Annotated in this window: 76 protein-coding genes and 1 tRNA gene (1 of these 77 cut by a window edge); 33 read left to right on the top strand and 44 right to left on the bottom strand. The window is 41.4% G+C overall.

Annotation, left to right across the window (positions count from 1 at the left end; genetic code table 11):
- Positions 1-116 precede the first annotated feature (116 nt).
- The gene (locus LV85_RS11890) at positions 117-572 is read right to left on the bottom strand and encodes a hypothetical protein (RefSeq protein ID WP_111319658.1); all 456 of its coding nucleotides are present in this window, start codon (positions 570-572) and stop codon (positions 117-119) included.
- A complete protein-coding gene (locus LV85_RS11885) occupies positions 559-1,164 on the bottom strand; it encodes an acyl carrier protein phosphodiesterase (protein WP_111319737.1) in 606 nt (201 codons plus the stop codon). The genes LV85_RS11890 and LV85_RS11885 overlap by 14 nt, the downstream gene beginning before the upstream one ends.
- Positions 1,165-1,226: 62 nt before the next feature.
- Here LV85_RS11885 and LV85_RS11880 point away from each other — a divergent pair, with 62 nt between their 5' ends.
- Positions 1,227-3,158 carry an IGHMBP2 family helicase gene (locus LV85_RS11880; RefSeq protein ID WP_111319656.1) on the top strand — a complete coding sequence of 644 codons (1,932 nt, stop codon included), beginning with the start codon at positions 1,227-1,229 and terminating at the stop codon, positions 3,156-3,158.
- A gap of 12 nt (positions 3,159-3,170) precedes the next feature.
- Here the strand turns inward: LV85_RS11880 and LV85_RS11875 are convergent, their stop codons facing one another.
- Together LV85_RS11875 and LV85_RS11870 are read right to left on the bottom strand one after the other, a co-directional pair.
- Positions 3,171-3,884 (bottom strand): endonuclease/exonuclease/phosphatase family protein, encoded by a 714-nt coding sequence (locus tag LV85_RS11875; protein WP_111319735.1) that lies wholly within the window; start codon positions 3,882-3,884, stop codon positions 3,171-3,173.
- 33 nt (positions 3,885-3,917) lie between these two features.
- Positions 3,918-4,457 (bottom strand): DUF4924 family protein, encoded by a 540-nt coding sequence (locus LV85_RS11870; RefSeq protein ID WP_111319654.1) that lies wholly within the window; start codon positions 4,455-4,457, stop codon positions 3,918-3,920.
- Positions 4,458-4,704: 247 nt separating this feature from the next.
- On the opposite strand from LV85_RS11870, the gene lepA reads away from it, so the two are divergent.
- The 6 genes from lepA to LV85_RS11840 all read left to right on the top strand — a co-directional run bounded on the left by lepA (position 4,705) and on the right by LV85_RS11840 (position 12,020).
- A complete protein-coding gene (lepA, locus tag LV85_RS11865) occupies positions 4,705-6,498 on the top strand; it encodes a translation elongation factor 4 (RefSeq protein ID WP_111319652.1) in 1,794 nt (597 codons plus the stop codon).
- Positions 6,499-6,708: 210 nt separating this feature from the next.
- Complete coding sequence (locus LV85_RS11860; RefSeq protein ID WP_111319650.1) at positions 6,709-7,071, top strand: four helix bundle protein; 363 nt, start codon at positions 6,709-6,711, stop codon at positions 7,069-7,071.
- A 62-nt stretch (positions 7,072-7,133) separates the two neighbouring features.
- Positions 7,134-8,015 carry a bifunctional 5,10-methylenetetrahydrofolate dehydrogenase/5,10-methenyltetrahydrofolate cyclohydrolase gene (locus LV85_RS11855; protein WP_111319648.1) on the top strand — a complete coding sequence of 294 codons (882 nt, stop codon included), beginning with the start codon at positions 7,134-7,136 and terminating at the stop codon, positions 8,013-8,015.
- A gap of 146 nt (positions 8,016-8,161) precedes the next feature.
- Positions 8,162-8,245, top strand: a tRNA-Leu gene (locus tag LV85_RS11850).
- A gap of 658 nt (positions 8,246-8,903) precedes the next feature.
- The gene (locus tag LV85_RS11845; protein ID WP_111319646.1) at positions 8,904-9,446 is read left to right on the top strand and encodes a DsrE family protein; all 543 of its coding nucleotides are present in this window, start codon (positions 8,904-8,906) and stop codon (positions 9,444-9,446) included.
- A gap of 45 nt (positions 9,447-9,491) precedes the next feature.
- Positions 9,492-12,020: a hybrid sensor histidine kinase/response regulator gene (locus LV85_RS11840; protein WP_111319644.1), complete on the top strand. Its 2,529-nt coding sequence runs from the start codon at positions 9,492-9,494 to the stop codon at positions 12,018-12,020.
- On the opposite strand, the gene LV85_RS11835 is transcribed toward LV85_RS11840, so the two are convergent.
- Positions 12,017-13,420: a sigma-54-dependent transcriptional regulator gene (locus LV85_RS11835; protein WP_111319642.1), complete on the bottom strand. Its 1,404-nt coding sequence runs from the start codon at positions 13,418-13,420 to the stop codon at positions 12,017-12,019. The two genes, LV85_RS11840 and LV85_RS11835, sit on opposite strands and share 4 nt — an antisense overlap.
- 563 nt (positions 13,421-13,983) lie before the next feature.
- Here LV85_RS11835 and LV85_RS11830 point away from each other — a divergent pair.
- The 5 genes from LV85_RS11830 (at position 13,984) to LV85_RS11810 (ending at position 19,930) form a co-directional block, all read left to right on the top strand.
- Positions 13,984-15,867, top strand: coding sequence for an amidophosphoribosyltransferase (locus LV85_RS11830; RefSeq protein ID WP_111319640.1), 1,884 nt, complete (start codon positions 13,984-13,986; stop codon positions 15,865-15,867).
- 136 nt (positions 15,868-16,003) lie between these two features.
- Positions 16,004-17,056 carry a M42 family metallopeptidase gene (locus tag LV85_RS11825; protein ID WP_111319638.1) on the top strand — a complete coding sequence of 351 codons (1,053 nt, stop codon included), beginning with the start codon at positions 16,004-16,006 and terminating at the stop codon, positions 17,054-17,056.
- A gap of 32 nt (positions 17,057-17,088) precedes the next feature.
- Positions 17,089-18,126: an App1 family protein gene (locus LV85_RS11820; protein ID WP_245942272.1), complete on the top strand. Its 1,038-nt coding sequence runs from the start codon at positions 17,089-17,091 to the stop codon at positions 18,124-18,126.
- A gap of 11 nt (positions 18,127-18,137) precedes the next feature.
- Positions 18,138-19,043 (top strand): diacylglycerol/lipid kinase family protein, encoded by a 906-nt coding sequence (locus LV85_RS11815; RefSeq protein WP_158531178.1) that lies wholly within the window; start codon positions 18,138-18,140, stop codon positions 19,041-19,043.
- A gap of 80 nt (positions 19,044-19,123) precedes the next feature.
- Positions 19,124-19,930: a 3-keto-disaccharide hydrolase gene (locus LV85_RS11810; protein WP_111319634.1), complete on the top strand. Its 807-nt coding sequence runs from the start codon at positions 19,124-19,126 to the stop codon at positions 19,928-19,930.
- Between the two features lie 124 nt (positions 19,931-20,054).
- Here LV85_RS11810 and LV85_RS11805 read toward each other — a convergent pair whose 3' ends face one another.
- The 10 genes from LV85_RS11805 to LV85_RS11760 all read right to left on the bottom strand — a co-directional run bounded on the left by LV85_RS11805 (position 20,055) and on the right by LV85_RS11760 (position 33,388).
- Positions 20,055-21,158 carry a Gfo/Idh/MocA family protein gene (locus tag LV85_RS11805; RefSeq protein ID WP_111319632.1) on the bottom strand — a complete coding sequence of 368 codons (1,104 nt, stop codon included), beginning with the start codon at positions 21,156-21,158 and terminating at the stop codon, positions 20,055-20,057.
- Between the two features lie 69 nt (positions 21,159-21,227).
- Positions 21,228-21,998 carry a 3-ketoacyl-ACP reductase gene (locus tag LV85_RS11800; protein ID WP_111319630.1) on the bottom strand — a complete coding sequence of 257 codons (771 nt, stop codon included), beginning with the start codon at positions 21,996-21,998 and terminating at the stop codon, positions 21,228-21,230.
- Entirely contained in the window at positions 21,995-23,440 is a 1,446-nt protein-coding gene (locus LV85_RS11795; RefSeq protein ID WP_111319628.1) for an oxidoreductase, read from the bottom strand. The genes LV85_RS11800 and LV85_RS11795 overlap by 4 nt, the downstream gene beginning before the upstream one ends.
- Positions 23,437-24,816, bottom strand: a complete 1,380-nt coding sequence (locus LV85_RS11790; RefSeq protein WP_111319626.1) for a glycoside hydrolase family 88 protein — start codon at positions 24,814-24,816, stop codon at positions 23,437-23,439. Before LV85_RS11790 ends, LV85_RS11795 begins: the two co-directional genes overlap by 4 nt.
- Positions 24,800-26,218, bottom strand: a complete 1,419-nt coding sequence (locus LV85_RS11785; RefSeq protein WP_111319624.1) for a sodium:solute symporter family protein — start codon at positions 26,216-26,218, stop codon at positions 24,800-24,802. Before LV85_RS11785 ends, LV85_RS11790 begins: the two co-directional genes overlap by 17 nt.
- Positions 26,215-26,427, bottom strand: coding sequence for a hypothetical protein (locus LV85_RS11780; RefSeq protein ID WP_111319622.1), 213 nt, complete (start codon positions 26,425-26,427; stop codon positions 26,215-26,217). The genes LV85_RS11785 and LV85_RS11780 overlap by 4 nt, the downstream gene beginning before the upstream one ends.
- A gap of 230 nt (positions 26,428-26,657) precedes the next feature.
- Positions 26,658-28,958 (bottom strand): FdhF/YdeP family oxidoreductase, encoded by a 2,301-nt coding sequence (locus LV85_RS11775; protein WP_111319620.1) that lies wholly within the window; start codon positions 28,956-28,958, stop codon positions 26,658-26,660.
- Positions 28,959-29,740: 782 nt separating this feature from the next.
- Complete coding sequence (locus LV85_RS11770) at positions 29,741-30,370, bottom strand: NAD(P)H-dependent oxidoreductase (RefSeq protein WP_111319618.1); 630 nt, start codon at positions 30,368-30,370, stop codon at positions 29,741-29,743.
- A gap of 343 nt (positions 30,371-30,713) precedes the next feature.
- The gene (locus tag LV85_RS11765) at positions 30,714-32,273 is read right to left on the bottom strand and encodes a serine hydrolase domain-containing protein (RefSeq protein WP_111319616.1); all 1,560 of its coding nucleotides are present in this window, start codon (positions 32,271-32,273) and stop codon (positions 30,714-30,716) included.
- 245 nt (positions 32,274-32,518) lie between these two features.
- Positions 32,519-33,388 carry a DUF808 domain-containing protein gene (locus tag LV85_RS11760; RefSeq protein ID WP_111319614.1) on the bottom strand — a complete coding sequence of 290 codons (870 nt, stop codon included), beginning with the start codon at positions 33,386-33,388 and terminating at the stop codon, positions 32,519-32,521.
- Positions 33,389-33,562: 174 nt separating this feature from the next.
- On the opposite strand from LV85_RS11760, the gene LV85_RS11755 reads away from it, so the two are divergent.
- On the top strand, positions 33,563-34,501 hold the full coding sequence (locus LV85_RS11755; protein WP_111319731.1) for an SGNH/GDSL hydrolase family protein: 939 nt from the start codon (positions 33,563-33,565) through the stop codon (positions 34,499-34,501).
- A gap of 28 nt (positions 34,502-34,529) precedes the next feature.
- On the opposite strand, the gene LV85_RS11750 is transcribed toward LV85_RS11755, so the two are convergent.
- Positions 34,530-35,078, bottom strand: a complete 549-nt coding sequence (locus LV85_RS11750) for an LbetaH domain-containing protein (RefSeq protein ID WP_111319612.1) — start codon at positions 35,076-35,078, stop codon at positions 34,530-34,532.
- 309 nt (positions 35,079-35,387) lie between these two features.
- On the opposite strand from LV85_RS11750, the gene LV85_RS11745 reads away from it, so the two are divergent.
- Positions 35,388-35,906 (top strand): GNAT family N-acetyltransferase, encoded by a 519-nt coding sequence (locus tag LV85_RS11745; protein WP_111319610.1) that lies wholly within the window; start codon positions 35,388-35,390, stop codon positions 35,904-35,906.
- Between the two features lie 99 nt (positions 35,907-36,005).
- Positions 36,006-38,387 carry a tetratricopeptide repeat protein gene (locus LV85_RS11740; protein ID WP_111319608.1) on the top strand — a complete coding sequence of 794 codons (2,382 nt, stop codon included), beginning with the start codon at positions 36,006-36,008 and terminating at the stop codon, positions 38,385-38,387.
- 211 nt (positions 38,388-38,598) lie between these two features.
- Here LV85_RS11740 and LV85_RS11735 read toward each other — a convergent pair whose 3' ends face one another.
- On the bottom strand, positions 38,599-39,276 hold the full coding sequence (locus LV85_RS11735) for an OmpA family protein (RefSeq protein WP_111319729.1): 678 nt from the start codon (positions 39,274-39,276) through the stop codon (positions 38,599-38,601).
- Positions 39,277-39,493: 217 nt separating this feature from the next.
- Between LV85_RS11735 and LV85_RS11730 the strand changes: the two genes are divergently transcribed.
- The 8 genes from LV85_RS11730 (at position 39,494) to LV85_RS11695 (ending at position 48,656) form a co-directional block, all read left to right on the top strand.
- Complete coding sequence (locus LV85_RS11730) at positions 39,494-40,333, top strand: alpha/beta hydrolase (RefSeq protein ID WP_111319606.1); 840 nt, start codon at positions 39,494-39,496, stop codon at positions 40,331-40,333.
- Between the two features lie 97 nt (positions 40,334-40,430).
- A complete protein-coding gene (locus tag LV85_RS11725; protein ID WP_111319604.1) occupies positions 40,431-41,672 on the top strand; it encodes an alkaline phosphatase family protein in 1,242 nt (413 codons plus the stop codon).
- Positions 41,673-41,677: 5 nt separating this feature from the next.
- On the top strand, positions 41,678-42,073 hold the full coding sequence (locus LV85_RS11720) for a group III truncated hemoglobin (RefSeq protein WP_111319602.1): 396 nt from the start codon (positions 41,678-41,680) through the stop codon (positions 42,071-42,073).
- 1,381 nt (positions 42,074-43,454) lie between these two features.
- Complete coding sequence (locus LV85_RS11715) at positions 43,455-44,123, top strand: 3-keto-disaccharide hydrolase (RefSeq protein ID WP_111319600.1); 669 nt, start codon at positions 43,455-43,457, stop codon at positions 44,121-44,123.
- Positions 44,124-44,272: 149 nt separating this feature from the next.
- Positions 44,273-45,295: a hypothetical protein gene (locus tag LV85_RS11710; RefSeq protein ID WP_111319598.1), complete on the top strand. Its 1,023-nt coding sequence runs from the start codon at positions 44,273-44,275 to the stop codon at positions 45,293-45,295.
- Between the two features lie 106 nt (positions 45,296-45,401).
- A complete protein-coding gene (locus tag LV85_RS11705) occupies positions 45,402-46,283 on the top strand; it encodes a formate/nitrite transporter family protein (protein ID WP_111319596.1) in 882 nt (293 codons plus the stop codon).
- A gap of 50 nt (positions 46,284-46,333) precedes the next feature.
- On the top strand, positions 46,334-47,488 hold the full coding sequence (locus tag LV85_RS11700; protein ID WP_111319594.1) for a hypothetical protein: 1,155 nt from the start codon (positions 46,334-46,336) through the stop codon (positions 47,486-47,488).
- A gap of 4 nt (positions 47,489-47,492) precedes the next feature.
- Positions 47,493-48,656 (top strand): DUF4221 family protein, encoded by a 1,164-nt coding sequence (locus LV85_RS11695; RefSeq protein ID WP_111319593.1) that lies wholly within the window; start codon positions 47,493-47,495, stop codon positions 48,654-48,656.
- 11 nt (positions 48,657-48,667) lie between these two features.
- Here the strand turns inward: LV85_RS11695 and LV85_RS11690 are convergent, their stop codons facing one another.
- The 4 genes from LV85_RS11690 to LV85_RS11675 form a co-directional block, all read right to left on the bottom strand.
- Positions 48,668-49,834: a DUF4421 domain-containing protein gene (locus LV85_RS11690; RefSeq protein WP_111319592.1), complete on the bottom strand. Its 1,167-nt coding sequence runs from the start codon at positions 49,832-49,834 to the stop codon at positions 48,668-48,670.
- 102 nt (positions 49,835-49,936) lie between these two features.
- A complete protein-coding gene (locus tag LV85_RS11685; RefSeq protein ID WP_111319591.1) occupies positions 49,937-51,451 on the bottom strand; it encodes a M20/M25/M40 family metallo-hydrolase in 1,515 nt (504 codons plus the stop codon).
- Between the two features lie 244 nt (positions 51,452-51,695).
- Positions 51,696-52,376, bottom strand: coding sequence for an NAD-dependent epimerase/dehydratase family protein (locus tag LV85_RS11680; protein WP_111319589.1), 681 nt, complete (start codon positions 52,374-52,376; stop codon positions 51,696-51,698).
- A gap of 173 nt (positions 52,377-52,549) precedes the next feature.
- On the bottom strand, positions 52,550-53,341 hold the full coding sequence (locus tag LV85_RS11675; protein ID WP_111319587.1) for an NYN domain-containing protein: 792 nt from the start codon (positions 53,339-53,341) through the stop codon (positions 52,550-52,552).
- Between the two features lie 194 nt (positions 53,342-53,535).
- Here LV85_RS11675 and LV85_RS22070 point away from each other — a divergent pair, with 194 nt between their 5' ends.
- Positions 53,536-53,694 carry a hypothetical protein gene (locus LV85_RS22070; protein ID WP_158531177.1) on the top strand — a complete coding sequence of 53 codons (159 nt, stop codon included), beginning with the start codon at positions 53,536-53,538 and terminating at the stop codon, positions 53,692-53,694.
- A 148-nt stretch (positions 53,695-53,842) separates the two neighbouring features.
- Here LV85_RS22070 and LV85_RS22065 read toward each other — a convergent pair whose 3' ends face one another.
- The 3 genes from LV85_RS22065 to LV85_RS11665 all read right to left on the bottom strand — a co-directional run bounded on the left by LV85_RS22065 (position 53,843) and on the right by LV85_RS11665 (position 55,650).
- A complete protein-coding gene (locus LV85_RS22065) occupies positions 53,843-54,007 on the bottom strand; it encodes a hypothetical protein (protein WP_158531176.1) in 165 nt (54 codons plus the stop codon).
- Positions 54,008-54,093: 86 nt separating this feature from the next.
- Positions 54,094-54,420 (bottom strand): hypothetical protein, encoded by a 327-nt coding sequence (locus LV85_RS11670; RefSeq protein ID WP_111319585.1) that lies wholly within the window; start codon positions 54,418-54,420, stop codon positions 54,094-54,096.
- 342 nt (positions 54,421-54,762) lie between these two features.
- Positions 54,763-55,650: a dienelactone hydrolase family protein gene (locus tag LV85_RS11665; protein ID WP_111319583.1), complete on the bottom strand. Its 888-nt coding sequence runs from the start codon at positions 55,648-55,650 to the stop codon at positions 54,763-54,765.
- Between the two features lie 242 nt (positions 55,651-55,892).
- On the opposite strand from LV85_RS11665, the gene LV85_RS11660 reads away from it, so the two are divergent.
- Positions 55,893-58,067, top strand: a complete 2,175-nt coding sequence (locus LV85_RS11660) for a B12-binding domain-containing radical SAM protein (protein WP_111319727.1) — start codon at positions 55,893-55,895, stop codon at positions 58,065-58,067.
- A gap of 954 nt (positions 58,068-59,021) precedes the next feature.
- Here the strand turns inward: LV85_RS11660 and LV85_RS11655 are convergent.
- Entirely contained in the window at positions 59,022-59,855 is an 834-nt protein-coding gene (locus tag LV85_RS11655; RefSeq protein ID WP_111319581.1) for a 2OG-Fe(II) oxygenase, read from the bottom strand.
- Between the two features lie 245 nt (positions 59,856-60,100).
- Positions 60,101-62,629, bottom strand: a complete 2,529-nt coding sequence (locus LV85_RS11650) for a phosphocholine-specific phospholipase C (RefSeq protein WP_111319579.1) — start codon at positions 62,627-62,629, stop codon at positions 60,101-60,103.
- A 170-nt stretch (positions 62,630-62,799) separates the two neighbouring features.
- Here LV85_RS11650 and LV85_RS11645 point away from each other — a divergent pair, with 170 nt between their 5' ends.
- Positions 62,800-63,366, top strand: a complete 567-nt coding sequence (locus LV85_RS11645) for a Pycsar system effector family protein (protein ID WP_111319576.1) — start codon at positions 62,800-62,802, stop codon at positions 63,364-63,366.
- A 36-nt stretch (positions 63,367-63,402) separates the two neighbouring features.
- Here LV85_RS11645 and LV85_RS11640 read toward each other — a convergent pair whose 3' ends face one another.
- The 9 genes from LV85_RS11640 to LV85_RS11600 all read right to left on the bottom strand — a co-directional run bounded on the left by LV85_RS11640 (position 63,403) and on the right by LV85_RS11600 (position 72,536).
- Positions 63,403-63,984 carry an O-methyltransferase gene (locus LV85_RS11640; protein WP_111319574.1) on the bottom strand — a complete coding sequence of 194 codons (582 nt, stop codon included), beginning with the start codon at positions 63,982-63,984 and terminating at the stop codon, positions 63,403-63,405.
- A gap of 74 nt (positions 63,985-64,058) precedes the next feature.
- Complete coding sequence (locus tag LV85_RS11635; RefSeq protein WP_111319572.1) at positions 64,059-64,760, bottom strand: SIMPL domain-containing protein; 702 nt, start codon at positions 64,758-64,760, stop codon at positions 64,059-64,061.
- Between the two features lie 75 nt (positions 64,761-64,835).
- Positions 64,836-65,807 carry a Kelch repeat-containing protein gene (locus LV85_RS11630; RefSeq protein WP_111319570.1) on the bottom strand — a complete coding sequence of 324 codons (972 nt, stop codon included), beginning with the start codon at positions 65,805-65,807 and terminating at the stop codon, positions 64,836-64,838.
- Positions 65,808-66,065: 258 nt separating this feature from the next.
- Positions 66,066-66,914 (bottom strand): prephenate dehydrogenase, encoded by an 849-nt coding sequence (locus LV85_RS11625; protein ID WP_111319568.1) that lies wholly within the window; start codon positions 66,912-66,914, stop codon positions 66,066-66,068.
- Positions 66,915-66,920: 6 nt separating this feature from the next.
- Complete coding sequence (locus tag LV85_RS11620) at positions 66,921-68,066, bottom strand: pyridoxal phosphate-dependent aminotransferase (RefSeq protein WP_111319566.1); 1,146 nt, start codon at positions 68,064-68,066, stop codon at positions 66,921-66,923.
- A 10-nt stretch (positions 68,067-68,076) separates the two neighbouring features.
- Positions 68,077-68,901 (bottom strand): prephenate dehydratase, encoded by an 825-nt coding sequence (locus LV85_RS11615; RefSeq protein WP_111319564.1) that lies wholly within the window; start codon positions 68,899-68,901, stop codon positions 68,077-68,079.
- A 1-nt stretch (position 68,902) separates the two neighbouring features.
- Positions 68,903-70,144, bottom strand: coding sequence for a 3-phosphoshikimate 1-carboxyvinyltransferase (locus LV85_RS11610; protein ID WP_245942271.1), 1,242 nt, complete (start codon positions 70,142-70,144; stop codon positions 68,903-68,905).
- Positions 70,145-70,155: 11 nt separating this feature from the next.
- On the bottom strand, positions 70,156-71,199 hold the full coding sequence (gene aroB, locus LV85_RS11605) for a 3-dehydroquinate synthase (RefSeq protein ID WP_111319560.1): 1,044 nt from the start codon (positions 71,197-71,199) through the stop codon (positions 70,156-70,158).
- 239 nt (positions 71,200-71,438) lie between these two features.
- Complete coding sequence (locus LV85_RS11600; protein WP_111319558.1) at positions 71,439-72,536, bottom strand: chorismate mutase; 1,098 nt, start codon at positions 72,534-72,536, stop codon at positions 71,439-71,441.
- Positions 72,537-73,136: 600 nt separating this feature from the next.
- Between LV85_RS11600 and LV85_RS11595 the strand changes: the two genes are divergently transcribed.
- Both LV85_RS11595 and lysS read left to right on the top strand, forming a co-directional pair.
- Positions 73,137-74,315 (top strand): proline dehydrogenase family protein, encoded by a 1,179-nt coding sequence (locus LV85_RS11595; protein WP_111319556.1) that lies wholly within the window; start codon positions 73,137-73,139, stop codon positions 74,313-74,315.
- 268 nt (positions 74,316-74,583) lie between these two features.
- Complete coding sequence (gene lysS, locus LV85_RS11590) at positions 74,584-76,290, top strand: lysine--tRNA ligase (protein ID WP_111319554.1); 1,707 nt, start codon at positions 74,584-74,586, stop codon at positions 76,288-76,290.
- Between the two features lie 315 nt (positions 76,291-76,605).
- Here the strand turns inward: lysS and LV85_RS11580 are convergent, their stop codons facing one another.
- The 6 genes from LV85_RS11580 to LV85_RS11555 form a co-directional block, all read right to left on the bottom strand.
- Positions 76,606-78,135 (bottom strand): MutS-related protein, encoded by a 1,530-nt coding sequence (locus tag LV85_RS11580; RefSeq protein ID WP_111319550.1) that lies wholly within the window; start codon positions 78,133-78,135, stop codon positions 76,606-76,608.
- Positions 78,136-78,488: 353 nt separating this feature from the next.
- Entirely contained in the window at positions 78,489-78,944 is a 456-nt protein-coding gene (locus tag LV85_RS11575; protein ID WP_111319548.1) for a DUF4268 domain-containing protein, read from the bottom strand.
- 2 nt (positions 78,945-78,946) lie between these two features.
- A complete protein-coding gene (locus tag LV85_RS11570) occupies positions 78,947-79,810 on the bottom strand; it encodes a ChaN family lipoprotein (protein ID WP_111319546.1) in 864 nt (287 codons plus the stop codon).
- Positions 79,803-80,168 (bottom strand): dihydroneopterin aldolase, encoded by a 366-nt coding sequence (gene folB / locus LV85_RS11565; protein WP_111319544.1) that lies wholly within the window; start codon positions 80,166-80,168, stop codon positions 79,803-79,805. The genes LV85_RS11570 and folB overlap by 8 nt, the downstream gene beginning before the upstream one ends.
- On the bottom strand, positions 80,168-81,139 hold the full coding sequence (locus tag LV85_RS11560; protein WP_111319542.1) for a DivIVA domain-containing protein: 972 nt from the start codon (positions 81,137-81,139) through the stop codon (positions 80,168-80,170). Before LV85_RS11560 ends, folB begins: the two co-directional genes overlap by 1 nt.
- A 3-nt stretch (positions 81,140-81,142) precedes the next feature.
- A complete protein-coding gene (locus LV85_RS11555; protein ID WP_111319540.1) occupies positions 81,143-82,057 on the bottom strand; it encodes a WD40 repeat domain-containing protein in 915 nt (304 codons plus the stop codon).
- A 35-nt stretch (positions 82,058-82,092) separates the two neighbouring features.
- Between LV85_RS11555 and LV85_RS11550 the strand changes: the two genes are divergently transcribed.
- Positions 82,093-82,722, top strand: coding sequence for a 4'-phosphopantetheinyl transferase family protein (locus tag LV85_RS11550; protein ID WP_111319538.1), 630 nt, complete (start codon positions 82,093-82,095; stop codon positions 82,720-82,722).
- Positions 82,723-83,301, top strand: coding sequence for a redoxin domain-containing protein (locus LV85_RS11545; protein WP_111319536.1), 579 nt, complete (start codon positions 82,723-82,725; stop codon positions 83,299-83,301).
- Here the strand turns inward: LV85_RS11545 and LV85_RS11540 are convergent.
- The 3 genes from LV85_RS11540 to LV85_RS11530 all read right to left on the bottom strand — a co-directional run bounded on the left by LV85_RS11540 (position 83,298) and on the right by LV85_RS11530 (position 86,914).
- On the bottom strand, positions 83,298-84,140 hold the full coding sequence (locus LV85_RS11540) for a transglutaminase-like domain-containing protein (RefSeq protein ID WP_111319534.1): 843 nt from the start codon (positions 84,138-84,140) through the stop codon (positions 83,298-83,300). The two genes, LV85_RS11545 and LV85_RS11540, sit on opposite strands and share 4 nt — an antisense overlap.
- 57 nt (positions 84,141-84,197) lie before the next feature.
- A complete protein-coding gene (locus LV85_RS11535) occupies positions 84,198-85,793 on the bottom strand; it encodes an acyl-CoA carboxylase subunit beta (protein WP_394336120.1) in 1,596 nt (531 codons plus the stop codon).
- A 320-nt stretch (positions 85,794-86,113) separates the two neighbouring features.
- The gene (locus LV85_RS11530; RefSeq protein WP_111319530.1) at positions 86,114-86,914 is read right to left on the bottom strand and encodes an N-acetylmuramoyl-L-alanine amidase family protein; all 801 of its coding nucleotides are present in this window, start codon (positions 86,912-86,914) and stop codon (positions 86,114-86,116) included.
- Positions 86,915-87,032: 118 nt separating this feature from the next.
- Between LV85_RS11530 and LV85_RS11525 the strand changes: the two genes are divergently transcribed.
- The 3 genes from LV85_RS11525 to LV85_RS11515 form a co-directional block, all read left to right on the top strand.
- Positions 87,033-89,711, top strand: coding sequence for a putative LPS assembly protein LptD (locus tag LV85_RS11525; protein WP_170125613.1), 2,679 nt, complete (start codon positions 87,033-87,035; stop codon positions 89,709-89,711).
- A 220-nt stretch (positions 89,712-89,931) separates the two neighbouring features.
- Entirely contained in the window at positions 89,932-90,273 is a 342-nt protein-coding gene (locus LV85_RS11520; protein WP_111319528.1) for a PadR family transcriptional regulator, read from the top strand.
- Positions 90,263-91,142, top strand: the beginning of a protein-coding gene (locus LV85_RS11515; RefSeq protein ID WP_111319526.1) for an FtsX-like permease family protein. Its footprint extends 1,727 nt past the window's final position; the window shows 880 of its 2,607 coding nt (coding positions 1-880); the start codon lies at positions 90,263-90,265; its stop codon lies off the right edge, out of view. The genes LV85_RS11520 and LV85_RS11515 overlap by 11 nt, the downstream gene beginning before the upstream one ends.

Here is a 91,142-nt window from a genome sequence, read left to right as displayed (position 1 = left end):
TCTCAAGTGCTCAGGCAGACACCGTCATCACTCTTTTGTAAATTCTAAATTTTTCTTACTCGGTCTGACAAACCACAACTGAAAACTGCGACTGACTACTTCTCACCTCTTACTTCTTATTTTTTACCCTTCACCCGCTGCTTCCCTGCTTTTTTTGCCAAATAGGCGACTAGTTCTTTATAAGCTTCATGCTCATGATTGGAGACCGAGATGGAATGCTTGTCTGTGAATGCAATAGTCACCTGACGGAATTCCTTTTTATTAGCCTTTACGATTTCCTCTTCCCAAGCCAGAATTTGAGCGACAGGATAGGTTTTGGTATATCCTCTCAAGGGTAATTTGACGATGATTTGATCTCTCCCAGCAGAAATGAATCTATAGCCAGCAAGCATTTTGACCAACAGCATCAAGATCACCAAGGTAATCAGCGTACAGGCAATCAGGTAAAACCAAATCCCGAAACTTCCTGTATATGCAAAATCCCGTAGGATATATACCAAGCCCGAGATAAGAATGACTAGCACTAGGCTCAATGAAATGTAAGTGGATACTTTTGGTTTAATGACCAGCATTGGAATCTTGGATTTCTATTAATTTCTCTCGTGCAAAAGTCTCCAAATCCTCGAAAAAAGCGAAGAAAATCACCTGAAATTCTGCTTCCCTTTCTAATAAGGCCAAATGTGCCAGTTCCATTTTGGAGTCAAAGCGGGTGCGTTTGGATAATCCTGTTAGTGACTTTTGAATGCCTGCTATGCTGCTATACTGAAGCAACCAATTGTCCTTTCTCATCCATTCGAACATGCCTAAAAAACGCTCAGGCACTATCTTTTCATACTTCTCTATACTGCGATAGGTGTTTTGTGTAAAAACTTCCAGTGGAATATCGGAATAGCGCTCCCAATTTTTCCCTAAGTAATAATCAAAGTAAATGTCTGTAATAACCGTGGAATAGTGACCAAATTGAGGGCGGAGGTAGGTTTGTCCAGCGCGTACCAAAGGATGCGTATCGGTAAATTTGTCTATGGCTCGGTGAAGTTTGATGCCATTCTGCACTTCTTGGGGAAAACTGCTCATCATTTTCCCTTTCACAAAATCCCCAATAAAATTCCCCACAAGCACTTCCTCTTGATCAAAAGACAAATAAGCATGGGCGAGATAGTTCATTGCAAAAGTTGGGTTGGGAAAACTCGGAAGCTTTTTATTAGTTTCGTCTAAAATACGCATAGATGGACAAAGTCACGGAGGAATTAAAGAAAGGTCTGAAACTTTTAAAACTGGAATGGCAGGAAGACTTGGCTCAATACAAACAGAAATTTCTGAATTCCTCACTCTCAGATAAGAAAAAAGCTGGTATCACCTGGCATCCTGTTCATCTGAAAAAGAGCAAAATCGGAATGGGAGAACGCCTTTTGGTGGAGGTGGAGCGAAATGACACCAATCATCCTTCGGCTTTTGGTTCAGGAAAGTCCGTATCCTTTTTCAGCACGAATGACTCCTATAGCTCCTCCGAGGATCGTGTGAATGGCGTGATCAACTTCGTAAAGCAAAACACCATGATGGTCACCTTGCAGGCCGATGAGCTGCCAGAATGGATGCATGGAAGCAAGCTAGGAGTGGATTTGCTCTTTGATGAGGCGAGTTATCGCGAGATGGAGTTTGCATTGAAAAAAGTAATTTCCTCCGATAACAAGCGGGTGGATGAATTGAAAGATATTCTTCTGGGAGAAAAGGCTCCTCAGTTTTCAGAAAAGCTACTTGCTTCGAAATCCAATCTCAATTTCTCCCAAAACCAAGCTTGTGAAATGATCGCCAATGCGAAGGACGTAGCGGTAGTACATGGACCTCCAGGTACGGGGAAGACCACTACGCTGATCGAGGCAATCCAGGATTCGGTGATCGCTGGCGAGTCGATTTTGGTATGTGCGCCAAGTAATGCCGCGGTGGATCTTTTGGTGGAAAAACTGATCGATCGAGGAATAGAAACCCTACGATTTGGCCATCCAGCACGAGTGGAGGAGAAGATTCTAAATCAAACCTTGGATGCCAAAACAGCTTTTCATGCCAGCTACAGAGATCTGAAGAAGCTTCGGAAAGAAACTGATCAACAGCTGAAAATAGCCAAGCAATACAAGCGCAATTTTGGGCACAATGAGCGTGTCCAGCGCAAGATGATGTTTGCGGAAGTTTCCAGATTGCGTGAAGCCTCCAAGTCGCTGGAGGAATACATACAATTCGATATTTATCAGAAGACAAAAGTCTTTGCCTGTACACTTGTCGGCGCATCGTCCTACAACCTGAAAGGGATGGAGTTTGATGTGGTTTTTATTGACGAAGCAGCGCAGGGATTGGAAGCCGCGACCTGGATTCCGATTTTGAAAGCCAAGAAGGTGGTATTTGCAGGTGATCACTGCCAGCTGCCGCCTACGATCAAATCCTATCAGGCAGGAAAGGATGGGCTTGCAGAGACGCTTTTCGAGAAAGTGATCGCTCGTAAACCCCAAGCTGCGCAAATGCTACAAGTGCAATACCGGATGCCTGAGGTAATTATGGGCTTTTCTAATGCGCAGTTTTATAAGGGGAAATTGATCGCGGATGAGCGTACGAAAACCCATGTATTTTCTTCAGAAGAATCGGTCATAGAATGGATAGATACCGCGGGTGCTGGCTATTCAGATCAGAAGGAGCTTGAGAGCTTAAGTACCTTCAATCCTGAAGAGGCACTCTTCGCGGCGAAATATCTGAATGATCTTGTCGAGAGAATTGGGTCAGACAATTTCCTGCAAAATGATTTGACGATTGGTTTGATTGCGCCTTATGGAGCACAGGTGCGGAGGTTGCGCCAATTGATTTTTGATTCGGAGGATTACCCAAGTTTATACGCAGTAAAAGAGCAAATCACCATCGATACGGTAGATGGTTTCCAAGGTCAGGAACGGGATCTGATGATGATTTCCCTGACTCGATCCAATGAGAAAGGGGAGATAGGATTCCTCTCTGATACTCGTCGAATGAATGTAGCCCTGACCCGCGCGAAGCGCAAACTGGTGCTGATTGGGGATTCTGGTACACTTACCCAAAACCCTTTCTTTGATGAATTACTTCGATACTTCGAGGCGCAGGAAGGGTATAGATCTGTGTGGGAGTTTTTAGCGGATTGAAAAATTGGAAGATTAAAGATTGGAAAATTCACAAATCAAAGGAAGATGATCACTAAGCTTTAACCAATATTCAGCTCTGCCAATTTCTAGTTTGCTCAGTGTTTTTCTGAATGATTCACTGCCAAAAATGTAATCGATATGGTAAGGTTTGTTGAGGTTTTTTTGTAGGAAAAAAGTAGGGTGCTCTTCATTTCCCTGAGTTTGATTTCCTTCGAAATGGTATAAACTTGTGATGTTTATTTCTTCCAGTTCTCTTACAACTTCACTATGATTCCATGCCTTTTTTGGCTTGTCCCAAATTGAGTTACTATTGAAATCACCAACGATTAAACAGTTTTTGAAATTGGATTTATGAAGCTGAAGATATTTCCAAAATTGGCCTATATATCCAAAAGTTGGAGACTTATTGTAATGAGTCCAAACAGCAATTAAGTCAAATTCTGAATTTACCCGACAGGTTAAAAAATGCTTTACGGGATTGTCTTCGTAAATATTTGTCCAATCAAGAAGTTCAAGACTTATCCCTTCTCTAGCAAATATCCCTAATCCTTTATGCTTACTATCACCTTTCCAAAGATAGTTTTGCGCCCATTCTATATAGTCTAGATGGGCAGTTTCTAAGGGGTTCTCGCATTCTTGAATTACATAGATATCTGCTTTGAATTCATCTATAAAGTTGAATTTTCTTCTAAATGCACCATTACAATTCCACGTGACAATCTTCAAATTTTTCAATTTTAAAATTTTCCAATCCAGTTCTCAATTCTTCGAAATCGAATCCTTTACTTTATAATGATAGCTCAGCGTGCTAAGAATATCTCCGTAAGCATCCGCTGATTTCAATTGCTCATCGGATACTTTTTTGCCTAGAAGTCTGCATAGCAAAAGGCCGTACACGCCATTCAGGCAGATCTGGATTTCATTGCCTAGATCTTCACCATCTGCTTGCATGACTGCTTCTAGGATAAATGGCTTGGCCTTACCGTATGCTTCAAAGTAGGTGGGATCAGTTTTGAGCAAGTTCCAGTGGATTTGCGCAAGTTCAGAAACCAGACTGTTCAATTCGGCTAGATGTCCTTTTTCCAGGATATCCTGAGATACCATCTTATCCAGAAGTGCCAAAAACCAATCTGAAATTTTAGCTTTATCTTCAGGTGATACTGGGTATTTCTCGACCACAAAGGTTTTGATTTCCTCCCGTTTTCCTTGGTAGGATCGGATCAAATCCTCCATTTGGTACATGTAGATGATGTATTCGGCGATATTATTTGACTTTTTGTTTTCGGCTACTGACTGCATGAGATTGATGTTTGAAAATGCAAATATAAGGAACCCTGCGTCATTGGGAGGAGAGAGGAACGAGCGTCGAAGCAATCTTGCGAGTGATGAGATTGCTTCGGTCGTGCCTCCCTCGCAATGACGGTCTTCGACGTTTGGCATTCTCCCGCAATGACGCCCGATGATAATTAAATTTGAATATTGAAACTTGATCATTGGGTTTGAAAATTCTCTTATCTCCTAGTTATTTACTACTTTTGCGCCCAGAATGGATATGAAAAAAATAAGGAATTTCTGTATCATCGCCCATATTGATCATGGGAAGAGTACACTAGCGGATAGACTACTTCAGCAAACTGATACGGTCGCCGATCGAGATATGCAGGCTCAGTTGTTGGATAATATGGATTTGGAGCGTGAGCGTGGTATCACGATCAAGTCTCATGCGATCCAGATGAAATATACACATGAGGGTGAGATCTATACGCTCAATTTGATAGATACCCCAGGTCACGTGGATTTTTCATACGAGGTTTCCCGGTCGATTGCTGCCTGTGAGGGCGCTTTACTGATTGTGGATGCTTCCCAAGGGATAGAGGCACAGACCATTTCCAATTTGTATTTGGCGCTTGGTCATGATCTGGAAATCATTCCTGTTCTCAATAAAATTGACCTTCCTGGAGCCGACCCTGAAGCTGTTGCCGATGAAGTGATTGACTTGATCGGTTGCGATAGAGAAGATATTATTTTGGCCTCCGGCAAAACTGGTATCGGTATAGACGATATTTTGAAAGCTGTTGTGAATAGAGTTCCTGCACCTAAAGGAGATCCTGAAGCACCACTTCAAGCAATGATTTTTGATTCGGTTTATAACCCATTCCGTGGTGTAGAGGTGATCTTTAGGATTTTCAACGGAACCTTTAGCAAAGGCGATAAGATCAAATTTGTCAACACCGGTAAAGAATACGAGGCAGACGAAATCGGGATTTTGGGTTTGAACCAAATTCCACAGCAAACCATGAGCGCTGGTAACGTGGGTTACCTGATCTCTGGGGTGAAAGTTGCCAAAGAAATTAAAGTGGGTGATACCATCACACACATCAAGAGACCATGTGAAAAAGCTATTCAAGGTTTTGAAAACGTAAAGCCGATGGTTTTTGCGGGTATCTATCCAGTAGAAACGACAGACTATGAGGAACTTCGTTATTCCATGGAAAAACTCCAGTTGAATGATGCTTCCTTAGTCTGGGAACCAGAAACCTCCATGGCTTTGGGCTTTGGGTTCCGTTGCGGTTTCTTGGGAATGCTTCACATGGAGATCATTCAGGAGCGTTTGGAACGTGAATTTGATATGACAGTGATCACGACTGTTCCTTCGGTTCAGTTCAAAGCACAAATGACCAATGACACCATTCAGCTGATCAATGCACCTTCTGATATGCCGGAGCCTAACAAGATGAAGCATATCGAGGAGCCTTATGTGAGAGCGTCGATCATTACTGCATCAGAATATGTGGGCGCGGTAATTACGCTATGTATGGATAAGCGAGGACAAATCAAAAACCAGGTTTACCTTACTGCAGAGCGAGTGGAATTGACTTTCGACATGCCGTTGGCAGAGATTGTCTTCGACTTCTTCGATAAATTAAAAACCATTTCCAGAGGCTATGCTTCATTGGATTATGAGTTGAAAGGATACCAAGTTTCTCATATGGTGAGATTGGATGTGATGCTTAACGGCGAGCCAGTCGATGCGCTTTCTGCGGTAGTTCATAGAGATAAAGCGTATGATTGGGGCAAAAGACTTTGTGAGAAACTGAAAGAATTGGTTCCGCGTCAAATGTTTGAAATCGCAATTCAGGCAGCTATTGGTCAGAAGATTATAGCCAGAGAAACCGTAAAAGCATTGCGTAAAAACGTATTGGCCAAGTGTTATGGTGGTGATATTTCCCGTAAACGTAAATTGCTTGAGAAGCAGAAAAAAGGTAAGAAGAGAATGAGACAAGTTGGAAACGTCGAGGTGCCTCAGGAGGCATTTATGGCGGTGCTTAAACTTGACTAGACTGAATTACGAGGTTATTGGAACTTCTGTATTCATTATTCAGAATTGGACATTCATCATTAAAAAATAAATTTTGAATGATGAATGATGAATGATGAATATCGAATAGTGAAGTGAGCATTCATGGAACCTCAACCAACGATTTTCTAAATTTAGAATTATAAAGTACAAATAGTGTTTTGATAGAAATTGCCACTATATCTGGGTACTATGGAAAGAAAATATGATTTAGAAGCACGATTAATTGACTTCGCTGCTGCTATTATTTCTTTTACAGATTCCATGATCAATTCCAAAGCTGGGAATCACATGGGGAACCAACTTCTTAGAAGTGGAACTTCTCCAGCTTTGAATTATGGTGAGGCTCAATCGGGAGAATCAAGAAAGGATTTTATCCATAAGATTAAGGTGGTTCTAAAAGAGCTACGAGAAAGTGGAGTAGCAATCAAGATTATAGCGAAATCTAAACTTCATCTGGACACCGAAGCAATAGCTTATTTACAAAATGAATGCAATCAGTTGATTTCAATCTTTGTCAAAAGTGTAGGTACTGCTGAGAAAAATAATAGTTGAACATCGAACATCGAATTTTCAATTTTGAAGTTCGAAATCGTAAATCGTAAATCAAAAATCGCATGGTCTTAATCGACGGTAAAAAAACATCCTCTGAAATAAAATCTGAAATCGCTATCCGTGTAGCGGAAATAAAAGCTGAGGGAGGCAAAATTCCTCATTTGGCAGCTATTCTTGTGGGAAGTGATGGCGCTAGCCAGACCTATGTGAATGCAAAGGTGAAGGCATGTGAATTTTGTGGTTTTGAGTCTACTTTACTGAGATTGGAAGACAATGTGTCTGAAGAGGAATTGTTGAAAGTGGTAGCGGATATCAATGAAAATCCTGAAATCGATGGACTGATCGTCCAACTTCCTTTGCCTAAGCATATCTCTGTAGAGAAAGTGACGGATAAGATCAAGCCGGAGAAGGACGTGGATGGCTTTACTCCAGCTAATGTGGGCCGTATGGCCTTGAACTGGCCAGCTTACGTGGCAGCTACTCCCTACGGGATTATCGAATTGCTGAAGAGATATGATATCGAGACCTCTGGCAAACATTGCGTAGTGATTGGTAGATCTCATATCGTGGGAAGCCCGATGAGTATCTTGATGGCTAGAAATGGCTATCCAGGAAATGCTACAGTAACCTTGACACATAGCCGAACCAAGAACTTGGAAGAAATTGCCAGATCAGCGGATATTTTGATCGTTGCTTTGGGTAAGCCACACTTTGTGACCAAAGACATGGTGAAGCCAGGTGCAGTAGTAATCGATGTGGGAATCCACAGAATCGAAGACGCTAGCAAGAAGTCAGGTTTCAGGTTGGTAGGAGATGTAAAATTTGACGAGGTGTCTGAAATCGCTTCTGCGATCACTCCTGTACCTGGTGGAGTAGGGCCGATGACTATTGCGTCTTTGCTTTATAATACGCTCTTGGCGGCTGAAAAGAAAGTTTACGGGTAATTGCTAAGTCCGTTCGTGAGATCTGCCTAGCGGCAAGACAGGCACGAACAGAGGCCTAAAGGTAATTCCCAAGAAAATAATCGCAAAAGGTTTGCATCGGGTTTGCATGGAATAGGCAAGTCTGATACTTTTGCAGACTGTTAACCGCGCACGTGGTGAAACTGGTAGACACGCCAGCTTGAGGGGCTGGTGCTTTAAGTAGTGTGGAGGTTCGAATCCTCTCGTGCGCACAATCAAAGCCTTGATCGTTTATTCGATTAAGGCTTTTTTATTTGGGATTTTGGAGATTTAACCGCGGTGGACGCAGAGTTTTTCGCAAAGGTCACAGAGTTGTCCTGCTTCTCCAGAAGCTGGACTTTTTAATTTATCTCTTCTTCGTCTGGGGTCGTGCTTCTTGAGGTGCATTGAGGTTTTGGAAACCCCTTAGGTCTTGTTGCTTTTATGCATCTTGTTGTGTTCCGTTCGTGGTGACACGAACGGTGGCAAGGGAGCAATAAATAATTGCCGTCCTTGTGTTTTTTTAACCGCAGTGGCCACGGAGTTTAACGCGGAGAACTCAGAGTAAAAGTTGTCCTGCTTCTCCAGAAGCTGGACTTGTTAATTTATCCCTGCTTCGTCTCGGTTTGTGCTTCCTGATGTGCTTTGAGGTTTTGGAAACCCCGAAGGTCTTGTTATGTTTTTATTTATCGTGGTATGTGCCGTTCGTGATGACACTTACGGTGGCGAGGAGGACGTAAGTATTTGCCACTGGTTATTTACGAAAGTCGGCGAGGGGGTAGTAAATATTTGCCATTCCTGATGATACCAACGGAGGTCAAGGTTGTTTTCCACCAACGGACTGCTTCCTCCCTTATTTTTTTCTTACATTTTCAGCCTAATTACAGACTTATGACACGATTATTCGCTTCGGCTATCTTTTGCCTTGCTCTTTTTGCTAGCCAGTTTTCATTCGCTCAGAATGCCCAACATCCTCTTGTAAAGGGGTATGGAGGGATCTATGAAGTGCCAGATGCGACCGAAAGTCCAGATGGTAGCTTGGATTATTATATCTTAGTGGATCTATCCACTGCTGCTTCAGAAAATTCTGAGATCAGCCGTTGGGTGGATAATGTGGCTCGTATGATGAATCTCCATGGTCTTGCAGGTGTTTCTAAGGAGCGTATTCATGTGAAAGTGATTGTGCACGGTGGAGCAATTGCCACTGTCATGAATAATGAGGAATATAATTCACGATATAAGGTCGATAATCCTAATATTGCTGTCTATAAAGCGTTGGAAGCTGCTGGGGCAGAAATACTAGTTTGCGGTCAATCCATGCGAGCTAGGAATTTAAAGAAAGCTGATTTGTACGAGGGGGCCAATGTGGCGCTTTCGGCATTGACAACTGTAACTACCTATGCGCCTAAAGGCTATACTGTCTTAAAATTTTAATCACCTCTTGGAATAATTATTGGTTCTGGGGGTAAAGTGTTTTTGATGAAAAGAAAATCCCCAAGTTCGAATACTGCAGGGAAAGTCGTTACTGGCTTTTTTATAGCTGCTATTTTCCTGGTCGGAATGGCTGGATTGACCTATTATACCCAAAATAGGCTTCTTGAAACCATGAAGGATCTTGCGGCGCCTAACCATAAACTCAACCTTCTGAATGAGCTACAATCTGAGATTATCCAAATAACCCAATTAGATCATTCAGGAATAGATACGGACTTTAGAGTTCAGGATACAAGTGTGATTTCTCTTAAGCAAAAGCTGACGGAGTTGGCCTCCCTGGCTGAAGATTCCTTAGAGAATTCCTACATTCAAAGCGTAAAAACTAACCTAGATACGCTTATCCTTGGTTACGTGAACTTGTATGATGTAAAGACAAGTTTGGCTAATCGTAATTTTACCCAAGAAGCTCTCAACAAAGTAGAGCTGGGTATTAGGAGACGAGCAAGTAGCCAGGAACTGCAGCCTATTGAAAAGGTGAACCCCAAAGCCCAACTTTTTAACGAACTGGAGCAAGAGATTTCTTCACGTCAAGGAGCCAAGATTCCTCTAACTCCCCAGAAAACTATTGTAGCAAAAGAAGATGATAAATCCATATCCCATCTGCGTGATTTGCAAAAGCAAAACCTGAGAGATCCCGGCCTCCCTGAAGAACAAACGCTGGATAGTGTGCTATACAATATCAAAGGAGTAATCAACAGAGTCAATAGAGAAGAGTCTATCCAGCGACAGAAACTTGCTAAGATGGAATCCGACATTTCCGTCAGCCAGAGCAAGATTATCAACACGATTCAGAACCTAGTAATTACGCTACAGAATCGGGCAATAGAGAAATCAGATAGGCAAAATGACTCCGCTTATAAGTTGACTTACGACATGACGTATTTCCTGATCATGATAGTTGCCTTGGCTGTCATAGGAGCTGCTGTAATGGTTTATTCGATTTTGAAGGAGATCAAAGTAGCTAAGAACTATCAGGAAAATCTGGAGATTTCCAGACAAAAATCTGAGCAGTTGGCGAGATCCAAACAGGAATTTCTGGCCAATATGAGTCATGAGATACGGAACCCGCTTCATGTAATTCAAGGGTATAGATCTGTTTTGGAGAAATCCGAGCTGGACTCGAGTCAGCAATCGCATTTGAGGATGATAGGTTTTGCTTCTGATACCTTAATGGAAATTGTAGGAGAGGTCTTGGATTTCTCTAAGTTGGAAGCAGGGAAATTGAAGTTGGATGCACATCCATTTGATCCAGAGGCGCTATTTTCTTCCCTGCAAAATTTCTTTGAATTACAGGCTGCTGAAAAAAAGCTTGACTTTGAATGGTCTCTAGACCTTCCCGAGGATAAGTGGCTGATCGGAGATCAACTTAGACTCAAGCAAATTCTCCACAACCTTTTAAGTAACGCTTTTAAATTCACTTCCGACGGATCTATCTGTGTAAATGTGGGGTGGGTAAAAGGAGAACTAACTGTGGAAATTAGGGACACGGGTATCGGAATGTCCCCGCAGGTATTAGAAAAGGTTTTTCGTGAATTTGATCAGGCGGATACTTCGATTTCTAGAAAATATGGTGGAACAGGACTTGGCTTAGCGATCGTCCAGCGCTTAGTTTCTTTGATGAAAGGGCAAGTAACTGCTACTAGTGTAGAGCATGAAGGAACTGCCATGCTGGTGCGTCTACCGATGAGAACTACTGAATCTCAACGAGTGGAATTCAATCCGGATGAAATTGTCTCTCTTGATCTCTCAGGATTGAAAATTCTCTTGGTCGATGATGATAAGGTGGGAATCAGGTATTTGGAAACTATTCTAAGTTATTTTGGGGCATCGATAATTGCCTATCCCGGAGGAACCAACTTTAGAGACGAATTTGTAGAGATTGATTTTGATCTAGCTATTTTGGATATACAGATGCCAGAGTTTTCTGGATTTGATGTGGTGAATAGCTTACGATCAAATGACCTGTACAAGGATATTCCGATTTTGGCGATGACTGCCAATGTCTTTGTAGAAGAACGTGATAAGATGATTGAGAGTGGTTTTACAGAGATCATTTTCAAGCCTTTTCAAGAGCGTGTTTTGATAGAATGTTTGGGTAAGTTTTTTCCAAATCATATCGTGAAAAATCTGCCGGAAAGTGAGAAAATAAGTGAATCTGAAAGCAATTTATTTCAGCTTAAAGATTTGGCGAGGTTCTGTATGGGTGATGAATTACTATTACAGGATATCGTTAAGGAATTGGTGGTCGAGACACAAAAGGATCTCGAAAAGATGAAAAAGGCTAGAAAAAACAATGATTTCGATCAAATACTTGAGATCTGCCATCAGCTGGGGAGCCGACTAGGACAAATAAAAAGTTCTGCGGGACATACTGCACGTAAAGTGGAAAACAGCTTGAAGGTGGGTAATAAAAATGGTCTCGGCGAAACACTCAATCAGCTGGATGAGGAGATTCGCATCTTGCTGCAAGCGCTTACCGAGACCATCGGCAAAACAGTAAATGTGGAAAGTTAATCCAACCCGTATTTTTCCATTTTGCTATATAAGGTCTTACGATCCATGTTTAGAATTCGTGCTGTTTTGGACTTGTTGAATTTTGTATCCATCAGAACTTTTTGAATCAATTCCTTTTCCTGCTCCACCCATTGTGATTTGTAATCTTTAGGGGATGGCAAATCAGTTTGGCGAGAACTAGAAGTAGGACTTCCTTTGGTTCCCATGATGTTTGCAGATGGCTCGTATAAATCTGCTGGCAAAGCTTCTTTTTCTACATGTGAACCTCCAGTGAGGAGTACCGCCCGTTTGATGATGTTGCGTAGTTCCCTCAAATTCCCTGGCCAGTCGTAAGCAAGAAATATCTCCCAAACTTCTGGTGAGAAACCTTTGACAGTTTTATTCAATCGTTCATTACTTTCCTCGAGGAATTGATCAGCAAAATCTTCCAAATCTTCTTTCTTGTTGCGAAGTGGAATTGCACTCAAGGTGAACTCATTCAGGCGATGGTATAGATCTTCTCTGAAATGCCCATCTCCAGATTGAATGATCAAATTGTCATTCGTAGCAGCGATGATCCGTACATCGATTTGGATTTCTTTGTTTCCGCCGATTTTTCTGATTGTACGTTCTTGTATGGCTCTGAGAAGCTGAATTTGAACTTCGTAGCTCAAGTTTCCGATTTCGTCTAAGAAGATTGTACCGCCATTAGCCATTTCGAAGTGACCTGTTTTATTATCCAAGGCTCCTGTAAAAGCTCCTTTTACATGCCCGAACAGTTCGCTTCCGGCTAGTTCTTTGGGCAGAGCCCCGCAATCAATGGCGATAAAAGGACCATCTTTTCTGGTAGAGAAATCATGAATTCTTCTTGAAATAAATTCTTTACCCGTACCGGTTTCTCCCAAAACAAGAACACTCAGATCTGTTGGTGCGACCAGTTGGATATGTTTCTCGAGTTTTTCTGCTTCTACTGAGCTACCTACCACGTAGCTACTCTGGAATGCATTCTTAGGAGCGCTTGTTTCTGCGCCTTTTGCTATTATAGAACTAGGCTCAGCTACTTTGGCAGAGAGAGATTCATTTACTGTTGCTAGAAGTTCATCAGGATTGATAGGCTTAGTGATGTACTCAAAAGCCCCAAGTTTCATGGCTTTGATAGCAATTCGGATATCTGAATAATGCGTGATCAGAATCACTTGGGTCTGGGGATAATTGCTTTTGGACCATTGAAGTAGCTCCATGCCTGTGCCGTCCGGTAATCTGAAATCGGCAATGATCAAATCAAATTTCGAATTGCTGAAAAATTGTTGCGCTTCTTTGACTTTGATGGCAGTTTGAACTGTGAATCCATTTTTCTCAAGGAATGTCTTTACGATCCTAGAATAAGTCAGATCATCCTCTACTAATAATATATGCTTCATGAATTAGCTTCTTTATAAACGTAATTAACAAAAAAAGCACCAGACAAGTGTCCGATGCATTTTTACTTAAGGGATTGAGCAACTAATCTAAAATTTCTTTGCCTGAGTCCTTATAGGTTTAAAGGGTTTTTTCGCCAGATGTCCAGGGGTAGATCACATTTGCAGTAGGCGGTGTCTTGAGTTGGCGCTGCAAAATCTACAGAGCTTAAAAATAATTCAGAAAATAAAAATAGCTTGAACATAAGGACAAGGGTTGAGTTCTAAGAAGAGCCAGTATTAGAATTTGAGTCTTTCTGTGCTTTATATTAGCTTGCTAACCATGTGCCAACTTCGAATAACGAGAGATAGGCGTGATTTAGAGAAAAATAGCTAGCAATGCTTGGGGGGTAATTCGTCAAATTGTACCAAATATCTAAGGGAAAGTAGGTGTAGTGCATATTTGAGCTAAATCAAAAGAGGCATAAAACACCAAATAATTAGGAAGGAAAGAGAACTTATTTTGCCAAATATATCTTCAGAAAACAATTACCTTTGATTATTCAAAATAACATTTGCCAGACTCTATGAGTGACGCTATCAAACACGAATGCGGCATAGCAATGATTAGATTGCGAAAACCTGCCCAGTATTACATTGATAAATATGGGACAGCGGCTTTTGCCTCTAATAGATTGTATGTCCTGATGCAAAAACAAATCAATAGAGGTCAGGATGGCGCCGGTGTCGCCAACATCAAAATTGACACGAAGCCAGGGACTCGATATATCAGTAGGTATAGATCTGTAGAGCCCGCAGCGGTCAATTACATCTTTGACAAAATCAACAGAAAGTACAAGAAGGCTAAGAAAATCGGTGGGCATGATGCCTTGACAGACGGAGCTTGGTTGAAAGAGAATATTGCTTTCACGGGGGAAGTTTGGCTGGGACACCTGAGATACGGTACTCACGGCGAAAATTCTATAGAAACTTGCCATCCTTTTTTGAAGCAAAATAACTGGAGAAGCCGTAACCTAGTAATGGCTGGTAACTTCAATATGACTAATGTGGAGGAGCTTTTCGATAAGCTAGTTCAGATAGGTCAGCACCCAAAGGAAAAAACCGATACTGTCACTGTGATGGAGAAAATCGGTCACTTCCTAGACGAAGAGAATCAACGTATTTTCGATAAGTATAAGCATCAGTTTTCTAATGAGCAGATCACTCAACTGATCGAGGATGAATTGGATCTGGCCAGAATCCTGAGAAGGTCTTGTAGAGATTTCGATGGTGGCTATGCCATGGCTGGTGTGGTAGGAAATGGCTCCTCATTCGTAGTGAGAGATCCTTCTGGTATTCGTCCAGCTTATTATTATGCTGATGATGAGGTGATTGTAGTGGCTTCTGAGAAGCCTGCTATCAAGTCAGCCTTCAATATTGATTTCAATGCTATCAAGGAAATTCAGCCGGGTCATGCTCTTGTGATCAATAAGGATGGATCCTTTGATGAATCCGAAATAATGCCTGCAAGAGAGAAAAAATCATGCTCATTTGAGCGTATCTATTTCTCCAGAGGAACTGATCCAAATATCTATCAGGAGCGAAAAAACCTTGGAAAAGCATTGATTCCTCAGATCTTGAAAGCAATTGATTTCGATCTGAAAAACACTGTGTTTTCCTACATACCTAATACTGCAGAAACAGCGTTCCTTGGTATGATAGAAGGTTTGGAAGATTACTTGGCTGCTAAGAGAAGAGAAGTTTTTGTTGACGGTAAGCCTCACATGGGCGATTTGGATGAGCTGTTGAGTTTCCGTCCTAGAGTAGAAAAACTCGTAAGTAAAGACGTCAAACTTCGAACTTTTATCGCCAACGACGATGATCGTGATTCGATTGTTGCCAATGTTTACGATACAACCTTTGAGGTAATCAAGCCGGGGATTGATACCTTAGTAGTGATAGATGATAGTATCGTAAGAGGTACTACCCTTGAGAAAAGCATCTTGACTACACTGGATAAGTTGAACCCAAAAAGGATCATCATTGTGTCCTCTGCACCTCAGATTAGATTCCCTGATTGTTACGGGATTGATATGTCCAAGATGAAGGAATTCATTGCTTTTAGAGCAGCATTGGCTTTGCTAAAAGAGCGTAAAATTGATAATACATTAGAGCAGGTGTATGAGGCATGTTTGACGTCTCCATATTCTGTGGAGAATTTTGTGAAAGGAGTTTATAGTGCTTTCACTGATGATGAAATTTCTGAGAAAATATCTGAAATCGTGACCAATAAGGATATAAAAGCTGAGGTGCAAGTGATCTATCAGACTGTAGATAACCTGCATAAATGTTGTCCTGAGCATCTTGGGGATTGGTATTTCACTGGGGATTATCCTACCACAGGTGGGATGAGAGTGGTGAATAAGTCATTTGTCAACTTCATGGAAGGTAAGACTGTGAGAGCCTACTAAGAGCTGTAAGAAAATAAATTTTCTCTGTATAGAGAAAGAACTATAATAATTGAAGGCACAGATGATTTCTCTGTGCCTTTTTTACTGCCAAAAGATTTCAAATTCTTAATTTCAACCTGAATAGAAAAAAGATAAAATGGACATAAACGTAGCCCTTTTAAAGGAAATCTGTGAAATAGCTGGAGCACCAGGCTTTGAAAAGAGAGTTCGGGATTTAGTAATTGACTTGGTCACTCCACTAGTGGATGAGGTCAAAGTAGATAATATCGGCAATGTGATTGCCATCAAAAAAGGGATAAAGAATCCTGATGGCAAGCGAGTGATGATCGCTGCACATATGGATGAGATCGGTTTTATCGTCACTCATATAGATGATAATGGCTTTTTGAGATTCCATACCTTAGGAGGTTTTGACCCGAAAACTCTCACTGCACAGCGAGTAATCGTGCATGGGAAAAAGGATTTGGTAGGAGTGATGGGAAGTAAGCCTATTCATGTGATGTCTGCTGAAGAGCGAACCAAACTTCCGAAGACTACAGACTTTTTCATCGACTTGGGAATGCCCAAAGAGGAAGTGGAGAAATATATTAATGTAGGTGATCCGGTTACTCGCGACAGAGAACTAATCGAAATGGGTGACTGCGTGAACTGTAAGTCCATTGACAACAGAGTAGCTGTATTTATCCTAATAGAAACGCTCAAGCAACTGAAAAATCCTGCTTATGATGTCTACGCGACGTTTACTGTGCAGGAGGAAGTAGGGCTGCGTGGCGCAAATGTAGCAGCACATGGGATCAATCCTGACTTTGGAATCGCGCTGGATACGACAATCGCTTTTGATGTGCCGGGAGCTCAGGCTCATGAGAAGGTTACTGAATTGGGTAAAGGCACTGCCATCAAGATCATGGATGCTATGACGATTTGCGATTATAGAATGGTGGAATTTATGAAGCAAACTGCCGACAAAGGCAAGATTTCTTGGCAGCCTGAGATTTTGGTAGCTGGAGGTACTGATACTGCTGGGGTACAGCGTATGGGCAAGCAGGGAGCCATAGCAGGAGCTATTTCCATTCCTACGAGACATTTGCACCAAGTCATAGAAATGGCGCACAAGAAAGACATAGCTGATTCTATAGCCTTGCTAAAAGCCTGTCTGGAAGACATCGACCAATACGATTGGAAGCATTGATCTAATCCATCTCCTCAGTCAAACCCATCTAAATGAAAAATGGATTCATCATAATCTGCGTGATTATTGCCTTAGTGGTAGTATATCAATTAGCAGTTTATCTAATGAGTATATCTAAACAGGATAAAATTAAAGTTGAACCATTTTTAGCCTTTGGGAATGATACTGAAGTCTTTTTCAAAGGAAGAGTAATCAAGGCTTATACACAGAGTAGACCGTCTTCCCGGAATAATTGGATCTCCAATATCGCGGCTACTGTGAAAAGGTATGCCGGATCATCGGTGCCTTTAGCCAAAGTAGAGATCACCTTTCAGGAAAAAAGCTATACGGTAGCTACGGATGAAGACGGGGTATTTGAGTTACAGATCGGGGATTCCAAACCCATACTAGGATCGAATGAGTTGGTGACCTTTCAAGTATTGGAGCCGGAAACTAAGAAATCTCTTGTTGCACATATGGAGGTTACTAGATATTTCGGCACTACAGGGGTAATTTCAGATATAGATGACACCATCCTTATTTCGCATTCTACAGAGCTGGGGAAGAAATTTTGGCTGTCGGTTTCGAAGAATGCATACACTAGAAGGCCATTGCCAGGGGTATCGGAATTCTATAAGAAAATCACCGATGATAAGACCTTGCCGATTTTCTATGTGTCCAGTAGTGATTGGTCCCTGTTTGATTTGATCAGGGATTTTCTTCGATATAGACATATTCCAGATGGCCCGATTTTGCTTAAGGATAAGCATATCAATCTGAGGAATATTTGGAAGTCAGGTGGAGGAGATCATTCTCATAAGCTTCAGAAAATCGAGCTGCTGATGGAGATGTTTCCTAAAATGCAATTTTATTTAATAGGAGACAGTGGGCAGCATGATCCAGAGATATATGCTCAGGTTATTGAGGATTTTCCTGGTAGGGTAAAAGAAGTGTTCATTCGCACAGTGGGAAAGTTGGATGTGGAGCGTAAAGAAGCTATACAAAAGCAGGCGGGAATAAGTCATTTTCATTTTATAGAATCATCTCAAGAAGCTATTCAGATTGCCAAACAAGAATCTATCATAGATTAAACTTTATGAAAATGACCAAAAAATGTCTGCTGATTTTAAACCCTATTTCGGGTGATAATGGAATAACAGGAGCCGAACTAAAAGAAATGGCTGAAGTTCATCTGTCGAATTATGAGATAAGCCTCTGGGAAACGACCGGAAAAGATGATGATGAAAAGATACTCCAGCAATTTGAGGAATTGAAACCTGAATTAGTGCTGATAGGAGGAGGGGATGGTACGATCAAGTTGGTATCGAAATCCCTGCATGGTAAAGATGTGCCACTCGGTGTTTTGCCGCTAGGCTCCGCCAATGGTCTGGCTAAATGCCTAGGAATAAATGATATAGTAGATACTTGGGAATCAATCCGGCAGGAGCAAGCGCATGCCGTAGATGCGATTCACATTAATGGAGAACTCTGTCTGCACCTCGCTGATTTTGGGATGAATGCCAATTTGATCAAAAAATTTGAGCAGGAGGAAAAGCGTGGAATGATTGGCTATGTCAAACATTCCTTAAAAGAAATATTCGGAGCAGAGGTCAAAAAGTACCGCTTAACAATCGATGAGGAGTCCATAGAAGTGGAGGCCAAGATGATTGTAATAGCAAATGGTGATCAATACGGGACAGGTGCCTTAATCAACTGTGGAGGCTTGATCAATGATGGTAAATTCGAGGTGATCGCCCTTAATCCTCAAACTGCAGATGATTATATTCGAAGCTCAATTAGATTGTTTAGAGGTGACCTGCACAGAGATGAAGTATGCACAGCATGGCGAATGAAATCATGTGAAATTGTGAATATTGAAAATGCTGAATTTCAAATTGATGGAGAGATGATCGGTAAGCCTGCAGCTATAGAAGCCAAAATAGAAAAGCATGCCTTTAGGTTTTATACGGGTAAAGACTTCCTTACACACCATATTTCCTCAGAATAGCTAGTTCCATACAAAAGTGACTTTTTAACTTCTAGGATTTCTTACCTTACTTCTATCTTTTCACATCAACTTTTAATTCCATGTTTAACAAACTACTAGCCGCTCTTATTCTCGGAACAGCTCTGATTTCCTGCAAATCTGAAAAGATCGACAATAAGACTTCAGATAATAGCAAATCCGAATGGATTGATATGTTTAATGGTAAGAATCTGGATGGGTGGATTCCGAAAATTTACCATCATGAAACAGGCGATAATTATAAAAATACCTTTCGTGTGGTAGATGGGACTATTGCTGTAAACTACGATGATTACAATGAGGGCTTCAATGATCGCTATGGACACCTGTTTTACAAGAAACCATTTTCCTCATTTCACATGACATGGGAATATAGGTTTACAGATCAGTGGTTAGAAGATGCTGCAAGCTACACTTATAGAAATAGTGGGGTGATGTTCCATTCTCAGGCTCCAGAAACTATTCTGAAAGAACAGGATTGGCCGATTTCTGTGGAATGGCAGATGCTTGCAGAAGAAAAAGAGGGTGTTCCTAGACCAACAGGTAATATGTGCTCGCCGGGAACAGATGTTTTTTTTGAGGGAAACAAAGATCCTAGGCATTGTATCAACTCCACATCACCGACTTTCAAGTGGGACGAATGGGTGAAGGCTGACTTGATCGTTTATGGTGATTCCTTGGTGATTCACATGGTCAATGATGTGAAGGTATTGGAGTACACCTTACCTCAAGTGGGTGGGGGAGTAGCCAATGGCTTTGATCCGAAATACAAAGAAGATGGGAAATTGCTGAAGGAAGGATACATCGGCCTACAAAGTGAAGGACAGGGCGTGATATTTAAGAATTTGAAGATTAAAGAAATACTGTAGGGGCGAATAATTATTCGCCCTTACCAGTGCATAGTTTTTGCCGCCGTTCGTGTCCTCACGAACGGCTTTTTTTGTAAAACTAGTACGCTTAAATTGAGCCCACTTCCGGCTCCCAGCTTCACCTCTACTTCAAATAAACCGTCTTTCCAGTCTTAGCACTTTCCACCGCAGCAGAGAGGATTTCAACTACAATCATATTGTTTTCCAGTGAAGGCAAAGCGTATTCATCCAGTGTCAAATCACCATTGATTACAGCTAGAAATAGTGTGAATGGGTCTTCGAAAGGAGTCTTTTCATATTCCAATTTGTACTCACTTTCTTCAAATCCAGAATACCCCTCAGCAATTTGGACGCGAACATCGGTAGGGTTGTCAGCGTAAATAGCGCCGCTCAGCCCGTAAATCTCCATGTCTTTCCTTCCAATTGGCCAGTTCCAGGAAGCTTGTATGATGGCTTGTGAATCATCGTAGTTCAGTATGATAGTGGCCTCATCATCTACTTTGGGGTTGTTTTCGGCTTGAAGCTGTTGAGTGACTGCGGTAACTGATTTGGGACGTTTTCCATTTTCTAGCCAAGTTACCAGATTTGCTCCATAGCAGCCAAAGTCGATTATGGCACCTCCTCCGTTTTGTTTTGGATCAGTTAGCCATTCCAGAAACTCGTCGCTTACCCCTATTTTTTTCGGCCCTTTATGCCCATCTCTCACCACAACTTTTCGTAAGTCACCCACTTCACCGCTTTGAAGTATCTCGTACGCTTTGAAAGTGCTCGGATACCAAGTCGTCTCGTAATTCGTAATGAGGTGAATCTTGTGTTTTTCGGCAAGGGCCTTCATTTTCTGAGCGTGCTCTAGGCTTACTGCTAAGGGTTTTTCTACCATGACATGAATGCCTCTTGGAGCACAAGCTTCCACCACCGCGAGATGATCGTAGATATTTCCAAAAGCAGTCACAGCCTCAGGCTTTGTTTTCTCAAGCATCTCCTCCATGCTGTCGAATACCAAATCCATCGAGATCCCATGCCGTTCGGTAAGTCGTTTTGCTAAGTCTCTATTAGGTTCGGCGATACCCACAATCTCCAAATCAGGACGATCTTTGGCATTCAATATCCAGCCCACATGCCCGTGGGTGAGACCTGCTACCCCGATTCTAGTTCTTTTCTGCTGCGCAAAAGAATGAGTGCTAAAAATTGCTAGAATAAGTAAGGTTAAAATGAAACGGGTTTTCATTGGTTTTTGTGGTTAGAGATATTCAATTTAGAGATAACAACTTAGATGAAGTTGACATTATCTCATAATCTACATCCTTGAGATCGTCATTCCACCATCTACCATGATTACCTGGCCGGTGGAATAGGGGAGATCTCCTCTCACCAAAGTAGCAACTACTCGGCCCACATCTTCAGGGAAGCCCATGCGAGGCTCTAGTGTCATTCCATTTTTCACACCTTCATGATACTTCTCACGCACTTTCTCGATCATATCGGTTTCTATCACACCTGGTCTGATCTCATACACTGGGATTCCGAATTCAGCCATTTTCACAGTCATAACTTGAGAAAGCATTGCTAATGCAGATTTAGCCATGCAGTAAGAAGCGCGGGAAGTTGATGCCACCGTAGCGGAAATGGAAGTGATATTTACGATTGAAATCTGTGAATCAGGCGATGCGTTTTTCAGTTCTGCCATCCACTTTGCGATAGCTTGAGTTAGGAAAAAAGTACCTTTCATATTGATGTCCATCAAGTGGTCGAAGTCTTCTTCGGTAATGTCGAACACATCAGATCTTGTTCTAGGGGCCACTCCAGCATTATTTACTAACACATCGATTTTCCCAAACTTCGCAATCATCCCTGATACGATAGTCTCCCGATCTTCGCTGGAAGCAATATTCCCTTGAAGGTATTCCACTCGTACTCCAAAAGTCTTCAATTCTTCCAATGCCTCTCGAACGTCAGCCTCATCACGAACGCCATTTATCGCTAGATTAAAGCCTTCTTCAGCTAGTTTTTTGGCAATTCCCAGACCTATTCCACGTGAACCTCCTGTGACTAATGCTATTCGACTCATGATGCTTTGATGTTTTTTAGGGTTTGGTGGATTTCCATTTTCTTGTAAAAAGGATCCAATGGAAAGCAGCCTGAGATCATTCCATTCCTCGGGGCAGTAGTGCAATCTGAGAAAGTACGACAGATATTTGCACGCTTCATTGGTGTGCCTTCCAGTACATCTGCCGGCAATTCTGGATAGCTTAATACCATTCTGCCTAAACCGATTGAATCAGCTTTTCCTGTTTCCAATACATTTTGAGCCACATTAGGTAGCCATTCTTGCAAATAAGAGTAGGCAGAGCCGACGGTGTAGAAACTAGGAAATGCTTTCTTCACTTCTGCCACCGCATCTATCTGCCGAGCCACTCCATGCAAAGGATCTTCTGGTGGCATGTAGCCATCTGATGGGGGGAAAAGTGCTGGCCGTTGAATGTGTGGATTGTAATATGGACTGCCGGCTGTGGTGCATAGCAATTCTATATCTAGTTTTTCCAGTTCTTTCAGAAATTCAAATGACTCAGATAGATTCTCGCCTATGCCTGATTCATTTCCTCCGAAAGCGTACTTATAAGGACTTTCGGAAGCAGGAATCCCAGTTCCTTCAGGGCCTTGCTTAAACGGTGCCCAGTCGAAGATACTCATGCGAACACCGATTTCTAATCCTGGCGCTTCCGCCCTGATTCCCGCTACAATCTCACGGATGAAGCGGGTTCTGTTTTCTAAGGATTTGCCATAGTTGCCTTCACGGTCGTAGGCGCTCAGGAACTCGTGTCCCAAGTACCCATGGCAATGTTTGATGTCGACGAATTTGTATCCCGTCTTCTGTGCGCGAACTGCCGCGATCACATAGGCATCGATCAACTCAGATATTTCACCATCTGTCATCAGCGGGTGATCATCGGCAAGACCAAATTTCTTATTCAAAACGGGATGAGAGTAAAGAATCTTCGGCTCCATTTGAGTTTTGCTATTCGGTTTGCAAAACCTGCCTGAATGCGTGAGTTGCAGGCCAGTAAGCAAATCGTCTGTATTTCCAAAAGCAGCCTTGTGCTCAGTATCTAGCATCTTATACAGGCCATCGAAATCACCGAGATTTTGCTCGTTGATCATAAGTTGATTAGGATTTGCTCTGCCGGAAGGCTGCACTGCTACCGCTTCGCAACCCCAGAGTAATTTAGCTCCGCTGATGGCAAAGTTCTTCCAGCGTCTTTTGGTGAGTTCGGTAGGTTTGCCATCGGTGGTGCCATCCCAGCCTTCCATTGGCAGGATGCAAAAGGCATTACCAATCCTATTTCCTGCTCGTGTGGTATGTGCTTTCGCAAAAGGAGAGTTATCTCCAGTTTTTAACTCTTCATCAAAACCCATCGTGATTCCTTCTTTGCTCAGATGGTCACGGAGATGCTCTCCTGTTTTTAGCTGGGCAACTCGTGGGTATTGTGGTTTATATTTTCCAGTGCTCATTTCCCTACGCAGTTAAAGTAGCTGTAGTAATCTTCACCCTTTTGCATGCGCTGAAGTAGCAATGCCAGCTCTCGTGCATGGTAATCTCCCCACATACTTGATTCTCCGTAGGGAGCTTTATTAGGATCTGGGCGATAATCCCATCCATTAGGCTGATGGTAAATGGAGTGCAAAATTAAGCCCTGATGGCTAGGGTCAGTAGAAAGATATGGCTCGCTAAATAATGTGTTGGCGATTTGCATTCCAGCCTGGATATACTTTTCTGAACTTTCAGGATCTGAGTCTTTTAACCAATTTCCGATTCTGATAAAACCCTGTGCGGAGATGCATGCCGCAGAAGAATCTATAGGCTCATAGGCATTGAAGGGATCAGATTTTTCATTCAGATAATCTCCCATCTTAGACAAATTAGGAGCTCCGGTATCCCAATAGGTAATGCCATCAGTAGGAGTGTTTTCCAAGTAAAACTCTAGTGTAGCCTTAGCCGCCTCAGAAAGCTCCTTGATTAAATCCTCCTTAGAAATGATTTCAGCATAATCTTTTTCATCTATTTGATCTAAAATCTCCAATGTCTCACCCAATCCACAAATCGCCCAAGCTAGACCACGAGTCCATGTACTGAAACCTGTATAGCCTTGCTGAGAATTTGGACAACGGTAATTACCATCATTGGTGTTGAAAATAGTCTCATGAGCTGTCCTGCCGGCTACATCGTAGCTGTCTCTTCCATTTCCATAGAAAATAGAATAGCGAACCGTACTCAAAAAATGCTGAACTGCCCGCTGGATTAGAGAGATTCTCTTGTCATTTTCTCCTTGCAATACATGACCTAAGGCATGGGAAACAACCAATGCCCTGCAGGAGCGAATGGTATCCACAAATAAGGAATGAGGGCCATTAAATGAATAAATAAATCCACCATCAGGAGTTGTAGTCCAACGCATGGCTTGTACCGCTCCACTTACTTTTAGGGCAAGTTGGTAGAAGTTTTTCTCCCAAGCAGCTCCTTCGATTTTACCTTCTTCGATGAGTCGGAGCAAATTCCCATAGGTACTCACATTGTTGAATCCGTGATCATGAACACCTGTATGGGTAAGGTGCGGCGCCATTTTGTTCAGGGTATTATCTCTGCCGATTTTCAAAAACTGCTCATCGCCGGTTGCATCAAACTGGAGAATTGCCGAGCCGTATTGGAATCCTTGAGTCCATTCTGTCCAGCCTCTAGTGACATATTTTCCTTTTTCTGTAAAGACAGGTGCTCCATTCGCTGTGTCAAATGCTGTTTCTATCAAGTTTATTTTTTCTCCAGAAAGTTCCCAAAATCGTTTTAGTGGAGCTTCTAGGTCATTTATGGAAAAGTTAGGATTGAGTTGCATGTTGTTTCTTTTGAGTTTGAGAATGTGTGATCATAATGATGGCGGTGACTACAAATAAGACTCCGTACATCAGGTAATCAAGAGGTTGGCCTGCTATTTTTCCAGGTACAATTTCCAGAAGAGAAAGGATAAAAGTTCCCAGAGCAAGCGTAGAAAGTATAATTAAGGATTTTGGAGGCTTAGAGAAAATCACTGCACCCAACACTACTGGTGCGATCATAGACGTGCCGGTGAAACTCACGCGGGCTAGTAAAACCAGTTCGTCACTCATATAAGTAGAGAATACTAAAACGATTAATGAGAACACTAAAATTGAAATCTTGGTGATCCGCATATTGGTTTTGTCAGTGCCAGAAAGTAGAGATCTAAGTTCTGTTCCTAAAGCAAAGATTTGAGCATTAGTCGTAGAAAGACAGGCAGCAAATAAACCAACCACTGCTAGTGCAGCCACTGGGACAGCTTGATCAAATAACAATGCATTTGTCAAGAAATCAGCGGTACTTGCATCAGGATATTTTATTGCTCCATAAAGTCCGATAAAGGCCGTTGGTAAGATGACCAACATGGCGAAAATACCCACTGCATAGGCCATTCTATGTACGGATTTCAGGTTTTTCATCACCACCAATCGCGTAGTGAACTGAGGTTGAGAAACAGGTATCAATACAATTGCTATAGCAGAAGCGATCAGAAATGGACTAGTGAACAATCCTTTCGGGCCAGGTAGTGTAAGCAAATCAGGGTTGGTAGCCGAAACTGATTCTAATCCAGCTTCCAGTCCACCACTCATTTGCAGGCAAGTCACGCCGATAATCCAAATCACGGTAAGCATGATCACTCCTTGAATTGCGTCGCTATACACAATGGCTTTTAAACCACCGATTTCTGAATAAATCAACATAATGAATACCAGTAGTGCTGACCAAGACCAATAAGGAAGCATGTCAGGAAAGGCGGCATCAAGGAAGATGGATATTCCGCGTATCTGTATTGCTACATAAGGAATCAGAAATAGGAAGGCGCTTGCGAAGACTAAATAGCCAGCAAAGGAATTTCCATAGCAAGATTTCATCAATCCAGCGACGCCTTTGTAGCCATTTGTTGTGGCACGCTTACGCAGTGCATAGCCAAACCAAATCAGGAAAAAGACCATTAAAGCATCTGATAAGGCAAGGAAAATCCATGCGCCAACGCCGTGAGTTCGAAAGAAATCTGGCATCCCCATAAAGGTAAATGCAGAGAATAATGCTGCGGAGAAGGTCAGGAAGCCTAATATCGTTCCAATGTTAGAACCTGCGAAGATGAAATCATCTGAGGTTCTCTCTTTACTGTATGAGCGATAAGAGGCATAGCCAAGCATGGCTAGAAATAGCGAGAAGAAGAAAATTAACCATCCAATCATTGCTTCTTCGGGTCTTCAAATGGAAAAACTTTTGAGCCAATGAAGGTTGCCAGTACTACGAGTGCTGTGACGAGGAAGCCTGTCCAAAATACGTATGGCACTTTTGCCAAGCTGGGTTCAAGTTTTCCTTCTGCGAAAACAAAAAGATAAGTACATACTGTCATAACAATGACAGCAAGCACCAGTGTTTTCCATTGTTTGGATTTCATGATAATGGTTTAAGGTTATTTTGGATAAGTTGGGTTTTACCTAAAGATGATTTTAAGTATCGCTTAAAATAGCAATTATCTTTTTTAATACTAACCTGTACTGGTGCTTGGGATGGGATTTTGTTACGAAATGGATTGCATGTGGAGCGGAGGGATTTGTAAGTAGTTAGTCGTAAACTTTGTAAGTAGTAGAACAAAATTTACTACTGACTACTTACTGTTTACAAAATTTACCCAGTCTTCTCCACATTCACTCGCACCGATTTAGAAATCGGCGTGTTGCTTTTGTCAGCGTATTCTTGGATTGGAATTAATGGATTTGTTTCTGGGAAGTAGGCCGCCAAATTACCTTTTGGAATGTGGTAGGGAATTACTAAAAACTGGAAAACTTTCCGCTCTTGCCCATCATAATTACTCATGATATTGACCACATCCATTTTCTTGAGATTCTCCCGAGCCATATCAGCTTCGCTCATGAAAAGAACCCTGCGCTCATTGTGAATACCTCTGTACCTGTCATCTAAGCCGTAAATGGTCGTATTGAATTGATCATGTGAGCGTATGCTCATCAATAGGTATTCGTTTTCTTTTAGGTTATGGATTGGGAGAGCGGTGTTGCTGAATTGCGCTTTTTGATTTGGGAGTTTGCTAAAATCCAAGTCTCTTACATTATTTGGCAAGTAATATCCAGATCCTTTCGACTTGGTGTTCATGTCCTTGAATCCAGCGACCACCTCGCCGAGTTTCTCACGGAGTAATTCATAATCCGAACCTAGCAATTTCCATTTTACAGGATGATTTCCTTTGAAGTAGGCTGAGGCAATTCCTGCTACTATTTCCGGTTCACTTTTGAGGTCATCAGAAATTGGGTCAAGGAAGCCTTTAGATTGATGAACTATTCCCATGCTATTTTCCACGGTGAAATGCCTTTGCTTTCCGTCTTTGAGATCCTTGTCAGATCTTCCTAATGTGGGTAAAATCAAGGCGGTTTTCCCGGTGATCAAATGGCTACGATTTAGCTTGGTGCTGATCTGCACCGTAAGGTCACAGTTTTGAAGTGCTTTGGCTGTGTACTCTGTGTCAGAAGCGGCGGATACAAAGTTGCCGCCCAAGGCTACGAAAACCTTAGCCTTTCCTTCGTGCATGGCAGGAATCGCTTTGACTACATCTACTCCTTCATGATCGGGAGCATCGAATCCAAAAGTCTTTTTGATCGCTGCATTTAGTTCTTTGGACACATAGTGCATGATACCTACGGTTCTGTCACCTTGCACATTACTATGACCGCGAACGGGACAAGTTCCTGCTCCAGGTTTACCCAGACTTCCTTTCAGCAAAAGCAGATTGACGCATTCTTTGATGTTTTCTACCCCGTTTTTATGCTGAGTGAGTCCCATCGCCCAGCAGATGATGATTTTGCTTTTCTTGGCTAAAAGAGCAACTGCTTCATCAATCAATTTCTCATCTACGCCACAGAGTTCTAGTAATTCCTGTTCTGTATGCGTATCCAGATGTGCCAAAAGTGATTCGTACCCTTCCGTATATTTCTCAATAAAGTCATGATCAAAAACCTTCCCCTCAGCCTTGTCCAAATTCGCCAATTTTTTCTCAATCAGTTTTAAAAGCGCGACATCCTGATTGATTTTTACCTGAAGGTAAATGTCTGTCAGTCCGCTGCCATTGAGCAGCATTCCACTGAATTCCTGAGGATTTCGGAATCGAATTAGGCCAGCTTCCTGAAGAGGGTTGATACAGATAATTTTACCTCCATTACTTTTGCATTTTTCTAGGGCAGAAAGCATTCTTGGGTGGTTGGTTCCTGGGTTTTGCCCGATGACCATCACCACTTCAGCATTATCAAAGTCTTCGAGTTTCACCGAGCCTTTTCCTATTCCAAGCGTTTCAGAAAGACCAACTCCGCTGGATTCATGACACATATTGGAGCAATCGGGCATATTGTTCGTGCCAAAAGCTCTGACGAAAAGTCCGTATAAAAATGCAGCTTCGTTACTCGATCTGCCCGAAGTGTAGAAAATGGCTTTGTCAGGACTGGCGAGTGCATGAAGATGATCTGAGATTACTCTAAATGCTTCTTCCCAAGTGCATTCCTCGTAGTGATTAGAATTTGGTTTTAAGATCATTGGAGCTACCAAGCGACCACTTTGCCCGATTTTGTAGTCTGACCAACTCGATATTTCTTGCACAGAATAGTTTGAGAAAAAGGCATTATCAACCACTTTGGAAGTGGCTTCTTCTGCCAGTGCCTTTGCCCCGTTTTCGCAGTATTCTCCCAATTTTGATCTGTGTTCAGGATCTGGCCAAGCGCATCCAGGACAGTCGAAACCATCCTTTTGATTCATATGTGCAAGTGTCTGAAAGGACTTTATCACTCCCATTTCCTTGAAGGTATGCTGAAGCGCTACTTTTACTCCAGTGAGTCCAGCCGCATACAGCGCTGGTTTTTTCAGGTCAATTCCTGTGAAATCGGTGGAACTTTGGGTTTGGATATTCTTTCGTCTGGATGCGGACATGAAATTGTTTTTTGCGACCTCGTTTACTTAAAGTTAAAGAAATATCAAAACAGCTGATCATTCCATAGGCTTAATATGATTATCCACTATGCTACTGTCATACAAATTCAATCAAAAAAAAATTGGCAGCTAATAATTAATTCTATGAATAGCTCCGAAGGAGCAAGACTATTCATGACCCTGTACGAAGTGCAGGGCAAAATAATTGTTAGGATTTCGAGCCCTGAAAGGGCGTGACTTTATAGTTCCGCCCTTTCAGGGCTCCTATCATGTATTAGTTCCACCCCCCCCCCGGGCTATGCCGAGGGTTATGAATGGTCTCAATCCTTCGGATCTTATTTGTCAGATTTCAGACTTGGTATTTCGCTTAAAGAGAAACTATCCCAAGGATTGGATTTAATTCTTCTTCTGATACCTCAGAGAAACATAGGTTTTAATAAAATAGAATTGATCCTTTGACAAATCAAATGGTATTAGCGTTACAACCTCTTCATCCTCGATTAAAAAACCATCTGATATATTCACAGAGAAATCTTTGTTTCTATTTCCAATATAAAACATGCTGCTTCCTTCTCTATTATATTCACACAGCAAAAAGTTTTCAGATAATATCACATTTTTAATAATTTTAACTTATCTAAAACTAATAATTATTTCTAACAAATTAGTTTTGCCTGATCAATTTTACTTTGTTGTGAATTAATACCGAATTTCAGGCAGAAAATAAAAAAGCGAATTGAGTGCTAACCCAATCCGCTTTGTATCTATGGAATTTGCCTCAGTTAGACAACTGTTACAAATTTCTCTTTTGGAGTACGTACTTTTTTCATATTCACCAACCAGTCGCCTTCTTCATTTCTGTAGCCAAGCGGTAGCACCACTACACTTCGAAGTCCTTTGGATTTCAGATCCAAAATCTCATCCAATGCAGCCGGGTCAAAACCTTCCATAGGAGTGGAGTCAACTTCTTGTTCAGCTGCGGCGATCAATGCGGTTCCTAATGCGATATATGCTTGCTTGGCTGCGTGATTGAAGTTTTCCTCTGCAGTTTTTGCCGCATACATTCCTAAAAGTTTTTCGCGGTACGCGTCAGTTGCAGAATCAGGTAAGTTTCTTTGAGCGTTATTGTATTTGAACACGCTATTGATTCTGTCCTCAGTGTAATTGTCCCATGCGGCAAATACTAGCACATGTGATGCATCGGTGATTTGGCTCTGATTCCAAGCAATAGGCTTGATTTTTTCCTTTACTTCCTGATCAGTAATCACCAAAATCTCATATGGCTGTAATCCAGAAGATGAAGCGGAAAGTCTAATTGCATCAAGGATATAATCTACTTTTTCTTGTGGAACGGGAATTCCGTTCATTGATTTGGTGGCATATCGCCAATTCAAATTTTCTAATACTTGCATAAAATGTTGGTTCAGTTTTCAAAGTCCTAAGCTTTCACTCAGAAGCAATAGACACTAAACACGTCAAGCACCGTAAAGTTCAGTGTTTAGAAAATAAATGTATATACATGGATATTTTTTGATCTATGGTAAAAAGACTGAGTATTTCTGCGCTATTCTTCCAATATCATGTTGTTTGCCAAATGGCCTCGGCAAGCTCGGCCACCGATCTAGCAATATTGTATGTGGCGGGAGACACCTAGGTGGGTTACTTAGCTTGCCGAAGTTTGTCAAGGTGATGAAAAAATATAATTTATTTAGTGTATAGCTTTCGTGTAATAATAGAAGTCGGATTGAATCCACGCTACTCCTTCTCTTTGAAGTTTATATCGAGCTGCTGAACCTTCGGATCTTTCTCAGGGGTCAGCGTAAAGAAAATTTCCACATTGCCATTTTCACCTTCCATTGTAAAGCTGCCACGAAGTTGATTGTTAGGTTTTAGATCGGTGATATTTTTGATTTCTCCGACTTGTGCCAAAATAGTTTTGTATTCAGCATAGCGATGTTCTTTCGAGCTGTCGAGGAAGAAGTTTTCAGCCAAAATAGATTCTTCTAGTCCCTTGTTACCTGTTTGAATTAGAATTACCAACTGATTTTTTCGCTTTTCTAAAATATCGGAAACGGGTAATTCTCTCGGCTTCATGATGCCTTTTTCATAAAGTAAAGCCTCAATCTCGGCAAGTGGCCAAGGCGTAGTATAAGTCAGGTTGCAAAAGGCCATAATCCCAATTCCAAACTCAGGGAAGAATCGGTAATTGCTGCCAAATCCTGGCAAGGCGCCACCGTGAGAGACCCATTTGGTTCCGTTGCAGTTTTGATAAATTCCCAGTCCATAACCATAGCCGCTCATAATAGCACAGTCGCCATTTGAGTTTAGTCGAGGAAATTGTGGTGTTTGCATTTCCCTCAGAGAACTACGTTTGATCGGGCCAGTTTCTGCTCCATTTCTAGCTGGCCAAGCTGAAAGATGCAGGCTCACGTACTTGCTGAAATCCTCAATAGAAGTAATCAAACCACCCATCGCGCCAAAAGCTCCGTCATGAAGCATTGGTTCCAGCTTCCATTGTTCATCCTCCCAGCGGTAGCCGATAGCCAGTTCATGTTGAGGAGCATCGTCTATTTCCCAATAAGTATGAGACATTCCCAGAGGCAGCAAAATATTCTCCGTGATGTATTCTTGGTACGATTGGCCGGAAACTTTAGAAACGATGTGACCTAAGATAGCATAGCCAGTATTGCTGTATTCGTATTGCATAGAAGGAGCATTGGCAAAAGAAATTCCTATCTCGATCATATTCAGGAGCATCTGGTCGGGCTCGTCAAGTTGTCGATCTCCCCAGGGATTATCTTCTGGAAATCCAGCGGTCATGGTCAAGAGATTTTCTATATCAATGATCGGGGCATCTTCAGTGAGGTATTGCAATTTTGCCATCTCAGGGATGTACTTGGCAACAGGATCATTAAGTGCAAGTTTTCCTTCGTCTCGGAGTTTTATGATCGCCATCGCAGTGAAGCTCTTCGTCATCGAGGCAATTCTGAAGGCAGAAGTCGTTTTGGCTGGGGTGTTTTTAGCTACATCGAGCAATCCAGTAGCTGAGGCGATGATCAATTCGTTGTCCACCACTATGCCATAGGCAATTCCGGGGATATGGTTATCCTTGGCGTACTTAGCCATCAGAGCTTCTAGTTCCGGTGAGATTTCTTTAACCTTCTCTGCTCGCTGGTCAGACTGAAATACAGGCTTTTGGTAGTCGGCAGAAAAAGCATGAGCAGTACCTTCAGCTTTCTTCCCTTGTGCCAGGATAGCGAAAGATGAAAGAATCATCGGGATAAGTATGGGTATGTAGCGGTAGGGAGTTTTCATCTATTATACTTTGGTTGAAAAGTATAAGATAATCACAAGCATCAAGAATACTCAGCAAAATGTCCATAAGCTGTTTGGGATTAGTATCCGCAATGGTGCCAGTCGCCTTAGATTCTTTGCTTATCTAGTCGGAAGACCGAAGACCGAAGTGGCCTCAATTATATGTTTTAACATATCCTTGATTGCTTTTCCCTCTTTACTGGTAGAAAAGCGGATATACATAAAGACTAATATTAAAACCCTGCCTATTTCTTTTTGAAGAGCTTTTTTCCCAACTCAATAATTCCCCAGACAATAAAACCAATGACTAATCCGACTAGGAATTCCGTGATGATACCTGGAATTGATGGGAAAAGGTGGTGCATGAAACCAATGTTGTGAACGAAGATTCCACCAGAGACCAGCAGCAAGGCGATGGTTCCGATAAAGCCCATTCCCTTGATGATTTTGGGAAGTGCATTGACGAGCAGTAGTCCTACTTTATCAGAGAAGCTGTCTTTTCGTTCATTTAGCGCAATCAATTTGTACCCAAATTCATCCATGCGAACGATTAATGCGACTATGCCATAAACACCTATGGTAGCAAGCATAGAGATTGCGGATACCACTAGGATTTGTTCTAGCATAGGTTCGCCTACTACAGTGCCTAGTGTTATAATTATGATCTCCACTGATAAAATAAAATCCGTCACTATGGCTGATTTTATTTTTTCTTTCTCTTTGGCAAGTATCTGATCCTCGGTAAGATTATTTGCTAGGCTTACATCATTATGATGCTTATGTGGCACTATGTATTCGTAGATTTTCTCAGCACCTTCATACGCGAGGTAAAGACCTCCGAGCAAAAGGATGTAGGTGATTGCTACGGGGACAAACGCACTGAGCAAAAAAGCAAAAGGCAAAATGATGGCCTTATTAAGAAGTGAGCCTTTGGTGATCGCCCAAAGCACAGGGATTTCACGATTGGAGACGAAGCCTGAGGCTTTTTCTGCATTTACAGCCAAATCATCGCCCAATATTGCGGCTGTTTTTTTCGCTGCCACTTTACTCATTACTGCCACGTCATCCATTAGGGTAGCGATATCATCGAGCAATGCAAATAATCCTGAAGCCATTTCTTTTATTGAAAATTTATGTAACCTAGTGCCGATCTATGGCAATTGAAAGTGAAGATAGGCTACGCCGGCGATGTGCACAAATGAATATTTCAGGAGTGGAGATTTTGCCTAAGCCTAGTATAATCTGTTTAACTTGAGATTTAATACATGTTTTATACCAAAATTCTCCTCATGATCAGACTTGTGCTCGTTTTTTTACTTCTGGTAGTATCCAGATTTTCTGCTTTTTCTCAGGAAGATTATAAGATCCCAGCGGATGTGCATAGAATCGTCTTTTTGGGGAATAGCATCACTTATGCCGGTCAATACATCAGCTACGTGGAGACTTATTATAGATTGAAGCATCCGGATTCTGATCTAGACTGGATCAATGTGGGTTTGCCATCTGAGACAGTTTCTGGACTATCTGAGGAGAATCATGCAGGTGGTGCTTTCCCTAGACCAGATCTGCATGAGCGCTTGGACCGGGTGTTTGAGCAACTTAAGCCTGATTTAGTTTTTGTGAATTATGGTATGAATGATGGGATTTACCTGCCATTGGATGAGGAGCGATTTCAAAAGTACAAAGATGGGATCAACTGGCTGGCGGGCAAGATTTCAGAAATTGATGCGGAAGCGATTTACCTGACGCCACCAATCTATGATCCAAAGAAGGGAGCTGCTTATGCTAATGTGTTGGATAATTATTCGGATTGGTTGCTATCTCGCAGCTATACTGAGCAGTGGAAGGTGATAGATATCCACTGGCCGATGAGAAAGTATTTGGAAGATCAGCGAGTTTTAGATTCTGCTTTTTACTTAGCGAAAGATGGCGTACATCCAGGAGAAGTAGGGCATTGGTTGATGGCAAAGGAAATCTTACTTGGTCTAGGAGAATCAGAAGTCAGAGACTTTGCAGATATCCATGAGGCGATAGCTTCTTTTGCTAGTGGTGAAGAAATCCTGGATTTAATTTCAAAGCAACAAGCGATACTTCGAGATGCTTGGCTTAGAGCTACAGGCCATTTGCGTCCAGGACTTGCGGAAGGATTACCTATGGAGCAGGCAAGGCAGGAATCGGATTCAATAGAATTGAAGATTCAGCAGCTTTTAGGATCCTCAGTGCAGTAAAATGCCAGTCTGAGCGCAAATACGGGTTTTATTGTTCCGCTTTCCTTTGGCTTAAAACTTTGGCAGGAACTCCAATTAGCAATGCATTGTCCTCCAAACAGTCTCTGATCACACATGCAGAAGCTCCAATATTAATCGAATTCCCTAGTTTGAGAGGGCCTATTATGACAGCATTAGCACCCATTTCACAATTATTTCCGACCTGAATATCTCCGGGGCCACATCCTGCCTTTCCACCTATTACATTCCCGCCAGTTAGAGTCAAATTCTCACCTATAATAGCATAGCCTGATACAACCACACCCATAGCTGGATGAAGCACTAGTAATCCCCCTTTGATGTCGGATTTGTAATTCAAATCCATGTTGGAATAGGCCTGTAATAAATTATAAATTGGAATAAAAATTACGCGTATGATTTCATAGGGCCTTCCCATTAACAAGAATAAACTGCGTTCTAAACGATAAAGAAAAATGCCCCAAAAGGCTCTACTTAGCCAGATGTGAAGAATTCTGATTTTGTATTTCCCCAACATTCGTTTTAGATCTTGGCCGAAATACTTGAATTGTTGTCCCATTATAAGTTTACTGTTTTGGAAGATAGGCTGACCAGTCGTTTAAGGCAATGTTTCTTTACGCTTAGCATATGGTAGCCTATACGCTTCCCAATCCGAAATGTCGGGAGGTATTTCAAGAAATGCTAAATTAATTTTTTATGCAGTGGTTGATTTGTCTTTTGGCCTTGGTCCATATTGTGTTGAAATCCTTTACAGTTTATTTCTTTGAAGAAAAGATCCGGATTCAAGCTAAAGAAGGGAATACAACTTAGCTTTGCGGGGAATTTGAGTGACTCCAGAGGGGTTTTTTTAAAATTATTAGTTTACAGCATGTCCTATTTGATCAGAAAAGCCAATTTCTCGGATTTAAATTCTTTGGTAGAAATGGCTAGGATCGCATTTGTCGAGGCCTTTACCGAAGGAAATAAAATTGAAAACGTGAATTCTTACCTCGACGAGGCTTTTACAGAAGAGCAGTTTTTGGAGGAAATGGAGAGTCCAGCCTCTGTGTTTTTTCTTTTGGAAGTGGATGGAGAGCTTGCTGGATATTCTAAGGTGAATTTTGTCCCTGCACAGACGGATCTACATGATAACTCAAGTATGGAAGTGGCTAGGCTATATCTTTTGGGAAAATATATTGGCTTAGGCTTAGGGAAGGTGATGCTAAACCATACAATCAATTTTGCGAAGCTGAATAAGAAAAAATACCTTTGGTTGGGTGTCTGGGAAAAGAATAAGAAAGCGATCAAATTCTATGAAAAGCATGGCTTGAGCATATTTAGTTCACATGGTTTTCCTTTTGGAGATGAAATGCAGACTGACTTTTTGATGCGAATTGATTTCAAATAGAAATGGCTATTGTGCCGAAATAGAAGACTCTCATTCTCCTCTTTTGGCGGGTTAAAAATTTTATCCCTATTTTCATTTTTTAATTCAGGAAACTACTATATGAAGCAAAAACCAATTTTTTGGATTCTCTTAATTGCCTTATTTGGAGCTTTACTTTATGCGCAAACCTACAACTACGGATACTCTGGGGATGATGGGATTTATGCTTATTTCAATGGAGTGACGCAGAAAGGTCTGGAAGAATGGACTGAACTCTTCAAGTATGGTTCCATGAATTTCATTCAGATCAATCCGGTCAACACCAGTATTTATCGACCCTTCACCCTGTTAACCTTTGCGGTCGAATATCAGATTTTTGGAGAGTTCAAAGGTGGAAATGGGCATATCCTGAATGTGCTACTGTATGCTGGTTTATTGGTGGTTCTTGGGCTGATCTTGGAGAAACTTACCACTCGCAAAAACCTACCAATCCTGGTCCCCTTGCTTATTTTACTCCTTTACGCTACACATCCTATTCATACTGAAGTGGTGGCTTCTGTGAAAAGCCGTGATACCTTACTGGCTTCTTTATTTGCCTTCTCAGCCATTTTGACATGGATAAATGCTGAAAACAAAATGACTATACCACGACTGGTGTTAGTGGGTTTTCTTTTTTTTATGTCCTTGATTTCTAAGGAAGAGACGCTGACACTAATGGCTTTGGTGGCGCTGATTGCATATTTCTTTCAAAAGAAATCTGTTTGGGAATCACTCAAAGCTACCTTGCCATTTGTGGTGCCGGCGATTGTTTATTTGCTGATTAGGGCTGTGATCTTGGATAGTGCAAGTACTACCTACGATTCAAAAATCAACTCTATATTATATGGGCTAAGTGGAGGAGAACGCTTTGCTACCAACCTTTATATTTATCTGGAATACATCAAACTTTTGATTTTTCCGCATCCATTGAGTTGGGATTATTCTTTTGCGCAGCTGGATGTACAGACCTTCAAGAGTCCTTTGGTTTGGTTGAGTTTGTTGTTTTTTGCTGTGATGATATATTTTGCCTATCGAGGTTTCAAGAATAGAAGTCTGTTTAGCTTTGGAATACTGTTTTATCTAGCGAGCTTTTCGATTTTTGCCAACCTTACTAATTCCCTGATTATTGGTTCCAATCTGGGGGAGCGGTTTCAATTTATTCCTTCGCTTGCATTTTGCTTTCTGATCGTTTATGGCTTGTATGTTTTGGTTCAAAAGTATCAGCCAGCAAAACTTCAAATGATCATGGTACTAGTGCTTTTGCCAATCATTCTAGCTTTTTCCTACAAAACTATCGACCGATCAAAAGTATGGCAAAGTAATTTGACCTTGTCCAAATCCGGTATTGAGACTGCTCCAAAAAGCTGGAGAACTCATGTGATGTACGCCGAGGAGTTGAGGTTGAAAGCAAAGACAATAGAGAAAACGTCTACGGATTCTGCTAAGGCTTATTTCGCTGAAGCAATCCAAGAATTCGATCTTTCTAATGAGATATTGGGCAAAAACAATGCGGTGTCTCAATACCTCAATGCCTTAGGAGAGGTGTTGTTAGGCTATGGTGATAGCACTTGTGCCATCCAGGTTTTGGAGGAAAGTGTCAAGAAAAATCCTACAGCCTACTTCGGCTGGTTTAAACTAGCCATGATCAATTATGAAAATGGCGATTTTGATAAGGCTGAGGAGTATTATTTGAAAAGTTTGAAAGCTCAAAGGCCGGAGTATTTCCCGAATTATAAGAATCTGGGATTGACTTATATGAAGAAAGGGGAGAATGTCAAGGCGATTGCTATGCTAGAAAAGGCCTTGGAATATAAAGATGATGCTGGGACGAAAACAACCCTTTCATACCTCTATTCTGAGGCTGGGAATTTGGAAAAAGCCATGCAGTACCAGGTAAGCGATTCCACAGGCAGATCGGTAGAAGAAACCAGTTTTCTTTTTGCAATGTCTGAAGCAAATGGTGCTTTTCAACGAAAGGATTATGCTGCCGCAGTGGAGAAATACGCTAAGTGTGAATCGGGTTTTGAAGCCTATGGAGGTGCCGAGAAATTCCCAACTTATAACGCCGCTTATGGCAAATCTCTAATTGAGACCAGGGATACCATAGCTGCCAAAAAGCAATTTCTGTTAGCTTATGAGGTCAATCCAAATAATTCTGTAGTACTGACTAATCTAGGTACGATTGCTTTTCTCAAAGATAAAAATTATCCTGCCTCTGAACGCTACTACCGTGAAGCAACGATGGCTAATCCAGAAGATCCATTTACTGCCTATATGAACTTGGGTTCTGTACTGCTCGCACAGCGAAAAGAACGGGAGGCTTTGACAGTTCTCGAGAAAGCCTTGGAATATGGGTCAAGTCGAGCCGCTCTTGGTAATTTGTACCTAATCAATAAGTCACTAGGCAATGAGGAGCGGATGAATTATTATCTGAATTTGTTGAATGAGCCAGCCAATCAATAAAACTTAGAAAAACAACTCCCTGACAGCCTGCAAATCCCCTAAAAGTGGGACAAAGGCTAAAAAATTTCATCGTTGCATAGGTTTAAGGAATAATATGATGGATAAAAAGTATAAAATTCTAGTAAGGATTTAGCATTGGGGAAATGATTAAATCAAAAAAGGTGACCACATCGGCCACCTTTCGGATCTATAAATAGGGCTACTGGGGATGTTACTCGTCTCCCAGTTCGCCTCGTTCAGCCATTTTTTGCATTTTCTTATTTGCGTAGATTGCCACTTCCACTCTTCTGTTTTGCTGACGGCCAGCATCTGTGTCATTGCCCGCAGTTGGTTGCATTTCGCCATAGGCAGTGATTTCCATCCTGTTTTTTGCAATTCCATTTGATGTCAGAAAATCTTCAACAGAATAGGCTCTTTTCCTAGAAAGATCCATGTTGTAATCTTCCGCACCAGTATTATCGGTATGACCTTCGACAAGGATATTGGTCTCATCATATTTTTTCAAGGTTGCAGCTAGCTCGGTCAAATTCTCCTTAGATACTGCACTCAATTCTGATTTGTCCACCGGGAACATTAGACCTGAGTCAAAGGTGATTTTTATTCCTTCGCCTACACGCTCTACTGTGGCGCCTTCAAGATCACGTTGAAGTTCTTCTGCAGCTTTATCCATTTGATTGCCGATAACTGCCCCTGCAGATCCACCGATGGCTGAACCTATCAGTACACCAACTGCAGTGTTGTCTTTACCTGCGATTACACCGCCTAGGACTCCACCAGCCGCACCGCCGATTGCTCCGCCTTTTACGGCATTACTTGATTTACAACTCACGGCACCTAGGGTAGTGGCGCTGAGAAGTGCTGCGATTATAAATTTGTTACTCGAGTTCATATACATTGTTTTGTTTGATGCTCTTCCTAGTTTCAATTCATATACCATGTCTATATTGAGCTGTGGAGCGTGTTTTTTGAGTTTTTGTCTGGGAAAATATTCCCGATTGTGTGGAGGTAGAGGCTGGAATTGATATTGATATCACAGAAAAGTGGTAGTTTGTAGATGCTCTTTTTTAAGTGTAAAATCAACTAAGTCTATACAAGCTAAAATCGCCATGAGGAATTTTCTGTTTTGCCTAATTCTGGTTTTGCCCAGCCTAGTTTTCGCTCAAGAAAGTGGAGAGAAAATATTTCTCTGGGAAAATGGAGCGCCAGGTTTTGAAGATAGAAAAGATGAGCCTGAGCTCGCTCAGGACTGGTGGGTGAGGAATATTCACAATCCAAGTATCACGCTGTTTAAACCAGAGAAACCAAACGGTAGCTTTATTCTTGTTTGCCCAGGTGGAGGTTTCAGAAATCTGGGTTTCAATGGAGAAGGAGTCGCGCCAGCCAAGTTTCTTAATGAGCTTGGGGTGACAGTTGGCGTGTTGAAATACAGGCTTTTTAGAGAAGAGGATTCTCCTTATACCGAAGCGCATCCGACTCAGGATGTCACTAGAGCTATGCGATTGGTGCGCTCCAATGCTGAGAACTGGGGGATAGATTCTGATCGTATTGGGGTCATGGGTTTCTCTGCAGGTGGTGAGGTGGTCAACTGGGTAGCTTACGATGCTAATCCTGGAAATGCAGGTTCTGAGGATCTTATAGAGCACTTTTCCGCACAGCCTAATTTCCAAATTCAAGTTTATCCGGGGCCTTTGGGCACTCCTACGACTGTAGAAGCTGATGCGCCGCCTGTATTTCTTGTCGCAGCAAATAAGGATGAATGTTGCTCCAGTACCATTGTGGACACGATGCTAGCTTATCGCAAAGCAGGTGCAGATGTGGAAATGCATTTGTTTTCCAAGGATGAGCATGCTTTTAATATGGGTTTTCGCTCCGAGTTTGTAAGTATCAATCACTGGCCAGATCGATTGAAAGACTGGCTTGAGGATCATGCTTATTTTAAGAAATAATGAATGAAGCCGTATTCAGGTTTTACCAATCTGTTATAAGTGACGTTTGGATTGCTTGCCATTACGCCAGCAGGTATTTTTGTGGAAAGCTTATCTCATGAAAAGATTCTCTTCCCTACTGCTACTAGCTGTTTTAGCATTTCCTAGTCTTGCTTTTTCCCAAGAAAAAAAAGAACCGATCGTAATCTTGATTTCTCTGGATGGTTTCAGATATGACTATGTGGAGAGGTTCAAACCCGAAAATCTTTCGCGGTTTATAGCCGAAGGGGTTGAAGCTGAAAGCATGATGCCTTCCTTTCCTAGCAAGACTTTCCCTAATCACTATACCATCGCTACAGGGCTAAAGCCTGAGCATCATGGTTTGGTAGGTAATTCTTTTTATGACCCTGAGAAGGATCTGACTTATGCCATTGGTAAAACTGAAATTGTGCAGGATGGGACTTGGTATGGGGGAACACCACTATGGGTGCTAGCAGAGCAAAATGACATGGTAGCTGCGAGTTATTTCTTTGTGGGATCAGAAGCAGATGTGCAGGGTATTCGCCCATCTTATTACCATGATTATGATGGTAAAGTTAGTAATTTGACTAGAGTAACTGAGGTTTTCAAATGGCTGGAGCTTCCTGCTGAAGAGCGTCCAAGATTGATAACCATGTATTTCTCTGATATGGATGATACAGGCCATCGCTATGGGCCTAGCAATGATGAAAAGCTTTCAGAAACCTTAACGAGACTTGATCATGAGCTTGGCGCTCTTTTCGAAGGGCTGAAAAGCTATGACTTGGATATCAATGTGATCATAGTTTCTGATCATGGCATGATGGATATTAAGCCTGATCAATACCTTAATTTGACAGACTTGACCAAGGGGATACCTGCCAGAATTGTGAATAATGGAGCCTTGGCTCATTTGTATTTGGAAGATCCTACCGATAAAGAACAGGTGATAAAAACCTTAGAGAAATCTGATTTGCCCATACATATCACAGATGTGGATGACAAGGAAAATTATCAGGACTTGATGTATAAGGACAGGATTGGTGATATTCTGATTATTCCTGACCGCGACTATTATTTGGCTTGGGAGACGACTATTACGCGAATGAAGGACAATATGCATAGGTTGGATACCGATATGTTTGGTGAGCATGGTTTTAGTCCTGCCTACAAGGATATGCATGCAATCTTCTATGCCAACGGGCCTGCATTTAAGTCAGGCTTGGAAATTGAAACTTTTCAGAACATCCATGTGTATCCATTGATATGTAGGATACTCGGTCTTCCTGTTCCGGAGAATATTGATGGTAAATTGGAAGTGCTAGCACCTATTTTAAAATAAGTACCATGGATAAGATTGATATAAAATCGCGTAAGGAAGTTGATTTTTTGGTGAGGAGATTTTATGATCAGGTTAGGAATCATGAAACTCTGGGGCCGATTTTCAATGGAGTGATCAAAGATTGGGATACGCATTTGATCCATTTGAGTGATTTCTGGGAAATGATCTTGCTACAAAGCGGACCAGGTGCTGGGAAATTCAATCCCGTGAAGGTGCATAGAAAAGTAGATGCGGAAGTAGATAATAGCATAGAGCAAGCACATTTTGGAAACTGGCTGGCACTCTGGTTTCAGACTTTGGATAAATACTTTGAAGGAGAAAACTCGGAATATGCTAAGGAACATGCACGAAGAATGGCGCATATGCTTTTTATGAGGATTTGGGAAGCGAGGGTGAGGTGATTTTTAGTGTTCAGTCGCAGTGTTCAGTCGCAGTGTTCAGTCGCAGTGTTCAGTCGCAGTAATCAGTCACAGATTTTGGTCCGATCCCGATATGGGGACCGATGGTGAATTGAATTCATAGACTTTCCAATCATTCTAAACTTGGTTAAAATGAAGATTTTGTCCCAGCGGGACAACTGGTTTGTAGCTTATTGAGTGTCGTTTATTTCCTCGTTCCATAGGAACGAATGGTGGGGTCATTTTACCAGCCGTTCCTACGTAACGATGGTGCTTTATATATTCATCTTGCTACAAATCAGCGGTTCCTACGGAACGAAATTCGGTTGAAGTTCCAGTGTTCAGTCGCAGTTTTCAGTCGCAGTTTTTGGCGCAATCTTCCTTTCGGGACTGGTGAATAGAATTCTTAGACTCTCTAATCCATCTTGACTGGGCTAAAATGAAGCTTTTTGTCCCAGCGGGACAACTGGTCTGTAGCTGATTGAAGGTTGTCTATTTTCTCGTTCCGTAGGAACGAATGGTGGGGTAATATCACCAGACGTTCCTACGGAACGATGGTGCTTTATATCTTCATTTTGCTACAAACCAGCCGTTCCTATAGAACGAAATGCGGTTGAACTTTCAGTTTTCAGTCGCAGTGATCAGTCACAGGTTTTGATGCAATCCTACTATCGGGTTTGATGGTGAATAGAATTCCTAGACTATTTAATTCATCTTGACTGGGCTGAAATGAAGCTTTTTGTCCCAGCGGGACAACTGGTTTGTAGCTGATTGAAGGTTGTCTATTTTTTCGTTCCGTAGGGACGAATGGTGGGGTCATTTTACCAGCCGTTCCTCCGGAACGATGGTGCTTTATATCTTCATTTTGCTACAAACCAGCCGTTCCTATGGAACGAAATTCGGTTGAACTTTCAGTGTTCAGTAGCAGTAATCAGTCACAGATTTTGGTCCGATCCCGATATGGGGACCGATGGTGAATTGAATTCATAGACTTTCCAATCATTCTAAACTTGGTTAAAATGAAGAGTTTGTCCCAGCGGGACAACTGGTTTGTAGCTTATTGAGTATCGTTTATTTCCTCGTTCCATAGGAACGAATGGTGAGGTCATATCACCAGCCGTTCCTCCGGAACGATGGAGCTTTATATATTCATTTTGCTACAAACCAGCCGTTCCTATAGAACGAAATGCGGTTGAACTTTCAGTTTTAAGTCGCAATGATCAGTCACAGTTTTTGGCGCAATCGCGTTTAGCTAGCGGGATCAGACTTATGTCTATTGAAATGTAGTTTTCAATCCCAGAAAATTGTAAAAAGTAATAAGTGAGAGGTGATCGCTGTGTAGATTCTTGTTAGCTTATAGATCATTTAACGCTACCCCAAAATTATGAGAAGAATTACCTTATTGTTACTCTTAGTCTTATTTACTTTTTTCGCCCAAAGTCAAACCATCAATCTCTACGATGGAAAAAGTCTGGATGGCTGGCATATGGACATTCCTGACTTGGAAGCAGATAGCTCCTTGCGCATTCCATTTATTATTCGGGATGGGCTTTTGGTGAGTTTGGGAACTCCACAAGGACATTTAATCACAGATGCTGAGTATGACAATTACACGCTGGAGCTTGACTATAGATTCGCAGGGAAGCCAGGCAATTGTGGGATTCTAGTGCATGCTTCTACCCCAAGAGCGTTGTACGATATGTTTCCCAAGTCGATAGAAGTACAACTCATGCATAGCAATGCGGGTGATTTCTGGTGTATTGAGCAGAATATTGAAGTGGAGGATATGGTGGCAAGACGTGGTCCCAAAGAAGAGTGGGGAGTGAATGGGAAGAAGAAAAGAAGGATTTTGAATTTGACGGATGATTCTGAAAAGCCACTAGGTGAATGGAATCATATCAAGATTGTCTGCAATGCTGATAAAGTAACTGTTTGGCTGAATGGCGACTTGGTCAATGATGGGTTTAATGCCACGGCTACCCGAGGAAGAATTGCCTTACAAGCAGAAGGAGCAGAGGTGGAATTCAAGAATGTGAGATTGACTGATCTTTAGAACAACAGGATGTCTGTTCCAAGGGTTGAAATATTAATATTCCGTTCCTAAAAGTTTATAGCTTATAATCCTTAAATTAGGTTGATTAGATTGAAATAATCACATCGACTTCATTTTGTTGGATTTTTTTGCGTTTAACTAGCTAGAACATGAATAAGTTTTTACCCTGTCTTTGCACTATTGTTTTTTTATCTTTTTCTGTCTTTGCGCAGCAAGAAGAGCTGTTGTTTGATTCGGAGGAAATCTTGGAAATCAATATGAAGTTTTCTATTAAGAAACTACGTGCGGAGACCAATGACTCTACTTTCATGGATTCTTTCCTGGTTTACAAAAATCCTGAGGGTAAGCTCGATACCTTGGATGTGGGGCTACGTGTACGTGGAAATTTCCGTAAGGAAAATTGTTACTATCCGCCTATTCGCCTGCGACTCAAAAAGAAGGAGGGGAAGGGTAATCTTTTTGATGGAAGCAGGAACTTGAAAATGGTGTTTCCCTGCTCCAATAATAAAAATGCAGATTCCTATGTGGTGAAGGAATTTCTGTGCTATCAATTGTATGAGGAAGTGAGTAAGTACACATTCAATACCCGCTTGATTCAAATTACCTTTGAGAATGAAGATGATAAAAAGGGTGAATCCGAGCAATTACTAGGTTTTTTGATAGAGGATGATGACAAGGTTGCAGATCGATTTGATGGAGAGATTTTGGAAAACATAAAGATAGCTGGGACTTTTTTGGAAGACTCCGCCGCAGTAAGACATGATTTGTTTCAATACATGATAGGTAATACTGACTGGTCGAGTCTGTATCAGCATAATGTCAAAATCCTGAAACTGGATAATAAAACCGTGGTTCCGCTGGCTTATGATTTTGATATGACGGGCATGGTTTCGCCTCCATATGCGCAGGTTAGTAATCTAGTAGATATAGAATCTGTCAGCGAGCGGCTATATCGAGGCTATTGTAGGGATGAGCAATTGATGAATGCTATCCGAAGCGAATTTTTGATGAAGGAATCAATTATGTATGCTGAATTGGAGGATTTGAAGCATTTGGTTCCTGAAAGGGAGGTGAAATATATGGCTAACTATATGAAGGGTTTTTTTGATATTTTGCAAGACGATAAACGCTTTGAGTTTAATATTTTATCTGCTTGCAGAACAACCAATTGATTTTTTATGGTTTGTAATTCCTTTTATCATAGTTCATACTTTTTACTCAAAAACCATCCTGATTAAACTAACTTGCTGGCTAGTTAAAGTTAAAATCAGCGAATGAATGGCTTGGAAAAAGGAGAAAACTGAGGAACAGCTCGAGGCAGATAAGCAGCGGGATATTGATAAGGAGCTCAAAAAGCCTAGTGCAAAGGGAATAGACAGCGCTAAAACACATGGTGAAATTCTTCGTGATCAGATCAATGATGCACAAGAAACCTATGACAAAAGCCCCCATAGTATTTTTACCAGTTCGCTGACGGCCGGTCTAGAGATTGGCTTTAGTTATTTGATGATTTGTACTCTTTACTTTTTTTTGATTGGGAAAGTAGAAGATAGCTCCCTTATCCGGCTTGTCGCATTGGTATATCCACTGGGTTTTATCTTGGTGGTTTTGGGACAAAGTATCTTGTTCACGGAACAAACTGCCTTGTTGACACTTCCTGTTCTGAACAATAAAAGAACTATTGGGAGCATGCTGAAGCTATGGGGAATAGTGATCGCTGGAAATTTAGTAGGCGGTTACATGATCTCTGGGATTTTGCTTTGGCTAGGTCCACATCTGGGGATTTTCACCAAAGAAGTAGTGGTGACGATTGCCGAGCATGTACTTCATTCTACGACCCCTGTGATCTTCGTAAGTGCTATTGTGGCAGGATGGCTGATGGGCTTGCTTTCTTGGTTGCTAGCTTCATCGCGAGATACCATTAGTAGAATCGTAATGATATTTATGATCACCGCAGTGATGTCATTTACAGGATTGCATCACAGTATTATCGGTAGTGTGGAGGTGTTCTCGGGGATGCTGAGCTCACCGAATATTTCTCTTTGGGATTATGTTTCATTCCAAAGTACGGCTCTGATGGGTAATGCATTTGGCGGAGCGATATTCGTGGCTTTGCTCAAGTATAGAGCCTTTGTGTTCAATATTATTTCGAAAGCCTGAGTTAAGGTAATTTAACTTAGAGGGTTAGTTTCAGCTATTTATCTTTAGGGATGAAAAGACTTATACTCTCTTTTGCAATAGTTCTAGTTAATATTTCTTGTAGTCAAAAAAGTACCGATAGTCTAAGCGAGCCTGCTGATTTTCATCTTGAGATTATCGATTCTATCAGGATTGATTACTTGGGAGATTTGTGGATGATAGATTTCGATTCAGCTAGTCAAAGTTATTTGGCCAGAGGAAATCGCGATATGGAATTCATGATCTTAGATAGAAATGGGCTGACAAAATCAACTCTCGACTTTCCTACTGATGGACCTTACGCATTGAATGGATGGTTAAACCCAATTGGATTGAGAGATGAGAAGATAGAATTTCAACTAGCGAATCAGGGCTTTTTTAGATACGACTTTAATGGAAATAGAATTTGGCAGTATAAGTTGCCGTATGATTACTTCTATGTAAGCGTATTGTCTGGTGACGCAATTTACCCGTTGGGAGATGAGATTGCATTTATCCGTCCTGAACGTCCTGAGATCGTTACAGACGAATCATTGACAAGTATATTCGAAGGGATTTATGGTCAGCCAATTCTACAAGTATTCGATACTCTTACTAATGTCAGTCGAGAGACTATGCCATTCCCTCCCAATTCTATGTACAGCGATGGTAATTTATACTTATGGATGTATCCAACTGTAATTCAATCTGGAAAAGAATGGCTTTTGTATTTTAGAAACGAAATGAAATTCTGGGTTTATAGAGAAGAGGGAGGAGAAGTTGTTTTTGATAAAGAAGTGAGTCTGGAGGTGCATGATGTGGTCAAACCTATAGGTGTTCTCTTCGAACAAGAAGAGGTGTATAATTCAATAACCAAAAATAATTTTCCGGGTACAATTCGGGAAATCTATAAATCAAACGATAAAACATTCGTGATTTATACCAAGGGAATTTCGGAAGAGTTGACTCGGGAAATCGACCGCGATGAACCAGATGGCCAAAGAGAATTAGAAAAGCTTAGCAAGTATTTTGTTGCAGTTTTCGATAGTGAGTTTCACTTAATCCAGAATGAAATACCTGTGCCATCGGGTTTAGTATTTACTACAATATTAACTGAAGAGGAAGAGATATTGGCGCTAAAGAATCAGGATTATTTTGGTGTGGAAGAAGACTTTGTGATTTATTATAAACTGAAACTTTTAAATTAAGTGCATGAGAAACAATAATGTCTTTTTATTCCTGCTTTTTGGAAGTCTGGGCTTTTTGCAAAGCTGTGGCTCAGAATCGGAAAGTATTACTACACCACAGGAATTGGTGTCTGATGGGCAGTTGATTTCCCTGCCAATCGATAGTCAGACTTCAAATGTAAGCGCTGGTTTAGTGCCTTATCAGGACGAAAATGGCAGCTGGTTATTCAATGTAAATCAAACCAACAACGAGATTCAGCTGTATAATCTTGAATCCAGGAAAATGGAGAAGCGGATGGTTTTTGATCTGGAAGGGCCAGAGGGAGTCGAATATATTTCGGGAATCCATGTGCAGACTATGGACAGTATTTTCCTGTTTGGGTATCCCATGCGCAATCTTCATCTGACGGACACAAGCGCAAAAATCAAAGTAAATTATTCCTACAAACCACCACTGTTATATACGGGTGCATTTGTACATAACGCCCACTACAATTACACGCCTATTGTAAGTGGAAATAAGTTGCTGGTAAACACCAAATTCGAAGCAGACTTAAGAGAAATCTCAGATGACACACTTGCCTCCAAAAAACTAAGCTATACGATTGATTTGAAGCGTTCAGAAGTAGAACTCTTGCCTATTACCTGGCCAAAAGGATATAATGAATCTGGGCCAAAACTCTTGGATTTTAGTATGGCGACTGATGGAGAAAAATTGGTTTATTCCCTAGTTGCTGATCATAACTTGTATGTGACCGATTTGGAAGGGAATAGTATAAAGACGGTAAATGCAAAAAGTCAGTACGTGGATCAGCATTTTCCTAGTTTTCATGATGCCACCGGCCGATTTAAAACCATGAAATATGTGCTTGCCTCAGATCGCTACGAGCGCATTTTGTATGATAAATACCGAGGAGTTTTTTACCGCTTTGTTTTCCCCAAAGTAGAAGTCCAAAATGAAGAAGAAATCGATCAACTGAGAAGATTTCCACGAAAGTTCTCAGTGATGATTTTAGATAAAGACTTAAATGTGTTGGGGGAAACGCTGATGCCAGATAATACCTACTTCCCTGCAAATTCCTTTGTGAGCAAGGATGGACTTTTTATCTCAATCTCTCATCCAGATAATCCTGCAAACGAAGAAGATCTGATGAGCTTTGAAGTGTTTAAGCTGAAGGAAGTTAACTGAGAATAGACCTGTTATTGTATCGGTAGTTTATCCACCATATTTTCTAAAAACTTAGGCGCATGGAATCTATATCCTACAAAAACTTCCGCAAACACTCGCCAGTTTTCGTTGATTACAGTAGTGTTTGCTTGCCTGTAGGTATTCCTTTCGGTAGTAAAAACGAAGCCAGAGAAGAATCGCTCTCCATTATATCCAGCGGCCGCCCTCAAGTCATAGTGAAAGACACCCTCGGTTTGCTTGCTTTTCACCTGTTCATTAATTGTGCGGGTGGTTACTTTTGAAGCTAAAATCCCATAGCCTGCCGAAGCCCCTCCTGAAATATAAAAATTCTGCTTGATGATTAAATTGTAGTAATAACCTGCAGATGCGATCACTTGAAAATTATTTGATTTTTGGGTGGAGTTGAATTGCGTAAGCGTTTCCCTATTGTCTACCAAATAATAGCGATACATCAGCGTAGGGATAAAACTCCCAGCACTTTTAAGCTGCCTCTCTGTTCCTGTCAATAGAGATTTGGTAGAGAAATTAGAGTTGAAACTATAGCCAGTTGTGCCTTGGAAATTTCTATATAATAAATCGGGGAACTGAATATAAGGGTCTCCTTTCTTCCAATCATTCTCAAAATCATGCGTGTTTTCTAAGTAATAGCCCCTAGTTTGATTATAGGATACCATCTGAAACCAGTTCTGAAAATTGAAAGCAGTACTTAATCCAAAGGCTTTTGTTTTGCCTTTTAGGTCATCATCATCGTTACTGGAGATAAACTTGGGTAGATAATTGATTCCTACAGAAATAAAACGGTAGTTCAAATTTAAATGAATTTTCGCTTCGCCATTTGGGTAGATTTGAAGATCTTGATTCCCCTGATCCAAGGAAAACCGCTCGTTGTCATTGATAAAACTCAACTTGGCAATCTGGTATTTATCCATTTTTTCAATGTAAGCTCCAGGTAGGATTTCTCCTACGGATTGGCTAGCAGGTACAGTGTCTGTTTTTTGGAAAGACAAAAGGGACTCGTTTAAACTTGAGTTCTCCTGATATAGGGAGTAGGGTTTTGAAGATGAAATGATCAAGTTCACATTGTCTTCAGAAGATGTTTTGTCATTACTTTGGGCGAAGGCTTGCCATCCAGAAGTCAAAGAAATTAGCAGTACTAAGAATTGATGTTTGATTTTCATTTTGAAAAATTTTAGCCGTTAAATGATTGTCTGACGGTAAAATTTACACTGATTATTTTATGAAAATCAATTTTTATGTATAAAAATTTTACTAGCACATTTTTAAAGTTGCTCGGTCAGAATTGCCATTACAGTTGTAATACCTTCCTTATAATTTCCTAGCCTGATATTTTCATTTGGACTGTGCTGATTGTTATCAGCGTTGACGGTCGGGATAGTTACTGCTGGAATACCCAAGGCATCTACAAAAGGGGAAATCGGAATGGATCCGCCTGAGATCCGGATTTGCACAGGATCCCTGCCAAAGGCTCTATTCATAGCCAATCTCAACCAAGCTCCAACCTCAGAGTCCATCGGCGTTCGGAAGGCTTGATAAGAAATGGAATAATTCATTTTGACGATTTTAGGATACTTTAGCCGCTCTTCATCGCTTGGCTCTTGATCAATGATATGGAATCCCTGCTCATGGATGTGTTTTTTTATCAGGTCAAAAAGTCGCTCGGGGTCGGACTCCGGCACAAGTCTAATATCTATTTTTGCGAGTGCAGTGGCAGGCACAATAGTTCGGGCTTCTTTTCCCACCCAGGCGGACTCCATCCCTCTGATATTCAGCGAGGGATACTGAATGCTTTCTTGATAGCTCTGTCCTACATCGTCAGTTCTGCCGATTCCCAATTTTCTCTGAATCGCTTTTTCATCATCAGGAACTTGCTGTAAAATTGATTTTTCGGCATCTGTCAAGGTGATCCCGTCGTAATAACCCGGGATTGTCACTCTACCATTCTCATCTTTCATACTGGCTAGGAGCTGTGCTAAAAGGAAAGCAGGGTTTGGCGCATAATTGCCATAATGCCCACTATGCTGCGGAAGTTTTGGGCCGTAAGTGGTGAGTGTCATTTCTGATATTCCACGAGCACCATAGCTCAAGGTAGGTTCATTGCTGGTGTGGCGCGGTCCATCCATGATTAGCATGAGATCTGCCTGTAGTTTCGCTTTATAATTCAATACTGCACTTGGCAAATTAGGCGAGCCTTGCTCTTCCTCGAAGTCCAAGATGATTTTGATGTTATAATTAGGTGAATTACCAGCTTTCAAAAGTGCATCCCATCCAGTAAGAAACATTGCAATTGGACCTTTGTCATCCGAAGTAGATCGTCCAAAAAGCCTCCAATCTTCCTCATATCCAGACTTTAGATTTGCTATCGGAAGGATTTCCCAATCACCGGAAGCATTTTGTGCTTTGAGTACAGGCGCATAAGGATCTGGTTGATTCCATTTACTTGGATCTACTGCTTGACCATCCATGTGGAAATAAAAAAGGGCTGTTTTTGAAGCTCCAGGTTGATTTTTACTAACAAGAAGTAAGGGAATTCCTTTCGTTTCCAGTTTTTCAGAAGCCCAGCCTCTTTCAGCGAATACCTTTTCGCACCAAGCAATATTAGTAGCCATCTGCTCTGGGTAAGCGGCATCATTGGGCATGCTGACTATTTCTTGAAGTAGATCCAGTCCATGCTGCCAATTATCCTCCGTAAGTTTTTCAAGTGCCGATTTGGAAGGCGATTGAGAAAATGCAACTAGACTAACAATCAGGAAGGGAAGAAGTAGTAATTTTTTCATAGAGGTAGGGAGGATTACAAAAAATAGTCAACCTATACCAGAAATGGAAAAAATTTGGACTAAGAATTATAATTAAGTGATTATCCGCTGCTTTGACACTAGCTTAAATGAAGCTGTTGAAAAGCGGATAATTGTCAATAGTTAATAGTCCATAGTCCACGGTAGGAAATTTTGAGCTTCCAACATTGTACAATTCGGCCAGTGGCAGAATTACGTAAAGTCACATAACAATAATTTACTAAGACTACTTGCTTGATGTTACTAGTTTTTCCGCAGTAGCAGTGATTTCCTTTCCGTTCAATATAAATTTGTCATACTCATTTGTACTGACAAATAACATTGAATCTCCAACTTCGGCCAAGGTATTGAATGCATTCGAATATAGAGCTCTGCCAATAGGGTAGAGCCATGCAAAATACTTGTAGTAAGAGATCACATGAATTGCTCCCGGTAATGGTTTCATCATTCCTGGTCGGTAGGCATAAACAGCCTTGAATGGAAGTTTGCGAAGATCATTCTCCGTTTTTCCTTTAGTTCTAGCCCAATGAGATTTTCCTTGCTCAGTACCATCTGTGCCTTGTCCGGACACATAGGTGAAGGTCATTTGAGGATTAAGCTTCGCCAGAGTAGCAGCAAAACTCAGCGTCAAATCATAAGTGATCTTTTCATAATCTTCTTTACTAATGCCCATGGATGAAATCCCCGCACAGAAATAACAGGCATCATAGCCTGTCAGTTGGCTTTCTATACTGTCAAGATCCATGAAATCGGAATGAATAAGCTCTTCCAGTTTGGGATGCTGATGCCCATTCGGCTTTCGACTAATCGCTAGCACTTTTTCAACCTTTGGATTGTCCAGACAGCGCTGCATTACGCCTTCACCTACCATTCCTGTTGTTCCTGTGATGATTATTTTTAGTGTCATGGTTTTTAGATTTTGTCAGGTGTCAGGTGTCAGGTGACCGATGTTGCCACCAGCATAACATTTAGCCAAGTCTTATTGGCTTGAATTTTTTGACTGAGAAAGAAGTAAAAGCAATATAGAAAATGCTAAACACTAGCAAGGAGGTGACAACCGACACCGGTCATCCATCACCGTCATTTCAACTTCACCAACGGATAATTCAATCCATTGACTTCGTTTTTCATCACCTGATATTTTTTCAAACTTCTAAAAAGCTCTGTCAGGTTTCTGAAGCCATAAGACCTAGGGTCAAAACTTGGGTCTATCTTTCGTAGTGAAGCACCGATTTTGGCGATGTGAATTTCTTCATCTTCATCTGAGGAAATCTCAAATGCCTTATCAATGATTTTAAGATCTAGCTCTTGATTTTCTTTGGCGGGGATCTCCTTTTTGATTTCTTCTTCGATTACTACATTTTTACGGGTCGTGCTGACTTTACTTTTGTCAGTTTTCTTTGCCTCTGATTTGTTGTTTTCTTCTTTGGCATGAGGAGAAAGGTTCTCTGCGTAGGTAAAAATCTCACAGGATTGCACAAAAGCTTTTGGGGTAATCCTACGACCTATTCCCATCACAAATAGGCCTTCCTCACGGATCCTTTTTGCCAAACCTGTGTAGTCAGAGTCAGAGGAAACGATACAAAAACCATCCACAGAACCGCTATGGAGTATATCCATAGCATCGATGATCATGGAGCTGTCAGTCGAGTTCTTTCCAGTCGTATAGGAGAATTTCTGTATAGGGCTGAAGGAATGAAGGTTAATCATTTCCTTCCAGCTGTTCATATGAGGCGTAGTCCAGTCGCCATATATTCTTCTGATGGTTGCTTTTCCGTATTTGGAAACCTCCTCTAGGATTTCTTTGAGTAGTTTGGCTTGTGCATTGTCACCATCAATTAAGACGGCGATATTGAATTTATTTTCTTGCATGAATAAAAATTTAGTGGTTGAAGCTTAAAGCTAGCAATTAGTAAGCCGAGGATGGGATTTGGAAAGGAAAATTGAGTTAGTCCCAAGTTTTTCTTATCTCTCGCGGCGGCGCAAGGGCGCAACGAAGTCTGCTTAGCGATTGGGCTGTGTGTTGAACCTCAAATGTTTTAGGATCCAATTTAACTCTGGCCGTTATGAGTAACCTCACTCACTTGGCTGGAAGAATCACTGGTCGTGCCTTTGGCACTCTGACAGCTTATTGCTTCCTAGAACCCAGAATTTCATTCTGGGTTTTTACTGTCAATGCTGTTGACATTTCTGAAGTCCTAACTGAATCTCCTTCAGAGAGATAATTGGTAAACTTATTATAATGAGGCTCCGACTATGAGCTTCTTGCCAACGGCAAGTTCAATGCTAACCCAGAATGCAATGCTGGGTTGGTTGGGACTAGAGGGGCTAAGAGTGCCGAAGGCACGATCGGTTTTTTGACCTTTTTTGCTTTTAGCGGTTCCATTTAATTCTCTGGATTTTGCCAGTTACAAGTATCACCGTTCCACCTCCAATAAAACAACCCATAAGAAAGGCGCTGCCATCATTTCTAGGAAGGAAATTTATTGCAATGCCGATGGCTATAAGTACTAATCCTAAAATTCTTATTTTATTCATATTGATTTATAGATTTGACCTATTTGTGTCTGATACAAGTAAACTTACCTTGACTACATCTACACTAACAGTGTTTATTCTCATTATTAACCAAAGGTTTTCAGAAGTAATCCGATAACAAAACCAATAATTAGAACAAATGCGAAAATAACTCCGCATCCAGTTCGGGGAGATTCTATGATTGCCTTATCATTTTTGTAAAAGTCAAATACCATCCCATTGATACCATAGCCTATACTGATTTTGCAATTGGATGTAATTCCATTGTCCATCATCCAGAAACTATGGTCAGTTCCAAATACCGAGTATTTAGACGAAACGATTTCATCATTCACTTTTATGACTTCTTTTCCCAGCCATGAGTTAGAGATTTCAATTTTATTTTCGTCTAGGTAAATGGTTGAGAATTTCATGTTTCGATTTTTTGCTAGTTAAAAAGGAGGGTTTTTAAATCGTCTTCTGAATTAATATTCCTGTTGTTTAATTCAATTTCGTCGTTGCATAAAATGTCATCAACTTGTTTCGTAAAAATATCAAGAGGTGCAATTAATTTTAGGTTTTTCATAAAAGAGGAAGTTTGTTAATCTATATTTTAAACAGTTTATTCTCCTCATAAATTAATCCTTTTACTAGTGGGTTAATTTCTGAATTGATGCGGTTGATTTCAGTTTGGAGATTGGTTTTTTTCAACTTGTTTATATAATGAAATAAAAAAGAGCGCTTCCCAGCACTCCTTTTTTATATCCTAGGGGATTTTACCCCAACTTCTCCTTAAAGAACCCAATCGTTCTATCCCACGCTAAGGTTGCCGCAGCTTCATCGTAGCGAGGCGTGGTATTGTTATGAAAACCATGATTCACATCCGGATAGAAGAATGCTTGATTTTCTACGTTATTGGCATCAAGAGCCTTTTCGTACGCTGGCCAGCCGGCATTTACGCGTTCGTCCAGTCCTGCGAATTGCAGCATCAGCGGAGCTTTGATTTGAGCTGTTTCTTCTGCGGTTGGCTGACCTCCATAGAAAGGAACCGAGGCATTCAAAGTAGGAATGCGGACTGCCATCATATTTGATATCCAGCCACCGAAGCAGAATCCTACCACACCGACTTTCCCATTGCAATCCGGATGTGCCTTCAAATACTCGTAAGCGGCGATGAAATCCTCTAGCATTTCATTCCGATCACGCTTGCTTTGCATAGCTCTACCTTCGTCGTCATTGCCGGGATATCCTCCAAGAGGTGTAAGTGCATCAGGCGCCAAAGAGATAAATCCTGCTACAGCTGTTCTTCTTCCCACATCCTCTATGTAAGGATTCAATCCGCGATTTTCATGCACGACTACCACTCCTGGCACCTTGCCTGAAGTTCCTGTTGGGGTGGAAAGTAGGCCTTTGATTTCTCCTCCTCCTTTTGGTGAATTGTATGTGATGTAGTCTGAAGACAGACGCGGATCATCGGATTTGATCGTGCGCGTATCCAGGTAATTTGGCATCATTGCACTCATCAGCGCGGCAACTGTTACGCCTCCTACGGCATAAGCGGATAGTTTTTCGATAAATTGTCTGCGCTCCAGTTTATTGTGCGCATAAGCATCATACAGGTCGAAAACGCCTTGGTCTATGTTTTCTTTCTTTAATTCCTTCATGGTTTTGGTGTTATGGGTTGTCTTGTAATTTACTGATTTGCATGAAGTAAATAAATTCACTCGTGTAATTATTTAGACACTAGACGCTATCAAGTACCAAGTATCACAAACCAAGAACCACGAATCGACAACCGCCAACCATGAGTCCCTTACAACCTTTCAACTTTCCAACCTTCCCACCTCCAACTTCCAACTTCCTTTTATTCTTCCGAACTTGCGTGCACAAATAATTGACTATTCCCTTGGCTTCGAAAGTTCTCTTCATCACCCCGCCTTTTACTCAGTTAAACACGCCATACCCAGCGACGGCTTATCTGAAAGGATACCTCAATCAAATCGGTGTGGCTTCCAATCAGGTGGATTTGGGCATTGAGGTGATCTTGCAGCTTTTTTCTAAGGCAGGACTGAAGAAAATCTTCCAGGAGATAGAAACCAATGAACCGGAACTGTCCGAGAATGTGGCTAGAATCGTGCGCCTGAAGGCCAATTACCTGCAGACGATAGATCCTGTGATCGCTTTTCTGCAGGATAGAAATCCTACGCTGGCTTACCGGATTGCTGAGGGAGATTACCTGCCTGAGGCCAGTCGATTTGAGCAATTGGATGATTTGGAATGGGCTTTTGGTACGCTGGGGATTCGTGATAAAGCCCGGTATTTTGCTACACTTTACCTGGAGGATATCGGCGATTTGATCTCGGAGCAGATCGATCCGCACTTTGGTTTCAGCAGATATGCAGAGCGATTGGGCATGTCAGCCAATTCGTTTGACGAGATGCATGAGGCGCTGGATCAGGATTTTGGTCTGATCGACACCTTGCTTTGTAACTTGCTGGAGCAAAAGATTCAGCAGTACCAACCAACTTCCGTTGCCTTTTCAGTTCCTTTTCCCGGCAACCTCTATGGAGCTTTCAAATGCGGTCAATACCTCAAAAAGCACCATCCTGAGTTGGTACTTTGGATGGGTGGAGGCTATCCAAATACAGAATTGCGCTCGCTGAAAGAGCCGAGAGTTTTTGATTACATAGATTTTATAGTTTTGGATGATGGGGAAGCGCCGATTCGGCTGTTGCTCGATCATCTGGATGGGAAGATACCCGTTGCTGAGTTGAAGCGAACTTTTACCAGAATTGATGGTCAGGTGACGTATTGCAATAGCAATGCTGCCAAGGATGTTGCGCAGCGAGAAGTGGGCACGCCGGATTACTCTGATTTGATGATTCGGGATTATCTCTCCGTGATCGAGGTGGCCAATCCCATGCACAGACTCTGGTCAGATGGGCGCTGGAACAAGATGACGCTGGCGCATGGCTGCTACTGGGGTAAATGTACTTTTTGTGACGTGTCGCTGGATTACATTGGTAGATATGAGCCGATCACGGCTTCCATCTTGTGCGATCGCATCGAGGAGATTATCGCTCAAACGGGCGAAAATGGGTTCCACTTCGTCGATGAAGCGGCGCCTCCGGCACTGATGCGGGATCTGGCGATAGAGATACTCCGCAGGGAGCTTTCTGTGGTTTGGTGGACGAATATCCGCTTCGAAAGTAATTTCACAGCAGACCTTTGTCGTCTCTTCAGAGCTTCTGGCTGTATTGCCGTTTCAGGAGGACTTGAGGTTGCTTCAGATCGCTTGCTGCAGATGATCAAAAAAGGCGTGACAGTTTCCCAAGTTGCTCAGGTAACCAATCATTTCACCCAAGCGGGAATCATGGTTCATGCGTATCTGATGTATGGTTTTCCTACACAGACAGCTCAGGAAACCATTGATTCCTTGGAGATGGTGCGACAGCTGATTCAGGCTGGGGTAATCCAATCCGGTTTCTGGCATCGATTTGCCATGACGGCACATAGCCCGGTGGGTTTGGACCCGAAGTCCTTTGGAGCAATCAATCTCATGGCTACCGCAGGCACTTTTGCCAATAACGACCTACCACATGATGATCCTACGGGAGCTGATCATGAGATTTTCGGTGAGGGCTTGCGCAAATCACTTTTTAATTACATGCATGGAGTCTGCTTTGATGTGCCGCTTCAGGACTGGTTTGAAGCTAAAGTTCCCAAGACTACTATTTCCAAGAATTACATAGCAAACGAGATAAACAATGAGCCGACTCCTGAATACAAAGATCGAAACAGGATTTTGTGGATAGGGGCACAGCCGGAGTTGCAGATTTTCGAAGAGGACGAGTTGTGTGAGTTGATTTTCTCAGGGAAAAAGGAAGACTTCGCGATGGAGCTTCCGCTTGATTTGGGACAGTGGGTTGCTGAACTGCTCAGCACGGTTGGTTATGAGCAAGAGCTAAATACGCTCAAGCCAATTCGGGAAAGTTACGAGTTGCAGTTTGGTGACTTCGAAGAAATGCTGGAATCTGAAGTCTGGGAGATTTTGAGAGAGCACGGATTGTTGGTGTTTTGAACTAAGGGCAGGCAGACCGAGGTTTGCCTCAAGGCTAGTGTTTGCCAAATATTTTAAAGCTTTTGTTACTTAATTGGCAGAAAAGAGAACGTAGGTTATGTTTTATTTCCATTGACTTAGCTTAGTCGGAAATATGAAATACTACTCAATAAGGGAAGTGATTTTAATCTCAAAACGGGATATTTTTTACTCAAAACCTGAGCTGATGAAAAGTATAAAGTTTGACCGGAAGCAAATTTTGAGGTCAATGTTAGAAGTTCCGATTTGGGAACTCCCCCTTTATTAAAGGGGGCTAGGGGGATTAATTTAGGCGAAATTCAAACTGAGAGTCTTCACTTTCACTCAGAAACATACTCATTTATTAAAGAACTGTGTTCTGGCTTTTTACTGAACCTTAAAACCAAAAATTGCAATGGCACAAATTGTGAATCGTTGTCCTAGAAATCATTTTAAAACTTAAACTTCCCCGACATGAACAATCTTTTCAAAGGACTAATCGCAGGCTATGGAGCTTACAAACTAGGCGGTGGGTGCCTAGGCACCATCTTGGTATTTGTAGTGATATTTTTGCTGTTAGGGCAGTGTAGCTAAGAGACTATTCCACCACCAACCTTAAACCACTTTCCCCATTTGAGGATCTGAAATGCTGTCTTTGCCGGTTCCCAACCTTCCGGCGTAGGTGTATTTCAGATCCGAGTTTTTCTTTGTGGCAAGTGAAATCTGAAACCAAGCTTTGTGCTTTTTCTTGTAGTATTTGAAGCTAAGTTGCCAAAAGATAAGCCTACAAATTATTTAGCCACAGAGAATAATAAGAAACCTTCTGTTGTAAAAAAGGATCAAATTTAAACCTTATAAATTGGGTGCGACAGAAGTTTTTAATTTGGTGGGATTAGCTTTAGAGATTGATTATTATAGGGAAAAATACAACTTCTATCTGAGTGTTTATGAAAATAATTATCGGTCTTTTTTATATACATGAGGGTTTTCAACGATACCTTTTTTGAACAGTTTTCTTAAATTGGATCGGAGATAAGCATCCATTTTTAGAACCTTATCTCTTAACTTCTGCTCAGGTCTTCCTCTAAATGAAGTAATGTGAAATTTATCGGATTGGTGAAGTGGGCTATTTGAAAAATAGTAGTTCGAAACACAATTCCTTGCTCCGTCGATTTGAACGGGACTTACTGAATGCCAAGAGGATTGGTGAGTCGCCATCACTATTAGTCTATTGAAGCTTGAATGTAGGGTGATTTGCTCGTTTTCTACACCATATGGCCAAAGCTCTAAATGTCCACCATTTTTGTCTTCCCAATTTGGTGTGACATAAAATAAGAGGTTTAATACCCTCCATCTATTTCTATCCTTATCGTGGGAGTTGTCCAAATGAGGATTTAAAAACTGGTTCATCTTCATTGACGAGAGTCCACCTGCATACAAGTGCTCATCAGGGTAAAGATCTTCTATTTGACATATATCTTGTACCTCTTTCACTACCCCTCTATCTTGAAATGCATAAATAACCTCTTCTAGCAGCGGGTGGTATTTATTCATTTGAGAAGAAGTGTGTTTATTTTCTCTCAAACTCTTCTTTAAAGTCATTTCCTCAGGTTTAGGGAAATCTCTACCGATTTCATCCACAATTTCTGATGGAAGCAGATTGTCTATATAAAAATAACCAATCAAGTGTTTTGATTGGTTGTATTGTTCTTTCAAACTTTCTTTTTCTTTGATGATTTTTGCGATGATTAATTTTGCAATTGTCTCACGAGTTAATGTTGCTACTTCCATAGTTTGAATATCAGATGAATAGGTTGAGATTTGTTGTCAAAAAATAAAGTCCAAGTAGTAATTCGGATTAGGACTATCATTTCTGTATTCTATAATAATAAACATCATTTTAGTAAGTTCAAAAAACATTACAATGTATTTATTAAAATAACACAACTAAGTTATTGAGAGAATTGAGTGAGGTTTATAGCCTATTTGATTTAGATCTGAATAAAAAATGGCCACCCATTAGTTCATAACCTCCACTAAATAACGCCACCCATCTGAGGATCTGAAATGCTGTCTTTGCCGGTTTCCAGCCTCCCAGCGTAGGTGAATTTCAGTTCCGAGTTTTCCTTTGTGGCAATGGTAATCTGATACCAGCCTTGATGCTTTTTCGTGTCGATTTTGAGGCTGGTTTCCTTCCCAGCCGCCAACTTGATTTCCTTATTTAACTTCAGATAAATCTCGTCTTTTACAGAAAGTGTAAGATTAGATGCCGAGGTGTTTTTAATAGTCAACTCCAATTCTTCAGTGGCTTTATTGTTTTTGAAAAGAGGTTTTGCAGCTATTTCGATATTGGATGCTTGCGGGGAGCCTTTGAATTCCCGATAGAAGCCATTTGGGCCATATACTCTCAGATGATAGAGTCCATTTTCGAAGTCGGAAACAGGCCATTCGTAAGAGATACTATCACCTGACTTCACTGCAAAAGCCCAAGTTTTCACTGATTCAAAGGTATTTGTATCTTGATCCAAGTACCTGCCGGGTGCATAAACATTGAAGGCAGAACCCAAGGCATCTTTCCCGAAAATATCCTGGGAGGCAGTGAATTTGACTACAAAACTCTTTCCGTCTTTACTGAGTTGACCATCAGCATGAAGGTCATATTTCAAGCCATTGGAAGGCTTTGTGCCAGGTTCTTGAGCTGCGAAAACCGATGAATTAGCTTGATTTTGAGTTGCTTGCCTCGCCTCTTCTGCACTTAGCTTTTTGAAGTTGGTCGGAACATTCTTGAATTTGGCGTTGTAAATCTGCTTAACAAATTCGGTCTCATTTATAGGTTCAGCATGTTTTATTTTTTCACCATTATAGGGTCTGAATGCGGAGGTCAAATCTCCACTTACAGTTCGTCTCCATGAGCTGATATTGGATTCTTCGATGGTTTTTCCAGTCTTTTTAGAAAGGAACTTCTCCAAAAACTGAATGGTAGAAGTGATGTCACATACTTCAGAATTGACCCAGCCCCCACGGGACCAAGGGGAAGCAATGATTAACGGAACTCGATATCCTAAACCAACCGGGCTTGTTCTTGAATCTTTAGGTTTGAAGCCAGCTTTGATCTCTTCTTCTACAGTTACATACTCTCCAGCAGAGGAAAGTCCATCAGACATTTTGCCATTGGGCTCAGTAGGATGAGGCGGTACGAAAGGAGGGATGTGGTCGAAATAGCCATCATTCTCATCGTAATTGATGATGAAGATTGTCTTTTTCCATACCTCAGGATCTTCTGTGAGGATGTTCATGATTTCAGAAGCATACCAAGCGCCATACCAAGGTGCACTAGGGTGATCAGAGAATTTTTGCGGAGCTACCAGCCAAGAGACTGCTGGAAGTGTTCCTTCTTTCACATCTTTTCGGAATTGAAATAAGATGTCTCCTTTTGGGATCAGCGTCTCACGATCATTACCATTTTCTTGGTAAGAAAGTTTTTCCGTTTTATGATAATCAGGGTCGCCAGTATTCGTCTGGAAAGCCTTTTTGTGTAGGTTTTTAGAGCGGTCGGAAAGCTTATCAAATTCTTCTGCATTCCACTTTTTTAGGTATACATCCAGATAAGCCAAGCCATCTTCTTTCTCTTTCAATTCTTTTTGTAGCTCCTCTAGATTGGCTGGTTTACTGGCCAGAGTTACCTTGAGTTCTGCGATTTCGGCTGGAAGGGCCTTTTCTCTTCCTTGGAGAAAAAGGTAATGTGCTGGATGAAAACCTGAGTTAAATTGTGAAAACCACTCTAGGTTATTGTCCGTGAAGTTTGCCAAAAGAGACTCATTTTCACCATCCAATTCAGTTGTGATACTCAGTTCGTTTTGATAAACTTTCCAGGAAATATCATTGTCCTCAAGGCGTTCGGGGAAGGTTTTCCAATTCCCTTCTTTCCCGTAGGTCAATTCCCCATTCCGGACTTTTGCTTTTTCTCCATCAGCACCATGCGTTTTTCCTGTCCAGAAATAACTCCTATTGGTCGTAGTGCCGCATAATGCTGCACAAAAATGCTGATCACAAACCGTGAATGCATCGGCCAGCGCGTAGTAAAAAGGTAAATCCTCACGGCTGTAGTAGCCCATGGTCAGTGGAATATCATAATATTGTTTTCCTGGTCTTTTGGCCTCAATCCAATTGTTGTATTTACCACCGTTTCGAGCATCTACTTGATTCTCCCATGAATGGGGAGTTCCACTCATCCAAGTGGCTTTAGTGTCTTTGATGTCAAAGCGAAAAGGGGCAAAACGATTTCCGTCTTTATCTGGCTGAAGCCAAACGGGATTTTGATCTGGAAGAGAAATCGCACGGGGATCATTGAATCCACGTACCCCTTTCATCGTACCAAAACAGTGATCAAAAGACCTGTTTTCCTGCATCAGCATCACGACATGTTCGGCATCATAAAAAGTAGTTCCCGGTGCTGCAGGTATCGCCATGGCTCGTTGCACTGCCATTGGCATCGTGCTCCAGATACTTGCTCCGCCAGTTACCAAGGCCGCTTTCTTTAAAAATTCTCTCCTCGAATCGTTCATTGTGCTCTTTATTTTGGTTTAAGTATACTGACTTTTTTGGGTTGGCCTAAGGTTTATATCATTTCCTTATTGTTATGATTTTATTAGAATGGCTTAAATTTAACTATATCAGTGACTTAGATTTACTGAAGAATTATTGTGTAATTTAACCTGAAATAAGAATTAGCAATATGGAAGAGTTTTTAGAGCCGAAAAAGGATAAAACCGAACGAGTACAACAGACTTTTTTTCGGGTGACCTTCATGAATAATTGTAACCTGCTTCAAATCGCTGATAACAAGGCAAACATTGTAATTAGCATAAATGCACTTGTAATATCTTCTGTAGTGGCCATCATCGGATATGGGACTATTTCCCATCAATTGGATTACCAGAATACAATCACACTAATTCCAATTATCGTGTTGTTGACTACCTGCCTGATTTCAACTTTCCTGGCTGTGCAGGCTGCAAGACCGAAGGTGTTAGGAAAAAAGAATAAATTAGATGAGGAAGTGAAATCCAGCATGATGTTTTTCGGCGTAATTTCGAATTTCACGCTCACTGAGTATCTGACAGAACTTGATAAAATACTGCCTTCAAAAAAGCAGGTACAAGAGCAAATGGCTATTTCATTATACTATCAGGGGAAGGTGTTGAATAGCAAATATAAACTCCTAGCGCAGGCTTATACCGTATTTATCATTGGGTTAGCCATAGGAGTGATTACCTTTTTTATCTATTTGTCACTATTGTGAAGGAAGGGAGCTCGATACTCCAGTTTCCTCTAAAGCTTACTCAAGTTTGGTCATTAAAATGATACCAGTCGACCAGTTCATTTTAGTGATGGTAAAGTCACTAAGGTTTTCTAAACGCTCAATGAGATCTCTTGCTTTTTGGGCATGTCCTGCTGGCCAAGTTGGCTGCTCTTGCATGTCATCGACGATATAGATTCCCCCTATTTTTAGTAAGGCTAGAGTCTCTTCCAACTCACTGTATTTGCCTGGCCAAGCATCTGCGAAAATCAAGTCGAATTGTTCCCCTCTATAGTTTTTGATCCAGACAGCAGCATCTTGACAAAGGATATTGATTCGTGAATCAAGCTTGAAAAGTTGATTAACAATATCTATAAGCTTCGGGTCATTGTCTATGGTGATAATGCTTCCGCAATCATCCATGCCATCTGCCATCCAAGCAAGTGATAAGCCTATGCCTGTACCGAGTTCAAGAAAGTTGCCGCAAGGTTTACTGGCTACCAAAGTTCTCAAAAGGGAGCCTACATATAGGTCTGAAGGCATGGTAAAGCCTATTTCTTGACATTTGGCAGCAATAGCAGCATGAACTCTTGGTTTGAGTTTAATATCTGATTCCTTCATTAAATAAAAATTGATGAGTTAAAAATGTTGGTTGTTCAAAAAGTTACGAAAAATCCGCTTTCGCGGATTTAGCACTAATAGGTGTATTTTACAGAAACTCGTTTTTGGAGACTTTGATTATCAGGATTGAGCATCGGAGGCGCAGCGGCGGCATCAGCACTGGTTCTCATCATTTGCATGTTTTGATATTCACGATTCATGGGCTGAGAGAGCAAAGAAACTCTATGCACGCGAATCGTTTTAATACCCAAAGTCTGTGCAATCAGTAGAGCCCTACTTTCGGCATTTTTTAAGGCTTCGGTAAGCAAAGCATCTTCAAGGGACTTTTGCGTCGCTTCTGAAACTAGGAAATGCAAATTAAAACTCATGTCTCCAGCTCCTTGGATAGCTTCTACGATTTTTTGAAGGTCTTCATTCTTACTGCTAGTTACAACTCTGAGGGACTGATGGGCTACATAGCCAGAATCTCTGGAGATGCCACTACGGTAAATTCTATTGACATCCACAGCATAATTGTCTGCGATCAATTTGTAATCCTTGATCTTAGCTTTCTTCAATGCAGCGGCCAGCAATTGAGTCTTTTTATTTAATACGCCTACGGCATCAGATACTTCCATGGCTTTTTCTACTAGGTTGATCTGAAAAGAGGCTTCATCTGGAGCAACCTTTCGTTCGCTAAAACCTTCTACTTCAATCAGTGGAACAGTCATGTCATCCTGTGCTAAAACTGGGATGGCTATTACTAAGGCTAGAAATAGGGTGATATAGTTTTTCATGTGATTTTAGTTTGTACAGCTGTTATCTACTCAAAATGAAAGCCAGAATTGAGGAACAGATGAATTATCAATTATTTACTTCCAGTCCAATACCTCCATGGTATTCAGTTCTGGTCCACCACCACGCTTGGCACTTCCGGCAGCGACATAAAGTTTGCCTTTATAATAGATAACTCCAGAGCCATGACGGCCTTGGTTCAGATCCGGTAATCTTGACCAGGTCCCATTTCGTGTGTCTAGAACTTCCACTTCGGAATGTGAAGCTTCCTGCACTGTGCTTTCTCCATTCATTACAAGTAGGTATGGCCCTTTGCCAATGGAAGAAGACCCCCCTCTAGGAGTAGGCAAAGCAGTTGCTACGGTGCTCCAAGAATTGGTTTTGAAATCGTAGAAATCCACCTCAGGAATGACCAAGTCCAGCACTTCACCTATCTCGGCGTGGGAAGTTCTTCCTCCTGCTGCATACACTTTGTCTTCGACTAGTACGGCGCCGAAGTGGTCTCTAGGTCTTGGAGCATCTGGGAGAACTGACCATTCACCAGTTTTTGTATCATATTCATCAAACCAAGGCACAAAGTCTGCATAATGCCCATCGACGATTCCGCAAACTAGGTAGATTTTGTTTCCACGTGTAAATACTCCTGCCGATCCCCTTCTTCTTTCTTCTGGGATTTCGGGTCCTTCTCTCCAGGTGTTGGTCTTTGGGTTGAAAATCAGAAAATTAGGAATGGGAGTTTCGTGTGGGTAGGCACCGGTCAGTGCTCCGATCACGTAGATTTCATTTTTAAAAGTGATGGCTTGAAAATGATGGAATTCCATAGGCGCCATGGCCATAGTTTTCCATGTATTGGTTTTGGGATTGTATTCTTCGATTGGCTTGGTCCCTCTGCCACCAAGGAGATAGAATTTCCCATTGCATTCGACGAATGAGTTTTCGTGCCTAGGAAGTGGGTAATTCGTGGTTTCTACGGTAGTCCAATGATCTGTCGATTGAGAAAATACAGATAGTGAAATCAGTAGGAGTGCTAGGCTCAAAAAGTACTTCATAGATGTTGAGTTTAGGATTGATAGTGTTGAAAATACGGTTTTTTGAATTGTTTATTCAAAGCATATCAAACATATATTTATAGTTGTTTGTCCTTATAAATGATGATACCAAATTACACAGTTTCAAAAATAGCAGGGCCGTCAGCTTCACAGAGATTCTCCGCGCAATGCTCTGTGTCCTAGGCGGTAAAGAAAAACGCCACCTGTTTATCACAAATGGCGCTCTTTATAATCTAAAATTAACTCTTGGGAATTAACTCATTTTTCCAGATCCAGAATCTCCCGGATCTTATTGATCTCACTCATTTCATCGGATAGACCTTGCCCATCATTGGCAGCGATCTTATCACGGAAGGCGGAAAGATTCGAAATATATCCATCCAAAGCAGATAGAATATTGGTCTTGTTCTCTGTGAAAATTGGTGCCCACATCGCTGGGCTTGACTTAGCTAGTCTTACCGTAGAAGCAAAGCCTGAACCCGCCATATCAAAGATGTTCTTCTCATCTTCCATTTTCTGCAAAACAGTTTTGCCCAGCATAAATGAAGAAATGTGAGATAGATGAGACACAAATGCCAAGTGGCGGTCATGCTCCTCAGGATCCATAAATCTCAACTTCAGATTTAGCGCATCAAATAACTTATAAGCCTTCTCTTTAAGCCCTAAGTCAGTTTTTTCCAGATCACAAATGATAGTTACCTTTCTGTCAAGCAAGCCAGCAAATGCAGCATTAGGTCCAGAATACTCGGTTCCTGCAATCGGGTGTGCCGCTAGGTATTGCTTTCTCTTGGGATGATCAGCGACCAATTCACAAAGTTTCGCTTTAGTCGAACCCACATCAAAAACCAGCGTGTTTTCACCAATTTGATCTAGTGTTGTCAAAAGCAAGTCACCTAAAGTATCTGCAGGCGTCGCTAGGATGACGATGTCTGTGTCAGCATCTGGGGCTTCTTTAGCCTCCTGGATTATCCCAAGGTTCAAAGCATCCTGAAGGTTCTTTTCATCCGCATCCGTTCCACTGATCAAAATGTCTGGGAATTTGTCCTTTGAGGCTAGTGCAAAAGAGCCTCCCAAAAGCCCTAATCCTACAATATGTATTTTTTTCATAAGCTGTTATTTAATGCGGTTTATAGCTTCCAAGATCTTGAACTCAGGCATGCAAAGTGAAAATCTCACGAAGCCTTCGCCTTCCGAACCAAAGATTTTTCCCGGTGTGATAAATATATTTTTCTCGTAAAGTAACTCATCGACTAGCTGATCGGCAGTTTTTCCTTCAGGTACCTTGCACCAGACAAATAGTCCCGCTGCCTTGAGATCGTAGCTCAAATTGAGTTTGTCGGCAAGTTTCCAAACTAGTTTTCTGCGACTTTGATAAGTACTTTCGATATCTGAGAACCAATTTTCTCCAAGATTTAAAGCAGCGATAGCTCCTTTTTGAATCCCAAGAAACATCCCGGAATCCATGTTGCTTTTGACCTTGAGTACTTTTGCTATCCAATCTTCACGACCTACAAGCATCCCAACTCTCCAGCCGGGCATATTGAAAGCCTTACTTAAAGAATTTAGCTCCAAGGCAACATCCTTGGCTCCAGGAATCGATAGAATACTGATCGGCTCTTTCGTCAAAATATGACTGTAAGGATTGTCATGAAGTAAAACGATCTGGTGTTTTTGGGCGAAATACACCAATTCCTGAAGCATAGCTCTGCTTCCTGGAGCTCCAGTAGGCATATGAGGATAGTTAATCCACATCAATTTCACCTTGCTTAGGTCCTGATTTTCCAGTTCTTCCAGATTCGGTCTTCCTGCTTTCGCTAAGTCTAGGGAATAGTAGATTGCTTTTGCTCCCAATAAATTTGTCACCGAACTGTAGGTGGGATAGCCTGGATTTGGGATCAGCACTTCATCTCCAGGATTTAAGAAAGTCATGCTCAGATGCATGATGCCTTCTTTGGAGCCCATCATCGGCAGGATTTCCTTGTTAGGGGATAAGTTTACGCCATATTCTCTTGCATAAAACCCTGCGATCGAAGCCCGAAGCTCAGGGATTCCCTGATAGCTTTGATAGCCATGCGCCTGTGGATTATCCGCGGTGTTTTTCAGTGCATCAATTACCTTCTTGTCAGGCGCCAAATCTGGGCTGCCTATACCTAGGTTAATTACTGGTTTCCCATCGGAAATCATCTGATTTACCTCCCGGAGTTTGGCTGAAAAGTAATACTCTTCCACACTGGCAACTCGATCTGCAAAACCTTTCATCTATATCTACTTATTTTCTGCTTAAGTACTCTCCAAATATTTTCACTTCACCAAAGCTAGCTCGAATTTCATCAATAGTCTTGGCGAAAACGGCAGGATCTTCAAAAACCAAGTCGATGAAAAATGCATATTCCCAAGGTTTTTCGATCACTGGGATAGATTGGATTTTACTCAGGTCTATTCCATTGTCAGCAATCAAAGTTAGCAACTTTGCCAGTCCGCCCTTTTGATCTTGGATAGTAACTTTGGTCGAGGCTTTATTTACACTTGTAGTGGGTTTTGAAGCTTCTTTTTGCAGAATAATAAAACGAGTGAAATTGTTTTTAATCGTTTGAATATCCGGAGCAATGATCTCCATTCCATAGATTCCGGCAGCTATACTTGATGCAATTGCGGCCACGCCTTTCAGATTTCCTGCGGCAATATCCCGTGCTACCGAAGCGGTGTCGGTATCTTCTTTGAGCTGGATATGTGGGTGCTGCGCAAAAAAAACTTTGCACTGCAACAATGCCATCGGGTGGGAGCGAACCTCTTTTATATCGTCAATAGTTTGGCCTGGAAGTGCCATAAATTGATGTGCAATCGGGAGGTAATATTCATCTCGTATGCTCAATTCAAAGCGATCTATCAAATCGTAATTAGGGAAAATTGCTCCTGCAATGGAATTCTCTATCGCCATTATGCCGAAGTCAGCCTCCTCATTAGCTACCGATTTGGCTACAGATGGGAAGGTGTCAAAATCCAAAATCTCTATGTCCTCTCCAAAATTGCGTAGCGCAACTTGATGATGAAAAGAGCCAGGAACGCCCTGAATGGCTATTTTTAGCTTGCTCATTTTAGGATTGGCTGAGGATAGAGATTCCTGCTAGCTGGCAATGTTTCCAGAAACTAGGATAAGATTTGTTTACCACGGATGGATCTTCTATGCTTACGCGTGTTTTGGTGATCAAAGGCATAAATGCCATAGCCATTCTATGATCGTCATAGGTATGAATTTTTACATCAGCAGGCATAGTCACCGAAGGGATCACCTGATAGACTTCAGGCTTGATTTCCTTCAAGTCGGCATTGAACTTCGCGAGTTCTTGTTGCAAAGCATAGATTCTATCCGTTTCCTTGATCTTCAAACTTTCCAATCCTGTGAAAGTCGCATTTTGTCCCAAAATAGCACAGGTCACCGCGATAGTTTGAGCGAGGTCTGGACAGTGCGTGAAGTCCCAGGTTTCCAAACCTGTCACTTCCTTCTTTTGCAATAAAACGCCTCCGTTTTGGAATGTGCTTTTTACTCCCAATTGCCCCATGATTTCCACCACAGCTGCATCTCCTTGTAGACTGTTTTCTTTTAATCCGTCCAAAAACAATTCTCCAGAATCAGCGCATGCTAGTAAACTGAACCAGTATCCTGCACCCGACCAGTCACTTTCTACTGCGAAAGTCGTGGACTGGTAAGCCTGATTTGGAACTGAGATTTTGTTGTCAGTCCAAGTGTAGTTGACGCCAAACTGGGACATGGTATCCAAGGTCATTTCTATATAAGATCTGGAACCAACCTTGCCTTCCAACTCAATTTCCAATCCTTTTGGCAGCAAAGGAGCGATCATCAGCATGGCAGATATGTACTGGCTGGAAACATCTCCCCGGATTTTAACCTTATCACTTGTCTGCTCCTTAAGGCCATGAATAGCCATAGGTGGATAACCTTCAACACCCAAATAATGAATTTCAGCACCCACAGTTCTCAAGGCATCTACCAGAATCCCTATCGGTCGCTCGCACATACGTGGCGTTCCTGTCATCACCTTGTTTTGGTTGGTGATCGCAGCATAAGCAGTCAAAAACCGCATGGTGGTGCCTGCATCCAGCACATCATACAGCGGCGGGTTTTTCTTTAGCAAACTGATCATCGTCTGCGTATCACGAGCTTCTGCAAGGTTGCTGAGTTGGTTTTTTCCTTCGGTCAATGCATCGATGATAAGCACGCGATTGGATTCGCTTTTGGAAGAAGGAAGTGGGATATGGGTAGCCGAGAAATCTGATTTTTGAGCCAGATGTATCGTTTCTAAAGTTTCAGTATTCAAAATATGCTGTATTAGGTCTGAGGTAAATTTTGATAGTGATGAATTGCTTCTCGGATTTCCGCACGAGTAACGGGGATGTTGTAAGTACATTCTCCAATTTTAGTCAATAAGGAAAACATCAATTCCTTGCCTTCATTTTTTTTGTCTTGCAGGCAAAAATCAAGAACAGCAGGTAGATCGGATTCTAAGATCTCCACCTTGCCATATACTTTCAAAAACGCAGTTTCAATTTCTTTCAATTCTGCCATCGAAAGATCTAATTTCTTTTTGGAGAGATAAGCTTCGCAAATCATTCCGACCGCAATAGCTTCTCCATGTAATAAATGTCTAGGTCCATCCAAAAAGTATGTTTCAAAAGCATGGCCTATGGTGTGTCCAAAATTTAAGATTTTGCGCAAACCTGCTTCTTTCGGATCTTCTTTTACAACTGATTTTTTGATCTCGACCGAGTGATGGATAATCGGTGACCAATAAGATTTCTCCCAGTTGTCAAAATCAAGGCTTTCGAAGTAAACTTTATCTCTAATCAAGCCATGCTTCATGATCTCTGCATAACCAGATCGTATTTCTTCTTTAGGAAGTGTTTTCAAAAACTCAGATGCGACGATGACTGTTTCAGGTTCATTGAATACACCCAGATGATTTTTTAAGCCCTCGAAATCCACACCTAATTTTCCGCCAACGCTTGCATCTACTTGTGAAAGTAGGGTAGTTGGCATATTGATAAATCGAATGCCTCTCTTGTATATGCTAGCGCAAAAACCGCCCATATCTCCAATTACCCCACCTCCGATATTTAGAAAAAGTGCTTTTCTGTCCAATTGGGCTTTGGTCATCGCCGCCCAGATTTGCATACAAGTGCTGATTGTCTTATTTCTTTCACCTGCTTCTACGGTGAAAAAGGCAGTGTTGGAGGGGAAAACTTCCTCTACTAAAGGCTGACAATTGGCTTTGGTGTTTTCATCTGTGAGGACAAAAAGGCTTGAGCATTTCAACTCGCTAAGTACTGCGGTTAAATCAACAGCTGCGTTTTCAGAAAAGATAATTGCGTTCACGAAGACGGGAGTTTACTGATTGTAATAAAAGCTAAGGGGAGGGTATCCTCCCCTCAGACTTGAATTAGCTCAGTGTTTATGAATTTACTTTTTCTGGATATTTTGTTGCAAACCATACCTTCTCGTGTGTGTCCAAATCTTCCAACTTCCTTTTGCTTTCCGAAGTAGACTTCGGTCAACTGTCTTCCGTCAAAATAATTGGGTGCAGAGAATTATAGAATGAAAATCAATCCAAGTCGTTACTTCTTCACAGGATCAGCTTCTCTAAGCTGCTTTTCTTGACGCTTTACTGACTCTTCGTGAATACAATAAAGTAACTCCTTCATGAATTTCTCACTTAGGTTCTTTGAAGTACCTTTTTGAGTACGACTTTCCATTACATCTTTCCAGCGATCAGACTGAAATACTGATAAGTGATGCTCTCTTTTGTGTGCACCGATCTGATCGATCACTGCGAATCTTTCCTGAAGAATATCCAACAACTGATCATCCATATGATCCACCGCTCTTCTTAGATCGTTCAGGCGCTCACTTGGCTGCTCAGATTCAATTGGTTTTTTGAAGTCGATAGCATCCAGAATTTCTTTCAAACGAGCTGGAGTTACTTGCTGCTTTGCATCAGACCAAGCTTTGTCCGGATCATGGTGAGTTTCGATCATCAAACCATCCAAACCGAAGTTCATCGCTTTCTGAGAAATCTCAAGAATTCCATCTCTCTTACCTACAATGTGAGAAGGGTCATTGATCACTTCCATTCCAGTCCATACGCGCTTCAAGTGCATAGGCATAGACCAGTTTGGCTTGTTTCTGAATCGCTTGTCATAAGAATCAGAGAAACCTCTGTGAATAGCTGCTAGTTTGGTCAAGCCAACTGCATGGAATCTCTCCAAAGCCCCAATCCAAAGATCAAGATCAGGATTCATTGGGTTTTTCACCATCACTGGAATATCAGTTCCTTTCAGTGCGTCAGCAATTTCTTGTACCGCAAAAGGGTTCACAGTAGTTCTTGCGCCTACCCAAACTACGTCCACATTATTTCTAAGGGCAATTTCAGCATGAGCTGCATTTCCTACTTCTACAGTGATAGGAATGTTCAAGTGATGACGAACGATTTCCATCCACTTCAGTCCTTCTTCTCCGATACCTTCGAAACTTCCTGGTCTAGTTCTTGGCTTCCAGATACCTGCACGGAACATAGATGGGATCACATTGTTTTCCTTCATTTCGATACAGATCTGCTCGATTTGCTCTGGAGTCTCCGCGGAGCAAGGTCCAGCGATAATAGTTGGGCCTGTTAGTCCTAGGCCCCAGTCTTTGATTTGCTTGTGTTCTTTCATAATACTGAGCGTTAAATAAAAAAAGCCCGACTCTTTCGAATCGGGCTTTATGTGTTTATAATTTCTTTTTAGTTTTTGGCTAGGCAATACACAACTCCGATTCGATTTTGTCTTCGAAAGTAAAAGTAAAAGAAGCTAAAATATTTCGCTGCTGTGTTTAACATGTGCCAAATGTAAAGTGGTGATTTTTAAAATCAAAATTAATTTTTCGGCACAGGTATTATTTAATCCTCAATAATTCAGTGATTTCATTGAAAATTTTAAAATCTAGCCCAAAAATCAAAGGCTTTCAGAATTTAATTCTGATTTTATCTCAAATACTTCTTATATAGTCTTTAAAATATTTTTTTGAATAAGTTTAAAAGCTTTAAAATTGAAAAGGGGATAGGATCTGTTATTTGAGGCTGTGGTCAGAGAAGACTATAGCCCTTGGGAATTGATCTTCTTTGTTCTTGCGAGTACTCCATGTGGTTGGTTAGTGTAGCAGAGTTTTTAGCCGAAAGAAGGTGTTTTCTGCGACTCAACACATGGTTCATTTATCCTAATAAAAGGAAAGTAGAAGCAGTTTTTTTAATATCTTTGCAGCTTTATTTATGAAATATGACTGCAAAACCCAGTATTTCTTTTGAGAATCTAAAGGTCGCCTTTGCCTCAAAATCTGATGCAGAACTCAGGAGAATGCACCTGGTTTTTGCCATGTTGAATAATAAATTTGTTGCGGATCTAGGAATAGTCCTGACCAAAATTGGTTTTGCTCTTCATTTGCCTATCAAAGGAATAATGAGACAGACGATGTTTGGTCACTTCTGTGGAGGAGAGACAATCGCTGAATGTACCAAAGCTGCTCAGGATTTAGCGAAATATGGAGTGCTGTCTACACTCGATTATTCAGTTGAGGGTGAAGGTGATGAAGCGAGCTACGATCAGAGTTGTGCTGAGATCTTGAAAACTATAGATAAAGCAGAAAACCAATCCTCTTTGCCATTTGCGGTTTTCAAGGTGACAGGTCTTGGGGATTTCCGGATTATGGTGAAGGTGCAAGCTGGAGAAAAGCTTTCAGAAGAAGAGAGTTTGGCTTTCGAACGACTGAAGAATCGATTTGATCAGTTGTGTAATGCAGCTTTTCAGAAGAATATAAAAATACTCGTGGATGCGGAGGAGTCATGGTTTCAGGATGTGATTGATACTATGACATACGAGGCGATGGAGAAATACAATAGGGAATCTTGTATTGTCTATAATACCTATCAAATGTACCGTCACGAAATGCTGGCTCGTCTCAAAGCTGCTGAAAAGGTTGCCAAAACCAAGGGGTATTTCTTGGGAGCAAAGCTAGTTCGTGGTGCTTATATGGAAAAGGAAGCGGAACGTGCGGAAGAAATGGGCTATCCAAATCCTATTCAGCCTAATAAATCCGCCACGGATAGGGATTACAATCTTGGGGTGCAGTTTTGCATAGAAAATGACATTTACTTAGTATCAGGTTCTCATAATGAAGAAAGCAACCGTTTAGTGGTTGAACTGATGGAGAAACATGGTATTGCAAGGGATTCTGAGCGAATTTATTTCGCGCAGCTCTATGGGATGAGTGATAATATTTCATTTAATCTAGCCAAGGAAGGCTATAAGGTCTTGAAATATTTGCCTTATGGTCCAGTGGAAAAGGTTATGCCATACCTGATGCGTAGAGCTTCTGAGAATTCCAGTATTGCAGGACAAAGTAGTAGGGAGTTTTCGATGATTAAGAAGGAGATCGAGAGAAGGAAGGGGAGTGAGTGATTAGTTGACAGTTTGCAGAGGTCAGTTGACAGTTTGGTCAGTTTACAGTCGCAGTTTAGGGAGTAGTAAGAAGTGAAAAGTTAGAGGTGTAGGAAAGAGAGTAGATGGTCAGTTTCAGTGATATATTGCCTTTGGGGATGAGAAAAGTGAAGGGTAGTAAGTGGTGAGTAATAAGAAGTGAAAGGTTAGAGGTTGAAAGTTCGGTGTAAGCATCGGTCATCTGACACCCAACAAAATAAAAAGAACAACAAATTTCAAATTATATAGAATGCAAGTTTTAAGCGAACAGGAAATAGAAAGACGTAAAGACCGGGAAGAACTGATGAAGCTAGGGATCAATCCCTATCCAGCTGAGGCGTTTCCGATCAATGTCAATGCGGAGGATATTCATCGTAACTATGAAAATCGCAAGAATGACTACAAGAGCATTTCGATAGCTGGGCGATTGATGAGCCGTAGGATTATGGGTTCGGCTTCCTTTGGCGAGATCCAAGATGCTACAGGTAGACTACAGTTCTATGTGCGTCGCGATGATATTTGCGAAGGCGAAGACAAGACTTTATATAATACAGTATTTAAAAAGCTGTTGGGAATCGGTGATTTCTTAGGCTTGAAAGGATATATTTTTACTACTCAGACTGGAGAGATTTCCCTTCATGTGACCGAATTGACTGTGCTTTCTAAGTCTGTGAAGCCACTTCCCGTGGTAAAGCGTGACGAAGATGGAAATGTGCACGATGGATTTACAGATCCAGAGATGCGCTATCGTCAGCGCTACGTGGATTTGACTGTGAATCCTGAGGTAAAGAAAACCTTCATTACACGTTCCAGAATCATTAGCCAGATGCGTCGTTATTTTGACGATCATGGATGGCTAGAGGTGGAAACACCAATTCTTCAGGCCGTTCATGGTGGAGCAGCTGCGCGTCCCTTCGATACGCATCACAATACTTTAGATATGCCACTTTTCCTCAGAATAGCCAATGAGCTTTATCTGAAGAGATTGATCGTCGGTGGATTTGATGGAGTGTATGAGTTTGGGAAAATGTTCCGAAACGAAGGTATGGACCGTACGCACAATCCAGAATTTACTTCCATGGAAATCTATGTAGCCTACAAAGATTATATCTGGATGATGGAAATGGTGGAGGAACTGATCGAGCAGGTGACTGAAGCGATTCATGGCAAAACCAAACTAACAGTTGGGGCAAATGAGATCGAATTCGCTGGACCATACAGACGATTGACCATGTACGATTCCATCAAGGAATATGCAGGTATCGACGTAAGCAAGATGGATGAGGAAGGCCTACGCAAGGTTTGTGCAGAAATGGGTATTGATACCGATGAGACAATGGGTAAGGGCAAGTTGGTAGATGAGATCTTCGGCGAGAAGGTTGAGGCCAAGTTGATCCAACCAACATACATCACAGATTACCCTATTGAGATGACGCCTTTGGCGAAAAAGCATAGAACTGAGCCAGGTTTGGTAGAGCGTTTTGAACTGTTTGTCAACGGTAAAGAAATCGCAAATGCATACACTGAGCTTAACGATCCTATCGATCAGCGTGAGCGCTTCGAAGATCAGTTGAAGCTAGCTGAGCGTGGTGATGATGAAGCTATGGCTATGGATGAAGATTTCCTTCGTTCATTGGAGTACGGAATGCCACCAACCTCAGGTTTGGGAATCGGTATTGATCGTCTGACTATGTTGTTGACTAATAATACTACTATACAAGAAGTCTTATTCTTCCCTCAGATGAGACCTGAGAAAAAGCAGGTGGAAATGACCGAGGAGGAAAAAGGAATATTTGAATTGTTGAAAGCAGAATCTCCAGTGGCAATTGCCGACTTGAAAGGCAAAGCTGGATTAAGCGGCAAGAAATGGGATGTAGCAATGAAAGGCCTTACCAGCAAGGGCGTTGCGAAAGTGACTAAAGAAGGTGATGCTATCACGGTATCACTAGTCGACTAATTCCAAATTGATATAAAAATAAAACCGGGCTGTGAGGCTCGGTTTTTTTTATGAGTATTTTTTTAATAGCAGGATTTGTTGAGCATCGAAGGTCTAAATTCAAAATAGACTCATCGCTTCTTCTGTAACCCTTTGGACTTTTCTCGCATGACACTAAAAAGGACCAAGAGACAAATTAGAATAAAAGAAATCCCTAAATATCCCTCAATTCCAATATAAGTGATCTCCTTCCGCTCCAAAATCCATATAATCAGATTAAGCCAAGCTAATCCAATCAAAAATTTAGTAGGAGTAGTCATCTTGTTGTTCATCAACTCAATTTTTCATGTTGTTTAATTTATCTCTGATTTTGCCCAATATTTCATTGGGATAGCCCATATCTCTCAGCACGAAAACAGCATTGGTACTATCCAAAACCCCAGATCTGAGTTGGAAATCATATTGATATTTACCAGCCATATCCTGTCCCGTAAAGTAGAAAAACATAAAAGCCGGAAGCCCATTAACCAGCTCCAAGTCATGCGTGGTGGCAATCACTATAGAATTCTCCTTAGCTAGTTGGTTGAGAACTTCTGAAGATATCACCAGTCGCTCACGACTGTTGGTTCCTTTGAAAATCTCATCGATCAAAAGCAAGTTGAAACCTTCCTCATTTTGAACTGAGAGCATTTCCTTCATCGTCTCGGCCTCACTGTAGAAATAACTTTTGTCACTTTCCAACTCATCAAACGTCTGGATAGACGAATAAATACGAAGCTTTGGAACTGTCATCTCCGTTGCGAAAACGGAATTAATTGTCTGGGCCAACAGGCAGTTCAATCCTATGATTCTTAAGAATGTACTTTTTCCTGACATATTTGCACCTGTGATCAAAACGCCATTTTGATCAATCAAAATAGAATTTCGGATAGATTCTGAAACTAAAGGATGAAGCATCCCTTTGCCATCTACTTGGAGCGAAGCACTCTCTCGAGGCAAAGTGATCGAAGGATCCATCTGTCTAAGTTGCCCAAGGGATAGCGCAAAATCCAGGTGAGCAACGTACTCAAAATTTTCTTTAATCAATTTTTGCTTTTCGCCTATCTCTTTGAGAATTGAAAAATAGAGTATGGTTTCGATGAGGAATGCAGCCTTAATTATCTCCAAAATATACCCAGCCAATTCCGCTAATTCACTAAACCCTTTTATTCTCGGTTTGAGCATGGATGCCTTAAAAATGAGTGGTCCTACCTTTTCGATTTCAGGCTGCTTTGTCAAGTGGATTTTTTGCTTTTTTGACTCTAGGAGAATCACCTTTGAAATTGCTAGCATCTCTCCAAGCTGACCAAATGTCCTTGACTCAAGAGAAACTGTCAGTTTGCTCCAATAGTGGATTATGAAATTGCAAGTGATTACTAGTATCGCAGGAAAAATCATCCATTCAATGAAAAGCGACGAGATCACACTAATAAGAGAAAGTCCCGATAGAAGGTAAAACAAGATGATATACCAGGGGTTTTTAGCTGTGTCTCTTTGAAAAACATTACACAAAAAATAGGAATCATTCTTTGCTAAGATTTCAAGCTTGCTCATCAAAAATGATTTAAAACCTGGGTTTTTCTCAATTGTTTGAATTGTTGATTCTAAATTTTCATCCACCAAAGGCCCCTGCTTCACCAATCGAAGCGAAGAATACAGGTATTGTTCTCCGTATTTGGTATGGGTATGATCAATTTTAGAAAAGACCTCATCCATCCCCAGATCATTCCAAAGCTTGGAAGAAATATCTTGAAAAAAGCTAGTCCTATCTGATTGCTGATAGTACTTACTGATCCTGTCAAAATCCAGATTGACTAATTTCTTCATTAGATTTAAGTAAGATTACCTTTTCTGATTTTAAGAAGTAAAAGATAATTAATTCAAGGCAACTAAAGGATTAAAATTCTTGCTGCCACAAAAAAAAGTGGTCATCCTCCTAGGCTATGAGATCCATGCTCCAGACTAATAGAAGTTCTGGGGGTATTGTCAGGGGTCTGTGCTAAACTTAGATTTGATATTCCAAAAGTAAGCAGCAAGGACAATGCTGTAGCATATAAAATTTTCATCATTGTATTTTTATTGATCCTAATTTAATATTTCCAGCATGCGGCTAAGCTGGATCTTGAAATTTCCTTCGATTAGAGATTACATTCGACCTGAATCCAAACGGCCCTAAAAATTCAGCTCTCAAATCCTGGCTTGACCAGCTCCCAAAACTCATCCAATGCGATAATTCTTGGTTTAAGAAAAGAAATGATTTCTGGCCAATCCTTTTCATCCATGACATTCACCACCGGCAATATTTTTTCAATTCTGGAAACGATCTGCCCAAACTCATTTTCCTGATGCAATTTCCATGACCATTCCTCTCCTAGAGTCGATTCTAGGATTTTACGCAGCTGCCCAAACTGATCGAAATACAATTCCTGCAATTCTTCGTCGGGATGCCCAAGCTCAATGCCAATGGATGCGAAATCACGCTCTGCCTTCATCCGGAAGTAAATATTACGAACGCCAGTTTTGTAATTCGGCCAATTGATTCTTCTTCCTTCCGCATTCGGAATTGGCTTCATGTACTGCCCAAAGGCAATCCAAAACTCCGAACGGATTCTCGATGTTTCAGCTTTAGTGTACAATACTAATAGGTAGTGTGGCTGTCAGATGGTAGCACCAGAATAATCTCACCTGCGTTAGCATTTTCATCATCTAGTTGATCTATCTGATCTTGCGTCACAGTATGGATATTCAGGATTTCCAGTTTTGGAAACTCTCTTTTTAAGTACCAAAGTATACCTTCTCCGTCTTTGGAATGGTATGATCCATTGATATGATAAATCTGCTTTCCTGCCTGTAGAGGCTCAAAAAGTGACTCCGCCATAGTCGCATCTTTCAATGCCTGTGCTTGAATCATAAAATCAGAATTTCCTGGGGCTCCATGCATTATGTCCTTCATGGCTACATATCCTGGCATGCTTATGTCCACTTCCATCGGCAGCTTCGCAAAGTAAGTTTTGGCCTGAGGGGAAAGTGAATCCAAAGAAGACAAGCCTTTTTTGCTGACTAAGGAAGCATACTTCCGAGGAACATTTGTTGCAATAAAGCTAAGACCATTCTCTTTTGTGTAGCGCAAAACAGGACGGTAATCAGTAGTATAATTCTTCCAAAGTTTGGCTTCAGACTCGAAGCTGCTTTCAGTGATTTGATCGGCAAACCATTCGTCTAGGTTCAGTTGATCTTCTCTCTCAAAAATCTCTGAGCCTACTACCAAGTCTGGGTTTTCAGCTTGTAACCCCTTGAGCACTTGTAGCTGAAGCCAATGCCCCAAACTATTATTATGAAGTTCTCCAAAGAATACTGCATCAGACTTCTCCGCTGCTTTGAGCACTTGTTTGAGGGTGACTTTTTTCCCTTTGTTAGTGAAAAATTGATAAGCTTCTCCCTGAGCTTTGAGGGTTCCAAGAGAACAAAGCAACAGTAGGATGGCTAAGAAATAATTACGCATAATCTTCAGGGTATTGGATTTGAACGGAGGAAAAACTCACTAGCCCTCCCAGTGCCGGGTGATGTTTTTTGAGGGTTAATCTGATTTGACTGGTGTCTGGATAGACTTCCAAAATATCCGTCACGATCATATGCCCAAGATGTTCTAACAATTTCACCCTTACATCCATCCTTGCTTTGATCAGTTTGTAAAGTTTAGAATAATCCACCGTCGCACTCAGATCATCATGAAGCATAGCTTGACGGAAATTGGTTTCGAGTTCAAGATCCAAGGTAAAGCGATTGCCAAGCACAGTTTCTTCTGGATATGCCCCGTGATAGGCGTGGAATTCAATTCCCTCTAGGCTTACTTTCCCCATCAGTCGAATTGGTCAAAAAATGATCCCGATTCGTTCTTAGGCTCATCCTTGTGCTTTGCTTGTGTAGCTTGAGGTTTGATTGACTCAGCAATTGGTTTTTGTTTCACTTCTTCGCGTTCTTCAATTTCCTCTTCCAATTCTTCGATATCCTCTTCAAGAGCCTCGTCTTCCAGCTCCATCTTGGTATCTTCCATTTCTAATTCTTCTCTTTCCTGCTCATTGATTTCAATTTCCAAATCAGGAGTAGATTCCTCTGCTTGCTCTTCGATGATTTCTTTTTCAGCAACAGGACTATCTTCGATTTTATCTGCTATTGGCTCTTCAGTTTCGTAGCCCAAGTTTTCCAGATTTGCAAAAGTAAAAGTCTGGGATCTGCTCAACTCGTCAATAGCTCGTGCATGAGCCTTGGCATCTATTCTAGAGAAATGCGCTTCCGAAAGTTCAATCTGATTTAAAGAATCTTGGGCAATGCGCTTCAGACTTTTTACCATCCCTTCTCTTTGCTCTGCTAATCCTTCATAGGATCTTACCAAGCCTTGCATGCTTTCTCTCAGCTCTACGATGGTTTCCTTTGCCTTGGTCTCAGCGGCTCCGATAAGAGCAGCAGCCTGTTCCTGCGCTTGCTTTTTCGAATCCGCTACCATCTGATCTATATGCTTTGTGGCATTGTCGGCTGTTTCATTCGCCTCTGAAATAATCAAATCAGCTGCTTCATTGGCCTCTACGATAATCGCTGCGCCAGTGTCTTCGGCAGTTTTCAGGGTACGGAAAAGTGATTCCTCCACATCCTTTAAGCGTTTTGCCTCGGCTTCTGTATTTTGAAGCTTTGTCTTCAGCTCCATATTTTCTTTGTGAAGCGCATCTACTACTTCACTTATCTCATCCAAAAACGTGGTGACTTCCTTTTTCTCATATCCTCTAAATCCAACTTCAAAGGTTTTTTGCCGAATGGCTGCAGGTGTAATCTTCATGGGTTAATTTGCTTCAATTTGCCAAATAGAAATAGTACGGTCATCAGACACAGAAATTACATTGCCTTGATAGCTACTCCAAATTACCTTGTTTATGGAAGTGCCATGGCCTGCGTTTCTTGCCTTGTCGATGACTTTGAGGAGTTTTTTTTCAGCTGCATCCCAAATCTTAATTGACTTGTCCATGGAGCAGGTGACTAGGAGATTCCCGTCCTCCTTGAAATATAAATAATTAATGGCATACATATGTGCCACGATGGTTTCTTCTAAGGAATAGTTCTCTGTTTCCCAGAATTTCAGTCTTGCATCCCTTCCTGCACTGACCAATATAGATTCATCTGGAGAATAGGAGAGGGCGAAGACAGAGTTGGTATGATCGGTCAAGTTAGCGAGTGGCTGGAAATCATTGGACAAATCTAAAATCTTCACCGAATGATCACTCAGGCCCACTGCCAGTTGACGTTTGTCCTTCGCCAAAGACATGACTCTTACACTTTTTGAACTCAGTTTGATATGCTTTTTGATAGATTTTGAATTGATATCCACCACAATCAACACACCATCTCCAGTACCGATATAGGCTTCGTCACTATATACTTTGATATCAAAGATTGCCTGATCTGTCAATTTCAATGACCAGATCTCTTTACTCTCACTGAGATCGATGACATGGATTCCTTCGAAATTATGTCCTATGAATAGAAGATTTCTTGCTGGATCTGTTGCCAGAGCATAAACTGAATGCGGAAGCCTAGCGATCAACTTGCCATCTTTGGGATTATCCAGATTCCACTCCACTACCATTCCATCTCCAGCGCCGGTATAAAAAAACCTAGGATCACAGCCTTCTGTCAATGCATAGATACAGTCATTGTGCCCAGTTAGTGTTTGTAATTTATTAACTTCTATTTTTGACATATATTGGACGGAGACTTAGGGTACCCTTCTGGCCTATGCAAACAAAAATAGAAAAAATAGATTCTTCCTCGGCTTTAGCCATCAAGATTATCGAAACTCAGGACGAAAATGAGTTGGATTTCCTCAGCTTTCGCGAAAAACTATCTTACGCCAATATTTCCCATCTGGAAAAACGACGAGAATGGGCAACTGCGCGTATGGCAATTCGTGATGCGTTGGAACTACTGCATGTTCCATATCCTGGGTTTTTCAAAGATGAGCATGGTAAATCTCAAACAATGAATGGACATGGATACATGTCTCTTTCGCATACAAATGGATATGCCTCCGCGATTTATCATAGAGATACTCCCGTGGGAATTGACATGGATTTGATTCGTGAGAAAATCCTGAGAATAGGATTTCGCTTCTTGGATCAGGCGGAATTGGATTTCTTGGAAAAAGATCCGCTGCATTATACGATGGCATGGTCAGCTAAAGAGTCTATCTTTAAATGTCAGGGAAAAAGAGGGGTTTCATTTAGAGAAAATATATTGTTGGAACCATTTGATTCGAAGACCGGAATCATCAAAGGTAAGATCCGAGGGACGGATTTTACAGATCATCATTACACAGTACAAGTTCGAGTGATCTCGGATGTAGTACTTACTTACACCATTTGGTAAATGAAAAAATTAAGCTTTGCCTTTCTTATACTGCTATTCACGACTTTTTCGCTAAGAGCTCAAAGCCTACAAGAAATTAACCTGACGGATGCCGTGACTAGCAAAGTCATCAATATTCAATCGCAAGTGAATGCAAAAGGCCTGGTTTTGATTTTCCACAGCTTGGCTTGTCCCTTTGCCAAAATGTACGAATCACGCTTGATTGCGTTGAGGAGCAAGTACCAAAATCAGGGATTTACTTTTATGCTAGTGAATCCTGAAGTCAGTGGTAAGGAGGAAGACAAATCAGCTTTACGTAGCTATATTGATCAGTCAGACATCAATATGTCGTACTTAGTAGATGAAAATCAGGCGCTGAGCAAATTATTTAAGATTTCTAAAATCCCCGAAGTTATTGTTCTTAGCCCAGGAGCCGATGGTCCAGTGGTGAGCTATAGAGGAGCAATAGATAATAACCCACAATCTGAAAGTGCAGTTTCACAACACTTTCTTGATCAGGCACTCAATCAGATATTGAAGGATGAAATGCCAAGTCCAAGCCAAGTCAGGGCTGTAGGTTGCAACGTGCGAACTTATTAAGAATTGAGTAAGTCAATTAACTCTTTGATTTCTTGAACCTTATCAGACTCACCTAGTTTTTCGAAGGAATTCTCGAGATTTCTGAACATTCGTAGCATTATCTGCAGGTGTGCACAGGGTTCGAAAAAAATCTCCTTTGGCTCAATCTTCAACTGCTCTAGGTAATTATTTATGTCCTTTCTGCTGAAAATCAGTCCTTTGTTAAAGGCGTTGATGTAGAAGGTGATATCAGCTGACTTATAGGTAAGTACGAATAGATTTGGGAGATTTACTCCGTAGATAGGCAAACCAAGTTTCTTGGAAACCAGCAAATAGATTGAGCATAAAGTCAGTGGATTCCCACGCTTGGAATCCAATACTGATGATAACATGCTATTGGCTGGCGAATGAAAATTTTTAGTGTTTGCAGAAAAACGGAGCTTGTTAAATAAGACATTATTAATAGCCTGTACCTGCTCGTAAGGAGTGAGATCATTTTTGAAAGCCGTCCAAACATCAAAGTATATCTGATGCATATCAGCATTGAGCTTGGCGTATTCCAGATCTGGATATTGATAGGTATTGATAATCCAAAGCCCCGTAAGCAAGTCGCGGTCATCCGTATCTCTCCAATCTATCAATCGTGCTTTGAGAAGCGAAAACTGAAGATCGTGCACCAATTCCTCTATTTCTTTTTGAATATCAGGATTGAAGCTATTCTCCCATTTTTTCTCCAGAAAAGGAATAATCTCATTGCCCAGAGAAATTATCCGATCCCTTACGTGCATTCTCACTTCCCGATCGGAATCATCTAATAGGGAAACTAAGGCGTTTAATTCTCCATCTGTCAATTCACTCATAGTCAAAAGGCTACGGATAAGTGGATAAAACTGTAAAATAAGATACTAATAAACTGTCTAAGTCTGAATCACTCCGACGTTAAATCTTTCGGTGATCGGTGCGTGATTGGCGGCTTCTATGCCCATGCTGATCACTTTCCGAGTTTCTCGAGGGTCAATCACTCCGTCTACCCAAAGTCTGGATGCTGCATAATAAGGGCTCAATTCCTCTTGGTATTTGGAAGTGATTTCGTCTAGCAATTCCTTCTCATCCTCTGGAGAAATCACCTTACCCTTCTTCTTCAATCCAGCTACTTTGATCTGAAGTAAAGTATTCGCCGCAGCTGCTCCAGACATCACCGCCATCTGTGCTGTAGGCCAGGAGTAAATCAGCCTTGGATCATAGGCTTTTCCGCACATGGCATAATTCCCTGCTCCATAGCTGTTGCCAAGGATAAATGTGAATTTAGGCACTACAGAGTTGGCCATAGCATTCACCATTTTGGCTCCGTCCTTGATGATTCCACCATGTTCGGCTTTGCTTCCCACCATAAAACCACTTACATCCTGTAGGAAAATCAAAGGGATTTTACGCTGATTGCAATTCATAATAAATCGAGCGGCTTTATCTGCTGAGTCAGAGTAAATCACTCCTCCCATCTGCATTTCGCCCTTGGAAGTTTTGACGATCTTACGCTGATTAGCCACTATCCCTACTGCCCAGCCATCGATTCTGGCTGTTCCACAGATCAGCGTTTTGCCATAATCCACTTTGTATTCATCGAAATCAGCCCCGTCTATTAGACCCTTGATGATCTCAAGCATATCGTATGGTTTCACTCGCTCAGTAGGAAAAACATCTACAAGCTTTTCACCTGTCATTCCAGGATCCTTTGCTTCTGTTCGATCAAAACCTGCTTTGTTATTGTGACCTATTTTGTCAAAGATCTTACGAATTGCATCTAGGCAATCTTGATCTGTGTCGTATTTATTATCTGTTACGCCTGAGATTTCGCAGTGAGTAGTGGCTCCACCGAGAGTTTCATTGTCAATGGTTTCTCCTATAGCCGACTTGACCAAATAAGATCCCGCAAGAAAAATAGAACCTGTCTTATCTACGATCATCGCTTCGTCCGACATGATTGGCAAATATGCCCCGCCAGCCACGCAGCTGCCCATTATTGCCGCAACTTGCACTATGCCCATCGCTGACATTTTAGCATTGTTGCGGAATTGTCGTCCGAAATGCTCCTTGTCAGGAAAAATCTCATTTTGCATAGGAAGAAATACTCCAGCGCTATCAACCAAGTAAATCACTGGGATTTGATTTTCCATAGCGATTTCCTGTGCACGTAGATTTTTTTTGGCAGTCATAGGAAACCAAGCTCCAGCTTTTACTGTCGCGTCGTTGGCTACTATCATGCACATTCTACCGCTGACATAGCCTATACCCGTTACTACACCAGCAGAAGGACAACCGCCTTCTTCGGCATACATTCCATCAGCCCCAAATGCGCCTACTTCCAGAAAATCAGTATCCTTATCACGCAAATAGTCTATTCGCTCTCGAGCTGTAAGTTTACCTTTAGCATGCTCTTTCTCTATTCTTTTTGCTCCTCCACCCAGTTTTACCTGCTCGTATTTAGCCTGTAATTCCTGAAGTAAACTATCCATGCTTGGCTTGGAATTTCCGTACGTTGATGTCATTTGTTAAGTTTGGGTTTAGTCAGTAAAACCATCGCTTTCAGCAAATAGTTTATGCCTCTAAGTTAAAAAAACAATCCTGAATTGGGTGAATAGTCTCAGTGATCAGTATTCAGTCTCAGTCCAGCTTCTGGAGAAGCAGGACAACGGAGTATTTAGTCTCAGTCTAGCTTCTGGAGAAGCAGGACAACGGAGTATTCATTCGTGACTGCTGTGGTCAAAGATGTTTCATGAAAAAAGCCCTTTTCCAAAACGAAAAAGGGCTTAATGATTCTAAGGGAAACTGAGAATTAATTCGCTTCTATAGACTCCTTGTAATCTCTGATCGATCTATAAATAGCCGAAGCCATATACTCCTTGCCTTGCTGACTCATCAGAAATTTTTCTTCAGTAGTATTCGACAAAAACCCTAATTCCACCAAAACGGAAGGCATAGAAGGAGTCCACAGCACATAGAACGGACCTTGCTTCACACCACGGCTTTTACGACCAACTCTATCTCTAAATTGAGTTTCTATATGATCCGCCAGTGTCACTGAATGCTCGAAGTGAAGCTTGGACAGTAAATTGAATGTCATATAGGATTCAGGAGATTTCGGATCAAAACCCTCATAATTTTCCTTGTAATTATCCTCCAAAAGGATTACTGAGTTTTCACGCTTTACAATATCGAAGTTGGCTTCAAAGTGCTTTGTACCCATGACGAAAGTCTCTGTTCCATATGCTGATTTATTTGCTGCAGAATTAGAGTGAATAGAAACAAAGAGATCAGCTTTGTTATTATTTGCTATCATCGGACGTTCTTTCAATGTCGGGAAACTATCATCCTTACGTGTATAGACTACTTCCACATCAGGCAAGTTCTCTTCAATATATTTCCCAACAAGCAGAGTAACAGCTAGATTGATGTCTTTTTCTTTTGATCTAGAACCAATATTTCCAGGATCTTTACCACCGTGGCCAGCATCTAAAACGATTTTTTTCATCCGAAACTTCGGCATCATTGTTTCGTTGTTGATAAATCCGCCAAATACAAAGGGAATGCATAAAATAAGACTAAGAAGAATTTTTTTGTTTTTCGACCGTTCCATGAGGGCAATAAAATTAACTTTACACGAAATTTCACTCTAATTAAATAAAGCGTAAGCAACAGTGCAGGGATTCAGGCTCTTTTTATTTTGCTTTTTTGGGCTAATCATTGTTCCGCTAATGGCGACTGCTCAAAACCCCGTTCGTGAACGTTCTGAGAAGCCATTAACGCTTCCTGACACTTTGATGCCACCTTCTAGGGATTTGATGGCACTGGATACCCTTCCTAATTCTGCTGATACGCTCGCGCTTTCTGATTCGACAAAAATTATGCCCAGGTCTGATATCTCTACAGATATTACCTACTATGGGGAAGATAGTATCGTTTCTGATTTTATCGAGAATAAAGTTTACCTCCACAACCAAGCTTGGTTTCAATATGGAGAGATGAGATTGGAGGCAGATCTGATTGTAATTGATTGGAAAAACTCCGAGTTATATGCATCCGGAGTCACGGATAGTTTGGGAAATGTAACGGGAAATCCATTCTTCAAAGACGGTCCCTCATCTTACGAAATCCGTAAGGAAATGCGGTATAATTTCAAAACTCAAAAAGCGATCATCAAAGATGTAGTCACTGAGCAGCAGGATGGAATTCTACGAGGCGAAGTCATCAAGAAAACCGAAGACGGCAGTATCTATATGGATCACGGTTATTATACTACCTGTACGCTCGTCAAGCCTCACTGGCATATTTCTTCCAATAAAATTAAATCTATTGAAGGTGGGCAGGTAGTATCGGGTCCTTTCAATCTCTATTTCAATGGGATTCCCACGCCTCTTGGTTTGCCTTTTGGTATCATCCCAAACACGCCTGAAGAAAAAGCTTCTGGTTTAATATTTCCTTCTTATGGTCAAGAGCAAAAAAGGGGGCTTTACTTACGTGACTTAGGTTATTATTTTGCCATCAATGACTTAATCCATGCGCGAGTAACCGGAGATATTTATTCGAATGGTGGCTGGGGACTTAAATCGCAGGCGGTCTATAAGAAGCGATACAGATATGGAGGCTCATTCAATATTGATTTTCAAAAGTTTAAATCTCCAGAAACAGAACTATACCCGGTAGATTATAACACCTTTCGCATCCAATGGTCCCACACTCCTGAGTCCCGTGGAAACAGCAGGTTTTCGGCTTCTGTCAATGCGGGTTCCACGAGTTACTTCAACAACATTGTCAACCCAAATAATTTCACTAATAATGTGACTTCTGATTTGTCTTCGAATATCAACTATACGAAGACCTTCACTGGAACACCATTTTCTATGTCAGCAAGCATGCGTCATTCACAAAGTGTGCAGACTGGGGAGGTGCAGTTGAGTCTGCCAACTATGAATCTGAGCATGAACAGGCAAAGTCCATTCAAAAACGTGAAATTTGAACCTCTGAAAACCTTGAATATTGCTTATAGTTTTGACATGCAAAATACTATCAGCAATAAAGTGACCCAGAATTTTGGTGTAGATCCAGATTTGGTAGAAGATACAGGTGCGCCAGACTTGGTGCCTTTTAAGCCTGCCAACTTTGGCTATTTATTGGAGAATGCTAATAACGGTGCCCGTAACAGAATCCCTATAAGTTCAAATTTCAGGCTTTTCAAGTATTTTACCGGAACAGCCTCTGCCAGCTTAACAGAACTTTGGTACCTCAAGCGTATCAATTACTTCTATAATCCAGCCGAAGAGCGAGTGGATAAAATCATAGAAGATGGGTTTAACCGGGTGACCTTTTATTCTAGCGCTTTTAGTTTAAATACCAATATATACGGGTTTTTCAACTTCAAAAAAGGGAAGATCCAAACCATTCGCCAGCTTATTCAGCCAGCACTTAGCTTTAGTTTTTCTCCGGATTTCTCCAATCCGTCTCTTGGCTATTACCAGGAGGTGCAAACTAATGCAGAAGGTGATTCACGTTTAATGTCGAGATATCAAGGGTTCGCATACGGTGGAGCGCCATTAGGAGAAAGTAGAGCAATGAGTTTTAATCTTAGGAGTGTATTAGAAGCAAAAATCATTGATAAGGCTGATTCTACGGGGGAAATGGCTACGAAGAAAATTCCAATCTTGGAAAATATTGACTTGAATTCCAGCTATAATTTTGCTGCAGATTCATTTCAACTTGCGCCAATTCGTATCTCAGCCAGAACTAGCTTTTTCAACAGAAGATTGTCTGTGAATATGAGTTCTACCATTGACCCTTATGCCACCAGAGCTTACGGCAATGAAGATGGTACAGAGACGATCCGATCCATCAATGAATTTGCATGGAAAAATGGACAGGGCATAGGCACAATTCGATCAGCTTCACTGAATATGAATACCTCCATCAATCCCAACTCTGCGCAAAATCAAGGGGAGGTTAGGGATCAACTCAGGGATGATTTTTTGGAAACAGGGGGAGTGATGAATGATTTTGTGGAAAGTGAAATCAATCGAATAGCTACGGATCCAAGTCAATACATTGATTGGGATATTCCGTGGAACCTATCGTTCGGGTACGTCCTAGCTTACAGTAAGCAGGTATCCGGAAATACAAATATCACGCAAACGATCAGTATGAATGGTGATTTTTCGCTCTCGGAAAAGTGGAAAATAAATTTCAATACAGGTTTTGATGCACAAACGAAAAAACTCACCCAGACGATGATCGGTATCGCCCGAGACCTTCATTGCTGGCAGATGAATGTAAACTGGGTGCCTTTTGGCGCATTTACTTCCTATAATATTGATATCCGTGTGAAGTCCACAATCCTCCAGGATTTGAAGGTCTCCAGAAGAAGATCATTTTTTGATAATTGATAAGCATAAAGCTCTCTCGATCTGACAAGCTTTAGTGAGGTAATTCATGTGCCCAAGCTCTGAAGGAGCAAAATAGCCCTAGTCAACCATGTTTTCTGATGATCCAATTCAGCTTTGAGATCTATATAAAAATCGACTGTAATTTTTTATTTGTTATATCATCTACAAATATGAAAGTAATCTATTACATTTACTTTTGTAAATATAATAGAAGAGGTTTATGAAAGGCTATAATTTGGGTGAATTAGAAGAGTTGATTCTGCTGACAGTAGGGATCTTGGATCAGGAGGCTTATGGAGTCGCTGTACTGGAAGAGATCAAAAACCAAACGGGCAGAAAAGTCAATATCTCCGCGATTCATACGGTTTTGAACAGACTTGAGGATAAAGGCTACCTGAAGTCCCATATGGGAGGTGCGACAGAAGAAAGGGGCGGGAGAAGAAAGCGTTTGTTCTCAATTTCGGCTACAGGCAGAGCTGCTATCGAAGAAGTTAAGAATGTCAGGAATAAACTCTTCGACCAACTTCCTCCTTTGGCTTTAGACTTTTCCCATGGATACTAAACTCAAGTATCATCCACCCAAATGGCCAGATCGATTTCTGGAATTCTACTGCAATCCCAGTCGATTGGAGCAGATACAGGGTGATGCGTATGAGCTTTTTCACATGAATTTGGAAGAGCGAGGACTTCGATATGCCAGATTCCGATTTCTCATCCATGTGCTCAGCTTTTTCAGATGGGGCAATATCAGACGATCCAAACCTTCTTATCAGACCTATAACCACGGAGCTATGTTTAAGAACTACATGAAAATTGGCTGGAGAAATCTCAGCAAACAAAAAGGAACAACCTTCATTTCTGTATTTGGGCTGGCTTGCGCAGTGGGTTGTTGTATGGTGGCCTATCTATTTATTGCACATATCTGGTTTAAGGGTATGCATCAGCCTAATAAAAACGAAATCTTCCAGCTTACCTATACTGTGGAGGAAGATGAAGGAAAGATTACTTATGGTACTGTAGCAGAACCGATCTCAGAACTGATACCAGAGAATCTCAATCAGGTCAAAAATCAAACTCGGATTCTAACCAATTTTTCAGTTCTGATTCATAATAATGAAAGCTTCTTGCAGCGCAGTCTGTATGTAGATTCAGGTTTTATGGAAATGTTTGAATACCGGATGGAATACGGATTTCCGGGAGCATTGAATGAACCGGATGAGGTGATATTGACCCATCAACTTTCAGAAAAGCTCTTTGGAGACACCCATCCCATAGGTCAGGAGATTTCTCTGGTCACTGATGGAACAGAAAAACTGTACAAAGTTGGGGGAGTAATGGCTGATCTGAATGATATGGATATGTTCAATTTTGACCTCTTGGTGAATATTGAGTCAAGTCACAATACAAGTTTAGACTTGCCACTGAAAGATG

This window comes from Algoriphagus chordae (genome assembly GCF_003254055.1).
Taxonomy (GTDB): Bacteria; Bacteroidota; Bacteroidia; order Cytophagales; family Cyclobacteriaceae; genus Algoriphagus; species Algoriphagus chordae.
Note: the sequence above shows the minus strand (reverse complement) of the source record. Positions and strands in the feature narration are given on the sequence as shown.

Excerpts from the sequence above, each read along its gene's own strand:
- LV85_RS11890 (WP_111319658.1), bottom strand. The coding sequence starts at position 572 with ATGCTGGTCATTAAACCAAAAGTATCCACTTACATTTCATTGAGCCTA.
- LV85_RS11885 (WP_111319737.1), bottom strand. The coding sequence starts at position 1,164 with ATGAACTATCTCGCCCATGCTTATTTGTCTTTTGATCAAGAGGAAGTG.
- LV85_RS11880 (WP_111319656.1), top strand. The coding sequence starts at position 1,227 with ATGGACAAAGTCACGGAGGAATTAAAGAAAGGTCTGAAACTTTTAAAA.
- LV85_RS11870 (WP_111319654.1), bottom strand. The coding sequence starts at position 4,457 with ATGCAGTCAGTAGCCGAAAACAAAAAGTCAAATAATATCGCCGAATAC.
- lepA (WP_111319652.1), top strand. The coding sequence starts at position 4,705 with ATGGATATGAAAAAAATAAGGAATTTCTGTATCATCGCCCATATTGAT.
- LV85_RS11860 (WP_111319650.1), top strand. The coding sequence starts at position 6,709 with ATGGAAAGAAAATATGATTTAGAAGCACGATTAATTGACTTCGCTGCT.
- LV85_RS11855 (WP_111319648.1), top strand. The coding sequence starts at position 7,134 with ATGGTCTTAATCGACGGTAAAAAAACATCCTCTGAAATAAAATCTGAA.
- LV85_RS11845 (WP_111319646.1), top strand. The coding sequence starts at position 8,904 with ATGACACGATTATTCGCTTCGGCTATCTTTTGCCTTGCTCTTTTTGCT.
- LV85_RS11840 (WP_111319644.1), top strand. The coding sequence starts at position 9,492 with ATGAAAAGAAAATCCCCAAGTTCGAATACTGCAGGGAAAGTCGTTACT.
- LV85_RS11835 (WP_111319642.1), bottom strand. The coding sequence starts at position 13,420 with ATGAAGCATATATTATTAGTAGAGGATGATCTGACTTATTCTAGGATC.
- LV85_RS11830 (WP_111319640.1), top strand. The coding sequence starts at position 13,984 with ATGAGTGACGCTATCAAACACGAATGCGGCATAGCAATGATTAGATTG.
- LV85_RS11825 (WP_111319638.1), top strand. The coding sequence starts at position 16,004 with ATGGACATAAACGTAGCCCTTTTAAAGGAAATCTGTGAAATAGCTGGA.
- LV85_RS11820 (WP_245942272.1), top strand. The coding sequence starts at position 17,089 with ATGAAAAATGGATTCATCATAATCTGCGTGATTATTGCCTTAGTGGTA.
- LV85_RS11815 (WP_158531178.1), top strand. The coding sequence starts at position 18,138 with ATGACCAAAAAATGTCTGCTGATTTTAAACCCTATTTCGGGTGATAAT.
- LV85_RS11810 (WP_111319634.1), top strand. The coding sequence starts at position 19,124 with ATGTTTAACAAACTACTAGCCGCTCTTATTCTCGGAACAGCTCTGATT.
- LV85_RS11805 (WP_111319632.1), bottom strand. The coding sequence starts at position 21,158 with ATGAAAACCCGTTTCATTTTAACCTTACTTATTCTAGCAATTTTTAGC.
- LV85_RS11800 (WP_111319630.1), bottom strand. The coding sequence starts at position 21,998 with ATGAGTCGAATAGCATTAGTCACAGGAGGTTCACGTGGAATAGGTCTG.
- LV85_RS11795 (WP_111319628.1), bottom strand. The coding sequence starts at position 23,440 with ATGAGCACTGGAAAATATAAACCACAATACCCACGAGTTGCCCAGCTA.
- LV85_RS11790 (WP_111319626.1), bottom strand. The coding sequence starts at position 24,816 with ATGCAACTCAATCCTAACTTTTCCATAAATGACCTAGAAGCTCCACTA.
- LV85_RS11785 (WP_111319624.1), bottom strand. The coding sequence starts at position 26,218 with ATGATTGGATGGTTAATTTTCTTCTTCTCGCTATTTCTAGCCATGCTT.
- LV85_RS11780 (WP_111319622.1), bottom strand. The coding sequence starts at position 26,427 with ATGAAATCCAAACAATGGAAAACACTGGTGCTTGCTGTCATTGTTATG.
- LV85_RS11775 (WP_111319620.1), bottom strand. The coding sequence starts at position 28,958 with ATGTCCGCATCCAGACGAAAGAATATCCAAACCCAAAGTTCCACCGAT.
- LV85_RS11770 (WP_111319618.1), bottom strand. The coding sequence starts at position 30,370 with ATGCAAGTATTAGAAAATTTGAATTGGCGATATGCCACCAAATCAATG.
- LV85_RS11765 (WP_111319616.1), bottom strand. The coding sequence starts at position 32,273 with ATGAAAACTCCCTACCGCTACATACCCATACTTATCCCGATGATTCTT.
- LV85_RS11760 (WP_111319614.1), bottom strand. The coding sequence starts at position 33,388 with ATGGCTTCAGGATTATTTGCATTGCTCGATGATATCGCTACCCTAATG.
- LV85_RS11755 (WP_111319731.1), top strand. The coding sequence starts at position 33,563 with ATGATCAGACTTGTGCTCGTTTTTTTACTTCTGGTAGTATCCAGATTT.
- LV85_RS11750 (WP_111319612.1), bottom strand. The coding sequence starts at position 35,078 with ATGGGACAACAATTCAAGTATTTCGGCCAAGATCTAAAACGAATGTTG.
- LV85_RS11745 (WP_111319610.1), top strand. The coding sequence starts at position 35,388 with ATGTCCTATTTGATCAGAAAAGCCAATTTCTCGGATTTAAATTCTTTG.
- LV85_RS11740 (WP_111319608.1), top strand. The coding sequence starts at position 36,006 with ATGAAGCAAAAACCAATTTTTTGGATTCTCTTAATTGCCTTATTTGGA.
- LV85_RS11735 (WP_111319729.1), bottom strand. The coding sequence starts at position 39,276 with ATGAACTCGAGTAACAAATTTATAATCGCAGCACTTCTCAGCGCCACT.
- LV85_RS11730 (WP_111319606.1), top strand. The coding sequence starts at position 39,494 with ATGAGGAATTTTCTGTTTTGCCTAATTCTGGTTTTGCCCAGCCTAGTT.
- LV85_RS11725 (WP_111319604.1), top strand. The coding sequence starts at position 40,431 with ATGAAAAGATTCTCTTCCCTACTGCTACTAGCTGTTTTAGCATTTCCT.
- LV85_RS11720 (WP_111319602.1), top strand. The coding sequence starts at position 41,678 with ATGGATAAGATTGATATAAAATCGCGTAAGGAAGTTGATTTTTTGGTG.
- LV85_RS11715 (WP_111319600.1), top strand. The coding sequence starts at position 43,455 with ATGAGAAGAATTACCTTATTGTTACTCTTAGTCTTATTTACTTTTTTC.
- LV85_RS11710 (WP_111319598.1), top strand. The coding sequence starts at position 44,273 with ATGAATAAGTTTTTACCCTGTCTTTGCACTATTGTTTTTTTATCTTTT.
- LV85_RS11705 (WP_111319596.1), top strand. The coding sequence starts at position 45,402 with ATGGCTTGGAAAAAGGAGAAAACTGAGGAACAGCTCGAGGCAGATAAG.
- LV85_RS11700 (WP_111319594.1), top strand. The coding sequence starts at position 46,334 with ATGAAAAGACTTATACTCTCTTTTGCAATAGTTCTAGTTAATATTTCT.
- LV85_RS11695 (WP_111319593.1), top strand. The coding sequence starts at position 47,493 with ATGAGAAACAATAATGTCTTTTTATTCCTGCTTTTTGGAAGTCTGGGC.
- LV85_RS11690 (WP_111319592.1), bottom strand. The coding sequence starts at position 49,834 with ATGAAAATCAAACATCAATTCTTAGTACTGCTAATTTCTTTGACTTCT.
- LV85_RS11685 (WP_111319591.1), bottom strand. The coding sequence starts at position 51,451 with ATGAAAAAATTACTACTTCTTCCCTTCCTGATTGTTAGTCTAGTTGCA.
- LV85_RS11680 (WP_111319589.1), bottom strand. The coding sequence starts at position 52,376 with ATGACACTAAAAATAATCATCACAGGAACAACAGGAATGGTAGGTGAA.
- LV85_RS11675 (WP_111319587.1), bottom strand. The coding sequence starts at position 53,341 with ATGCAAGAAAATAAATTCAATATCGCCGTCTTAATTGATGGTGACAAT.
- LV85_RS22070 (WP_158531177.1), top strand. The coding sequence starts at position 53,536 with ATGAGTAACCTCACTCACTTGGCTGGAAGAATCACTGGTCGTGCCTTT.
- LV85_RS22065 (WP_158531176.1), bottom strand. The coding sequence starts at position 54,007 with ATGAATAAAATAAGAATTTTAGGATTAGTACTTATAGCCATCGGCATT.
- LV85_RS11670 (WP_111319585.1), bottom strand. The coding sequence starts at position 54,420 with ATGAAATTCTCAACCATTTACCTAGACGAAAATAAAATTGAAATCTCT.
- LV85_RS11665 (WP_111319583.1), bottom strand. The coding sequence starts at position 55,650 with ATGAAGGAATTAAAGAAAGAAAACATAGACCAAGGCGTTTTCGACCTG.
- LV85_RS11655 (WP_111319581.1), bottom strand. The coding sequence starts at position 59,855 with ATGGAAGTAGCAACATTAACTCGTGAGACAATTGCAAAATTAATCATC.
- LV85_RS11650 (WP_111319579.1), bottom strand. The coding sequence starts at position 62,629 with ATGAACGATTCGAGGAGAGAATTTTTAAAGAAAGCGGCCTTGGTAACT.
- LV85_RS11645 (WP_111319576.1), top strand. The coding sequence starts at position 62,800 with ATGGAAGAGTTTTTAGAGCCGAAAAAGGATAAAACCGAACGAGTACAA.
- LV85_RS11640 (WP_111319574.1), bottom strand. The coding sequence starts at position 63,984 with ATGAAGGAATCAGATATTAAACTCAAACCAAGAGTTCATGCTGCTATT.
- LV85_RS11635 (WP_111319572.1), bottom strand. The coding sequence starts at position 64,760 with ATGAAAAACTATATCACCCTATTTCTAGCCTTAGTAATAGCCATCCCA.
- LV85_RS11630 (WP_111319570.1), bottom strand. The coding sequence starts at position 65,807 with ATGAAGTACTTTTTGAGCCTAGCACTCCTACTGATTTCACTATCTGTA.
- LV85_RS11625 (WP_111319568.1), bottom strand. The coding sequence starts at position 66,914 with ATGAAAAAAATACATATTGTAGGATTAGGGCTTTTGGGAGGCTCTTTT.
- LV85_RS11620 (WP_111319566.1), bottom strand. The coding sequence starts at position 68,066 with ATGAAAGGTTTTGCAGATCGAGTTGCCAGTGTGGAAGAGTATTACTTT.
- LV85_RS11615 (WP_111319564.1), bottom strand. The coding sequence starts at position 68,901 with ATGAGCAAGCTAAAAATAGCCATTCAGGGCGTTCCTGGCTCTTTTCAT.
- LV85_RS11600 (WP_111319558.1), bottom strand. The coding sequence starts at position 72,536 with ATGAAAGAACACAAGCAAATCAAAGACTGGGGCCTAGGACTAACAGGC.
- LV85_RS11595 (WP_111319556.1), top strand. The coding sequence starts at position 73,137 with ATGACTGCAAAACCCAGTATTTCTTTTGAGAATCTAAAGGTCGCCTTT.
- lysS (WP_111319554.1), top strand. The coding sequence starts at position 74,584 with ATGCAAGTTTTAAGCGAACAGGAAATAGAAAGACGTAAAGACCGGGAA.
- LV85_RS11580 (WP_111319550.1), bottom strand. The coding sequence starts at position 78,135 with ATGAAGAAATTAGTCAATCTGGATTTTGACAGGATCAGTAAGTACTAT.
- LV85_RS11570 (WP_111319546.1), bottom strand. The coding sequence starts at position 79,810 with ATGCGTAATTATTTCTTAGCCATCCTACTGTTGCTTTGTTCTCTTGGA.
- folB (WP_111319544.1), bottom strand. The coding sequence starts at position 80,168 with ATGGGGAAAGTAAGCCTAGAGGGAATTGAATTCCACGCCTATCACGGG.
- LV85_RS11560 (WP_111319542.1), bottom strand. The coding sequence starts at position 81,139 with ATGAAGATTACACCTGCAGCCATTCGGCAAAAAACCTTTGAAGTTGGA.
- LV85_RS11555 (WP_111319540.1), bottom strand. The coding sequence starts at position 82,057 with ATGTCAAAAATAGAAGTTAATAAATTACAAACACTAACTGGGCACAAT.
- LV85_RS11550 (WP_111319538.1), top strand. The coding sequence starts at position 82,093 with ATGCAAACAAAAATAGAAAAAATAGATTCTTCCTCGGCTTTAGCCATC.
- LV85_RS11545 (WP_111319536.1), top strand. The coding sequence starts at position 82,723 with ATGAAAAAATTAAGCTTTGCCTTTCTTATACTGCTATTCACGACTTTT.
- LV85_RS11540 (WP_111319534.1), bottom strand. The coding sequence starts at position 84,140 with ATGAGTGAATTGACAGATGGAGAATTAAACGCCTTAGTTTCCCTATTA.
- LV85_RS11535 (WP_394336120.1), bottom strand. The coding sequence starts at position 85,793 with ATGGATAGTTTACTTCAGGAATTACAGGCTAAATACGAGCAGGTAAAA.
- LV85_RS11530 (WP_111319530.1), bottom strand. The coding sequence starts at position 86,914 with ATGGAACGGTCGAAAAACAAAAAAATTCTTCTTAGTCTTATTTTATGC.
- LV85_RS11525 (WP_170125613.1), top strand. The coding sequence starts at position 87,033 with ATGGCGACTGCTCAAAACCCCGTTCGTGAACGTTCTGAGAAGCCATTA.
- LV85_RS11520 (WP_111319528.1), top strand. The coding sequence starts at position 89,932 with ATGAAAGGCTATAATTTGGGTGAATTAGAAGAGTTGATTCTGCTGACA.